Source organism: Brevundimonas sp. Soil_N_31 (assembly GCF_057655995.1).
Genome location: NZ_JBDGLE010000002.1, coordinates 1 through 113,407, shown reverse-complemented (window position 1 = coordinate 113,407; position 113,407 = coordinate 1). Strand labels below are relative to the sequence as shown.

The 113,407-nt window shown below is 64.9% G+C and carries 104 protein-coding genes and 3 pseudogenes (1 of these 107 cut by a window edge); 78 read left to right on the top strand and 29 right to left on the bottom strand.

The window, feature by feature from the left end; genetic code table 11:
• A protein-coding gene (locus AC3A3G_RS03425; RefSeq protein WP_487487547.1) for an ATP-dependent helicase crosses the window boundary here: on the top strand, positions 1–1,916 show its 3' portion. 424 nt of this gene lie to the left of the window's left edge; the window shows 1,916 of its 2,340 coding nt (coding positions 425–2,340); the start codon falls outside the window, past its left edge; its stop codon occupies positions 1,914–1,916.
• Here AC3A3G_RS03425 and AC3A3G_RS03420 read toward each other — a convergent pair.
• A pseudogene (locus AC3A3G_RS03420) lies at positions 1,913–3,058 on the bottom strand (low temperature requirement protein A). The gene AC3A3G_RS03425 and the pseudogene AC3A3G_RS03420 sit on opposite strands and share 4 nt — an antisense overlap.
• 13 nt (positions 3,059–3,071) lie before the next feature.
• Here AC3A3G_RS03420 and AC3A3G_RS03415 point away from each other — a divergent pair.
• The 9 genes from AC3A3G_RS03415 (at position 3,072) to AC3A3G_RS03375 (ending at position 12,597) form a co-directional block, all read left to right on the top strand.
• Positions 3,072–4,358, top strand: a complete 1,287-nt coding sequence (locus tag AC3A3G_RS03415; RefSeq protein WP_487487546.1) for an O-antigen ligase family protein — start codon at positions 3,072–3,074, stop codon at positions 4,356–4,358.
• Between the two features lie 68 nt (positions 4,359–4,426).
• Positions 4,427–6,526, top strand: coding sequence for a DNA topoisomerase IV subunit B (locus tag AC3A3G_RS03410; protein ID WP_200167377.1), 2,100 nt, complete (start codon positions 4,427–4,429; stop codon positions 6,524–6,526).
• Between the two features lie 93 nt (positions 6,527–6,619).
• Complete coding sequence (copC, locus tag AC3A3G_RS03405) at positions 6,620–6,982, top strand: copper homeostasis periplasmic binding protein CopC (RefSeq protein WP_200167375.1); 363 nt, start codon at positions 6,620–6,622, stop codon at positions 6,980–6,982.
• A gap of 1 nt (position 6,983) precedes the next feature.
• Positions 6,984–7,889: a copper homeostasis membrane protein CopD gene (copD, locus tag AC3A3G_RS03400; protein WP_487487545.1), complete on the top strand. Its 906-nt coding sequence runs from the start codon at positions 6,984–6,986 to the stop codon at positions 7,887–7,889.
• Positions 7,890–8,055: 166 nt separating this feature from the next.
• Positions 8,056–8,337 carry a hypothetical protein gene (locus AC3A3G_RS03395; protein ID WP_087140736.1) on the top strand — a complete coding sequence of 94 codons (282 nt, stop codon included), beginning with the start codon at positions 8,056–8,058 and terminating at the stop codon, positions 8,335–8,337.
• Entirely contained in the window at positions 8,334–8,774 is a 441-nt protein-coding gene (locus AC3A3G_RS03390) for a Spy/CpxP family protein refolding chaperone (protein ID WP_487487544.1), read from the top strand. Before AC3A3G_RS03395 ends, AC3A3G_RS03390 begins: the two co-directional genes overlap by 4 nt.
• 7 nt (positions 8,775–8,781) lie before the next feature.
• Positions 8,782–9,336 (top strand): RNA polymerase sigma factor, encoded by a 555-nt coding sequence (locus AC3A3G_RS03385; RefSeq protein WP_368924867.1) that lies wholly within the window; start codon positions 8,782–8,784, stop codon positions 9,334–9,336.
• A 130-nt stretch (positions 9,337–9,466) separates the two neighbouring features.
• Positions 9,467–11,251 (top strand): copper resistance system multicopper oxidase, encoded by a 1,785-nt coding sequence (locus AC3A3G_RS03380; protein ID WP_487487543.1) that lies wholly within the window; start codon positions 9,467–9,469, stop codon positions 11,249–11,251.
• The gene (locus tag AC3A3G_RS03375) at positions 11,248–12,597 is read left to right on the top strand and encodes a copper resistance protein B (RefSeq protein ID WP_487487542.1); all 1,350 of its coding nucleotides are present in this window, start codon (positions 11,248–11,250) and stop codon (positions 12,595–12,597) included. Before AC3A3G_RS03380 ends, AC3A3G_RS03375 begins: the two co-directional genes overlap by 4 nt.
• A gap of 49 nt (positions 12,598–12,646) precedes the next feature.
• Here AC3A3G_RS03375 and AC3A3G_RS03370 read toward each other — a convergent pair whose 3' ends face one another.
• From AC3A3G_RS03370 to AC3A3G_RS03350, 5 genes are all read right to left on the bottom strand, one after another.
• On the bottom strand, positions 12,647–13,324 hold the full coding sequence (locus tag AC3A3G_RS03370; protein WP_487487541.1) for a helix-turn-helix transcriptional regulator: 678 nt from the start codon (positions 13,322–13,324) through the stop codon (positions 12,647–12,649).
• A 298-nt stretch (positions 13,325–13,622) separates the two neighbouring features.
• On the bottom strand, positions 13,623–14,483 hold the full coding sequence (locus AC3A3G_RS03365) for a hypothetical protein (protein ID WP_487487540.1): 861 nt from the start codon (positions 14,481–14,483) through the stop codon (positions 13,623–13,625).
• A gap of 37 nt (positions 14,484–14,520) precedes the next feature.
• The gene (locus tag AC3A3G_RS03360) at positions 14,521–17,136 is read right to left on the bottom strand and encodes a fimbria/pilus outer membrane usher protein (RefSeq protein WP_487487539.1); all 2,616 of its coding nucleotides are present in this window, start codon (positions 17,134–17,136) and stop codon (positions 14,521–14,523) included.
• A gap of 1 nt (position 17,137) precedes the next feature.
• Positions 17,138–17,875 carry a molecular chaperone gene (locus AC3A3G_RS03355; protein ID WP_200167364.1) on the bottom strand — a complete coding sequence of 246 codons (738 nt, stop codon included), beginning with the start codon at positions 17,873–17,875 and terminating at the stop codon, positions 17,138–17,140.
• Positions 17,876–17,944: 69 nt separating this feature from the next.
• Positions 17,945–18,538 carry a hypothetical protein gene (locus AC3A3G_RS03350; protein WP_200167362.1) on the bottom strand — a complete coding sequence of 198 codons (594 nt, stop codon included), beginning with the start codon at positions 18,536–18,538 and terminating at the stop codon, positions 17,945–17,947.
• Between the two features lie 218 nt (positions 18,539–18,756).
• On the opposite strand from AC3A3G_RS03350, the gene AC3A3G_RS03345 reads away from it, so the two are divergent.
• The 5 genes from AC3A3G_RS03345 to AC3A3G_RS03325 all read left to right on the top strand — a co-directional run bounded on the left by AC3A3G_RS03345 (position 18,757) and on the right by AC3A3G_RS03325 (position 26,270).
• Positions 18,757–20,016 carry a TetR/AcrR family transcriptional regulator gene (locus tag AC3A3G_RS03345; RefSeq protein ID WP_487487538.1) on the top strand — a complete coding sequence of 420 codons (1,260 nt, stop codon included), beginning with the start codon at positions 18,757–18,759 and terminating at the stop codon, positions 20,014–20,016.
• Between the two features lie 272 nt (positions 20,017–20,288).
• Positions 20,289–22,517, top strand: coding sequence for a TonB-dependent receptor (locus tag AC3A3G_RS03340; protein ID WP_487487537.1), 2,229 nt, complete (start codon positions 20,289–20,291; stop codon positions 22,515–22,517).
• Positions 22,518–22,587: 70 nt separating this feature from the next.
• On the top strand, positions 22,588–23,895 hold the full coding sequence (locus AC3A3G_RS03335; RefSeq protein WP_200216034.1) for a metallophosphoesterase family protein: 1,308 nt from the start codon (positions 22,588–22,590) through the stop codon (positions 23,893–23,895).
• A 5-nt stretch (positions 23,896–23,900) separates the two neighbouring features.
• On the top strand, positions 23,901–25,478 hold the full coding sequence (locus tag AC3A3G_RS03330) for an alkaline phosphatase D family protein (RefSeq protein WP_487487536.1): 1,578 nt from the start codon (positions 23,901–23,903) through the stop codon (positions 25,476–25,478).
• Positions 25,479–25,505: 27 nt separating this feature from the next.
• The gene (locus AC3A3G_RS03325; protein WP_487487535.1) at positions 25,506–26,270 is read left to right on the top strand and encodes an acid phosphatase; all 765 of its coding nucleotides are present in this window, start codon (positions 25,506–25,508) and stop codon (positions 26,268–26,270) included.
• Between the two features lie 260 nt (positions 26,271–26,530).
• Here AC3A3G_RS03325 and AC3A3G_RS03320 read toward each other — a convergent pair whose 3' ends face one another.
• A complete protein-coding gene (locus AC3A3G_RS03320; RefSeq protein WP_200167354.1) occupies positions 26,531–29,194 on the bottom strand; it encodes a protein kinase domain-containing protein in 2,664 nt (887 codons plus the stop codon).
• 249 nt (positions 29,195–29,443) lie between these two features.
• Here AC3A3G_RS03320 and AC3A3G_RS03315 point away from each other — a divergent pair, with 249 nt between their 5' ends.
• From AC3A3G_RS03315 to AC3A3G_RS03300, 4 genes are all read left to right on the top strand, one after another.
• Positions 29,444–29,755: a hypothetical protein gene (locus AC3A3G_RS03315; protein WP_200167353.1), complete on the top strand. Its 312-nt coding sequence runs from the start codon at positions 29,444–29,446 to the stop codon at positions 29,753–29,755.
• A gap of 29 nt (positions 29,756–29,784) precedes the next feature.
• Complete coding sequence (locus tag AC3A3G_RS03310) at positions 29,785–30,705, top strand: hypothetical protein (protein WP_200167351.1); 921 nt, start codon at positions 29,785–29,787, stop codon at positions 30,703–30,705.
• Between the two features lie 92 nt (positions 30,706–30,797).
• Positions 30,798–32,231, top strand: a complete 1,434-nt coding sequence (locus AC3A3G_RS03305; RefSeq protein WP_200167349.1) for a hypothetical protein — start codon at positions 30,798–30,800, stop codon at positions 32,229–32,231.
• Positions 32,228–33,736: a type IV secretory system conjugative DNA transfer family protein gene (locus tag AC3A3G_RS03300; RefSeq protein WP_200167347.1), complete on the top strand. Its 1,509-nt coding sequence runs from the start codon at positions 32,228–32,230 to the stop codon at positions 33,734–33,736. Before AC3A3G_RS03305 ends, AC3A3G_RS03300 begins: the two co-directional genes overlap by 4 nt.
• 24 nt (positions 33,737–33,760) lie before the next feature.
• Here the strand turns inward: AC3A3G_RS03300 and AC3A3G_RS03295 are convergent, their stop codons facing one another.
• The 3 genes from AC3A3G_RS03295 to AC3A3G_RS03285 all read right to left on the bottom strand — a co-directional run bounded on the left by AC3A3G_RS03295 (position 33,761) and on the right by AC3A3G_RS03285 (position 37,700).
• On the bottom strand, positions 33,761–36,271 hold the full coding sequence (locus AC3A3G_RS03295) for a hypothetical protein (protein WP_200216040.1): 2,511 nt from the start codon (positions 36,269–36,271) through the stop codon (positions 33,761–33,763).
• Between the two features lie 49 nt (positions 36,272–36,320).
• Positions 36,321–36,854, bottom strand: coding sequence for a hypothetical protein (locus AC3A3G_RS03290; RefSeq protein WP_200167343.1), 534 nt, complete (start codon positions 36,852–36,854; stop codon positions 36,321–36,323).
• A gap of 75 nt (positions 36,855–36,929) precedes the next feature.
• Complete coding sequence (locus tag AC3A3G_RS03285; protein ID WP_487487534.1) at positions 36,930–37,700, bottom strand: hypothetical protein; 771 nt, start codon at positions 37,698–37,700, stop codon at positions 36,930–36,932.
• A 609-nt stretch (positions 37,701–38,309) separates the two neighbouring features.
• Between AC3A3G_RS03285 and AC3A3G_RS03280 the strand changes: the two genes are divergently transcribed.
• Positions 38,310–40,340, top strand: coding sequence for a M3 family metallopeptidase (locus tag AC3A3G_RS03280; RefSeq protein WP_487487533.1), 2,031 nt, complete (start codon positions 38,310–38,312; stop codon positions 40,338–40,340).
• Here AC3A3G_RS03280 and AC3A3G_RS03275 read toward each other — a convergent pair.
• Entirely contained in the window at positions 40,310–40,975 is a 666-nt protein-coding gene (locus AC3A3G_RS03275) for a hypothetical protein (RefSeq protein WP_487487532.1), read from the bottom strand. The two genes, AC3A3G_RS03280 and AC3A3G_RS03275, sit on opposite strands and share 31 nt — an antisense overlap.
• Positions 40,976–42,001: 1,026 nt before the next feature.
• Between AC3A3G_RS03275 and AC3A3G_RS03270 the strand changes: the two are divergent.
• Positions 42,002–42,052: pseudogene (locus tag AC3A3G_RS03270) on the top strand (hypothetical protein); the annotation flags it as partial.
• Between the two features lie 16 nt (positions 42,053–42,068).
• Here the strand turns inward: AC3A3G_RS03270 and AC3A3G_RS03265 are convergent.
• Positions 42,069–42,215: a hypothetical protein gene (locus tag AC3A3G_RS03265; RefSeq protein WP_289648010.1), complete on the bottom strand. Its 147-nt coding sequence runs from the start codon at positions 42,213–42,215 to the stop codon at positions 42,069–42,071.
• 70 nt (positions 42,216–42,285) lie between these two features.
• Here AC3A3G_RS03265 and AC3A3G_RS03260 point away from each other — a divergent pair, with 70 nt between their 5' ends.
• From AC3A3G_RS03260 to AC3A3G_RS03250, 3 genes are read left to right on the top strand one after another with little or no spacing between them, the layout of a single operon-like run.
• Positions 42,286–42,528, top strand: coding sequence for a type II toxin-antitoxin system Phd/YefM family antitoxin (locus AC3A3G_RS03260; RefSeq protein WP_289648009.1), 243 nt, complete (start codon positions 42,286–42,288; stop codon positions 42,526–42,528).
• Positions 42,528–42,953: a type II toxin-antitoxin system VapC family toxin gene (locus AC3A3G_RS03255; RefSeq protein WP_289648008.1), complete on the top strand. Its 426-nt coding sequence runs from the start codon at positions 42,528–42,530 to the stop codon at positions 42,951–42,953. Before AC3A3G_RS03260 ends, AC3A3G_RS03255 begins: the two co-directional genes overlap by 1 nt.
• 40 nt (positions 42,954–42,993) lie before the next feature.
• Positions 42,994–43,833, top strand: a complete 840-nt coding sequence (locus tag AC3A3G_RS03250; protein ID WP_289648007.1) for a protein NO VEIN domain-containing protein — start codon at positions 42,994–42,996, stop codon at positions 43,831–43,833.
• Positions 43,834–44,063: 230 nt separating this feature from the next.
• Here AC3A3G_RS03250 and AC3A3G_RS03245 read toward each other — a convergent pair whose 3' ends face one another.
• The 4 genes from AC3A3G_RS03245 to AC3A3G_RS03230 are packed head-to-tail and all read right to left on the bottom strand — an operon-like array spanning position 44,064 to position 50,060.
• Entirely contained in the window at positions 44,064–45,197 is a 1,134-nt protein-coding gene (locus tag AC3A3G_RS03245; protein WP_053556533.1) for a hybrid sensor histidine kinase/response regulator, read from the bottom strand.
• Positions 45,194–45,760, bottom strand: a complete 567-nt coding sequence (locus AC3A3G_RS03240; RefSeq protein WP_036527602.1) for a chemotaxis protein CheB — start codon at positions 45,758–45,760, stop codon at positions 45,194–45,196. The genes AC3A3G_RS03245 and AC3A3G_RS03240 overlap by 4 nt, the downstream gene beginning before the upstream one ends.
• On the bottom strand, positions 45,757–46,611 hold the full coding sequence (locus tag AC3A3G_RS03235; RefSeq protein ID WP_279332212.1) for a CheR family methyltransferase: 855 nt from the start codon (positions 46,609–46,611) through the stop codon (positions 45,757–45,759). The genes AC3A3G_RS03240 and AC3A3G_RS03235 overlap by 4 nt, the downstream gene beginning before the upstream one ends.
• A complete protein-coding gene (locus AC3A3G_RS03230; RefSeq protein WP_051586991.1) occupies positions 46,611–50,060 on the bottom strand; it encodes a response regulator in 3,450 nt (1,149 codons plus the stop codon). The genes AC3A3G_RS03235 and AC3A3G_RS03230 overlap by 1 nt, the downstream gene beginning before the upstream one ends.
• A gap of 246 nt (positions 50,061–50,306) precedes the next feature.
• Here AC3A3G_RS03230 and AC3A3G_RS03225 point away from each other — a divergent pair.
• The 4 genes from AC3A3G_RS03225 to AC3A3G_RS03210 all read left to right on the top strand — a co-directional run bounded on the left by AC3A3G_RS03225 (position 50,307) and on the right by AC3A3G_RS03210 (position 56,387).
• Positions 50,307–51,478 (top strand): IS3 family transposase gene (locus tag AC3A3G_RS03225; RefSeq protein ID WP_156458509.1). Its coding sequence is split into 2 segments (ribosomal slippage): positions 50,307–50,559 and positions 50,559–51,478, totalling 1,173 coding nucleotides; the frame shifts between segments, so codons are not numbered across the junction.
• A 420-nt stretch (positions 51,479–51,898) separates the two neighbouring features.
• Positions 51,899–54,163, top strand: a complete 2,265-nt coding sequence (locus tag AC3A3G_RS03220) for a catalase (protein ID WP_081799113.1) — start codon at positions 51,899–51,901, stop codon at positions 54,161–54,163.
• Positions 54,164–54,183: 20 nt separating this feature from the next.
• Complete coding sequence (locus AC3A3G_RS03215; RefSeq protein ID WP_036527633.1) at positions 54,184–54,645, top strand: BLUF domain-containing protein; 462 nt, start codon at positions 54,184–54,186, stop codon at positions 54,643–54,645.
• 29 nt (positions 54,646–54,674) lie between these two features.
• Positions 54,675–56,387 (top strand): FAD/NAD(P)-binding protein, encoded by a 1,713-nt coding sequence (locus tag AC3A3G_RS03210; RefSeq protein ID WP_051586985.1) that lies wholly within the window; start codon positions 54,675–54,677, stop codon positions 56,385–56,387.
• 937 nt (positions 56,388–57,324) lie between these two features.
• Here AC3A3G_RS03210 and AC3A3G_RS03205 read toward each other — a convergent pair.
• Both AC3A3G_RS03205 and AC3A3G_RS03200 read right to left on the bottom strand, forming a co-directional pair.
• Complete coding sequence (locus AC3A3G_RS03205) at positions 57,325–58,155, bottom strand: aldo/keto reductase (protein WP_487487531.1); 831 nt, start codon at positions 58,153–58,155, stop codon at positions 57,325–57,327.
• A gap of 251 nt (positions 58,156–58,406) precedes the next feature.
• Positions 58,407–58,985, bottom strand: a complete 579-nt coding sequence (locus tag AC3A3G_RS03200; protein ID WP_487487530.1) for a TetR/AcrR family transcriptional regulator — start codon at positions 58,983–58,985, stop codon at positions 58,407–58,409.
• 138 nt (positions 58,986–59,123) lie between these two features.
• Between AC3A3G_RS03200 and AC3A3G_RS03195 the strand changes: the two genes are divergently transcribed.
• From AC3A3G_RS03195 to AC3A3G_RS03180, 4 genes are all read left to right on the top strand, one after another.
• Positions 59,124–60,113, top strand: coding sequence for a zinc-dependent alcohol dehydrogenase family protein (locus AC3A3G_RS03195; RefSeq protein ID WP_487487529.1), 990 nt, complete (start codon positions 59,124–59,126; stop codon positions 60,111–60,113).
• 199 nt (positions 60,114–60,312) lie between these two features.
• The gene (locus AC3A3G_RS03190) at positions 60,313–60,603 is read left to right on the top strand and encodes a metal/formaldehyde-sensitive transcriptional repressor (protein WP_043153273.1); all 291 of its coding nucleotides are present in this window, start codon (positions 60,313–60,315) and stop codon (positions 60,601–60,603) included.
• A 215-nt stretch (positions 60,604–60,818) separates the two neighbouring features.
• Entirely contained in the window at positions 60,819–61,928 is a 1,110-nt protein-coding gene (locus AC3A3G_RS03185) for an S-(hydroxymethyl)glutathione dehydrogenase/class III alcohol dehydrogenase (RefSeq protein ID WP_160986421.1), read from the top strand.
• Positions 61,929–62,449: 521 nt separating this feature from the next.
• On the top strand, positions 62,450–65,110 hold the full coding sequence (locus AC3A3G_RS03180) for an excinuclease ABC subunit UvrA (protein ID WP_487487528.1): 2,661 nt from the start codon (positions 62,450–62,452) through the stop codon (positions 65,108–65,110).
• A gap of 257 nt (positions 65,111–65,367) precedes the next feature.
• Here AC3A3G_RS03180 and AC3A3G_RS03175 read toward each other — a convergent pair whose 3' ends face one another.
• The 7 genes from AC3A3G_RS03175 to AC3A3G_RS03145 form a co-directional block, all read right to left on the bottom strand.
• Positions 65,368–65,937, bottom strand: coding sequence for a type 1 glutamine amidotransferase domain-containing protein (locus tag AC3A3G_RS03175; protein WP_487487527.1), 570 nt, complete (start codon positions 65,935–65,937; stop codon positions 65,368–65,370).
• A gap of 31 nt (positions 65,938–65,968) precedes the next feature.
• Positions 65,969–67,108: a glutathione-independent formaldehyde dehydrogenase gene (locus AC3A3G_RS03170; protein ID WP_064311492.1), complete on the bottom strand. Its 1,140-nt coding sequence runs from the start codon at positions 67,106–67,108 to the stop codon at positions 65,969–65,971.
• Between the two features lie 462 nt (positions 67,109–67,570).
• Positions 67,571–67,864, bottom strand: coding sequence for a putative quinol monooxygenase (locus AC3A3G_RS03165; protein ID WP_062106251.1), 294 nt, complete (start codon positions 67,862–67,864; stop codon positions 67,571–67,573).
• Positions 67,865–67,975: 111 nt separating this feature from the next.
• On the bottom strand, positions 67,976–68,716 hold the full coding sequence (locus AC3A3G_RS03160) for an SDR family oxidoreductase (RefSeq protein WP_064311493.1): 741 nt from the start codon (positions 68,714–68,716) through the stop codon (positions 67,976–67,978).
• Positions 68,717–68,769: 53 nt separating this feature from the next.
• Positions 68,770–68,910, bottom strand: coding sequence for a hypothetical protein (locus AC3A3G_RS03155; protein WP_157105557.1), 141 nt, complete (start codon positions 68,908–68,910; stop codon positions 68,770–68,772).
• A gap of 10 nt (positions 68,911–68,920) precedes the next feature.
• Positions 68,921–69,217, bottom strand: a complete 297-nt coding sequence (locus AC3A3G_RS03150; protein ID WP_064311494.1) for a putative quinol monooxygenase — start codon at positions 69,215–69,217, stop codon at positions 68,921–68,923.
• A 71-nt stretch (positions 69,218–69,288) separates the two neighbouring features.
• Entirely contained in the window at positions 69,289–70,083 is a 795-nt protein-coding gene (locus AC3A3G_RS03145) for a type 1 glutamine amidotransferase domain-containing protein (RefSeq protein ID WP_120253501.1), read from the bottom strand.
• A gap of 113 nt (positions 70,084–70,196) precedes the next feature.
• Between AC3A3G_RS03145 and AC3A3G_RS03140 the strand changes: the two genes are divergently transcribed.
• Positions 70,197–71,132, top strand: coding sequence for a LysR family transcriptional regulator (locus tag AC3A3G_RS03140; RefSeq protein ID WP_487487526.1), 936 nt, complete (start codon positions 70,197–70,199; stop codon positions 71,130–71,132).
• A gap of 124 nt (positions 71,133–71,256) precedes the next feature.
• Positions 71,257–71,525 (top strand): annotated as a pseudogene (locus AC3A3G_RS03135) (Tn3 family transposase); the annotation flags it as partial.
• Here the strand turns inward: AC3A3G_RS03135 and AC3A3G_RS03130 are convergent.
• Genes AC3A3G_RS03130 through AC3A3G_RS03120 form a run of 3 tightly spaced genes read right to left on the bottom strand, consistent with a single transcriptional unit; the run spans position 71,525 to position 72,718 of the window.
• Positions 71,525–72,013 carry a nucleotidyl transferase AbiEii/AbiGii toxin family protein gene (locus tag AC3A3G_RS03130; protein WP_487487525.1) on the bottom strand — a complete coding sequence of 163 codons (489 nt, stop codon included), beginning with the start codon at positions 72,011–72,013 and terminating at the stop codon, positions 71,525–71,527. The pseudogene AC3A3G_RS03135 and the gene AC3A3G_RS03130 overlap by 1 nt on opposite strands.
• Positions 72,010–72,132: a hypothetical protein gene (locus tag AC3A3G_RS03125; protein WP_487487524.1), complete on the bottom strand. Its 123-nt coding sequence runs from the start codon at positions 72,130–72,132 to the stop codon at positions 72,010–72,012. The genes AC3A3G_RS03130 and AC3A3G_RS03125 overlap by 4 nt, the downstream gene beginning before the upstream one ends.
• Entirely contained in the window at positions 72,125–72,718 is a 594-nt protein-coding gene (locus AC3A3G_RS03120) for a DUF6088 family protein (protein ID WP_487487523.1), read from the bottom strand. Before AC3A3G_RS03120 ends, AC3A3G_RS03125 begins: the two co-directional genes overlap by 8 nt.
• Positions 72,719–72,960: 242 nt before the next feature.
• Between AC3A3G_RS03120 and AC3A3G_RS03115 the strand changes: the two genes are divergently transcribed.
• The 40 genes from AC3A3G_RS03115 to AC3A3G_RS02920 all read left to right on the top strand — a co-directional run bounded on the left by AC3A3G_RS03115 (position 72,961) and on the right by AC3A3G_RS02920 (position 108,238).
• Complete coding sequence (locus AC3A3G_RS03115; RefSeq protein WP_487487522.1) at positions 72,961–73,911, top strand: ArdC family protein; 951 nt, start codon at positions 72,961–72,963, stop codon at positions 73,909–73,911.
• Positions 73,912–74,026: 115 nt separating this feature from the next.
• The gene (locus AC3A3G_RS03110; RefSeq protein WP_064332273.1) at positions 74,027–74,527 is read left to right on the top strand and encodes a hypothetical protein; all 501 of its coding nucleotides are present in this window, start codon (positions 74,027–74,029) and stop codon (positions 74,525–74,527) included.
• 236 nt (positions 74,528–74,763) lie between these two features.
• The gene (locus AC3A3G_RS03105) at positions 74,764–76,884 is read left to right on the top strand and encodes a ParB/RepB/Spo0J family partition protein (RefSeq protein ID WP_487487521.1); all 2,121 of its coding nucleotides are present in this window, start codon (positions 74,764–74,766) and stop codon (positions 76,882–76,884) included.
• 131 nt (positions 76,885–77,015) lie between these two features.
• Positions 77,016–77,432 carry a hypothetical protein gene (locus tag AC3A3G_RS03100; protein ID WP_487487520.1) on the top strand — a complete coding sequence of 139 codons (417 nt, stop codon included), beginning with the start codon at positions 77,016–77,018 and terminating at the stop codon, positions 77,430–77,432.
• A complete protein-coding gene (locus AC3A3G_RS03095; protein ID WP_064332276.1) occupies positions 77,429–77,695 on the top strand; it encodes a DUF6117 family protein in 267 nt (88 codons plus the stop codon). The genes AC3A3G_RS03100 and AC3A3G_RS03095 overlap by 4 nt, the downstream gene beginning before the upstream one ends.
• On the top strand, positions 77,692–77,988 hold the full coding sequence (locus AC3A3G_RS03090) for a hypothetical protein (protein WP_064332277.1): 297 nt from the start codon (positions 77,692–77,694) through the stop codon (positions 77,986–77,988). Before AC3A3G_RS03095 ends, AC3A3G_RS03090 begins: the two co-directional genes overlap by 4 nt.
• 157 nt (positions 77,989–78,145) lie before the next feature.
• Complete coding sequence (locus AC3A3G_RS03085) at positions 78,146–82,465, top strand: strawberry notch-like NTP hydrolase domain-containing protein (RefSeq protein WP_487487519.1); 4,320 nt, start codon at positions 78,146–78,148, stop codon at positions 82,463–82,465.
• A complete protein-coding gene (locus tag AC3A3G_RS03080) occupies positions 82,465–83,499 on the top strand; it encodes a DUF7146 domain-containing protein (RefSeq protein ID WP_487487518.1) in 1,035 nt (344 codons plus the stop codon). Before AC3A3G_RS03085 ends, AC3A3G_RS03080 begins: the two co-directional genes overlap by 1 nt.
• Positions 83,500–83,847: 348 nt before the next feature.
• Positions 83,848–84,774 (top strand): DUF2493 domain-containing protein, encoded by a 927-nt coding sequence (locus AC3A3G_RS03075; protein WP_487487517.1) that lies wholly within the window; start codon positions 83,848–83,850, stop codon positions 84,772–84,774.
• 85 nt (positions 84,775–84,859) lie between these two features.
• A complete protein-coding gene (locus AC3A3G_RS03070; protein ID WP_012110103.1) occupies positions 84,860–85,114 on the top strand; it encodes a FitA-like ribbon-helix-helix domain-containing protein in 255 nt (84 codons plus the stop codon).
• Positions 85,111–85,533 carry a PIN domain-containing protein gene (locus AC3A3G_RS03065; RefSeq protein WP_487487516.1) on the top strand — a complete coding sequence of 141 codons (423 nt, stop codon included), beginning with the start codon at positions 85,111–85,113 and terminating at the stop codon, positions 85,531–85,533. The genes AC3A3G_RS03070 and AC3A3G_RS03065 overlap by 4 nt, the downstream gene beginning before the upstream one ends.
• Before the next feature lie 281 nt (positions 85,534–85,814).
• Positions 85,815–85,982, top strand: a complete 168-nt coding sequence (locus AC3A3G_RS03060; protein WP_012110101.1) for a hypothetical protein — start codon at positions 85,815–85,817, stop codon at positions 85,980–85,982.
• A gap of 134 nt (positions 85,983–86,116) precedes the next feature.
• Positions 86,117–86,557, top strand: coding sequence for a hypothetical protein (locus AC3A3G_RS03055; RefSeq protein WP_487487515.1), 441 nt, complete (start codon positions 86,117–86,119; stop codon positions 86,555–86,557).
• Positions 86,558–87,127: 570 nt separating this feature from the next.
• On the top strand, positions 87,128–87,454 hold the full coding sequence (locus AC3A3G_RS03050) for a DUF736 domain-containing protein (RefSeq protein ID WP_487487514.1): 327 nt from the start codon (positions 87,128–87,130) through the stop codon (positions 87,452–87,454).
• 306 nt (positions 87,455–87,760) lie between these two features.
• Positions 87,761–88,027, top strand: a complete 267-nt coding sequence (locus AC3A3G_RS03045; RefSeq protein WP_045811379.1) for a helix-turn-helix domain-containing protein — start codon at positions 87,761–87,763, stop codon at positions 88,025–88,027.
• 96 nt (positions 88,028–88,123) lie between these two features.
• The gene (locus AC3A3G_RS03040) at positions 88,124–88,384 is read left to right on the top strand and encodes a DNA -binding domain-containing protein (RefSeq protein ID WP_097140448.1); all 261 of its coding nucleotides are present in this window, start codon (positions 88,124–88,126) and stop codon (positions 88,382–88,384) included.
• A 33-nt stretch (positions 88,385–88,417) separates the two neighbouring features.
• Entirely contained in the window at positions 88,418–88,852 is a 435-nt protein-coding gene (locus tag AC3A3G_RS03035) for a transcriptional regulator domain-containing protein (RefSeq protein WP_487487513.1), read from the top strand.
• On the top strand, positions 88,746–89,273 hold the full coding sequence (locus AC3A3G_RS03030; protein ID WP_232093329.1) for a DUF2285 domain-containing protein: 528 nt from the start codon (positions 88,746–88,748) through the stop codon (positions 89,271–89,273). The genes AC3A3G_RS03035 and AC3A3G_RS03030 overlap by 107 nt, the downstream gene beginning before the upstream one ends.
• A gap of 136 nt (positions 89,274–89,409) precedes the next feature.
• Complete coding sequence (locus AC3A3G_RS03025) at positions 89,410–89,691, top strand: helix-turn-helix transcriptional regulator (protein ID WP_012110094.1); 282 nt, start codon at positions 89,410–89,412, stop codon at positions 89,689–89,691.
• Positions 89,692–89,709: 18 nt separating this feature from the next.
• Positions 89,710–90,870 (top strand): replication initiator protein A, encoded by a 1,161-nt coding sequence (locus tag AC3A3G_RS03020; protein WP_487487512.1) that lies wholly within the window; start codon positions 89,710–89,712, stop codon positions 90,868–90,870.
• Positions 90,867–91,520: a ParA family partition ATPase gene (gene parA / locus AC3A3G_RS03015; protein WP_487487511.1), complete on the top strand. Its 654-nt coding sequence runs from the start codon at positions 90,867–90,869 to the stop codon at positions 91,518–91,520. The genes AC3A3G_RS03020 and parA overlap by 4 nt, the downstream gene beginning before the upstream one ends.
• Positions 91,517–91,768, top strand: a complete 252-nt coding sequence (locus AC3A3G_RS03010; RefSeq protein ID WP_047820995.1) for a hypothetical protein — start codon at positions 91,517–91,519, stop codon at positions 91,766–91,768. Before parA ends, AC3A3G_RS03010 begins: the two co-directional genes overlap by 4 nt.
• Positions 91,765–92,286: a DUF2840 domain-containing protein gene (locus AC3A3G_RS03005; protein WP_182926503.1), complete on the top strand. Its 522-nt coding sequence runs from the start codon at positions 91,765–91,767 to the stop codon at positions 92,284–92,286. Before AC3A3G_RS03010 ends, AC3A3G_RS03005 begins: the two co-directional genes overlap by 4 nt.
• Positions 92,283–92,828 carry a S26 family signal peptidase gene (locus AC3A3G_RS03000; RefSeq protein WP_487487510.1) on the top strand — a complete coding sequence of 182 codons (546 nt, stop codon included), beginning with the start codon at positions 92,283–92,285 and terminating at the stop codon, positions 92,826–92,828. Before AC3A3G_RS03005 ends, AC3A3G_RS03000 begins: the two co-directional genes overlap by 4 nt.
• Positions 92,807–93,244, top strand: a complete 438-nt coding sequence (locus AC3A3G_RS02995; RefSeq protein ID WP_487487509.1) for a DUF736 domain-containing protein — start codon at positions 92,807–92,809, stop codon at positions 93,242–93,244. Before AC3A3G_RS03000 ends, AC3A3G_RS02995 begins: the two co-directional genes overlap by 22 nt.
• Before the next feature lie 3 nt (positions 93,245–93,247).
• A complete protein-coding gene (locus AC3A3G_RS02990; RefSeq protein ID WP_487487508.1) occupies positions 93,248–94,027 on the top strand; it encodes a lytic transglycosylase domain-containing protein in 780 nt (259 codons plus the stop codon).
• 243 nt (positions 94,028–94,270) lie between these two features.
• Positions 94,271–96,010: a relaxase/mobilization nuclease domain-containing protein gene (locus AC3A3G_RS02985; RefSeq protein ID WP_487487507.1), complete on the top strand. Its 1,740-nt coding sequence runs from the start codon at positions 94,271–94,273 to the stop codon at positions 96,008–96,010.
• A gap of 26 nt (positions 96,011–96,036) precedes the next feature.
• A complete protein-coding gene (locus AC3A3G_RS02980; RefSeq protein ID WP_487487506.1) occupies positions 96,037–98,028 on the top strand; it encodes a conjugal transfer protein TraG in 1,992 nt (663 codons plus the stop codon).
• Positions 98,029–98,032: 4 nt separating this feature from the next.
• Positions 98,033–98,482, top strand: coding sequence for a CopG family transcriptional regulator (locus AC3A3G_RS02975; RefSeq protein WP_097140464.1), 450 nt, complete (start codon positions 98,033–98,035; stop codon positions 98,480–98,482).
• A gap of 168 nt (positions 98,483–98,650) precedes the next feature.
• Complete coding sequence (gene trbB / locus AC3A3G_RS02970) at positions 98,651–99,634, top strand: P-type conjugative transfer ATPase TrbB (RefSeq protein WP_487487505.1); 984 nt, start codon at positions 98,651–98,653, stop codon at positions 99,632–99,634.
• Positions 99,631–99,963 carry a TrbC/VirB2 family type IV secretion system protein gene (locus AC3A3G_RS02965; RefSeq protein WP_487487504.1) on the top strand — a complete coding sequence of 111 codons (333 nt, stop codon included), beginning with the start codon at positions 99,631–99,633 and terminating at the stop codon, positions 99,961–99,963. Before trbB ends, AC3A3G_RS02965 begins: the two co-directional genes overlap by 4 nt.
• Positions 99,963–100,244 carry a VirB3 family type IV secretion system protein gene (locus AC3A3G_RS02960; RefSeq protein ID WP_097140470.1) on the top strand — a complete coding sequence of 94 codons (282 nt, stop codon included), beginning with the start codon at positions 99,963–99,965 and terminating at the stop codon, positions 100,242–100,244. The genes AC3A3G_RS02965 and AC3A3G_RS02960 overlap by 1 nt, the downstream gene beginning before the upstream one ends.
• A gap of 14 nt (positions 100,245–100,258) precedes the next feature.
• Complete coding sequence (gene trbE / locus AC3A3G_RS02955; protein ID WP_487487503.1) at positions 100,259–102,709, top strand: conjugal transfer protein TrbE; 2,451 nt, start codon at positions 100,259–100,261, stop codon at positions 102,707–102,709.
• Positions 102,710–102,713: 4 nt separating this feature from the next.
• Positions 102,714–103,493, top strand: a complete 780-nt coding sequence (gene trbJ / locus AC3A3G_RS02950) for a P-type conjugative transfer protein TrbJ (RefSeq protein WP_487487502.1) — start codon at positions 102,714–102,716, stop codon at positions 103,491–103,493.
• Positions 103,494–103,503: 10 nt separating this feature from the next.
• Positions 103,504–103,788, top strand: coding sequence for a putative entry exclusion protein TrbK-alt (trbK-alt, locus tag AC3A3G_RS02945; RefSeq protein WP_487487501.1), 285 nt, complete (start codon positions 103,504–103,506; stop codon positions 103,786–103,788).
• Positions 103,789–103,791: 3 nt separating this feature from the next.
• Positions 103,792–105,153, top strand: a complete 1,362-nt coding sequence (trbL, locus tag AC3A3G_RS02940; RefSeq protein ID WP_487487500.1) for a P-type conjugative transfer protein TrbL — start codon at positions 103,792–103,794, stop codon at positions 105,151–105,153.
• Entirely contained in the window at positions 105,150–105,839 is a 690-nt protein-coding gene (trbF, locus tag AC3A3G_RS02935; RefSeq protein WP_045811397.1) for a conjugal transfer protein TrbF, read from the top strand. The genes trbL and trbF overlap by 4 nt, the downstream gene beginning before the upstream one ends.
• Positions 105,836–106,816 carry a P-type conjugative transfer protein TrbG gene (trbG, locus tag AC3A3G_RS02930; RefSeq protein ID WP_487487499.1) on the top strand — a complete coding sequence of 327 codons (981 nt, stop codon included), beginning with the start codon at positions 105,836–105,838 and terminating at the stop codon, positions 106,814–106,816. The genes trbF and trbG overlap by 4 nt, the downstream gene beginning before the upstream one ends.
• Positions 106,813–107,997 (top strand): TraB/TrbI/VirB10 family type IV secretion system protein, encoded by a 1,185-nt coding sequence (locus AC3A3G_RS02925; RefSeq protein ID WP_487487498.1) that lies wholly within the window; start codon positions 106,813–106,815, stop codon positions 107,995–107,997. The genes trbG and AC3A3G_RS02925 overlap by 4 nt, the downstream gene beginning before the upstream one ends.
• A gap of 1 nt (position 107,998) precedes the next feature.
• Complete coding sequence (locus AC3A3G_RS02920) at positions 107,999–108,238, top strand: DUF2274 domain-containing protein (protein ID WP_160987315.1); 240 nt, start codon at positions 107,999–108,001, stop codon at positions 108,236–108,238.
• Here the strand turns inward: AC3A3G_RS02920 and AC3A3G_RS02915 are convergent.
• A complete protein-coding gene (locus AC3A3G_RS02915) occupies positions 108,233–109,126 on the bottom strand; it encodes a LysR family transcriptional regulator (RefSeq protein ID WP_487487497.1) in 894 nt (297 codons plus the stop codon). The two genes, AC3A3G_RS02920 and AC3A3G_RS02915, sit on opposite strands and share 6 nt — an antisense overlap.
• Positions 109,127–109,817: 691 nt before the next feature.
• On the opposite strand from AC3A3G_RS02915, the gene AC3A3G_RS02910 reads away from it, so the two are divergent.
• From AC3A3G_RS02910 to drmD, 4 genes are read left to right on the top strand one after another with little or no spacing between them, the layout of a single operon-like run.
• On the top strand, positions 109,818–110,045 hold the full coding sequence (locus AC3A3G_RS02910) for a helix-turn-helix domain-containing protein (RefSeq protein WP_160987317.1): 228 nt from the start codon (positions 109,818–109,820) through the stop codon (positions 110,043–110,045).
• Positions 110,042–111,136: a DNA cytosine methyltransferase gene (locus tag AC3A3G_RS02905; RefSeq protein ID WP_487487496.1), complete on the top strand. Its 1,095-nt coding sequence runs from the start codon at positions 110,042–110,044 to the stop codon at positions 111,134–111,136. Before AC3A3G_RS02910 ends, AC3A3G_RS02905 begins: the two co-directional genes overlap by 4 nt.
• Positions 111,069–111,533: a very short patch repair endonuclease gene (locus AC3A3G_RS02900; protein ID WP_487487495.1), complete on the top strand. Its 465-nt coding sequence runs from the start codon at positions 111,069–111,071 to the stop codon at positions 111,531–111,533. The genes AC3A3G_RS02905 and AC3A3G_RS02900 overlap by 68 nt, the downstream gene beginning before the upstream one ends.
• A complete protein-coding gene (gene drmD, locus AC3A3G_RS02895; RefSeq protein ID WP_487487494.1) occupies positions 111,530–113,407 on the top strand; it encodes a DISARM system SNF2-like helicase DrmD in 1,878 nt (625 codons plus the stop codon). Before AC3A3G_RS02900 ends, drmD begins: the two co-directional genes overlap by 4 nt.

Genomic DNA, 113,407 nt, shown 5'->3' with positions numbered 1-113,407 from the left:
TGCTGAAGCAGCTTCTGGAAGCAGCCAACATCGACACCAAGCGGTTCACGCCCAAGTCGTTGGCCCATATGATCGACCACTGGAAGAACCGCGGCTGGACGCCCGACAAGCTGCCGCCGGGCGAGGACTTCGCCAACGGCAAGGGCCAGGCGCTGTACGCCGCCTATCAGGCGCGGCTGGCGACGCTGAACGCCTGCGACTTCGGCGACCTGTTGCTGCACAACATCACCATCCTGTCGAAACATGCTGATCTGGCGGAGGAATATCGCCGCCGGTTCCGCTACATTCTGGTGGACGAATATCAGGACACCAACGTCGCCCAATATCTGTGGCTGCGGCTGCTGACCTCCTCGACCGGCAATGTCTGCTGCGTCGGCGACGACGATCAGTCGATCTACGGCTGGCGCGGGGCCGAGGTGGACAACATCCTGCGCTTCGAGCGCGACTTCCCCGGCGCCAAGGTCATCCGGCTGGAGCGCAACTATCGCTCGACCAAGCACATCCTCGGCGCGGCCTCGGCCCTGATCGCGGCCAATCAGGACCGACTGGGCAAGACCCTGTGGACCGAGGACGACAGCGGCGACAAGGTGCGCGTGCGCGGCGTCTGGGACGGCGAGGCCGAGGCCCGGCTGATCGCCGACGAGATCGAGACCGCGCGCAAGCAGGGCATGAATTACAAGGACATGGCCGTCCTTGTTCGCGCATCTTTCCAGATGCGGGCGTTTGAAGAACGCTTCCTGATGCTGGCCATTCCCTATGTCGTCATCGGCGGCCCGCGCTTCTTCGAGCGAGCGGAAATCCGCGACGCCCACGCTTACTTGCGGCTGATCCAGTCCGAGGACGACGATCTGGCCTTCGAGCGTATCGTCAACACGCCCAAGCGCGGCATCGGCGACACCAGCGTCCAGAAGATCCTGCACATCGCGCGCGAGAACGGCGTCTCGGCCATGCGGGCGGTGCGCCACCTGATTACGACGGACGAGCTTCAAGCGCGCACCCGCACGCCGCTGGCCAACTTCGTGCGCGATCTGGACCGCTGGCGCGACCTGATGGCCATGGGCACGCCCCACTGGCAGGTGATGGAGACCCTGCTGGACGAGAGCGGATACACCGCCATGCAGAAGGCCGACCGCACCAGCGGCCAGACGCGCTTGGACAACCTGAAGGAACTGACCCAGTCGATGCAGTCGTTCGAGACGCTGCAGGCCTATCTGGAGCATGTGTCGCTGGTCATGGACCTTGAGCGCCGCGACGAGAACGCCGACGGCTCAGGCTCGGTGCAGATCATGACCCTGCACGGCGCCAAGGGGCTGGAGTTCCCTCTGGTCTTCCTGCCCGGCTGGGAGGAAGGCGTCTTCCCCAGCCAGCGCAGCATCGACGAAAAGGGCTTGAAGGGACTGGAGGAGGAACGCCGCCTGGCCTACGTCGGCGTCACCCGCGCCAAGCAGGACGCGCGCATCAGCTTCGCCGCCAACCGCATGGTCTATGGCCGCTGGACCTCGCAACTGCCCAGCCGCTTCGTCGATGAACTGCCCCTCGCCCACGTCGAGCCGCAGTCGGACACCGGCTATTACGGCGCCTCGACCGGGATGAAGGAGGCCAAGAGCCGCTGGGACGACGCCCCCTCCTTCGGCGGCAGCTATTCCAGCCCCGGCTGGAAACGCGCCCAGACCTATACCGCCGCCCAGATGCCCAAACCCGCCTACGCCCGCCGCGCCGTGATCGAGGGCGAAGGCCGCCTGATCGCCACGGCCGATCCCAAGGCGGCGTCCGGCTGGTCGCGCGGCGAACGCGTCTTCCACCAGAAGTTCGGCTACGGCTCCGTCCGCGCGGTGGAGGGCAACAAACTGGTCGTCAGCTTCGACAAGGCGGGCGAGAAGAAGGTCATCGACACCTTCGTGGAAAAGGCGCCCTAGGCGCGCCGTCCTCGCGGGGCGAAGGACTCCCACAGCCCCGTCGCCACCAGAACGACGGTCGACGCCATCGTCAGCGCCAGCGGCGACCAGCCTCGCCCGATCAGGAAGACGGTCCCCAGGATCGCCACGCCGATCACGCGCGGCCACGCCACCTTGCCCCAGATGCTGAAGACCGACAGGGCCGTTCCCAGCAAGAACAGCAACGGCCCGCCGACCAGCACGGCGGCACTCGCCGCGCCCGCCACGCCTAGCGGATGCGCTAGGGCCAGTTCATCGCCAACCGCCGTCACCACGATCCCCGCCACGACGATGATCGGGCAATAGGTATAGGTTCTCCGGGCGATGGCGCCGGGGTCAGCGGCGTGGCTGATGGTTTCCGATCCGGCCTCGTGCGCCTCGCTGAAGAACAGCCACCACATGGCGATGGTCGTCACGAAAGCGGACACGAAGGCCGCAGCCACCGGCGGCGTCCACGTCAGTTCCGCAAACGTCGCTCCGGTGATGATGATCGACTCGCCCAGGCAGATGATGACGAACAGACCCACGCGCTCGGCCAGGTGCGCGCCCTAGACGTTCCAGTCCGTCGTACTGGATCGACCCAGGCCCGGCACGAAGAAGGCCAGCGCCGGACCGATGAACTCCAGCGCCAGGGCGACCAGCCAGATCAACAGCCGCGTCTGCCCCTCGGCCAGGCCGCCGCTGATCCAGAATACGGCGCCCAGCACCGCCCATAGCGATATCCTCTGAAAATTCGCCCTCTGCGTCGGCGAACCGCGCACCGCCCACAGGGTGAACAGGCTGCGCCCCACCTGAATGGCGGCGAAGGCGCAGGCGAACGTCAGCCCCCTGTCGCCGAACGCCGTAGGCAGGGACATCGACATGACCAGGCCCGCCGCCATCAGGACGAACATCATCAGCCGCACAGGGCCACGCTCGGGGTCCAGCCAGTTGGTGATCCAGCTGGTGTCGATCCACACCCACCAGACCGCCGCCAGCAGGACGGCCGCCTCCAGCGCGCCCAGCGGCGTCAGGTTGGCCAGCAGCAGATGGCTGACCTGGGTGATGGCGAAGACGAAGACGAGATCGAAGAATAGCTCGACAAAGCTTACCCGAGCATGCTCTCCCGGCCGTCGAATGCGCATCAGACTGGCGCCCATGCCCCACCCTTCCTTAACCCTGTTCCACGAACGTGCTCCCGTGCGCGCCGTTCGTCCAGAACCCCAGACATCCTCGGTCGCGCCGCGCCTTTGGGAGCAGGCCGCGGCGGCCTTCATCCTGTTCCTTCTGACCGGGGCGCTGATCGGCCCCATCTTTGCGCCGCAGCAGCAAGAACTTCCGGCGCTCCGGCTGATCTGGCCGCCGGTCTATCTGATCATACTGGGCCTCATGGCGGTTCGCGCGCGCCAGATGGCGGCGGCCTGGCCCGCCTTCATCCTGCTGGCCCTGATGGTCATCCTGGCTCTGTCGTCCAGCCTATGGTCGCAGGCGCCGGATGTAACCCAGCGACGGGTTCTGGCCCTGGCCCTGACCGGCGGCTTCTCCATCTATCTCGGCGTCGTATTCCGTGGCGCTGAACTGCCGCGCCTGCTGACCTGGACCTTCCTTGCCCTCGGCGTCGGCAGCCTGATCGACGTCTTCCTGTTTCCCAGCCTGGGCGTCCATCACAGCGCCAACGCCGGGTTGTGGCGCGGCCTGTGGTACGAAAAGAACCACATGGGAATGATCATGGCCGTCGGCCTGATCGCCGCCTCGGCCCTGCTGGCGGCGGGCGCGCCGCGGGATCGGCGCATCGCCGTGGCCGCCATCGGCGTCTGCGCGCTGGCTCTGCTGGGCTCGCAGTCCAAGACCGCCCTGATCATGGCCATGCTGGGCGGCGGACTGATCGCCATGTGCCGCCTGATCGCGCGCATGGGGCCGGTGTTCGGGGTCGTCGTCGTATGGAGCCTGGGGCTGACCGCCGTCATCAGCCTGTGGGTCTGGAACCAGTACTCCGTCGAAATTCTGGCCTTGTTCGGCAAAGACCCGACCCTGACCGGCCGCACCGAGATCTGGGCCGCGATCGAGCGCATGGCCGCGCAGCGACCCTGGCTCGGCTATGGCTACGGCGCCTTCTGGGTGCTGGATACCGAGCCGATGGAATGGATTCGGCACGAGACCGGCTGGCGCGTACCCTCGGCCCACCACGGCTGGCTGGACCTGCGTGTTCAGCTGGGCTGGGCGGGGACATGGCTGGTCAGCGCGGTCATAGCTCTGACCTCGGCCGCTGTCCTGTTTCGCCTATCAGGTCTGGGACAGCGCGAGGGATACTGGAGCCTGGCCTATCTGGCCGGCTTCCTGCTGCTCAGCGTGTCGGAAAGCGTCTTGATGAGCCATCAGGATCTGCCCTGGACCCTGTTCGTCGCGGTTCTGGCACGCAATCTGGTTTCCGACCGCACGACCTGACGCGGGCCTTGCCCCCGCCGTCTTCGAAGCCTACCAGACCCTGCCCCGAATCGCCGCAAAATGCCCTGATGGACGATCTGTTTTCCAACCTCGACGACGCCGAACCGGCCAAGCCCGCCGCCCCTGCGCCCGCACCCGCTGCGGCGACGCCTCCGGTCGCGCCTCAGCCTGCACCGGCCCCCGTGCATCAGCCCAAGGTCGAGCTGACGTCCCACGCCAGCGCCGCGACGGCGGCCGCCACCGGCTATTCCGCCTCCTCAATCGAAGTGCTGGAAGGGCTGGAGCCCGTCCGCAAGCGCCCCGGCATGTACATCGGCGGCACCGACGAACGCGCCCTGCACCACCTCTTCGCCGAAGTGCTCGACAATGCGATGGACGAAGCCGTCGCCAAGCACGCCAAGCTGATCACCGTCGATCTGGACGCCGAAGGCTATCTGTCGGTGCGCGACGACGGGCGCGGCATTCCGGTCGACCCCCACCCCAAGCACCCCGGCAAGTCGGCGCTGGAAGTCGTCATGACGGTGCTGCACTCGGGCGGCAAATTCTCGGGCAAGGCCTATGAGACCTCGGGCGGCCTGCACGGCGTCGGCGTCTCGGTCGTCAACGCCCTGTCGGAAAGCCTGGACGTAACCGTCTGGCGCGACGGGTTTGAGTGGCGCCAATCCTTCAGCCGCGGTCATGTGCAAGCGCCGATCCAGCAGGTCGGCCCGTCCAAGAAGAAGGGCACCCTGATCCGGTTCAAGCCGGACGATCAGATCTTCGGCGTCGGCGCGACCTTCAAGCCCGCGCGCCTGTTCCGCATGACGCGGGCCAAGGCCTATCTGTTCCGCGGCGTCGAAATTCGCTGGACCTGCGCCCCGGAGCGCATCACCGACGCCACGCCCGCACTGGCGACGCTGCACTTCCCGGGCGGTCTGGCCGACGCCCTGGCCGAGCGCGTGGGCGAACTGGAAACCGTCACCCCCGTCTTCGCCGGGCGCGTCGAGCGCAAGGGCGAGGCCGGCGCACTGGAATGGGCCGTCACATGGTCGCCGATCGGGTTCGGCGACGCGGACAGCTTCGTCGCCTCCTACTGCAACACCGTCTCGACCCCCGACGGCGGCACGCACGAGGCGGGCTTCCGCGCCGCGCTGGTCAAGGGCCTCAAGGCCTATGGCGAACTGATCAACGAGAAGCGCGCCGCCCAGATCACGGCCGAGGACGTCATCGCCAATGCGGGCGCCCTGATCTCCATCTTCATCCGCAACCCGGAATTCCAGGGTCAGACCAAGGACCGCCTGTCCTCGCCCGAAGGCGCGCGCCTGGCCGAACAGCTGCTGCGCGACCCGTTCGACCACTGGCTGACCGAAAGCCCGAAACAGGCCAACGCCCTGCTCGGCTTCGTCGTCGACCGCGCCGAGGATCGCCTGCGCCGCCGCAAGGACAAGGAAGTCCAGCGCGCCGCCGCCACGCGCAAGCTGCGTCTGCCCGGCAAGCTGTCGGACTGCAGCCGTCAGGCCGCCGAAGGCACCGAACTGTTCATCGTCGAGGGCGACTCGGCCGGCGGCTCGGCCAAGCAGGCGCGCGACCGCACGACCCAGGCCATCCTGCCCCTGCGCGGCAAGATCCTGAACGTCGCCTCGGCCACGGCGGACAAGCTGCGCGCCAATGTCGAACTGACCGACCTGATGCTGGCGCTGGGCGTGCAGGCGGGCAGCCGCTTCAGCGTCGACGACCTGCGCTATGAGCGCGTGGTCATCATGACCGACGCCGACGTCGACGGCGCCCACATCGCGGCCCTGCTGATCACCTTCTTCTATCGCTCCATGCCGGACCTGATCCGTCAGGGGCGGCTATATATGGCCCTGCCGCCGCTCTATCGGATTTCGGCGGGCCCGCTGTCGGAATACGCCCGCGACGACGCGCACCGCGATGAACTGCTGGCCACGACCTTCAAGGGCAAGAAGACCGAGATCGGCCGGTTCAAGGGTCTGGGCGAGATGATGGCCTCTCAGCTGAAAGAGACCACCATGGACCCGAAGAAGCGGACCCTGGCCCGCATTGCCCTGCCCGACAGCGAGGAAGAGATCGAGGATCTGGTCGAGCGCCTGATGGGCCGCAAGGCTGAGGCCCGCTACAACTTCATCCAGGAAAACGCCCGCTTCGCCCAGGCCGATCTGGACGTTTGATCAGCCTGTATCGCCGTTCCACCGCCCTTCCCGAGGGGGACGTCGCCTAGGCGCGTAGTTGTGATTGAGCATCCTTCGCAACTGGAGCCTATCATGTCCTTTCTTCACCCCCTCGCCTCTATCGGTCTGGTCGCTGCTGTCTCCCTGGCCCCCGTCGCGGCACAGGCGCACGCCCGCCTGGTTAGCGCCACGCCGGCGGCCAAGTCGACCGTGGCCGCGCCGCGCGTCGTGACGCTGACCTTCAGCGACCGCGTGGCTCCGGCCTTCTCCAGCTTCGACGTGGTCAACGCCGCCGGCGCCAAGGCGACGGTTCGCACCCAGGTCAGTCAGGACGGCAAGACCATCACCGGAACCCTGGCTCGCCCGCTGGCCGCCGGGGCCTATGTCGTCAACTGGCGTATCGCTTCCACCGACGGCCACCGCATGACCGGCAGCTACGACTTCACCGTCCGCTGATATGGTCGAGGTCTGGATCATCCTCCTGCGCGGCGTGCAATACGTCGCCGGGGCGGTGCTGCTCGGCATGCCTGCGTTCATGCTGTACAGCGCACGCGCTGTCGGGCCGCTGGGCCTGCGCTGGCCGCGTCCTGCGACGGCCTGGGCGGCGGCGATCCTGATGCTGGCCGCGCCCGCCGCCCTGCTGGCTCAGACCGCCATGATGGCGGGCTCGCTGAGCGAGGCGTTCAAGCCCCATGCCCTGACCTTCATGGTCACAGGCATGGGGCTGGGCAAGGCGCTGGTCGTGCGGACTCTGGCGGCCGCCCTGGCTCTGGGCGCCGCCTTGTTGCTGCGGCCGGGACGCCTGATGTGGAGCCTGCTGACGCTGCTGGGCGTGGTCGTCTCGGCCAGCTTCGCCTGGACCGGCCATGGCGCGGCGACGCAAGGGGCGGGACATATGATCCACCTGGCCTCGGACATCGTGCACGCCGTGGCGGCCTCCGTCTGGGTCGGCGCTCTCGCCGCCTTCGCCGTCCTTATCGTTCGGCGGCCATCGGGCGATCCCGCCTGGGACGCCGGGGTGGCGCGCAGTCTGACCGGCTTCGCCGGGGTCGGTACGGCGGCCGTCGGCGCCCTGGTCGCAACAGGCCTGATCAACAGCGCCTATCTGGTCGGTCTGTCGAAGGCGCTGAGCCTGGGCGCCAGCTCCTATGGCGTCCTGCTGACGATCAAGCTGGCGCTGTTCGGGTTGATGGTCTGCCTGGCGGCGGCCAACCGCTTCCGCCTGGCGCCGTTGATGGCCCATGATGCGGGTCAGGCCATGCCGCATCTGAAGAAGAGTCTGGTGGTCGAGTTCGGTCTGGCGCTGACGATCCTGGCCGTCGTGGCGGTCATGGGCGTTCAGCCGCCGCCCGCCTCGCTCTGACGTCAGTCGGGGCTGTGACGCGAACCGCTTTCGTCACGGCACCGACATGGCGTAGAGATTACAACGATTGGAACCATACGCCCTGAATGCGTACGCGGTCAGACGTCTTTCCAAGGGAAGGCGCGTCGCCTCGCGTATGACAGACAGGGCCCGCGAAAGGTGCAGAATGACAAAAGACATCGACCGCATCCTGGCGACGCCGTTTCCAGCAGATGAAACCTTGCGGTTGGCGGGACTGGAGAACCAGGTCTGGCGGCGGATCGAAGAGCGGCAGGAGCAACGCCGTTCTGGTCAGGTGCGTCTGGCGGTCATGGCTGTCGCCCTTCTGGTCGGCGTGACGAACGGCGGCATGTTGGGGCAGGCCTTCAAGCCCAACCACTCCGACATTCAGGTCTTCAGCGTCTCCGCAGGCCTGTCGCCGATGACCCGCTTCGAGGTCGGCGGATGAGCGCCAACTGGAAGTCCATCGCCCTGACCGTGGTGCTGGCCGCCCTGGCCAGCGGGGGCGCCGCCTGGCTGGCCGCGGGCTGGATGATGAAGCAGCACGAGACGCCCAGCATGCACGACATCGTGCATCAGAAGCTGGACCTGACCGCAGATCAGGACGCCCGCCTGGACGTTATAGAAGAGCATTTCACCGTGCGGCGTGAAGCGCTGGAGGCCGACGTGCGCGCCGCCAACCGCGAACTGGCCAACGCCATCGCCGCCAGCCAGGGCGACAGCCCCGAGGTGCGCGCCGCGGTCGACCATTTCCATGACGCCATGGGCGCCTTGCAGAAGGCCACCATCGCCCATGTGTTCGAAATGCGCGCGGTTCTGACGCCGGAACAGGCCCGCATCTTCGACAAGGAAATCGCCGGCGCCCTTACGCAAGAGCCTCGGTAAGGCCGAGGTGACGGCCGGGGGCGACACAGACGAGGCGCGCGCCGCGCGCGGCGACCGCACAGCCTTCACCGCCCTGATGGCGGCGACCAGCGGCGACCTCTATCGTTTCGTGCGTCGTTACGTCGGCGACACGGATGAGGCCCACGACCTGCTGCAGGAAACCTACGTCTCGGCCTGGCTGGCGATCCGGCGCTATGATCCGACGCGCTCCTTCGAGACATGGCTGCGCTCGATCGCCATCAACAAATGTCGCGACTGGGGCCGCAAGCGCACCGTGCGCCGCATCGTGCGCGGCGTCATGGGACTGGATACGCCCGAAGCCATGGCCGTGGGCGAAGATGCGCCTGAAGCCGAGGTCCAGTTGGACGACCGCCGCCGCATGGACGAGATGAATCGCGCCCTGGCCGCCTTGCCCGACAATCTGAAGGCGCCTCTTCTGCTGGCCTCGCTGGAAGGCCGCTCCCATGCCGAGATCGCCGAAGTTCTGGGCGTCACGCCCAAGGCGGTCGAGACCCGCATCGCCCGTGCCAGGCAGAAGCTGAACCAGGCCCTGGCGCGTTAAGGCGTCGGCATGCTGCGGCGCCCTGCCGCAACGGCGATGCAAGGGGCGATCGTGTCGCCTGCGTATCCCAATCAGACCCCCTCCCCGCGCGCCTTCCTAAGGCGAACGGCCTCTTTGAGACTTGGACTTCATGGCGACAACATCTCTGGACCGTCGAACCCTGTTGCGAGGCGCCGCTCTGGGCGGCGGCATTCTGGGCCTCCAAGGCCTGCTGCCCGCCTGGGCGCAGACCGGATCGCCGGGCCTGCGGGCCGACCTGCCGACCCTGACCGGGCCGAACATCGACCTGAGCGTGGGCGACTCCAGCTTCACCGTGGGCGGCCGCACCGGCCACGCCTTCATGATCAACGGCCTGCTGCCCGCGCCCCTGCTGCGGATGCGCGAGGGCCAGAACGTGCGCCTGTCCGTGACCAACAATCTGGACGAGGACACCTCAATCCACTGGCACGGCCTGCTGCTGCCGTTCCAGATGGACGGCGTGCCGGGCGTCAGCTTCCCCGGCATCAAGCCGCGCGAGACCTTCGTCTATGAGTTCCCGATCAAGCAGTCGGGCACCTATTGGTATCACAGCCATTCGGGCCTTCAGGAAGCCATGGGCCACTACGGTCCCATCGTCATCGACCCGGCCGGCGCCGATCCGGTCGCCTATGACCGCGAACACGTCCTGGTCCTGTCGGACTGGAGCTTCATGCATCCGCATGAAATCCTGGACAAGCTGAAGAAGAGCCCCGGCTACTTCAACATGCAGAAGACGACCCTGGCCGGCCTGCTGAACGGTTCCGACCGCATGAACGCCGCCGAGCGCCGGATGTGGGGCGGGATGCGCATGGACCCGCGCGACATCCTGGACGTCAACGGCACGACCTACACCTATCTGGTCAACGGCCACGGTCCGGAAGAGAACTGGACCGGTCTGTTCCGGCCGGGCGAGCGCGTGCGTCTGCGCATCATCAACGCCTCGGCCATGTCGATCTTCAACGTCCGCATCCCCGGTCTGCCGATGACCGTGGTTCAGGCCGACGGCGAGAACGTCCGCCCGGTCGAAATCGACGAGTTCCAGATCTCGGTCGCCGAGACCTATGACGTCATCGTCCGCCCCACCGAGGACCGCGCCTACACCATCGTCTCCGAAGCCATCGACCGCTCGGGCATGGGTCGCGCCACCCTGGCGCCGCGCCTGGGCATGACGGCCGAGGTTCCGCCGCTACGCAAGGTGCCCAACCTGACCATGAAGGACATGGGCATGGGCGGCATGGATCACAGCGCGCACGGCGCTGCGAGCGCCGACCACGCGGCCATGGGCCACGGCGCCGCTGCGGGCGCTGCGGCGGCTGCGCCGATGGACCATTCGGGCATGAGCATGCGCGATCCGAACAACGCCCCGGCCGACATGGCCGTCGGCGTCGGCGTGGACGCTATCGCCCCGGCCCCGTCCAACCGCCTGGCCGACCGGCCGCAGGGCCTGGATGACGTCGATCACCGCGTGCTGGTCTACGCCGACCTGCGCTCGCTGACGCCGAATAAGGACACCCGCACGCCCTCGCGCACCATGGAGATTCACCTGACCGGCAATATGGAGCGGTTCATGTGGGGCTTTGACGGTCGCAAATTCTCGGAAGTGGTCGAGCCGATCCGCTTCGAGCTGAACGAGCGCGTGCGCGTGACCCTGGTCAACGACACCATGATGGCCCACCCCATCCACCTGCACGGCCACTTCTTCGAACTGGTCAACGGCCACGACGGCAACCAGCCGCTGAAGCACACGGTCAACGTCGCCCCCGGCGGCAAGGTCACCTTCGACCTGACCGCGGACGCGCCCGGCGACTGGGCCTTCCACTGTCACCTTCTGATGCACATGCACGCGGGCATGTTCAACGTCGTCACTGTTCGCCCGCTGGCTGGAGCCGCCTCGTGAAGTCCCTTTCCTTCTCCCTGGCGCTCGCGCCCCTGATGTTGGCTGCGGGCGGTCCCGCCCTGGCCCAGAGCCACGCCGGTCATGCGGGTCACGCTCCCGCAGCGTCTGCCCAGGCGACACCCCCGGCGGCCAAGCCCGCGCACGACTGCCCCATGATGCGCGACGGCAAGTCCTGTCCCATGCATGGAGCCGCCGCCTCCGGCGCTCCGGCTGACCCGCACGCCGGTCATGACATGAGCGGTCACGCCGGGCACGGCGCGGCTTCGACTAATCCCCATGCCGGCCACAACATGGCTCCGGCCCAGGCGGCCCTGGCGGATCCCCACGCGGGTCACGACATGGCTCCGGCCGATCCGCATGCCGGTCACGATATGAGCGGCCACGCCGAGCACGACGCCCCTGCGGCCGATCCCCATGCCGGTCACGCCATGGCTCCAGCGCAGGCGGTCCCTGCCGACCCGCACGCGGGTCACGACATGAGCGGCCATGCAGGTCATGGCGCTGCGCCTGCAGACCCCCATGCCGGTCATGACATGAGCGCCGCGCGCGGCGGGCCGAACATCCCGACCAGCGTGGACGCCGTCGGCGGCCGCATGGTCGAGACCCCGCCCCCGGCCGCCGCTCGTTCAGTTCCGGCCCACGCCGCCGACCTGCTGTTCGACCCGGCAGTAATGGCCGCTTCGCGCAAGCAGCTTCTGGTCGAGAACGGCGACATCCGCTCGACGGCCGTGCTGATCGACTCCATCGAAGCCAGCTTCGGCGACGGCGCTGACGGCTACAGCTGGGGCGCCCAGGGCTGGACCGGCGGCGATATCAACCGCTTCTGGTGGAAGACCGAAGGCGAAGGCGAGATCGACGGTAGGCTGCACGAGGCCGAGGTTCAGGCTCTCTACAGCCGCGCCATCGCACCCTTCTGGGACGTGCAGGCGGGCGTGCGCCAGGACTTCCGTCCGGACGGCGACGACACCACCCACCTGACCGTCGGCGTTCAGGGCGTGGCTCCCTACTGGTTCGAGATGAGCGCCGCCGCCTTCCTCTCAACCGAGGGCGACCTGACCGCCCGCGCCGAGGCCGAATACGATCAGCGCATCACCCAGAAGTGGATCCTTCAGCCGGCGATCGAAGTGGCCCTGTCAGCCAGCGACATCCCGGAGCTCGAGATCGGCTCGGGTTTGACCTCGGTCACGGCGGGCCTGCGTCTGCGCTATGAAATCCGCAAGGAGTTCGCCCCTTACGTCGGCGTCGAGTGGACCCGTTCGCTGGGCGACACCGCCGACTACGCCAAGGCCAGAGGCCAGGATCCCGAAGACACGCGCTTCGTGGTCGGCATCAAGGCCTGGTTCTGATTGGAAAGAAGGCGCGTCTGCAAACAGGCGCGCCTTTCGACCCACCAGATCAGCTCATCTGAAAACTGAGTTTCAGGGCGCCGTTGATGCCCTTGACGCCCATACGCATGCAGATCGAGCGTAAATGCGCCCGCACCGTATGGATCGACATCTCCAGCTTGCGGCCGATGTCCTTGGGCGTCGCGCCTGCCGTCAGATGCAGCAGCACCGCCGTCTCGGCCCGGGTCAGACCGAAGACGGCGCCCAGGGCTGTAATCCTCGCCACATCCAGCGGCTTGACCGGCCGCGCCGTGGCGAACACGCGGTTCGGCGCCTCCGGCGTCGTCATAAGATCCAGGATGCACCACTCGTCATCACCTGCTCGGAACAGAATACGCCCGCCTTCCCGGCTGCCGTCGGCAAGACCGCGTAGCAGAGCATCCAATTCGGCCCGGCTGCGATGAGCCGCGCAGATGAAGACGCCGCGTGATCCCACCATGCCGCAGTCGGCCAAAGCCCGTGCCTTGGCGTTGGTCCGCAACACTCGTCCCGACGTGTCCAGAATGAACCGCGCCGTATCGTCCGCTTCAAACCAGGCGTCTGTCTCCGAATGGCGTCCCCGGGACGCGGCGCGGAGAAAGGACCGCGTATCGGCGAAGGCGGCAGAGGCGATCGGCTTTATCAACAGCTGATCCACAGGCTGGGCCTTGCCTTGCGAAAACGCCGCCAGGCTCCGTTCTCCGATCATCGCCCTCACCTCCCGCACGCCTGGCCTTAAGGCTCATCAGCTTTTAGCCAAGCTGATCGGCGCGTTCTCATCAGCCTCATTCTGGCCACACAACGCCGAATTTCAAGCGGTAAATTCAGAAATGCGTGTTTTAATAACCTTAGCTAAAGAATTTGACCTATCCAACAGTCAAAATATCCAAATCCAAATAACTTCAATCGACCCAATCACTAACATAAAAACACTCGTTACTGTTTCAGGTCACACCTATTTGGCACGATAATTTATATGATCATTTATATTCCCAAAAAGGGTCAGTTCACTTGGGCGAGATATCTATCGTCAACATATCCGCATATCGCCCCTCCATCGCACCACCGACCTGCCCCAAGGTGAAGGTCATCGGAATGGAGACTCCAGCCAGGGTGCGCGGCGGATCGACCTGTTTTGTCCACAAGCTAGACAGGTCCACCTCGTCTCCGTCCAGTTCCACAGCGTAAGGCAAGGTCGTGGCGTTGGGGACTTCCTCCACCCGACGCATAACGCCGCCGTGCTGAGACGTGATCGACACCGTCGCCAAGGTGTTGGCCCGAACCTGGAGGAATATTCGCCGCGTCGCCCCGGCGACCGCTTCGCCGAAATCGACCACCTCAACGCTGGAGCCGCTGCCGAAGGCGCCGGCGGCGCCCGCAAGGTTGAGTTGCGCCCGCGGCGTCGCCTGAAGGATCAGGCGCACAGGAATCGGCACGCCGATCGACTCCCCGCCCGGCGTCTTCAGCACCAGCCGCAAGTTCACGCCATATTCGCCCGCGTCAGCGACCGCTCCCTGCACCACGGCGGCGTCGATCTGGGCCTGTCCCTTGGCGCCTGCCGCGAGTTGGTACTGGAACACGGCGGCCTGTACGTCCGCCATCTGCACGCCCGACGCCTCTCGCGGGCGGAACTGCACCGCGACATTGCCCAGAACAACGCTGGTCACTTCCATGCCGACGTCGTCCGTGAACGACATCCGCACGTCGCAGGCAGCGTCGCCACGGTTCTCCATGCTGACATCCAGCGCACCGGACGAGGGCCCGATTGCGAAAGGATTATACTCGATCCGCACCGTCTGCGGTCCATCCAGCACAGCCAGATCGCACGCCTGGGCCGACGCGCCCGAAGCCAGGGCGACGAGGGCCACAACGCCCGCCACTCCGCCCATCACCCGCAACCGCGCCCTATGACACCGGTCCGGGGGTTTTGATTTCACCCACATCGCTTACTCCTTCAGCACTATCCGGGATGACGAATTCCCCGACCGTCCGCCCCTTGATCACCAACCGATAGCGACCGGGGGACAGGCCGTCGGCGATGAAGCGGCCGTTTCGATTGGTGAAGAAGGGCTTGCCCTGCGCCTCGTCTTCGCTTCCGGCGGCCACGATCATGCCCCCGATCAAGGCGACCGGCCCTTCGGGCGAGATCAGATAGCCGCGCGCGGTATGCGAGGCGTCGCTGCCGACCACGAAGCGATAGCCGTTGCCGAAGCCGGGGAAGGCGGAAATCACGCCGCTGCCCAGGTCATACCCGTCGGGCAAGGGGTCGACCTCCAACTCATAGCGCCGCACGCCGTAGCCGCGATCGACGCCCGCCAGCGCTGGCCCGAACCAACCGCTGTTGGCGACCGGATAGCCGCTGGAATCGGTCAGACTGACTCGCGCGCCCTTCAGCGTCGGATGGCCGGTGGCGATGACGAAACCTTCGCGCGCAGAACGCCCGATGCCGAAGGCTCCGTTTGCGTAACCGACCATGGTCGAGGCCCGCCACAACGATTCCTGTCGCGTCGTCCCGCCCGGCTGACTTGACACCAGCCGGTTTGAGATGAGCTCAGCGTCGAAACGGTTGTTGATATAGCGCAGGTCGCCCGCGATGGTCTGCTGCGTCCGATCCTCAGAGAAACGCAGGTCGCCGCTCAAGTCGTTCAACCGCCCGGTCGAGGAGCGCGAGATACCTACTTCGCGCAGGTCGTTCTGGGTGTCGTACCGCGCCACCCCGCTCCAACGTCCGCCGAAACGAGTGGTCAGGTTGATCCCGAAACGCGTATCGTCACGGCCATCCAGCGCAGTTGTGCGCTGCACGGTCATATTGACGCCGAAGCGACGGAATGACCGGCCCACGTTCATGTTGAAGTCGGTCCGATCCCGTTCGCCTCGCCCCTTCACGAAGGCCGCGCCGAACCCCAGGGTATAGGCGCGAAACCTCAGCAAGGCCTGCCCCGCCGCGCGCCACTGCTCCCGATTGAAGGCTGAACTTTCAAAGGCGTTCTGGAAGTATCGGCTAGTGGCCTGCACCGACGCCACGAGCCGCAGGTCGATCTCACGTCCGAAGGTGGTCTCGCGCAGATAATCGACGGAGGCGATGTAGCCCTGCTCGCCCGTATCGCCGTTGTGACTGACGGCGGCGCTGGCCTGAATCAGGCCGACGCGGCTGCCCCACACGGCCAGACCGCCCACTTGCCCGCGCCCTTCCGCCAATTGGGCGTTGGCGCCCAGGGTCAGCACGTCGCTGATCCCTTTGCGGACAAAGCCCGAGGCGGCCAAGGACGAACCGTATTCCAGAGACCCGCCCTCTTCCAGCACCCCGGCCGACACGCCGAAGTCCAGAACGCCGGGATCCAGAAGCCCCGCGCCGCCGAACAGATCGAACACGGCGATCTCTCTTTGCCCCGTATTGTCCTCAACAAGCAGGCGCACGGTGTTGGCGCCCTGGCCAAACGGGAAGTCGCCCAGGGAATAGGGGCCGGCGTCCAGGCGCAGCCGCTCGATGATCACCCCGTTGACTTCGACCACCACGAGCGCCGGGCGATCCAGCACGAACTGACGCCGGCCGGCCGGCCGCACGTTCTGAAACGGCCGGATAGTCGAATAGGCCCGCGCCGCCGACAGGCCCAGAAACCGCCGCGATCCCTGAAAGCTCTCGACCGGCGGTGCGAATTCGCCCGCCGTAAGGCGCACGGCCGATTGAAACAAATCCTTGGTCAGCCTGATCTCGCGGCGACGCCAACGCTCATCCGTCGAACTGCCGTCATAGTCGCCTCCCGCCGTTAGCGTCACGCCGTCGAAACCGCCGAAATTTACGAACATGTCGATCCCGCCCGACAAGGGCGCGAACCGGTCCTCGGTGTGCGAATACTGCTGCGCCACCGTGATATTGGCGCCGGCCGAGAAATTGGCCGGTTGATCAAACGACGCCGGATCGACCAGTTCGTTGCGGTTGAAGCTGACGTCTCGCCGCGCCCTGGCCCCGGCCGACAGATCGGCGACGAACGTCAGCGCCAGAGGGTCAAAGCTCAACGAAAAGCCATCGCCTCTCAGATCAGCCATGTTCACGCGCCGCTGCGACGCGATAATCGTTTTCAACCGCTCGCGCTGGGCGGGCGCGAGGCTGGGGCCCAGAAGGTCCATCAGCGCCTCCGCATCGACCACCCCCTCTCCTTGCATGTCCACCTCCCCCGCCAGATCGCCCAGATAGCGACCATCGAGGGTCAACGGCCCCTGGATCGGGCTCAGCACCGGCGTGGGCCGGGGCGACGGAGCCTGCTCCTGGGGTCCGCCGGCCGCCGCATCGAGCGCGGGGGGAACACTCGACGCGGCGCCGGCGGCGAGCAGGACGTCAGGGGCGTCTCGCTCGACCGGGACTACGGCGGCGGCGCCGTAGGTGACTTCTGGATAGTTTGGCGCCGTGCGGATGACTTCATCCGCAGCGAACGGGGCTTCGGCGTTGCTGGCGGACGCGACGCTGCCGCCCAGGCAGGCCGCGGCGCCGAGGCGCCGCCAGATCCGATTGCGGCCAGGCATCTCACAGCAGGACGATCGAGGCGGTCACGTCGCCGCCGGCTTCCGCCGCCAATGCCGCCGGGATGCGGATGTTGCGCGTGGCGCCGCCCGCCATCACGCTGACCTCGCCGACATCGATGTCCGCCGCCGGAACTTCATGCGTCCGGCCATCCGCGGTCTTGAGCGTGAAACGCGCCTCGCGCAGATGGGCGAAGCCGTCGCCTGTATTACGCGCAGTCAAAAGAACGTCGCCGTTCGCCGCTCGCGAGACCGACGTCACCTCCACTGCGGCCCTGGCGCTGGTCGGGGCCACGAAGACGTAGGTGTTGATGGTGAAGGCCAGCTTTATGTCTGCGCCCGCTTCGGTGTCGCCTGTGACCGACTGCATGTCGATCGGCAACTGCGCCGCACGAACCAGGTACATCTTTCCTTCGGGGCCGCCGTCGCCCAGGTAGCGCACCTGCACCACCTGCTCGCGATTGGGCGGGATGACCGACTGCACCGGAAAGACTCCGATGTCGTCGTCTTCGGGGACCAGGCTGCGGTGGCCGTTTTCATCGACCTGCATGCGATAGACTTCGATCTCGACCGTGGCCGGCGCCGTGCTGGTGTTGCGCACGGTCAGTCGATAGCTGGATCCGCTTCCTGAAGGCGTGATCTTGGCCACCATCGGCGAGACGTCCATGGCGCGCGTATCGGACGGCGCCGTCATGGCCATCATCAGACAGAGCACTGAAGTTGCGACGACTTGGAATCTCATAACTGCATCTCCCCTGCAGTAATGCGAAAAGAAAAACGGGGAGCCTGAAGGCTCCCCGTTCTGGCTCGATCAAGCCGGGTTCAGCGTGAAGGTGAAGACCTCCGTATAGGTGCCGGCCGGAGCCGACGCCGCGCCCGGACCAGACGGCGCAGCCGCGCAGCCCGACGAACCGGGGTTGGTGTCATCGCCTTGCGAGCCGCCGGCGCCGGGGCCGCCGGGGACGTTGTAGCAAAGGTTTAGGAACAGATCGGCGAAGATGCCGTCAGCCAGAGCCTGGCTATAGCCGCCCGAGTTGGTGATGATGGCCGGGCTGCCGGGCCAGGTATCCTGAGCCGGGAAGCCCAGGGTCGGCACTTGCTGGACCACCAGATCCCAATCGTAGTTGATCAGCACGCCGCCGGCAGACTTGAAGTCGCCGTTCTGAGCGCTGGACGTCAGCTTGGCGCCCGTCGGGGCGTTACACGACATCCGCAGGGTGGTGACTTTCTGCCGTTGACCGTTGGCCACGGCGACATTGCCGCCAGCCACATTGGCCAGCCCGATGCCGCAGAAGTTGGTCACGCTGGTGCTGACCGTCACATTGGTCTGGGCGCTGGAAACGCCAGGCAGAGCCAACAGAGCCGCTGCGGCGGTGGCGGCCGCAGTAATCATCAAAGTACGCATCTTCGCCTCCGGGATTTTTGATTTTTCGAGAACCCAGGTCGCCGTCTCCGCCGCCTGGACTTGCGGCTACTCGCCACAATCTCGCCATTTAAATCCCGCCCCCGGAGCGAACATCCCCAAGGTTGATACTCATCTTGAGCTAGTCAATTTTGACTAGATCGTAGTGCTCGTCGTGGCGTCGATGCGATCAGGTCTCGACACAAACGCCCGAGGCGGCCATGCAGTCAGTGATGACGACGCCTGCCTCCTCACGCTCACTTGAAGCCGACCGCGTCGCCGCCGCCGCCATGACCCTGGTCACAAACGTCGGCCTGCGCGGCCTGACGCTGCGAGACCTGGCCCAAGCCGTGGGCAAGAGCACGACCGTCATCGTCAACCTGTTCGGCGCCAAGGCGGGGTTGATCGAGGCGATCGCCTTCAGAGCCTTCGAGCAGGACAAGGCCTACCACGAGTCATTCTTCGCCGGCGTCGACGCCCTGGCGCTCAGTCGAGACAGCCTGCTGGCCCTTACCGCCCGCTATCTGAGGGAACGCGCCGCGCCCTCGGCCGACTTCGCTCGGGTGTGGGAGGAGCTGCTGGTCAGCCCCGATCCGGCCGCCTTCCTGCCTCCCCTGCTGCGACGCTGGGATCTGATGCGGCGCAACGCCTGGACGGCCTTCCTGTCGCGTCGCCCCGGCCTGGAATCGTTCGGCGAGGCGATCTCCACCTATCTGATCATCGAGCAGTTTTACGTCGGCGCCCTGGGCGGTCGCTCCGACTATGAGGTGATCGCGGCCGAGGGGTTGGGCGGCCTGATCGACCGGGCCTTCAGCCGCCCCGACGATCCGGCCTCGGCGACCGAAAGCTATGTCGATCGGATGGTGATTCCCAAGGCGCCGGGGGACGGACTGGAACCCGGCTCCATCAAGCGCCGCCTGCTGGACGTCGCCGCGGACCAGATCCTGAGCAAGGGCGTCGGGGTCGTCACCAACCGATCTGTCAGCACGGAGATCGGCACTTCGACCTCCACCATCGCCTACTACTGGGCGGATATGCGGCGGTTCGTGATCGACGCGATCTGGCACGCCGTCTTCCGCGAGATGCCCCGCTACCTCGACTACCGCCATCCGCTGGGCGCCGGCCCCCCGGACGTGCAGCGATGGGGCGAGATGATGGCCCTTACCCTGGAGACGCCTCCGGGCGGCGAGCGCGGCTTCTACGTCAAATACGCCCGGCTGATCGCCCAGGTCTGCCTGCAGGCCCGCCGGGATCCCTCCTTCCAAGAGCTGGCGATGATCCTGCGCGGGCCCGAAGGCGGCGGCAACTACATCAACCGCGACGAGCTATGGCCGCCTCAGTTCGACCTGACGCGCCGCGCGGCGACCCGTTTCGCCTTATGGATCAAGGGCGCGGCCATCATGGCGGCGGCGACGGGCGATGCGCCGGACGCGGCGCGCCTGCGAGCCGCCGCTGCGACCTTGGTCACGCAACACGATTAATTCGAACAAACGTTCCTATCCGGAACTTTTTCTCTGTTGCAGACTCGACGGCAACACTTCAAATAAGCGTCACCAAAGCATCACGACCATCCCCTACAGCGGAGACGTTATCGAACAGTTGTTTTTTCAATCCGGTCGCGCGGCATCATAGACGGTCGATCATCTCGACCTTTGTCGCCGCGCCACGGCCTGAAAACAACAGCTGCTCGCGGCCCTCCCCAACTCTCCAGCCCGAGCGACTGGATCGCCCGCGCTGCCCGATGGATCGACACATGAACCGTCTTCTCTTCGGCGCTTCCAGCGCCGCACTGCTCCTGGCGGCGGCCGCGCCCGCGGCGGCCGAGGTCACGACCGAGCCGCAGGCCACCTCCGTTCAGGACGTCATCGTCACCGCCCAGCGCCGCGAGGAATCCGCGCAGAAGGTCGGCCTGGCCCTGACGGTCGTGTCCGGCGAGGATCTGGACAAGCGCAACATCCAGACGGTCAATGACCTGGAAAACGCCGTTCCCAGCATGGAAGTCGACAGCCAACTGGGCGGCGGCCAGCCCCAGTTCCGCATCCGCGGCGTCGGCCTGACGGACTACGCCGCCAACAACACTTCGACGGTCGGCGTCTATATCGACGAAGTCGCCTATCCCTACGGCGTGATGACCCAGGGCCAGCTATTCGACATCGCCCGCATCGAAGTCCTGCGCGGGCCGCAGGGCACCTTGTACGGCCGCAACACCACAGGCGGCGCAGTCAGCATCATCACCGGCGCACCGACCGACTATGTCGCTGCCGGTTTCAACGCCAGCTACGGCAGCTATGACGCCGCCAAGTTCGAAGGCTTTGTGTCGGGTCCGGTCGCCGGAACCCTGAGCGCCCGCCTGGCCGTCGCGGCCGAGACCGGCGGCGGCTGGCAATACCACCGCGACACGGGCGAAACCCTGGGCGACAAGGACACCAAGGCCCTGCGCCTGCGCCTGAACTGGCGCCCCAGCGACCAGACCGACCTCGACCTGAACGTCCACTACAGCCAGGACAAGTCGGACGGCCGGGGCCTGCGCCTGATCACCACCCCTTTCACGTCGGGCGGCGGCAAAGTCTATCCGGTCGACACGGCCCACCGGATCACCGGCTGGGGCATCTCCCCCTACTTCGCCCAGCTGATCGGCGTCTCGCCCAACGCCAAGCCGTTCCGCGATAACGAAGGCAAGGGCGTCAGCCTGCGCCTGAACCACGACCTGGGCTGGGCCACCCTGACCGCCGTCGCCGCCTATGAAGCCTTCGACCGCAAGGAGTTCAACGACTGGGACGCCACGGCCTCGAACGAAGCCGGCACCTACTTCTTCAACGACATCGAGACGATCTCGCAGGAAGTGCGCCTGGCCTCGAACGGCGACGGTCGCCTGCAATGGCTGGCCGGTCTCTATCACGCGACCGAAGACATTGACGGCGGTTTCTATTCGGACTTCTCGGAAGCGAAGAACCTCGCCTTCTGGATGAGCACCACCTACGGCCAGAAGGTCCAGACGACGGGCGCCTTCGCCAATGTGGACTACCGCCTGACGGATCGCCTGACCCTGATCGGCGGCCTGCGCTACGAGGACGAGACTCGTGAACTGAACGACTTCAAGACCGAGGTTCTGGCTCCGGTCCCGCGCGTCAACGCCACCGCTTCCAAAGCCCAGAGCATGGGCGAATGGACCGGCAAGATCGGCGCCGAGTACGCCTTCAGCGACAGCGTTCTGGCCTACGCCAACGTCTCGCGCGGGGTGAAATCCGGCGGGTTCACCACCTACAACAGCGGACTGCCCGATCAGTTGGAACCGTTCAAATTCGAGGAACTGATCGCCTATGAAACGGGCGTCAAGGCCAGCCTGTTCGACAACCGGCTCCAGGCGAACGCGGCGATCTACTACTACGACTACCGCGACCAGCAACTTCAGGGCGTGCTTTACACCCAGACCGGGCGCGTCGGCCGCATGATCAACGTGCCGAAATCTCACATCCAGGGCGCCGAGCTGGAACTGCGCTGGCAGCCCCTCGACAACCTGACCATCACCCAGGCGGTCGGCTACAAATACGGGGAGTATGACGAGTTCTTCTTCGTCAACGCCTCAGCCACCGAAGCCGCCAAGGATCCGGTGACGGGCGAGTACAACACCATCATCTACAGCGACCGCGCGGGCGAGCGCCTGCCCTTCCCGCGCTTCGACTACAAGGGTTCGATCGCCTATGAGCACCAGATCGGCGACTGGGGCGTCGAGGCGGAAACCAACTACGCCTACCGCAGCGAGAAGTTCAGCACCTCGTCCAACTCTATCATCGGCGACTACTGGCTGATGAACGCCAACCTGACGTTCCGTCCGATGAACGGCGGCTACGCCTTCGGCCTCTTCGTCAACAATCTGACGAACGCCTATTCGGAAGAGTCGCGCAACCGCTTCATCTCGGCGTCCACCGGCTCGCCCAACGCCCCGCGCACCTGGGGCGCCCGCGTAAGCTATCGCTACTGATCCCGCCTGCGAGGCTTCGGGCCAGCCCCGGAGCCTCGCTCCCTTTTCATTCGAAGAGAGAGATGCGCCCATGTCGATGATCCGGAAGCTGTTCCGTTCGACCGTACTGGCACTCGGCCTTCTGGCGGCCGCCCCCAGCCTGGCCCAGCAGGCGACCGACGCCCGTTTCACCATCGCCGTGATCCCCGACACTCAGAACTATGTCGATCACACGCGCCAGCGGGCGGCCGGCTTTCCGTTCGACGCGCGGGACATGATGACGGAGCAGTTCCGCTTCATCGCCGACAACGCCGCCTCGCGCGGCGGCGACATCGTCTTCGCCACCGGCGTAGGCGACGTGTGGCAGCATCCCATCATCGACATCGACCCGGACCACGCCGCGCGCGGCTTCAGTCCCCGCGCCCTGCCCTCCGGCATGGGCCCGGCGAAATGGGCGTCGGGCGTGCGCGAGGTGGAGATTCCCGCCTCCATCGCCGCCTATCGCCTGCTGGACGGCGCCCTGCCCTTCTCGGCCGTGCCCGGCAACCACGACTATGACGCCCAGTGGTGGGAAGAGTCCTGGCCGCGCGACCTGACCGCGCCCGAAGGCGACCTGCGCCGCCTGGGCATGATCCATGTCGGCGGGCTGACCGAATGGGTCCGCGTCTTCGGCGCCGCCTCTGCCTTCTTCAAGGATCGCCCCTGGTACGTCGGATCGCACGAAGGCGGCGCCGACAGCGCCCAGGTGTTCGAGGCCGGCGGCTACCGTTTCCTGCACATCGGCCTGCAGTTCGCCCCCTCCGACGCCAGTCTGAAATGGGCCGAGACCGTCATCCACGCCCACCCCGGCCTGCCGACCCTGATCAGCACCCACGACTTCCTGGACAAGACGGGACAGCGCCGCGCCCATCCGGTCGTGGACATCAACGCCCTCGACCCCTTCGACAACAGCGCCCAGGGCGTGTGGGACAAGCTGATCAGCCGGAATCCGCAGATCTTCATGGTCCTGAGCGGGCATCACAACGGCCAGGCCTTCCGCAGCGATCCGAACCGCCAGGGCGGCGCCGTCTATCAACTGCTGTCCGACTATCAGGACCGCAACCGCGCCGCCGTCGACGCCGGGCTGGATGCGGCCAAGGCGCCGGGCCTGGGCGACGGCTGGCTGCGGCTGATGGCCTTCGACATGACGGGCGAGGTTCCGACCGTGCGCGTCCGCACCTATTCGACCCACTTCAAACGCTACGCCTCGGACGAGCCGAACTACGCTCGCTGGTACAAGCAAAACGAGCAGCCCCAGATGACGGATCAGGAATTCCTGGCCCAGGACGAGTTCACCATCCGCCTGGACGACTTCCGCGCCCGCTTCGGACCTGGCCTCGGCGCCGTCGCTCAAGAATAAGCGCCATGAACCATCCACTGCCTCGCCTGGATCGCCGCGCCCTTCTGGGCGGCCTGGTCGCCGCGCCCGCCGTACTGCATTTCGGTCGGGCCCAGGCAGGCGGCGCCTATGCCTTCCCCCTGGGCGTCGCCAGCGGCGATCCCGCCCCGGACGGCTTCGTCATCTGGACCCGACTGGCCGTCGATCCGGTCGCGCCCGACGGTATGGGCGGCATGGGCGAGGCGGTTCCGGTACGCTGGGACATCGCCGCCGACGAAAGCTTCCGCACCCTGGTCGCCTCGGGCGGTACAATCGCCGAGCCGTCCGACGCCCACAGCATCCATGTCGAGGTTCAGGGCCTGCGCCCCGGCCGCCCCTACTGGTACCGTTTCACCGCCCTGGGCCAGCAAAGCCCCGTCGGCCGCGCCTGCACCACGCCCGCGCCGAACGCCGCCGTCGAGACCTTGCGCCTCGCCGTCGCCTCCTGCTCGAACTGGGAGGTCGGCTATTTCAGCGCCTACGGCCACATGGCCGACGAGGCGCCGGACCTGACCCTTTTCCTCGGCGACTACATCTACGAGTACACGCGCGGCGCCGACCGCGCGCACGAGGTCGTCCGCCCCTACGGCCTGGAAGAGGCCACGACCCTGGCGGGCTATCGCAACCGCTACGCCCTGCATCGCACCGACGCCGATCTACAGCGCCTGCACGCCGCCGCCCCCTGCCTGGCCGTGTGGGACGATCACGAGATTCAGGACGACTATTCCGGCGTGTGGTCCAAGACGCCAGGCATCACGCCTGACGCCTTCCTGCGTCGCCGCGCAGCCGGCTATCAGGCCTTCTACGAAGCCATGCCGATCCGCCGCACGCGGCTGGACGCCCGACTGCAGATGCCGATCCACCGACGCATCCGTTACGGCCGCTTGGCCGAATTCCACATGCTGGACGGCCGCCAGCACCGCTCGCGCCAGCCCTGCAGCAACGGCCCAGGCGGCGGCAAAGGTCAGATCGTCACCGATACGACCTGCCTGGATCGGCTCGACCCATCCCGCACCTTCCTGGGTTTTGAACAGGAACGCTGGCTCTACGACGGATTGGCGCGATCCGAGGCGCGCTGGAACATCCTGGGCCAGAACCTGGTGCTGGCCGGGCTTCGGTTTGGCGATGGCGGCCCAGACACCCGCTACTGGACAGACACCTGGGACGGCTTCCCCGCCGCGCGCGACCGCCTGACACAAGCCCTGGCGGCGCTGAAGCCCGCCAACCCGGTCGTCCTCAGCGGCGATTACCACTCCTTCTGGACCAATGACGTGAGGTTGGACAGCGCCGACCCGTCATCAGCCGTGGTCGCCACCGAATTTGTCGGCACATCCATCACCTCGACCGGACCCAGCTACGACGGCCTGATGTCCGCCATGCCGAACAATCCCCAGGTGAAGTTCTTCGACAGCCGCGTTCGGGGCTATATGGCCATCGACGTCACGCCGGAGCGGATGACCACGCGCTATCGCAGCATCAGCGACGTGCGAGATCCCCACGCCTCCGTGTCCACGCTCAACACCTGGATGGTCGAGAACGGCCGCCCCGGCACCCGGCCTGCCTGAACCGTCGCGCCCCTGCTCGGAGTTTCCATGCGTCACCCTGCCCGCGCCGTCGGCGTCGCCGCCCTTCTGTTCAGCCTGACGGCCTGCGCCGCGACGCCGATCCCGACCTTCTGGGAAGGCTTCCGCGACCACCCCCACGGCTATCTGGCCAAGGAGGGCGCGCCCGACGCCTCCGCCTTCCTGCCCCCGCCGCCCGAGGCCGGTTCGTTGCGGCAACAGGCGGACGTCGAGACCTATCGCGCCACCCGCGCTCTGGAAGGCTCCGATCGCTGGCGTCGGGCGGCCGCCGACAACGAGATCGAAACCCCGTCCGCGCCCCGCATCTTTGACGAAGCCCTGGGCGTCGCGTTCGAGCCGCAGCGCCTGCCGACCCTGACCCTGCTGCTGGGAAAGATGCTGGGCGATCTGGAGACCATCCAGACCCCGGCGAAACAGGGCTATTTCCGCCCACGCCCCTTCGTCGCCGAACCCGCCGTGACCTGTTTCCCGCCCGAGCCGTGGCTGGCGCGTAGCGGCTCCTATCCGTCAGGCCATGCCGCCATGGGCTGGGCCTGGGCCCTGGTGCTGTCGGAAATGGCGCCTGATCGCGCCGACGCCATCCTGGCGCGCGGCCTGGCCTATGGCGAAAGCCGGGCCCTCTGCGGCGTCCACTACGCCAGCGACGTCGAAGCCGGCCGCCTTGTCGGCGCCGCCATGGTCGCCCGCCTGAAAGCCGATCCGGCCTTCCAGCGCGACTTCGCTTCCGCCCGTCGTGAACTTCAGAGCCTCAGAGAAGAAACCATAGCTCGCTAACCCAACAAGGCCGTCCAAACTGCACCGTGAGTACGAACATCCGATAGATGCGCTGGACCAGGTCGATCTCCTCGACCGGGCGGGGGCGAGGAGCGCCCGGTCATTCAGCAAGCTCTTGCTCTCGCCGCGCAGGCGCCCGTATTCGAGGCGTATTGACAACAACTCCAAGCCGATATTCTAGCCGTTCGTTCCTGTATAAAGGCCCAGTTCAGAACACCCTGCCGCGGCGATTCTGACTTTCCTGAACCGTGAATCTGACATCAACTGGCGCCCATGATTGCCGCGTAACGGCGGCGTTCGAAAGGCGGAGTTCCACCTTCCTTTAAATCCGCGAGGCGCGGCGCCAGACCATTCAGCGCGACTTGATCGCCTTTCGCTTGAGCGATCTCGGCCAGCGCCAAGTCCAACATCACGCCCCAGGACGGGTCGCCGACCAGTTCCCCCACCCGCGCGCGATCGACCTGGGTCAGAAGCTGCTCCGCTTCCCCGTACCGCCGATCCAGCACCAAACACTCCCCGAGATAGAACCGAATGACGTGGGTCAGGGGATAGTCATCGCCGAACCCTTCGCGAGAGGCGCGATAGGCCTGATCGAGATAGTGCAGACCTCGGCGTCGGTCGTCAGTCCGGCACAGAACGGCTCCGAGGTCGTTGAGCCCGACGAGCGTCTGATGCGCATTCGGCCCCTGGCTGATCTCCGCTCCCTTCCAGACCGCTTCAGCAGCACTGGCCGCCTCTGCATAGCGGCCCATCGCAGCCAGGGCTTCGTAGCGGGTCGACTGAAGGCCAAGCGTGTAGCGACTGTTCCAGCCGAACCGATCAGCCATCAACGGCAGCAGGGCGTCGGCCTCGGCCAGGGCCTGGCTCAGCTCGCCCGTCATCAGCCTAGCTTGAGCCACATGTTGACGGGCGATCAGGGTGTTGGCGTGCTCGGCTCCAAGCGCTTGGGTCCATTCGGCCGCCACCCGAAGCGTCAGGGGAAGGGCTTCGGCTGGACGGCCCAGGCGCATCAGCACGACGGCCTGCTGCTGACGAACCAGCAGCACGTCGCGCTCGGATAGCCCCGCCGGCCGGGTTTCGGCGATGGCCAGGGCCCGCGCGAAGGCGGCATTGGAGGCGTCGAGATCTTCGAAGAAGCCGATCACCGCCTCGGCCTGCGCGAGGTGGAAGCCGAGCATGCCCTTGTCGGCGGCCGAGCCCAGACGGCGACGCTCCGCGGCGGCGAGAGTCTTGGCCGCAGCCAGCCCTCCGGGTTGGGCCGACAACGCCTCGGCCCGGGCATGCAGCAACCGGGCGCGGGCCGCCGCGGGCGACTCCTGCAGTCCCGCCCTCTCATAGGCGGCGGCGGCCAGGCGGAACGATCGACGCGCCTCGTCATACTGTCCACGCTGGACGAAGGCGGTGGCCAGCGACAGGTGTAGGCCAGCAGCCACTTCCGGCTGGCGGGCGAAGCGGGCGTCGACGGTGGAGCGCGCACGCAGCGCCGCGGCCGCCAACGTCTCCTCCGCGGCCGAACCGGACAGCGGATTGGCCTGTCCCAGCAGGTCGTCCACCAGGAAGGCGTAGCTGGCCTCGGCCGCCGCCGTCTGGGCCCGGGCCTCGTTCCTCTGGTTGACAGCGACCAGCGCCGCCGTCGAGGTCGCGGCAAGGCCCACGGCGCCGAGCCCGACGGCCAGCCGGATCCATGGGCGCCGAGTGGCGCGCGCATCCTCGCGGCGGCGCTCCGCCTCGCGCCGCTCCGCTTCCGCCTCGGCCTCGGCGCGCGCCTTGCGCCGTTGTTCGAGCGTATCGAGCCGCTCGGCCAGCAGCGCGGCGGACTCCAGCCGTCGGCTCGGATCGCCGGCGGCGGCCAGGGCGATGTCCTCGCGCAGGAGGAGATCGCCCACCTCCCCTTCCCAGCCGGCGGCGAGCGGCCGATCCAGGTCGCCGACGATCATCTGATAGAGGATCAGCCCCAGGGCGTAGATGTCCGCGGCCATGCCCGGCGCGGCGCCCTGCGCCACCTCGGGGGCGCGATAGGCGGCGGTGTCGGAGCGGGTCGAGGCTTCGTCCTCCTTCGGCGGAAAGCCGCCGCCCGAGATGCCGTGCAGGTCCAACGCCGCCTGATCGAGCAGCCAGCCGCTGCCGAAATCGGCGAGACGGACGACGGGATGCCCGTCCGGCGACGTCTCGATCAGCACGTTGGCGGGCTTGAGGTCCTTGTGCAGCACCCCGGCGCCGTGCGCGGCGGCCACGGCGCGCGCCAGGTCGGCGACGACCGCGATCCGGCGATCCAGCGCCATGGCGGTCAGCCCGCCCTCCAGGCCACCTGCCCAGGCGCGCATGTCCCGTCCGGCGTCCGCCGCTTCGATGAAGTAGGGCGGCGCGTCGAAATTCCACTCCAGGATATCGACGCAGGGCCGCCGATCACCCAGCACGTTGCGCATCAGTCGGAACAGCGCGACCTCGCGGCGCAGGCTGCGCAGGCGATCCGGCGCATCGGCGAACTTGAAGATACGCGTCTCGTCCACCTTCTGGTGACGCGCCCGCCAGACGTCGCCCGCGCCGCTGTCGCCCAACGCCTCCTCAAGCACCCACTGCGGACGGCCCGGGACAGGATCCCCCGGTGCGAAGGCGAAGCGCGGCGCCAGCGGCGTCGACAACTGCTCAATCTCAACCGGAACGCCTATGCGGTAGCCGATCCGGGGCAGGGTCTGAACGATGTCGCCTCCCTGCTCGCCTAGAGCCCCGCGGAGTTTGGACACGGCCGTGGTCAGGGAGGCCTCCACCACATGGACCCCAGGCCAGACCGTATCGAAGAGCTCCGCCTTCGTCACAGCCTCGCCGGCGCTGAGCAGCAGTTCGTGCAAGACCTGAAGCGGCTTGCCTTCCAGCTCCACGAGCCGGCCGGCGACTGACAGGCTCCAGGCGGCCTCATCGAACACCGCGTTCGCAAAGCGCCACCTGCGCCGTCTCCGGCGCGGTCCGGAACCGCCTTCTGTCATGAGCCCACCTCGAATGCCCGTTGCGATCCGGCAGCCTACGGGAGCCCGGTCCAGCATGGCAACGCTCGGCGAGCGTCGGCTACGACTTCAGAACTTCTTTAGCCGGGCTTTAGGACCGGGCGGGGCGATCCGGCCAGGCTGGCCTCCTGAAAGCGCGAGAGGCGCGCTCTGTCACGGAGGCCGAGAGGCATGGAGAACCCGCTTTTCCCGAACCGGATCGAACGATCCGCCGCGCTCGGCGCGTTCAAGCGCGCCGGATCCACCGACCTGGACGTGCTGGCGTCCGTCAAGGCCGCGTTGATCCAGACGTCAAGAACGGCAGTCCGGGGCGGATGGGGGCTGATCATCTCGGGCGTCCTCGTCTGCCTCACCATTCTCGGCATACCGGCGGGCATCGCCATGGCCCTGATCGGCTGGTGGGTGATCGCCCGAGCCCAGAAGAACATCAGCCTGGTCGACGACGTCCTGGCGGAGTTCACGGCGGCCCCTCAGCCGGCCTGACGCAACAATTCCGAACAGGAGGAAGAACCATGAAGGGCAAGATTTTGGGCGTCGCAGCCGGGGAGTTGACCGGCGCCATCACGGGCGACGACGGCAAGCGCTATCGCTATGACATCGCCGACTGGCGCGGCGAACGGCCCGCCTCCGTTGGAGCCGGCGTCGATTTCGAGGTCGAGGGCGGCGCGGCGCGCGACGTCTATCCGGCCGTGGGCGCCTTCGCCGGCGTCGGCGCAGGCGCGGCTTCGGTCGAGGCCCTGGCCCGGTCGTCCGGGGGCGAGAAGGTCATCGGCCTGTTCAAGGGAACCTTGGCCTTGCCTCTGGCGATCCTGGTGTTGGTCGCCTTCTTCCTGCCGGCCCTGTCTTCGCCGGCGCTGACGGTTTCCCAGCCGGGGCTGGACAAGGTCACGACCGCAGCGGGGTTGAACCTGGAGCAGGCCGAGCACGGCCGGCGCCGCCTGGCCGACCTGGAGCGCGACCTCGCCCGCTTCAAGACCGAAGCCGCGCGCGGCGGTTCCGGCGCCCCGGACAGCGTCTACGGCTATGGCAACGTCGGCGACCGCATCGCATCGCTGGAGGAGCAACGCGCCGAAATCCGCAAGGGCCTGGGCGCGGTGAATTTCCTGAAGACGGTGGACACCGCTCTGATCCTGCGCTTCGCCGCCGTGCTCGCAGCCCTGTGGCTGATCTGGCAGGCCTGGGCGGGCGCGGCGCTGCGCCCCTGGGAACTGGCGACGGGCGCCGCCGCCATCCTCGCGGGCGGCCTGACCTTCCTGTTGCGGTCCGCGATCCTGGGCCTGTTCTCGGCCATGAACCCGCTCGGCGAAGCCGCCGCCGCCCGGGCGGAAGCGCTCATCTCGGTCGAGATCGGGCCGTGGCTTCTGCTCGCCGCGGGCGCGGGCCTGATCGCCTCCGGCCTGGGCCTGGTCCGCAATCCCCTTGGACGAACCTGACTCTGAAAGGAACCGCCATGCGCATCCGTCTCCTTGACGGCGCCCCAGCCGGCGAGGCGTCCTCGATATCGTCCACGACAGGAGAAAAAAGCATGCACGCCAAGGCCGCTCCGCAAACGCCGGAGCTCGATCCCGCCCGCCGAGAGGGCGACACCGTGGGCGTGCTCGCCGGCGATGCGCTCCGGTTCGCCGCGAGTTTTCTCGACTCGATCGAGAGCGATGCCGCCGAAGCGCGCAGGACGTTGGCAGAGGAGGCCAAGGTGTGCCGCAAGATGGCCGAGGCGGTCGCTCAAGCGCCCCTGCGCAACTCGTCCCGGGTTCTAACCCCGACTGATCTTGGCGGGCGCTTCTTCACCCTCACCGAGCGCATGTGGCCCAACGCCGAGGTCGCCGGCTATCTCCTTGGGCATGTGGCGGAGCTGATGCAGGCGCTCCCCGCGGCCGACGGCGCGCTGAAGAACCGCCTGCTTCGGGACGCTCAGCAGCTCCGGCGCGTGCAGCGACTGCTGAAGATCGCTCCCAACGCCCAGCTGGGCCCACGCCTGAGCGAACTTATGCCTCTGCTTCAGAAGCTCGAACTTCCGGTGCAGGGCGAAAAGCCCTTTCCTCCGATGCTCATCGACGGCGTGACCGCGGACCCGGTTTTCCATGTCGCCGCCCAGGACGCCTATCGCATGGTGGTCGGTCGCGAACTGGATGATCTGCCCCCCATGGCGGGCGCGGTGTGGTCCGGCAAGCTGGCCCTCGCCTGGCCGCAGACGCGCAACGAAGGCTGGCCCCTGACCCCGGTGGACGCCGCGCGGCTGGCGAACGCCGTGCGCTGCCCGCGTGAGCCGTGGAGCCGATCGCCCGGCATGCCTGGGGACTGGACTGACCTGAAACCCGAGGCGGCGGCCGAGGTACTGCGCCTGATCGGCGCGCACCACCGCGTCGGCTCGGCGCGCGCGCCCTTCCCGCTGGCCGGCTTCTGCGATCGGGTCCGAACCCTGGCGCTGCGCTGCCACGGCGGCGTGATGCTGATCGAGACCCAAGGCCGGGTCAGCGGCGGCGCGACCGGAATCGCCTCGTTCGTACTGACCGAGAACAAGGTTCTGGCCGTCGACGGAACCTCGGCCTGGATCCACGAGCTGAACGAAGCCGTCGGCCCGCACCTTCAGGACGAGGGCGCGCGGTTGGACTACATACGGCTCTTCATGAACTGCGTTCGCCATGAGGGGGAGAGATTCCAGCCGACGGAATCCTTCGAGGACTTGGCGGACCGGGCGGCGGACGCCGCCCTCTTGCGCGACCTCTGCACGGGCCACGCCCGCGCCATAGAGCCAGCCGGTTTCGACGCCGAGGGCCGCTGGCTGTTCCTGCTGGTGGTCTGTCACCGGCAAGGGTTCTTCGCGACCGGCTTGGCCCTGGCCCCGGACGGCTTCGTTGAGATGATCGACGACACCTTGCTGGCCGACGGCGTCCCTGTGCTGAGCGAACGCATGGACGGCTTTTTCGTCATTCTGGAACCGAAGGAAGCGATCTCATGAGCTTGATCCCGATCGATAGTGAGCTAACCCTGCCCGACAGCATCGACGAGCCGGGCCTGATTGTCGGCTGGTCCCTTGAGCGTTGGCACCGACGCCAGCCGATCGGCTTCAAGTTCGGAGCCGCCGCGGCCGCCGCCCCGGCGGCGGCTGTGGTCGCGCCTATCCTGATGGAACGCGAGGGGCACCTGATGACCATCGCCCCAACCGGCGCCGGCAAGGGCACCGGCTGCATCGTCCCGGCCCTGCTGCGCTTCGACGGACCGGTCATCGTCGTCGATCCCAAGGGCGAGAACGCCCTGATGACCGTACGCCGTCGGCGCGAACTCGGGCAGGAGGTGGCGGTCATCGACCCCATGGGCGTGACCGGCCTGCCCTCCGCCTCATTGAACCCGCTCGACATCCTGGACCCGGAGAGCTCGACGCTCGTCGATGACGCCATGGCCATGGTCTCGGCCCTGGCCAATCCTGATGTCGAGACAGACGCCAGCGACGGCGGTTATTGGCGCGAACGCGGGGCGACGTTCGTCCTCGGCGTGGTGCTGCACGTGATGAGCGACCTCCCGCCCGCCAGCCGCTGCCTGGAGACCGTGCGCACCCTGGTCAACCAGGCGGTCGGCGAGATCGGACTCTACAGCGCCGCGACCGAACGCCGGGACGCTGTCAGCAGTCTGGGCGGCACCGTGCTGGCGGCGCTGGAGGCCTCGCGCAACGCCGAGGCGCGCGACATCGGCCGGATGCTCCGGATCGGCGCGGTCTCGACCCTCGGCGGGATTCTCTCCTTCTCCCAGAATCTCGTCGACATCGCGCGTTCGGGAATGATCGCCCCCTCGCTGAGAACAACCAGCTTCGACCTCGGCGCGGTGCAGCGCGGCGATCCGCTGTCGATCTATCTGGTGCTGCCGCCGCACATGCTCGAAAGCCACGGCCGGTTGTTGCGGCTGTGGGTGCACACCTTGATGACGCTGATCTCAGGCCGCAGCGGCCGGCCGCCGAAATCGACGCTGTTCATCCTTGACGAGGCCGCCCAGCTCGGGGCGTTCGACGACCTGCGGCGGGCCATCACCCTCATGCGCGGCTACGGCCTGCAGACCTGGAGTTTCTGGCAGGATTCAAGCCAGTTGCAGAATCTCTACCCGCGGGATTGGCAGACCATGGTCAACAACTGCCGCGCCGTGCAGTGCTTCGGAGCCAACACCATGCTGGCGGCCGAGTCGATGGCGCGCCTGGTCGGCTTCGGCTCGCCCGAGCAGTTGCTGGACCTCGAGGACGATGAGATTCTGCTGCAGTTGTCCGGAGATATGCCGGTGATCGCCCGACTGCCGAACTACCGGGCCGACCCGGTGTTCGCCGGCCTGTATGATGTCAATCCTTTCCACGATCCGTCTCGTCCGGTGCAGAGGTCCAAGCCGGTTCTGCGCGTGTTCGAGCGTTCACTGCCGGTCGTCGAACCCGACACGCCGGCGGAAGTCCTAGCGCGCCTCAGGGCCAGATCAACCTCCAGCTGATCGCCCGCTTCCGGGTCGTCGCTCTCAGGCTTGGCCGCCCCAATCCAGCAGCGCCCGATCGATGGCCGCCGAAGACTTGTCGATGTAGGGTGCCTGGGCTTCCAGCGGGCCGACGCATAGCCGACGCAGCTCGCCCAGCAGCATCTGCGCCCTCGTCAGCCTATCCCGATTGCGGTCTTGCGCCCCCAGTTGGGTCGCCAGATCCGCAAAGGCATGCGCCGTCTTGAACCACAGGCCCAGGTTCCGATCCCGGTCGAGATGCGCGACGGCGAATTCCAAGGCTGGGAACGCCTTGCGCGCATGTCGATCCGCCTCCGGACCGGCCCCTTCCAGCACGGCCTGGTCCAAGTGCGACAAGCCCAGCGCCCGCATGGCGAGTAACCGTCCCTCCTCGTTTCCCAGCCCGGCGAAGCCGTCGACCGCCGCCTGGGCGTCGCGGATCGCTCGGTCCAGCACCTCACGCCGCCGATCCTGCGGTTTGAGAGGCGCGAGGTCTCGCCGGACGTTCGACGCGGTGAGGGCTGCCGACGCCCGCGCCATCGGGTCCGCCGTCTCAGCCAGGCTTTCGGCGAGTTGGGCCGCCTCCTCCAGCCGGATTCGCGCGAGGTCGGGGCGAGCGCCCTCCGCGAAATTTAGAAGGGCGATCGCCATGTTGGCCCGCGCCTCGTTCGACAGAGGATCGTTGCCCAGGTCGGGGTCGTTCACCAACTGTCGATAAGTCTCGATCGCCCGTTCCGTGAGAGCGTCTCGCTTCGGCCCGAAAGGCTTGGTCGAGGCCTCCAGCACAAAGCGGTTCGCCTGGATTTCCCGCACGACCGCCCTGACCCGCGGCGCCTTGCCCACCTCGGGACCAAGCGCTTCGCACCACCTCTCAATCTGCCCAATCGCATCCTGCCGCGAAGAAGTCACCGCACGGGCGCGAGCGCTCCAGGCCTGGGCGAGACGCAGGGCGGCGTCGGATCGCACGGCGGCAACCTGCGCCTGGGCATAAAGCGCCTCGAGATCCCGGATCGTCCGATCCAGGCGTTCGAGGGCGTCGTCCGAAGGTTCGCGGCCGAATTGCAAGATGGTCGCAACGGCCTGATCCAGTTGCGCCAGGGGCGTGCCTGGCGTCGCCGCGGACACGGCAGGGGGCGTCATGCCGCGCAACTGCATCCAGGTTCCGATCCGCGCGACCAGTCTGCGGGTTTCGGCGACGACTTCGGCCTCCCCGTCCGCCCCCATGCGGTCGATGAACCCCTGGATGTCCGCGATCAGCAGCGGCGGATGCTCCGGCGGGATCGCTTCGACCTGATGGAGCGCCTCGACCTGAACCGCCCAGTAGCCGAGCTCCGCCCGATCCGCCAGCCGCGGCGCCTCGAGAATGGACAGGCTCTGGGCCGCCAGCTTGAAGCCGTCGCGCGCCTCGATCAGGCGTCGCCGCCCCTGTTCGCCCCCCACGAGCATGCCCAGCAGGTAGGCGGCGTGCGCCCGTGCAGCCACCGACTTCGCCCACTGCAGAGGCGCCTCGCGCTGCAATTCCGGGGTGATCAAGATGTCATAGGTCAGGAGCGCGGCGTTCAGCCCCGAAACCCCGACGACGGAGCCGTCCTCGTAGAGGTTCAGGAGCATATCCGCAGCGGCTCGGCGCTTGAAGACCTCGTGACGCGCGCCCCCGTCCAACGGAAGCGCGACCGCTTCAAGCCGAGCCAGGGCTGTGATGTTGCCGCGACGCGCCAAGTCCGCGAGTGCTTCCAGCGCGGCGTAGGCCCGATCCTCGGTGTCTGCGGCGCGCAGAGCCTCCTCGTGTCGCCGCAGATCCTCGCCGGTCGCAATCCGGCGCGCGACGGCGAGCGCCTGGAGCAAGCCGCCGATGACCAGAACATCCAGCGCCATGCGCAAAACGAAGGCGACCCACCCGCCGGTCGGAAGCACGGCCTGGACGCCGGACGGATTGTCGTAGCCCAGCACCTCGACATTGCCGACGATCGGCAGGGCCTCCAGAGCTTCGGAAGCGACGTAGGTCACATACTCCAGGACGCCGATCCCCGAGCCGGCGTTGAAGAAGTGCAAACCCGTCAATCTCCAGACCAGAAGGCTGCCCAGCATGAAGACCGCCGACAGGGCGACGAGGAGTTCGTTGTTGTAGTCCTCGCTCCCGGGCGCCCGCCGCCGATCCGGATCCAGGCCGGCGGCTCGATCCTCCTCGTCCCAGGCCCAGCGCCGGAACACGGCGAGCACGGCGATCAACCCCAGAACCAACACCGGCGCGCCGATCAGCGGCGGCAACAGCGCCCCGAACACGCCGGCCCCCAGCAGCACGACCAACAGACGTCCCCAGCGGCGCGCTCGCCCTTCCTCATCCAGCCCGACCCACCGCGCGACGGCAAGCGCCAGCGCGCGATCCAGCCACTGAAAACCCGGCCTGAACCAGACCAGTCCGCGCTCGAACGCCGGATGCAGTCCCCGGATCAGAACGGCGGTCACGATCAGGAATAGCAGAGCGCCCGTCAAAGCGACGCCGAACTGAAGCAGGGAGACGCGGAACTCGGACATCGGATTCTCCGCAGTGAACAGCCAAGGTAGAACCAATCGACAGGGGTCGTCACGCGTTCCGCGTGATGACGAGCACCTCGGCCATGTCCCGGACCAGCGCGCTCGCGGTCTGTTGAGTGAGGCCGTCGACCAGGACGATCGGACGGCTGTCCGAGCGCAGGCGCAAGCACGCCTGATAGCTGACGGCGATCTGGGCGTTCTTGAGGTCCACGACAGCGGCCCCCGTCCGGCCTCCCGTCGCGGCGTCCGGATGGGTCACGACGAACTCCGCGATGTCGGCGGCTGCATAGGCGCAGCCATCGACCACGACGCCGGATGCGTTGACCAGAATGTCCTTGGGTTTGCGGCCTTCGTTCTCCCGCCTCCATCGCGCCCTAAGTTTTCGACTTTGCACGATCCAGGCGATCCCCAGCCCGATGAAGGCGATCCCGACCACGAACAGCAGCAACAGGACGCCGACGCATATCGCTCCTACGCCCAACATCATGATCTGCTCGGCGGCCTTGTCTCCCGGATAGGGAGCCGGCGCCACGCTGAACAGGATGTCGTCGTCCCGATCTCGGCGATTGTAGTGTGATCCCACGATTTTCCCCCGTGTCCCTGTCTCTAGGTTTGCGGCCAGACCGCACTCCGCCATCCCCCCAAGTGGCTAGAGCGGTTATCGTCCCGAAAGGTCGCCCCAGTCTTCGCGCTCGCTGCGGGGTATTTGTCCGGTCGGGCAATGGGTGTGGCGGTCGCCGTGTTCGTCTGTGAACGTCGTGCGGCTGGAGACCGTAATGACCATGTCCGCACCCCGGAAGCGGTAGCGATCGCCGCCTAGCGCCTCGACGCCCTGGACGCGCCAGCCGCCATCGAACGACGCCACCCGCGCCTCGTCCAAATACATCAGCACGCCGGTTGGATCAGCGGCCGCTTCGGCGCAAGTGACGCCAATGGCGTAGTAGCCCTTCTCGATCGGCGGGAAGACCGCGGCGCCCTCCGCTGGCGCGTGCGCGCCTCCGGCGGCGCGTCCCTCCGGCGTCAAGGCGCACACCCGGCCCTCGTCGGAGGCGCCGCCATCAATGTAGGAGCGACCGTTCCAGCGCTGGAAATCCACGCACCCGGTCTCCTCGCCGCTGGCGATCTCGATATCCGGCCAGGCGATGCCGGGGCGGGGATGGAACCCGTAGTTGGCGAACCGCGCCTGAAACGCGATCAGCGACGCCCATCCTCCGCTCGTACGATGAAGGACCGTGACGAAATGCTGGTTCATGCCCCAGCACTGGTCGCCGTCAGCCTTCACAACGGCCTCCAACTGGCCGTCGTCGTTCAGATCCCGGACTTTCTCGATCTCGGCCCATACGTCCTCGCAGAGAGTCTCGGCGTCGTCGGGATCCCGCCAGGTCCAGCGGCTGTCGGCTTGCGGGTTGAAGAACCCCGCCGCGCGCATGACGGAGGCCCGCTCCTGCGCCGACAAGCCCGGCCCCGGTCTGATCTGCGAATCCGCTTCGAGCCTCGGAGCCGCTTGCCAACTCACCGCCCTCCCTTCGGGCGATGAGGTCGTCTCATCGTTGTCGTTCGCGACCGATGGCGAGTTGCAAGCGGCGAGCGAAAGCAGGGTCGCCAGCAGAGCGCGGGCGCCCCGAGACATCCTTGAAACGGGTCGATCGAAGCCGCCGATGGCGCTCTTCGCCGGTCTCGAGGCGCTTAAGGAATCGAATGGGTCAGTTGGTTTTGTCATGCCGGCGCCTTCCGCTTCAAAGCGAAGACAGGCATAGGCGCGCGCTCCGCGAAGTCTTGACGCTGTCCTCAAGATTTTCTGAAGCGTTGAGCTTTGCGTCTTCAGGCGCGTGCTCCGCCGGGGCCCAGTCGAGCACCTCACCCAAGCAATACGAGATGTTCAGCAAAAGGACGTCGTTCACGTGGCGCGTTGACGTACCCGTCTGGTGGGGAGCAGGAGGCCAACGCTATTCGGAGCGCATCGGAAATCTACGCAAATTCCGCCATTGTTGACGCCCTCCCCTTCCCGCTACCCCTCGCTGGAAACGGGGGAAGCAAGATGAAAACTCAGATCCTGGCTCGCGTGGGCCGCCTGGCCGTCGGCGTATCCGCAGGCGCATTGATGCTGGCCGCACCCGCCCTGGCCCAGAACGCGCCGACGCCCGGCGACATCGACCAGGCCTTGGCCCAGCCCGTGTCCTTCCCGTCAGACGCTTCCGCGATGACCGCTCAATGCGACGCCGGCTTGGCTCGGATCGCCGCCCAACGCGCCGAGCTGGAAGGTGAAACCGGCCCCGCCGCCGTGGAAGGCACGTTCCGTCGCTATGACAACCTGATCCTGACCGCCTTTTCGCTGTCCAACGACGCCATGCTGATCGGCAACGCCCATGTGGACGGCGCCGTGCGCCAGGCAGGGCTGATCTGCGCCCAACGCGTCGGCGACGCGACGTCGTCGATCAACCTGTCGCGCCCCATCTATGACCGGCTGAGCGCCGTCGACGCTGCGAGCGATCCCCAGGCCGCCTTCTATCTTCAACGGACGCTGCGCGCCTATCGCGACGCCGGCGTCGATCGCGACGAAGCGACCCGCGCCGAAATCCTGCGGCTGCAGGAAGGGATTACGAGCGCCACGCTCGCCTTCCAGGACAACATCAACAAGGCCCGGGCTGAGGTCACGGTCCGCCCTGAGGAGCTGGAGGGCCTGCCCGCCGACTATATCGCCAACCATCCGGTCGGCGACGACGGCCTGATCCGCATCTCCACCGAATACCCCGACCTGGCGCCGGTGATGATGTACGCTCGCGACGAAACGGTTCGCCGTCGGCTGTCTGAAGCCTATCAGAACCGGGCGCCTGAGAACGCCGAAATCCTGGCTCGCATGCTGTCATTGCGCTACGAACTGGCGACCTTGCTGGGACGCCGGGACTTCGCCGAGTTGGCCACCGCCGACAAGATGATCGGATCGCCGGAGAAGGCGCGCGCTTTCCTGACCGATCTGGATCAGGCGACCCTGGCTCCCGCCCGGCGCGACTACACTCGGATGGCCGCGCGGCTGAACACCGACAAGCTGATGGGCTGGAACGTCCAGTACGTCCAGCAACTGCTCCGCAAGGAAGACTACGCCGTCGATCCGCAGGAGGTCCGGCGCTACTTCGCCTACGACAATGTGCGCGGCGGCGTCTTCCAACTGACCGAAGACCTGTTCGGCGTCAAAATCCGTCCCTGGGACACGCCGGTCTGGGCGGACGACGTCGAGGCGTACGAAGTCCTCGAGGGCGATCAGGTGATCGGCCGCTTCTATCTGGACAATCATCCGCGCGAGGGGAAGTACAGCCACGCCGCCGTGGCCCCCGTCCGGGTCGGGCTGGAAGGCCGCGCCCTGCCCGTCGCCGTCCTGCTGGCGAACTTCCCTGCCGGAGATCACGCCACAGGCCTGATGGAGCACCGCGACGTCGAGACCTTCCTGCACGAGTTCGGGCACCTGCTTCACGTCATGTTCTCCGGCAAGGGCCGGTGGGCGCTCCACAGCCCCTTTCTGGGCATGGAGCTGGATTTCGCGGAAGCGCCATCGCAGATGCTGGAGAACTGGGTCTGGGACTATGAAACCCTCCGCCAATTCGCCGTCGATGCGGACGGCAAGCCTATCCCCGAGGGCCTGGTCGCACGGATGAACCGCGCGCGAGGCTTCGCCGAGGCGTTCGGAGACCGGTCCCAGATGGGCTACGCCGCAATGTCTCTGGGGCTGCACACAGGGGCCCCGGCTGCAGACCTCGGCCGCGCCGCGCGCGAGGCCAACAACCGTTACGCTCTGGCGCTTCAGCCCGAGACCGTTCACCCCGAGAACAACTTCGGCCACCTGACGGACTATTCGGCGCTCTACTACACCTACCTCTGGTCCAAGACGATCTCGACCGACCTGTTCACCGTCTTCGAAGCTGACGGCTTGCGTGACCCGCAGACGGCTCGCCGCTATCGGGAGCGCGTTCTGGCGCCGGGCTCGTCACGGCCGGCGGCCCAGCTGGTGGAAGACTTCCTCGGCCGCCCCGCCAATCTCGACGCCTATCGGGCGCGCCTCGCCCGCGAGCCCTGATCCAGGTCTTCAGGCTGCGCGCCCTGATCCAAGGCGCGCAGCGCCGCGGCGCCCGTCCGATCGTGATTGGACATGCCTTCGGCGATGAAGCGATCAAGGCATTCGAACAGGGCCGGTTGCAGGGTGGTCCGTCGATGGCTTCGATCGATATCGACGAACCCCTGTTCCTGGGCGTCGAGCAGAAGCTGGCGAACATGCGTACGAGACACGGCGAAACGCGCGCCCAGGCTCGACAGCGACAAGGGGATCGTCGCCGATCCTTCGTCGATCGACGCCTTGACCATCTCCAGCAGCACCAGAATTCCGGAGTCGCGACCAAGGAAGAGCATGATGCCGGGGTTCTGCAGAAGGACCATGGCCGACTCCATGAAGATGCCTGTCGCAATCCCGCGCTGAACCTGCTGGAATTGGCGGTTCCGCGCCAGCGGCAAACGATAGTCCGCCTCGCCGAACAGGCAGGCGAGCGGCGCGTAGTGAGCCGTCAGCCAGTTCTGATCATGGTCCAGCATCCGCTCCGTCGGCCGGAGCAGACGCACGCGCCCGTCGACCGGCGACGGCCGGCTCTCAAGGTATCCGATCTGGACCAGGCGGCCGAGAATGTGATCGATCCGCCGCGGGCTGGTCAGGCCGAACATCGCCAAGGCCGCCTTGAGATTGCCGACTGTGGGCCAGGTCGCGCGGTCCTCCTCGCGATGTCCTGCTTCCAGGCAGATGGCGACGGCGAAGACCACCATCCGCGCCGCCGCCATCAGGAGCTTGTTGTGGAACGGGTCGTCTCCATATAGCGCCAGGACCTCTCGGATGTAGGTCCGCCTCGCCTGCGGGAAATCCGGGTGAGCCCGGATGGATTCAGCCGTCCGATAGGAGACGTCGAAGCCAGGATCATAGGTCTTTCCTGTCCAGCCCTGATCCACTGCGCCCTCCCAAGAACACTTCGCCCCAACGCTCGATGGCGAAACTCAGTTTGTCGAGCAAAAATTGCCACTTGGGATCCACTGATGAGAGCCCGTAGAGGCCGGTCGAAGCGATCGACACAGCTGGCTGTTCAAGCATAGTAGCCAGGCGTGCTCGGCGATGGCCGACGTCACCCGATTGAAGGCGGCTCGCGACATCGGGGCGTCGGCATCGTAGCGCGACGGCAAAATGTAGCGCGAGTTCCCGGCGCAGGTCTTCAGCGCCATCAGGATATCCGGCATCAAAGTCGAGAGGCATGGGCCCAGAGTCGGCTGGGCAACGGCCGGCGATACCGTCAGAGGCGACGGTATCACAAAAAAGAGACCCTCCGAAAGGCTTCGAAGGGTCTTGTATAAATTCACTTTTAGGTCAGTGGTTTATGGGCGATTTCGAAAGCTTCCGAAAGGCCTGAATCATTCCCACTCGATTGTTCGGGGTCATATTAACCAACTGAATTCATTTCCAAAAATATTTTTGCGTTCGAGTAATACCGGCCCAGGACCCGTCAGAAATCTACGCTGCTGATATCGTTGAGGAATTCCCGCCGACCTTCGCAAGCCATCTATCGACTACTATCGGCTCTTTGCGCGCTGTTCCATCTCTGACGCCCGAACTCAGATTGCGGCGAAAATACCGTCAACGTCGGCGGAATCCGGCGGCTACGCGAACAGGCAAGGTCTGGCCACATCAGAAATCCTCCAACTATCGTGCCGCTCGCCGACAGCACAATCTACGAAACGGAGAAACGCGGTGACTTTCCTCGCCGCTTCAATCTCACGCCGCGTTGCGTGGTGTGGGACCTAGTTTCACGCATCGCTTGCGCAGCTCCACATCGGAGATGCCGAGCTCGGGCGCCACCTTGGATACCGCGCGTTCCGAGATCATGTCATAAAGCTGCTGCCGGGTGAGAACATGCCGCATCGGCAAACCTCCTGCTGGAATTCTTAAGCCACACGCGCTAAATGACTATCTACATGGTCAGGAGCGTGACATGGACGCGATCAATCTAGCGGACGCCAAAGCTCATCTGAGTGAGCTGGTCGACCGGGTCGAGGCGGGCGATTCGATCGACATCACCCGTCGCGGCAAGCCGGTCGCACGGCTTACCGCCGTGGCCAGGCCGCGCCAGCCGATCGATGCCGCACTGCTGCAGTCGCTGACGGCAGCGATGCCGCCCCAATCTCAGAGTGCCGCCGATCTCGTGCGGTCGATGCGGGATGGCGACCGCTACTGATGCTCTATCTCGACACGTCGCTGATCGTCGCGGCGCTCTCCAATGAAGCGATGACGCCGCGCGTTCAAGCCTGGCTGGCGGAACAGGACCCGACGCAACTCCTGATCAGCGACTGGACTGTCACCGAGATGTCCTCGGCCATGGCAATCAAGCTGCGGACCCGACAGATCAGCCTCGAGCAACGCGCGGCGGCAATGGCCATGTTCAACAAGCTCGTCGCCGAGAGCTTCACTGTGCTGCTCGTGACGGGCGGGCAATTCCGGGCGGCGGCGAAGTTTGCCGATCAGCATGCTCTTGGCCTTCGTGCTGGTGACGCGCTGCATCTCGCCATCGCCTCGGAGCATGGCGCCACGGTGCATACGCTCGACCAGCGGCTCGCGGACGCCGGACCTGCGCTCGGCGTGCCGGCGCAGTTGCTGGCATGATCCGGGCTTCTTCCATTTCGGCCGGCGCTCGGGAGCCACCATGGCCGGTGACTGGTCCGACGAGCAGAACGACGCAATCGTGGCGGATTATTTCGCGATGCTTGGCGATGACATCGCCGGGCGGCCTTACAGCAAGGCTGAGCACAACCGCTTGCTGCAGGCCGTGATCGATCGGCGCCGCGGTTCGATCGAATACAAGCATCAGAACATCAGCGCTGTGCTCAAGGGGCTCGGTGAGGATTGGATCCCAGGTTACAAGCCGGCCTTCAATTTCCAGGCCTCGCTCGTCGACGCAGTAGTGCGCTGGCTCGAGCGCGATCCGGATTGGCTCGTACCGGTCGCACGGATGGCGACAGGTCCGTCACCGTCAGCGCTTCGGGAGAAAGCGATACTGTGGATCGGCCCGCCGCCGACACACAGCAATGCGCCGCCGCCCGACGAACTCGAGCAGATGACCTTCATCGCCCGGAAGTACGATGTGGCCGAGCGCGATGCCCGCAATCGCGCGCTAGGTCGTGCGGGCGAAGAGCGTGTCCTCGCCCACGAGCGCGCCAACCTACTCGCCGCCGGCCGGACCAATCTCGTTGAGCGCATCCGCTGGGTATCGCATCTCGATGGCGATGGCGCCGGCTATGACATCCTGAGCTTCGACACTGACGGCCGCGATCGGCTGATCGAGGTGAAGACGACCAATGGCTGGGAGCGCACGCCGTTTCACATCACGCGCAATGAGTTGGCCGTTGCCGAGGAGCGCCGCGGTGAGTGGCGGCTGGTGCGGTTGTGGAATTTCGCGCGAGAGCCGAAGGCGTTCGAGCTGCGTCCGCCGCTGGAAGCGCATGTGTCGCTGATTGCGACCAGCTATCAGGCGAACTTCTTATAGTAGACTGCTAGCAGAGCGATAGCTTTTTGAAAGACTTGGTCAGGAATGTGGACCTCATTGACGGCGAAACGGCCGGAATTGGGCCGCAAGCGGACTGGCGGCTTATAGGCGCTGCGACCTTGAAATCCGACAATCAACTGCCATCCGACGGGATCCCTCCTGACTATTTGGGTTCCTGGATTGGTGTTGCGAGCTTCAAGTACGAAAGTTCAGCGGTAAGCTTAATCGCGCTAGTGGTTTCCGGTCGGAAGCTGGATCTCGAAAGTACTTCCTTCGCCAGGTACGCTGCTTACCAGCCGGATTGTCCCGCCATGCAGTTCGGCAAGTTGCTTGACGAGGGCCAGCCCGATTCCCAGCCCGTCGCCTATCACGACCATTCCTGCATTGGATTGCTCGAAGAGCTCGAAAATGCGCGACTGCTGGTCGGCTGGGATGCCGACACCGTTGTCGGAAACGACAATGCTGGCGCTGTTTCCGCTGCCACTTGCGGTGACCTCGATGCGCCCGCCCTTCGGCGTGTACCGTGCCGCATTGCCAACGACATTGCTGACCATCTGAATGAAGCGCGCCTTGTCGACGTCGAGTAGTATCGGCTGTTCCGGAACGTTCACTGCGAGCGTGTGATTCCCTGACTCGATTGCCGGAACCGCGACTTCCAGCGCGGAGGGAAGGATGTCGGCCAGCAGCACTTTCTCCCGGCGCAGCGAGATTTTTCCGTGCTCGATGCGGTTGATGTCGAGCAGGTCGTCGACGAGACGGGTCATGTGCCCGAGATGCTGCCGCATCGACGTGCGGACGTTTCCAATGACCTCCGGATCCCTTTTCCTCTCCAGAATGCTGAGACCGGCGGCAAGGACCGCCAACGGATTGCGCAACTCGTGCGCCAGCACCGCGAGAAACCGGTTTTTCTGCTGATCGGCAGCCTGTAGCGCAGCGCTGAGCGTTGCGAGTTCGTCGCGCTGGGCGGTGATCTGCTGCCGCTGGGCATACAGGTCCAGGAAGACATTCGATTTGGAGCGCAGGATGTCGGCTTCGATCGGCTTTTGGATGAAATCGACCGCTCCCGCCTCGTAACCTCGAAAGCGGCGTGCGGCATCGCCGCTTCCCGCCGTCACGAAAATGATCGGGATATGCCGCGATCGCTCGTTCGCGCGCATTATCTCGGCCAGTTCGAACCCGTCCATGCCGGGCATCTGCACGTCGAGCAGCGCCAGCGCATAATCGTTCGCCAGCATCAGTTCGAGCGCATCTTCGCCGCTGCGCGCCAAATGCAGCTCCAGCCCTTCGCGCGCAAGCAAGGCTTCGAGCGCGACGAGGTTTTCCTCGAGATCGTCGACCAACAGGAATTTGACGTTGTTGGTCATAGCGCGATCATGGCCTCCAGCGCAGGGTGGATGTCTTCCAACCGCATCGCTTGCGAACCCGGGGCCGCGGCAAGCGCAGCGTGGGGCATTGTCGCCACTTCCGCCGAGGCCGGATCCTGTACGATACCTTTCCCGCCTGCCGCACATATAGCGCGCAATCCCGCTGCGCCATCGCTGTTCGCTCCCGTCAGGACAATCCCGGCCAGCTCGCTTCCGAACGCGTCTGCCGCGCTTTCGAACAGCACGTCGATTGCGGGTCGCGAGTGATTGACCGGCTCGTCCGAGGATAGAGCGAGCGAGCCGCCCGCCTCGACGAGAAGATGATAATCGGACGGCGCGAAATAGATCGTTCCCGGTTCCAGCGGCTCCTTATCCTCCGCTTCCTTTACAGGGATGCGGCATTTGTCGGCGAACAGATCGACCAAGGCGTTATCGCGCCGTGGCGGGATATGGACGACGACGATGACGGGAATGGGAAAGTCCACGGGCAAGGCCGGCAGCACCTGCGAAAGGGCCTGCACGCCGCCCGCCGACGCGCCGATGACGACTGCCTGAAGGCTCACCGAGTGTTCCTTCGATAGATCTTTTCCTCGCGCACGAACTCCGAGAACATGTCGGCGTGGGCCGAGAAGCGCAGGCTTTCCTTCGACCCGACGCCTAGGAATCCGCCGCGCGCGAGCGATTCGCCGAACAGTCCCACGACCCGGTCCTGCAATTCGCGGTCGAAGTAGATCAGCACGTTGCGGCATGAAACGAGGTGCATCTCGCCGAACGCGGCGTCGGTCACCAGGCTATGATCGGAGAAAACGGCTCGTTCGCGCAGGGCCTTGTCAAACACGGCCCTGTCGTAGTCCGCGGTATAGTATTCAGATAAAGATGAATGACCGCCGGACTGGCGATGGTTTTCCGTGAACTGGCGGATCCGGTCCAGCGGATAAATGCCCGCCTGCGCCGCGCGCAGCGCCGCCGGGTTGATGTCCGTTGCGTAGAAGATGGTACGGTCGGCCAGCCCTTCCTCGGCGAAGAGGATCGCCAGCGAATAAAGCTCCTCGCCATGGCTGCATCCCGCGACCCATACCTTGAGCGAGGGGTAGGTCCTGAGGTGAGGCACGACGCTTTCGCGCAGGGCGCGAAAATACGAAGGGTCGCGAAACATCTCGCTCACCTGAACGGTGAGGAAGTTTAGCAAACGCGGCAGGATCGTCTCGTCGTGCAGGACGGCCGACTGGATGTCGGAAATGCTGTCGTAGCCCAACTGTGTCCGCGCCTGCAGCAGCCGCCGCTTGATTGAGGCGCGGGCATAGTGCCGAAAATCGTAGTGATAATGCCGATAGAGTGCGTCCAGCAGAAGCTGGATCTCGATGTCCTCGATGCTCTCGTTCGCAGCACCGGCGTCCGTCATTCTGGTGCGCATCACCTGGGCATCCATACCCGTACCAGTGAAAGCAACTTGTCCACGTCGATCGGCTTTGACATGTAATCGTTGGCGCCCGCATCGATGCATTTCTGCTGGTCGTCGGGCATGGCCTTGGCGGTGAGCATGACAATGGGCAGCTTCTTCCAGCGCGCATCGGCACGGATGGCGCGAGCGGCGGTGAGGCCGTCCATCACCGGCATCATGACGTCCATCAGCACCAAGTCGATCGTGTTGTCAGGATCGCCCGCCGCTTCCTCCAGCGCATCGATCGCCTCCTGCCCGTTGCGCGCGATCCGCGTCAGTGCGCCGCGGGGCTCCAGAACGCTGGTGAGCGAGTAGACGTTGCGCACGTCATCCTCGACGATGAGGATGCGGCGGCCTTCGAGCGCCGCATCACGGTGACGCGCTTTCTCGATCATCTGGCGCTGTTCGGCAGGCAAGTCGGAAACGACCTGGTGCAGGAACAGCGAAACCTCGTCCAGCAGGCGCTCGGGCGACTTGGCGCCCTTGATGATGATGGAACTGGAATAACGACGCAGGCGCTGCTCCTCGTCGGCCGAAAGGTCCCGCCCGGTGTAGACGATTACCGGAGGAAGCGGACCCTCGCCTTCCTCGCTTAGCGTCTCGAGCAGGGAAAAGCCGGTGGCATCGGGCAGCGCGAGGTCGAGGACCATGCAATCGTACTGGCCGCCGCGCAGTTCCTCCAGACATTCGGCGACCGTGCCGACGCCGACAGTCTCGACATCCTGCGATCCGAGCAGCTGACTGACCGCCTCACGCTGGACCGCGTCGTCCTCGACGATGAGCACACGCCGAACGCGCGATGCCAGTTTCTGCTGCAGCATGGCCAGCACCTCTGCCAGCCGTTCGCGGGGGGCGGGCTTTTCAAGGAAGCCGATCGCACCCAATGCCATCGCTGTCTGGGCCTGGTCCGAACCGGAGATAACGTGGATCGGTATGTGCCGTGTCCTGTCTTCATGCTTGAGCCGGTCCAGAACGGTAAGGCCCGACTGATCGGGCAGACCGATGTCGAGCACGATGGCGCTGGGCCGGTACTCGCGGGCAAGGTCGATCGCTTCCTGCGCGGTGCCGGCCACGAGGCATTCGAAACCCATTTCGCGTGACAGGTCGCACACGATACCGGCAAATCTGCTGTCGTCCTCGATCACGAGCAATACGCGCTTGTCACCGGACAGGACCGCCCGGTCGTCGTCGATGACCGGCCCCTTGGGTGTCGTATTGGTCCGGCCCTTCGGCCTGGTCGCGGCTTGTACAGTTGCCGGGGCTGTTGCCGGCGGTTCCTTACCCGCCGGCGCGGCAGCGCGCGGCGCGACGGTGGCGGGATCGTAAGTGGCAGGCACGTCCACGATGAACGTGCTTCCCTTGCCTTCTTCGCTCGTGACCCGGATCGTTCCGCCCAGCAGGCGGACCAGTTCGCGCGAAATCGAGAGGCCGAGCCCGGTGCCGCCGAACTTGCGGCTGATTGTGCCGTCGGCCTGGCGGAAGGCGTCGAATATCGCGTCGCGCTGCTCCGGTGCGATGCCGATCCCGGTGTCGGCGACCGCGAATTCGATCTGGTCGTCATCCTTGCTGGAGATCGACAGGGTAACGCTGCCCCGTTCGGTGAACTTGATCGCGTTCGAAAGCAGGTTCTTGAGTACCTGTTCCAGCCGCTGTCGATCGGTCTCGATGGAACGCGGCGCATCGTCGGCAAGCGCGATGTCGAGTTCCAGCCCACGCTGCTGCGCCAGCGGCTCGAACATCTTTCGCAGGTCCGAAGCGAGCCGCTCCGTGGAGACCTGGGTCGCCTGGATCTCGACGTGACCCGCCTCGATTTTCGACAGATCGAGGATGTCGTTGATAAGGGTCAGGAGGTCGTTGCCCGAAGATTCGATCGTGCGGGCAAACTTGACCTGTTCGGCCGAAAGGTTGCCGTCGGCATTGTCGCCCAGCAGCTTGGAAAGGATCAGCAGCGAATTGAGCGGCGTGCGCAGCTCGTGGCTCATGTTGGCAAGGAAGTCAGACTTGTACTGGCTGGCCTGCTCAAGCTCGCGAGCCTTAAGCTGCAGCGAGGCAGCGGCGCGCGAAAGCTCGTCACGCTGGCCCTCCAGAGCCTGCGCTTGTTCTTCAAGCTGGCTGTTGGTCTGTTCCAGTTCGACCTGCTGCAGTTCCAGCCGGGCTTGCGTTTCCTTCAACGCATTCCCCTGCTCCTCCAGTTCCTCGTTGGAGACCCGCAATTCCTCGCTTTGCGCCTGCAGTTCGCTAGCCTGGCGCTGCGTTTCCTCCAGCGCGTCCTGCAGGCGCTCGCGGAAACGCGCCGAGCGCAGGGCGACGCCGATCGAGCCTGAAACGGTATCGAGCAGTTCTCGTACCCGGTCATCCACCGCATCGAAAAATCCGAGTTCGATGACGGCATTGACCGAACCTTCATTGAAAGCCGGGGCGACCACGAGATGGCGCGGCGTATCGCTGCCAAGTGCGGAACCGATCTTGAGATAACCGTCCGGGATATCCGCAAGCTCGGTCGGGTGTCCGTCTGCCGCCACCTTGCCGAGCAAGCCTTCGTTGAAGGCAAACGTTTCGGGCACCGCTGCCGCGTCGGTCACCCCGAGCATGGCTGCACGGTTGAACGTGCCTCCTTCTCCCTTGAAGATCGCGCCTGCGTTAGCCCCGGTCCTCTCGGCGAGGAAGGCAAGCACCGCGGCGCCCAGCTGCGGGACAGTCTTCTCGCCGCGCATCGCTTCGCTAAGCTCCACCTGCGCGGTTTGCAGCCAACGCTGACGTTCGCGCAGGCGGTTTCCGCGCATGAGCAGCAGGAATATCGCGATGGTCAAGGCGATGCCAATAAGGCTAGTGACCATGGCGCTGACGAGCGTTGCACTGGACGCCGCAGCCAGTTCGGCGATGCGCTGCTGGCGCTCTGTCGTCTCCGCGCGGTTTCTCTGCGCCATCTCCAAACGGATCGCATCCATCGCGATCTTGCCCTGGTCGCTGTCGATCATCGCGATCGCCGGATCGAAGCCCTGATCGCGACGAGTCTCGATGGCCAACCGGGAGAAACGGAGTTTTTCGTCGATCAGGGTCCGGAGCCGGTCGAGGTCCTCATCCTCGGCGGCATTGTCATTTGCAAAAGCTTCCAACTTCCCCAGGTTTTGTCGCGCGCTGGCAGCTCCGGTTCGATAAGCTTCAAGATATTGGTCTTTGCCGGTCAGGACATAGCCTCTGCTACCAGTTTCCACGCCGAGCACCGCTATCATGAGCTCATCGAGCGACGTCAGCACCTCGTGCGTAACGCGGATCCGTTCCTCGTTCTCGCGCATGCTGAGGACGTTCGAATACGAAAGGATCGCGCTGACCAGGAAGAAGCCGATCCCGGCAACGAGGCCGACGATAGACCACCAGGAATTCGTGTCGCGGAATTTCCGCTTGGAGGCAGCATCTTGCAAGAGTTTGAAATCCTTTAGTCGTGCCAAGGCCATAACGGCGGACGATAATTCGAAGCAACCTCTTCCTCAGTCTCTAATGGCATGTAGCGTCAGTTTGCACCTTTTTGATGAGCGTCGCGATTGTATCGAGCCTCTGGATGCCGAGCCGTGATCAGATCGCTGTGTGCCGCCCTTGGAATAGTGACGTGACCCCCGATTTTCCTCCACGCTGGATTAGAGTCCGCCCCTGAGAGAAGGACGGACGAGATGAAGCGAACGAGGTTTTCTGAAGAGCAGATCATTGGCGTGCTGAAGGAAGCGGAGGCGGGGGCGAAGACCGCGGACCTGGCCCGCCGACACGGTGTGTCGGAAGCGACGATCTACAACTGGAAGGCGAAGTACGGCGGACTGGAGGTGTCCGAGGCAAAGCGGCTGCGCTCGCTCGAGGATGAGAACGGCAGGCTCAAGCGCTTGTTGGCCGATGCGATGCTGAACAACGCTGCGCTGAAGGATCTTCTGACAAAAAAGTTCTGACGCCCGCCGCGAAGCGGGAAGCTGTTGCTCATCTCCAGGATTGTCACGGGATGAGCGAGCGGCGGGCGTGTCATGTGATCGGAGCCGACCGTAAGAGCGTGCGATATCGCTCCCAGCGGGCTGACGATGCCGAGCTTCGCGAGAAGCTGCGCGAGCTGGCGAACCAGCGACGCCGGTTCGGCTATCGTCGCCTGCATATCCTGCTGCGCCGGGAGGGGGTGATGATCAACCGCAAGAAAACCCAGCGTCTTTACCGTGAGGAGGGATTGGCGGTCAGGCGACGCCGGAGCCGCAAGCGTGCTGTTGGAACACGGGCGCCTGCTCCGGTGCTGGCCCTACCGAACCAGCGCTGGAGCCTCGACTTCGTGCACGACCAAATGGCGTCAGGACGACGGTTCCGCGTGCTGAACGTGGTCGATGACGTGACCCGGGAGTGCCTTGCGGCGGTGCCCGACACATCGATCTCAGGCGGCCGTGTCGTGCGCGAGTTGACGGAGCTGATCGCACAGCGCGGCAAACCGGGGATGATCGTCAGCGACAACGGGACCGAACTCACGAGCAATGCGGTGCTGGCATGGTGCGGGGAGATCGGCGTTGAGCGGCACTACATCGCGCCGGGCAAGCCGATGCAGAACGGCTACGTCGAGAGCTTCAACGGCCGCATGCGCGACGAACTGCTCAACGAGACGCTGTTCCTCAGCCTTGCCCACGCCCGGGTCGAGATCGCCGCCTGGGTCGAGGACTACAATCGGGAGAGACCACACTCATCCCTTGGATACGCAACACCGGCGGCGTTCGCCGCCGAACTGGATAAGCAATGGACTGATTCGCTACGCCCTCCGGGCTCCGCTACGCAGCCCATTGCTTCAACCGCGCTCAAGCGCAAAACAACCGCGCGGCTCTAATCCCAGTTGGGGGAAAGCCGGGGGTCACGTCACGAACTGCCAGACAATTGACAGCGCTAACTAACAGATAATTCCGACTGCGGCACCTTTTCCTATCCGCCGAAAGCAAAGGCTCGAGATCGGTCGCTAGGAAACCGAATAGCAAGGAGCCGGGAAGGCCTTCTACAATGCGACATTCCAATTCCCTCGCGATGGCAAGTTTGGCGTCACCGCATGGAGCGGGAGCGTTCTGATCGGCGGGCGGTATGGCATCGCACTCCTTTTTTCCGTTATGGCCGAAAAGATGAGTCGCTCCATGTGCGAAGGCCGCTAAGATCTTTGCAGCTAGCGTATCTTGATCGACGATCGCTGGATATCGGGACCCCTGCGGGCACTTTATCGATGTTGCCCCGACCCGGGGCAAAAATTAGAGGATGAACGATGGCTAAAAAAGTTCAGACGACCGCCCATGACATCAACCCCGACCCGATCATCGTGAAGCCAGTTCCCAACGTGGACAAAACCGGTCCTTTCGGTGGCCGCGCGATCGACAAGGGGGAGCGGCCACGCGGCCCGGCGGGCGACAATTCGCTGCACCACCACAACCCGGGTCTGGGCGAGACCGATTTCGACACCGAGCTGGGCAATGCTGGCGAAGTGCATCAGCAGGTGCCCGATAGCGGCGATCATAGCGATACGGTGGCGCATCTCACCGACAACCACGGCCATCGCATTGCGGACAACCAGAACAGCCTCAAAGCCGGCGCGCGCGGGCCGACACTGCTGGAAGACTTCGTTCTGCGCGAGAAGATCTTTCACTTCGATCACGAACGTATCCCCGAGCGTATCGTCCACGCCCGCGGTTCCGGCGCGCACGGCGTGTTCGAAGTCACCAAGGCGATCCCCGAACTGACCAAGGCCAAGCTATTCTCCAAGGCCGGCAACAGCTGCCCCGTGTTCACCCGTTTCTCCACCGTCGCGGGCGGCGCTGGATCGGTCGACACCCCGCGCGACGTGCGCGGCTTTGCGGTCAAGCTCTACACCGAAGACGGCAACTGGGACCTGGTCGGCAACAACATCCCGGTGTTCTTCATCCAGGACGCGATCAAGTTCCCCGACCTCGTCCATTCGGTGAAGATGGAGGCCGATCGCGGCTATCCGCAAGCGGCCAGCGCGCATGACACGTTCTGGGATTTCATCAGCCTGATGCCCGAGTCCATGCACATGATCATGTGGGCGATGTCCGACCGCGCGATCCCGCGCACGCTGCGCAACATGGAAGGGTTCGGCGTCCACACCTTCCGGCTCGTCAATGCCGAGGGCAAGGGCAGCTTCGTCAAGTTCCACTGGAAGCCGGTGCTGGGCCTTGCCTCCACCACTTGGGATGAGGCAGTGAAGCTGGCCGGGGCCGACCCCGATTTCCACCGCCGCGATCTCCACGAAGCGATCGATGGCGGGCACTATCCGGCATGGGACCTGGGCATCCAGGTGTTCGACGAGGCGTGGGCCGCCAAGCAGCCCTATGACGTGCTCGATGCGACCAAGCTGATTCCCGAAGAGGAAATCCCGGTCGACATCATCGGGCGCATGACGCTGAACCGTAATGTCGACAATTTCTTTGCCGAGACCGAGCAGGTCGCCTTCCTGCCCACCAATGTGGTGCCGGGGATCGATTTCTCGAACGATCCGCTGCTGCAAGGGCGGCTGTTCAGCTATCTCGACACGCAGAAATCGCGGCTGGGCACGACCAATTTCCACCAGATCCCGATCAACGCGCCCAAGTGCCCGTTCCACAATTTCCAGCGCGACGGGATGATGCAGACGCTGGTGCCCACGGGCCGCGCCAATTACGAGCCCAACAGCCTTGCCGAAGCGGGCGAGGACGGCGGCCCGCGCGAATGCCCGGAAACCGGCTTCACCAGCTTTGCCGCCAATGACGAACGCAACGATGGCGGCGAGAAGCTGCGCATCCGTGCGGAAACCTTCGCCGACCACTACAGCCAGGCACGGCTGTTCTATCGTTCGCAGACCGATAACGAACAGGCGCACATCTGCTCGGCTATCGTGTTCGAGCTGTCGAAGGTGACGCTGGAGCATGTCCGCAACCGGGTGATGAGCCGTCTTCGCAATATCGACGAGGATCTGGCCAAGCGCGTGGCCGCCGGTCTGGCGATGGACCTCCCGGAAAAGGCCAAGGCCGCGAAGGAACCGATCGATATGGCGCTGTCCGATGCACTGTCGATCCAGAAGCAGGAAAAGCCCGTGTTCGAGGGCCGCTGCGTGGGCATTCTCTACGCCGAGGGTTCGGACAAGGCGATGATCGACGAGATCAAGGCGGGCGTCGAAAAGGACGGCGGTACGGTTAAGCTGGTCGCGCCCAAGGTGGGCGAGATCAAGGTCAAGGGCGGCACACTCAAGGCCGATGGCCAGCTCGCGGGCACGCCTTCGGTGGTGTTCGATGCGGTGGTCGCCATCCTGATGCCCGACCAGGCGCAGGAACTGGCCAAGGATGTGGGCGCGGTCGCCTGGTTTGCCGACGCCTGGTATCACTGCAAGACCATCGGCGCCTGTGGCGGCACGCGCGAGCATATCCTGCCCAAGGCGAATATCGAGCCTGACGCGGGCGTGCCCAAGCCGGAGGACTTCCTCAAGGTCGGCACCAAGCGCCACTGGGATCGCGAACCCAAAGTCCGCGACCTGGCCTGACCCACGCGCGGTGCCGGATCATGGAGGACAACGATCCCGTCATGGCCGGCACCGCCGATGTCTGCACGCTGTCCGAGGCACCGCTGCGCGTGCTGATCTATCTCAGCACCGCCGGCGCGCAGGAAAACGCGCAGGCCGACACCGCGCTTGCGCTCGCTCACGAAGTGCAGGCGGGCAATCGGCGCAAGGGCCTCACCGGCCTGCTGCTGGGCAACGGCAATAGCTACATGCAGGTGCTCGAAGGCAGCCCGGAGGCGGTTGGCCAGATGTTTGCCACGGTCAACCGCGATCCGCGTCACCGCGCGCTCGATGTCGTGCTTGATCAACCTGCGACGGAGCGGACATTCCCCGACACCGCCATGCTCGGGCTCGATCTCGACGCCAGCCCGCTGGACCGCCGCGCCGCGATCGAGGCGCTGATCCCGGCCGGGGCGGATCGCGATGTGCGCGAAAAGCTGCTCGCCTTCAGCGTGTTCGATTGAGGAATACGAACAAGCCAACGCGGCCGCGCGTGGCGATCATCGGGGCCGGGCCGAGCGCGGTCTATGCCCTGAAGCGGTTGATCACGTCAGAGGCACCGCTGGCGATATTGATCTTTGAATCCGGGGCGCGGCCCGGTGTGGGTACGCCCTACGATCGCCAGCAGAACTCACCGGCCATGCTGTCCAACATCGCCAGCATCGAACTGCCGCCGGTGTGCGAGACCCTGCTCGACTGGTTGCAGCGGATCCCGCCCGAAACCCGCCATGGCTGGGGCATCGGGGATGCCGACCTGCACGAACGACACTTTTTTCCGCGCGTGGTTCTGGGCGATTATTACGCCGACCAGTTTGGCGCGCTGGTGAATGAAGGCGCGGCGCGCGGCCACCGCATCACGCTGCACACGCGCACCCGCGTCAGCGATATTGTCGCGCATGAGGGCGGGGTCTGGGTGACGAGCGATGCTGTCACTCAGCAGGCCGCGCTCGCGTTCGATCATGCGATTCTGGCCACCGGGCACTCGGTGCCCAAAACACACGGGGCCGACCCGGCGGCCCTGGGGCGCAGCGTCGAGCCAAATCTTTCGGCGGACGCGATTCGGCTCGGTATCCTTGGCACCTCTCTGAGCGGAATCGACGTGGCGATCGATCATGCAATGCGGATCGGCCGTTTCAAGTCCGTGGACGGGCGCCTGACCTTTGCGCCGACCGACCAATGCGACCGGGCGCAGGGTCCGCTCATCACCATGATGTCGCGCGGCGGGCTGCTGCCCGAAGCCGATTTCTTCTGCCCGATCCCCTATCAGCCGCTGGATCTGTTTACCGACGACCGGCTGGCTGCAATCGTCATGGGCAAGGATGGCGATCTGGACCGGGCATTCGGCCTCTTCCTCGACCAGCTCGAGCGGCTCGACCCGGCGTTCCTACGATCGCTCGGGCCGGGATGCACGACGCCGGAGGGCTTTTCCAAGTGCTATGCGCAGCGCCGCAGCGACTTCGATCCGTTGGAATGGGCGCGCGGCAATCTGCTGGAAGTGCACTACAACGCGCGGCATCACCGCACCGTGCCTTGGCGTTATGCGCTGCTGCGCATGCACGAGCCGTTCGGCGCCATTGTGAAGGACTTGTCGGACGGCGACCGCGCCCGCTTCAACCGCTCGCTGAAGCGCGTGTTCGTGGACAATTATGCGGCTGTTCCGCCGCTCTCGATCGAACGGCTGATCGCGTTGCACGATGCCGGTATCCTTGCAATCCATGCGCTCGGTTCCGACTATACGATGGAGCGGGACGACAAAGGCGCCGGCTGGCACATCGCTGCGCGCGGAGTGACGCACCACTTCGATTCCATCGTCGACGCACGCGGGCAGGCCGTTCTGGGGCAGGAGGAATTTCCCTTTCCAACGCTGCGCATGCAGATCCGCGCCCTGGCCATCGCGCGGTCGGCAAGCCTCGATGAAATCGTCACCGGGAAGGGCTTCAAGCTCGGGCAACCCGGCAACCCGCTGGAACGCGTGCATTGCCTGTCGTTGCCATTTCTGCTGGGGCGCAACCCCTTCGTACAGGGGCTGACCGCTGCAGAGGAGCTGGGAACCGCGGCTGCGCATGCCATCCTGAGCGCGCTCGCCGCGAACAGCGAGCGGGGCCTGCCGATTGATATCGAAGGGGCCCTGGCATCGCTTGGCGGGCATGTGGTTTACCTGTTCGCAAGCCAAGGCCAAGCTGTCCTCGAAGCGCCGCGCAGTTAGTTGCCTTGGTGTGCTATGTAGAAAGCTGGCTCCATCGATTGAAAAACTAGCCGGCTTACCTGTCAACGAAAAATTCAATAAATCTTGCAGTAAGAGCTTAGGCCTGAAAAGGATAAGGGCCATTTAATTGCACGAAAATTCGTGAGAGGTGTGCGCATACTGCCCTATGCTTATTATAGTGCGGCATTCCTACAGGTTTTTTCGCGTGAATAAGGCCGTCTGTGGGCCAGAAACACGAACGGCTGATTGCGGCGCGCAACGATGCCATGTTGGCCCGCCAGAAAGTGTGGCTGATTGAGCTAATCGATGGAACGCGCAGACAGTCGGCAAGCAAGCTATGAACCGCGCCGCCTCGTTTTGATGCGCGAACGAATGGCGGCTTTCGGTTTAAATCCGAAGGGTTCGGAATGACCGATATTAGGGCGCGAAGCTGCCGGCAGCCGACGTACTAAGGAAGGGCCGCTTACCGCGACCTGATCTCCGAAAGCAGTTAGTCCGCTTCTCACCGCAAAGTACCGTCGCCACGCTCGAACGAACCTCAAAATGTCATTCAAGAGCTATCGCCAGCTTTCGCGTACGTCGTTTACGCTATTCCCCGCTAGAGCCGCCGATTGCCGCCGTTTCTACTACTCCGTCACTCCCACTCGATTATTGATCGAAAGCATAAAGCCTTGAAATATGGCAATTAAAAATATTTCTTGCGGCGATATACCGTCATACATCCTGGAAAATTGGCCGGCTTTTGAATTTATTAGATTTTTCCGAGATGCCCCGAAAAACCCTACTTTCGGGATCTATCGTCAAGCGAGAAACACAGGAAACAATCCGATCCGATCCATGCATTCCGCCGATTGCACGACGTAGCTCTATTATCAATGCGGCCAATTGTCAGGCGGGTCACGTCAGTGCCTTCGAGAGAGAATATCGCCATCTGACGCTACAGCATTTCAAGTGGACGACGGTTGCCTGGCCTAGGAAATGCCGCGTCGAGCGTCGCAAGCTGGGGGTCGGAAAGAACGATATCGGCGGCCGCGCGGTTCTCCCGCACATGTGCGACTGAACTCGCTTTCGGGATGGCGATGAGGCCATCGTGCCGCAACGTCCAGGAAAGTGCGACCTGCACAGGGGTTGCACCAACCTCGGCTGCAATTTTGTCGAGAGCGGGGTGCGTAGAAAGTCGTCCCTGCTCGACCGGACTATACGCCATGACAGGCACTTTGTGCTCGGCGAGCCAAGGCAAAAGGTCCAATTCGGGGCCCCGACGGACCAGATTGTAAAGGATCTGATCGGTCACGCAGCCCCCCCCGCCGGCAGCGACAAGCTCGTCCATATCATCGGTATCGAGGTTGCTGACACCCCAGTGCCGAATTTTTCCCGCCGATTTCAGCGTCTCCAATGCCTCCACTGTTTCAGTGAGCGGCACCGATCCCCGCCAGTGGAGAAGGTAGAGGTCGAGCCGATCGGTGCCGAGCCGCTTCAGGCTCGCCTCGCACGCACCGGCAAGGCGGGAGCGCGATGCATTCTGCGGATATGCCTTGCTGACGAGGAACAACTGGTCGCGAAAGCTGCCCAGCGCCTCGCATATCAGTGTTTCCGCCGCACCGTCGCCGTACATTTCGGCGGTGTCGATGAGCGTCAGGCCCAACTCGACACCGGCGCGTAGCGCGGCGATCTCATCGGATCGCCGCTCGGCACGTTCGCCCATCTTCCAGGTGCCTTGACCCATTGAAGGAACGACTTCCCCGCCTGGCAGCGTCACGCCTTTCATGTGCTTTCGTCCTATCAGATGTGTTCGGCTATTCGTTCGAGGGAGGCGGATAGGTAGATCCCCGCCACGCACAAATAAATATCGATACTTGGTGTCACAACTTTCCGCGGCTGTTCAAAAATCCTGTCGAGCGCTGCGGTCTCCCGGAATGGGATGATGATTTGGGCATGCGGACTTCGGTCGGAGTGGGCTTTGCTGCAGATCGACAGAGGCTTGTTGCAAGAACACCGAGGACGAGCTCGCTTCGACCATCACACCGCAGCCGGCCATCGATCGAGTGCCATTTTGGCGATGGAGAGCAGTTCGTTAATCGTAGCGCCGTCGCGCGCTTGAACGGACATGCCTTCCATGACCGTATTGATGAATTTGCCTAGGACGGCCGGATCGGCATCGGCCGCAAGCTCGCCCTGCGCGGCGCCGCGATGCAGACGCTCGATCAGGAGGGCCTCCGCCGCGATACGCTTGTCGCGCAGCAGGCATTCGATGGCGGCGGACGCCGGCGACACGGCTGCCGCTGCCGAATACATGAAGCAGCCGGCCGGCGTTCCAGGCTCCGAGAACGATGACGCCGCTCGCTCCAGCAGGCCTTTGACGGCCTCGAAGGTGGACAACGCCGGGTCGTTGATGGGGGCATAGAGGTGGACGCTGAACGTCGCGGCATAGCGCTCGATCACCGCCGCGAACAGCCCCGCCTTGTTGCCAAACGCCGCATAGAAACTGGCGGCGGCGACGCCAGTCTCTGCCACCAGATCGGCCATCGAAGTCGCCTCGTAGCCGCGCTGCCAGAACAGCCGTACCGCCTTGTCGAGCGCTGCGTTAGTGTCGAACACGCGAGGGCGACCTGCGCCGCGACGTGCTTTCGTCTCTGTCATTTCTGGCGCCTGATATGGAATGATCGATAAATAATAGCTTGAACCTCGTCGCTGACATCGATACAGAACGATCGTTCAATAATCAAGGAATGTCCCATGAGCCGCATCGTTCGAATCCACGAATATGGCGACGCCAGTGTCCTCAAGATTGAAGATTTGGCAGTGCCCGCGCCCGCGGCCGACGAGGTGCAGATCGCGGTCAAGGCGATAGGCATAAACCGCGCCGAGGTGATGTTCCGCAACCATGCCTACCTTCAGGAAGCCGAGTTCCCGAGCCGCCTTGGCTATGAGGCTGCCGGCACCGTCGTTAAGGTCGGCGCGGACTTGACCGGGTTTGCGGAAGGCGAAGCCGTCAGCGTCATCCCCCCGCTCGATATCGCGCGCTGGGGCACCTATGGCGAGGTCGCCAACGTGCCCGCCCGCCTCGTCGTCAAGCATCCGGTGGCGCTGTCGTTCGAGGAAGCGGCGGCCGTGTGGATGCAGTATGTCACCGCTTGGGGCGCGCTGGTGGAGCAGGCGAAGCTCGGCCAGGGCGATTTCGTCATCGTCACCGCTGCTTCCAGCAGCGTCGGCCTTGCTGCCTTCCAGATTGCGCGGATGGTCGGCGCGACGGTAATCGCGACGACGCGTACCGGCGCCAAGCGCCAGGCCCTGCTTGATGCCGGTGCACATCATGTCGTCGCGACCGAGGAAGAGGATCTGGTGGCGAGGGTGATGGAGATAACCGATGGTGCAGGTGCGCGCGTGGTGCTCGACCCGGTCGGAGGCCCGTCGTTCGAGCCGCTGACCGCGAGCATGGCGCGCGGCGGCATCCTGCTCGAATATGGCGCGCTCAGCGGCGAGCCGACGCCGTTCCCGTTGTTCTCCGTGCTGGGCAAGAGCCTCACGCTCAAGGGTTATCTCTACAGTGAGATCGTCTCGGACGACGCCGCCCTTGATCGCGCCAAGGCGTTTATCGTGGCGGGGCTGGAATCGGGCGCGCTCAAGCCGCAGATCGCGCGCACTTTCCCGCTCGACGCCATCCAGGACGCGCACCGCTTCCTCGAATCGAACGACCAGATCGGCAAGGTCGTCGTTACGGTCTGACCGGCAAACCTGGGGGAGCAAGCGATGGCTCCCCCCTCCCAGACACATGATCGGACCCTCAGCCCATGCCGTGGTTGCTTGCGGCGCAGGCTTGAGAGCATGACCGGAACCTCGCCCGATGAGAGAAACGCCCGTCTCAGTGCAGGATTGAAACTCCCCCCCTGTATAGTATGGTGAAGCGATTTCTCGGGAAAACGCGATGCCACATTCATCAGAGGACAAAAAGCGAGCCATCACACGCTTGCGGCGTATCAAGGGCCAGGCGGACGCTCTGGAACGCGCGATCGAAGCCGGGGCCGATTGCGCTCCCCTGCTGCAGCAAATTGTCGCCATGCGTGGCGCGACAAACGGGCTGATGGCGGAAGTGATGGAGAGTCACCTCAGGGAAACATTCGGTTCCGGCGCAGATCCGGCCCTCAAAAGCGAGGGTGGCGATCACGATGACGGCGTGGAGGGCGTAATGAAGATTCTGCGTACTTATCTTAAATGACGATTTCAGGCTCATTTTCTTGCCCGTGTTCTCTCGCACTTAGAAGCCAGCCCCTGCTGCCTTCTCTGGTTTGAGACCCTCGGTAGAACACCTCTTGTATACTGGCAGGGGGTATGACAAAGATACTCCCTGACAGTATGAGAACGTCGACGAATTTGCGATGGTGCAACGGCCTCGCACCGGCAATCAGTTTCCATCAACGAGGGTATCCCAACATGAAATCTCGCGCCGCTGTAGCCTTCGAGCCGGGCAAGCCACTCGAAATCGTCGAAATCGATGTCGCCCCACCCCGGAAGGGTGAAGTGCTCATCCGGGTGACGCACACCGGTGTGTGCCACACCGATGCGTACACGCTGGCGGGCAGTGATCCGGAGGGCGTTTTCCCGGTGGTTCTAGGCCACGAGGGCGCGGGAATCGTTGTCGAGGTCGGTGAGGGCGTCACCAGCGTCAGGCCGGGCGATCACGTGATTCCGCTCTACACAGCCGAGTGCGGCAAGTGCGATTTCTGCGTGTCGGGCAAGACCAACCTGTGCGTCGCTGTCCGCGAAACGCAGGGCAAGGGTTTGATGCCCGATGGCACCACCCGCTTCTCGTACAATGGCCAGCCCCTTTATCATTACATGGGCTGTTCAACCTTCAGTGAATATACTGTCGTCGCCGAAGTCTCGCTCGCCAAGATCAATCCCGAGGCTAACCCCGAACATGTCTGTCTGCTGGGCTGCGGCGTCACGACCGGCATCGGCGCAGTCCACAATACCGCCAAGGTCCAGCCCGGAGACTCGGTCGCCGTGTTCGGCCTTGGCGGGATCGGCCTCGCGGCGATTCAGGGCGCCCGCCAGGCGAAGGCGGGTCGCATCATCGCCATCGACACCAATCCGTCCAAGTTCGAGCTGGCACGCCAGTTCGGTGCGACCGAGTGCATCAACCCCAAGGACCATGACAAGCCCATCCAGCAAGTGCTGATCGAGATGACGGGATGGGGCATCGATCATACCTTCGAGTGCATCGGCAACGTCAATGTCATGCGCGCCGCTCTTGAATCAGCGCACCGTGGCTGGGGTCAGTCGATCGTGATTGGCGTTGCCGGCGCGGGCGAAGAAATCTCCACCCGTCCATTCCAGCTCGTTACGGGCCGCGTCTGGAAGGGGTCCGCTTTCGGCGGCGTCAAGGGACGTACACAGCTCCCCGGCATGGTCGAGGACGCCATGAGAGGCGATATCGATCTGGCCCCGTTCGTTACCCACACCATGGGTTTGGAGGAGATCAACGAGGCGTTCGAACTGATGCACGAAGGCAAGTCGATCCGCACGGTCATTCACTACTGACCCGCCGATCCCAGGCGCCTCTGGCAACACCAGTCATCGAGGAAGTTCCGGATGACCAGTCCGGTTATCTGGGGTGACGGCATTTTCTTCCCCCTCTTCCTCGACGCCGCCAACATCGACCGTTCAGTCGCGTTCTAAGACGCGGCGCTAGGCGCTCGGATTGACAGGCCAGCCGTCATCATGGCCCGACCCCGGCCATGATGAAGCGCGCTCTGGCAACTGGCAACGTGTCGCGATGCGGTAACAACCGCCGAAGTGCAATCGTTACATGCCGATAGCGGCACGGACCAGGGCCGCCTGGCCCAGGCGCTTACCAGCGGAGTGTGTGTGGCCTGGTCGCGCGACCCAACGGGAAAAATGGTTTTGTCGTAACCTTTGTCTCATGCTGGAAAAATATTTCAAAGGTTCCGAACATCGAGCCAGCCTGGCCGTTGGATGTATTGAGTCGGAAATGCATTCATCTGTTACCCCGACCATAATGAACCACGGGCCGCACGGGCGGATATGGCAGGAAGACCGAATTGAAGGACAAGGATATACACGCGACGACGCCCGCCACCGATCATGGGCATGCGGGACCGCCCGCTTGCGTGCAGGTTCGCGGCGCGCGCCAGAATAACCTAAAAAATGTGGACGTCGATGTACCGCGTGACGCCTTCGTGGTGTTCACCGGCATATCGGGCTCGGGCAAGTCATCGCTCGCGTTCGGCACCCTTTATGCCGAAGCCCAGCGGCGTTATCTGGAATCGGTTGCGCCCTATGCCCGTCGCCTTATCGACCAGGCCGGCGTGCCGGAGGTCGACACGATCGACGGATTGCCGCCTGCGGTCGCGTTGCAGCAGCAGCGCGGCTCGGCCAACGCGCGATCCTCGGTCGGCAGCGTGACGACGCTCTCCAGCCTGGTGCGGATGCTCTATTCCCGCGTCGGCGAATATCCGCGCCATCAGCCCATGCTCTATGCGGAGGATTTCTCCCCCAACACGGTCGCGGGGGCCTGCGCGACCTGCCACGGCATCGGCCGCGTGTATGACGCGACCGAAGAGACGATGGTTCCTGACGACAGCCTCACCATTCGCGATCGGGCGATCGCCGCCTGGCCGACCGCCTGGCATGGCCAGAACCTTCGCGATATTCTCGTTTCGCTCGGCTATGACGTCGATACGCCGTGGCGCGACTTGCCGAAAAAGGATCGCGACTGGATCCTCTTCACTGACGAGGCGCCGACGGTGCCGGTCTATGCGGGCCTGACGCCCGAACAGACCCGGACGGCGCTCAAGCGCCGCATGGAGCCGAGCTACCAGGGCACCTTCACCGGCGCGCGCCGCTATGTGCTGGAAACCTTCGCCAACACTAAAAGCGCGCTGATGAAGAAGCGCGTCTCGCAATATATCATCGGCCGCGATTGCCCGACCTGCAACGGCAAGCGCCTGAAGCGCGAAGCCCTGTCGGTCAAATTCGCCGGCCTCGACATTGCCGAGTTCGGCGACCTGACGGTGCTCAAGCTGAAGGACTTGCTGATGCCCGTCGCGCATGGCGAATATGGGGCAGTCTCCGACACCTCAAAGGGCCATGTTCTGGAAAAAGCGGTCCGCGATGCAGCGGTCGAACAACGGATTGCGGCGGGCGGCTCTGCGCACAAGAGCGCGCCCGACGTGCGCCGTACGCCCAATCTCTCCGACGAGAAGCGGATCGCCGCCCAACGCCTCGCCTGCGAATTGATCGAGCGGCTCGAGCCTCTGATCGATCTTGGCCTTGGCTACATTTCGCTCGACCGCAGCACGCCGACGCTCTCCTCCGGAGAGCTGCAGCGCTTGCGGCTTGCCACCCAATTGTCGTCACAGCTTTTCGGCGTGGTCTATGTGCTTGACGAGCCTTCGGCGGGGTTGCACCCGGCAGATGGCGAAGCCTTGCTCACTATCCTCGAGCGTCTCAAGGCGGCGGGCAACTCCCTGTTCGTCGTCGAACATGATCTCGACGTGATCCGCCGCGCGGAATGGCTCGTCGATGTCGGGCCAGGAGCCGGGGAGAAGGGCGGTGAAGTCCTCTACAGCGGGCCGATAGAGGGGCTTGCCGACGTCGAAACTTCGATCACCCGCCGCTACCTGTTCGCAGAGCCGCTTCGGAGTGAGCGCACACCGCGCGATCCCAAGGCATGGCTACGCCTGGAAGGGATCAGGCGGAACAATCTCCATGGTCTCGACGTCGAGTTTCCCATCGGCTGCTTCACCGCTGTCACCGGCGTTTCGGGATCGGGCAAATCCAGTCTTGTCAGTCAGGCTCTGCCCGAGCTTGTCACGGAACACCTCGGCGGCTCCCCCGTGGCCGCGGAGGAGGATATCGATCCGCTGCTCGATGTTGTTCAGAACGATACTGAAGGACGCATTATCGCGGGCATGGAGCATGTTCGCAGGCTGGTGCGGGTCGATCAGAAACCGATCGGCCGCACGCCGCGCTCGAACCTATCCACCTACAGCGGCATGTTCGACCATGTGCGACGGATCTTCGCTGATACGCCGCTCGCCCGCCGGCGGCACTACAGCCCGGGCAGGTTCTCGTTCAACGTCGCGCAAGGCCGCTGCCCTGTTTGCGAGGGCGAGGGATACGTCATGGTGGAGCTGCTGTTCCTGCCGAGCGTTTTTGCGCCCTGCTCGACCTGTCACGGCTCTCGCTACAACCCGCAAACACTCGAAGTCGAATGGAACGGGCGCAATATCGCCCAAGTGCTCGAACTGACGGTCGACGATGCGTGCGATTTCTTCGCTGGCGAGGCATCTGTGATGCGCTCCCTCGACGTGTTGCGGGAGATCGGTCTTGGCTATCTGAGGCTCGGACAGCCGGCGACCGAGCTGTCTGGCGGGGAGGCGCAGCGCATCAAGCTGGCGACTGAACTGCAACGCGCCCAGCGCGGCAACACGATCTACATCCTCGACGAGCCAACTTCGGGGCTTCACCCCTCAGATGCCGACCGGCTGATGCAACACCTGCAGGGCCTCGTCGACGCCGGCAATACGGTCGTAGTCGTCGAACATGACATGCGCGCCATCACGCAGGTGGATTGGATCATCGATCTGGGACCGGGGGCCGGGGAAGATGGTGGCCGTATCGTTGCCAGCGGAGTCCCTGGCGTCGTTGCGGAAGCGGAAGGCAGTCTCACTGCCCCCTATCTCAAAGCGGCGCTGTAGGTCGTAAACCTGACCGAACGGGCGTTCGATCAGGTGTATGTCAACCGGCCGCTGGAATGGGTCGAATCTGGAAGCGGGAGCCGACGATGTGTCAACGCGGTTGACGCGGTTTAGGGTTCGAGTGCCCGTCAGGTGCGCCGTGTTCGTCTGATATGCGGCGTAGCGGACGGCCAATCGCCGGCCATCCGCTACGCCTGTTTTGTGCGGAACTTCTCCAGGGAGCGGGCCCTCACATGGTTCGTCGAAACCGCCCCGTCTTAATTCCTGGCTGCGAGCCCAGCGCCCACACCTTCCGCGATTTGCTCAACGAGTTTGGCACAGAAGGCGGGTAAATCGTCGGGGTCGCGGCTGGTAACAAGGCCGTTGTCGACCATGACTTCCTCATCGGTCCATGTAGCGCCGGCGTTCTCGATATCGACCTTCAGCGTCGGGTAGGACGTCAAGGTGCGACCCTTAAGCACGCCCGCCTCGATCAATGTCCAGGGTGCATGGCATATCGCGGCAACCGGTTTTTTCTGATCGAAAAAAGCCCGGATGAAATCAACTGCCTCGGCGCTGCCGCGCAGCTTGTCGGCACCGACCGTCCCTCCGGGCACAACTAGTCCGTCGAAATCGTCGGCTTTGACATCGGAAAACGTCTTGTCGATAGTATAGCTGCCGCCCTCGTCAAGGTCGCTATTGACTGTGCGAGCCACGCCCGCTTCAAAACTGACCACGGTCACTTTGCCGCCAGCCTCCTCGATAGCTTGCTTGGGCTTCGAGAATTCTGGCTCTTCCGTCCCGCGGGGCGCGATCAGAACGGCAACTGATTTGCCTTCTAACGTCATAATCTATTCCCTATTCCGTTGAAGACTACGGTCAGGTGGTCGGCTTAAGCACGACCTTTGTCCATCCATCATCGCGCGCATCGAAATGCTTGTAGGCGTCTGGCGCCTGATCGAGCGGCAGTCGGTGCGAGATGATTTGAGCAGGATTGGCCCGGCCATGCTTAATGAGGTTCATCAGCCGCCGGTTATAATGCTTTACATTACATTGCCCGGTGCCGATCTTCTGCCCCTTGAACCAAAAGTTGCCGAAGTCGAACGCAATCTTGCCTTCCTTCTGGAGATCGTCTGGCGCATTCGGGTCTTCCGGAATGAACACGCCGACGACGCCGATGCCGCCGGTGGCCTTCGTGCTTTTGACGAGGCAGTTCATCGTGTAATTGCTGCGCTCCTTGCCGTGGCGATCGCAGCACTGGTATCCGACCGCCTCGACCCCGCGGTCGGTCCCGAGGCCGCCGGTTGCATCTAGGATTTGCTGGGCAGGATCGCCCTTGCGCATGTCGATCGGGATGGCGCCGATCGCCTCGGCCAGCTTCAGGCGATCATCGTGGGAATCGACCACGAAGATCTGAGCGGCACCGCGGATTTCGGCTGAGTGCGCGGCCATCAAACCGACCGGACCAGCTCCGTAGATCGCGATGCTTTCGCCGGGCAAGAAACCCGACAACTCGACGCCATGCCAACCCGTCGGAAAGATGTCGGAGAGCATGACATAGTCATCCTCCTTCTCCTCAGCGTCCTCGGGCAGCTTCAGGCAATTGAAGTCGGCATAAGGTACGCGCATCATCTCGGCCTGACCGCCTTGCCACGGCCCCATCTCGGCAAAGCCATACGCTGCGCCGGCGGTTCCAGGATTGGTCGTGAGGCAAAAACCCGTCAGACCGCGTTCGCAATTTTCGCAGAACCCGCAACCGACGTTGAACGGCATGCAGACGCGATCGCCCCTCTTGATACGATCTACGGCAGCGCCGACTTCGATGACCTCGCCAAGGTTTTCGTGACCGAAGACCCTGCCCTTCTCAAAGCTGGTACGGCCCTCGTACATGTGAAGGTCGGACCCGCAAATGTTGGTCGTGGTCAGCCGGATGATAACATCGGTCGGCTTTTCGATCTTGGGATCATCGATGGTATTGACGGAAACGTCTTTGGGCCCGTTGTACACGACAGCTTTCACGGATCTTCTCCTTTTGTAGCTCTGCTCTGGGCGTCATCAAATCGAGAGCTTGCTGATGATCCGGACCAGCGCAAAGGCGCATAGCATCGCATCTTTCCAACCGATGTCTGTCTCCTAAACCGCCTGATGCCTGAGCGGTTCCTTCCCGTTCGGCAGTTCTCGGATCGATTTACGGCGGCTTTTCGATTGCCTGGGCCAGGACGATCTAAAAAAGCGGCAGATTGATGACCTCAAGAAGTTCCTGCGAAACCAACGGCGCCATGATAACGCAACACATCAACGCCGACTTATCAGCAGCAGCATCAAAAGGCAGGATAAGCGCAAAAGACAAGGCCATCCACTATCGCGGATGGCCTGTCGTATTCTTCTATTTAGTTCCAGAGCCGGCCGGGCCGTCCATTCCCGACGGCAGGCGACCCTAACCGTGCAGTCGTACGGCAGCTTGGTGTGCCGACCGCTCCGCTATTTCGCGGCCAGCAGGGTGAACTTGTGAATCTGCGGCGGTTCCGAGAACAGTTCTTCCGCCTTCTCCATCAGCGCGGCGGCAACCTTGCCGTCAAGATGGGCCTGCCGATCCTCCTCTGTGTCGAACGTATCGAAGATCGCGTACGCACCGGGACCTTCCTCGATCGCATACCAGGTCAGAGTGCCCGGCTCGGCTTGAACGAGCGGCAATGCCGAGGTCAGGAAATTGGCGACATCGCTCTCTTTACCGGGTTTGGCCTTCAGTGGCACGTACAGCGCGAGTTTGGGCATTATCGACTCTTCAAGTTAAACGGACAGATATCATTCGGCAGAGTAACGGACGAGCGGGCCGGTACGTTCCCCATGAGGCGGAGCACACGCGGCCCCGCCTCCTCGTCGAAATCAGAACTGCTGTGCGGTCGGCCGGATGACGATCGCGTTGACGTCAACGTCATCAGGTTGTTCGACAGCGAACGCGATAGCACGCGCCACCGATGCCGCTGGGATGGCCTGCTTGTAGAAGTCGAGCACCGTCTCGGCTGCCGTGCCAGACGTCGTGAACTTCAAATCGCTTTCGACGGCTCCGGGCTCGATCGACGTGACACGGACCTTTTCACCCACCTCGTGGCGCAAGCCCTCGCTGATCGCGCTGACCGCGAACTTGGTACCGGAGTAGACCGTGCCGCCTGGTGCGAAGACCTTGATGCCGGCGACCGAGCTCAGGTTGATGATGTGGCCGCTGCCCTGCTCGAGAAAGCCGGGAAGGGCCGCCGCGATGCCGTAGAGCGTACCCTTCAGATTGACGTCGATCATCTGGTCCCACTCGTCGGTGTTGACCTCGGCCATCGGACGGATCGGCATCAGCCCTGCGTTGTTGATCAGCACGTCGAGGCGGCCGAAGTCGGCAATGATTGCGGCGACGACGGACTGGACCGCCGCCTTGTCGGTGACGTCGAGCGCGTAGCTACGTGCCGTGCCGCCGTTTGCGGCGATGTCCGCGACGACCTCGTCGAGCTTGTCCTTGCGCCGCGCGGCGATGGCCACCTTTGCGCCGCGTTCCGCGAGAAGCCGCGCGGTTTCTGCGCCGATGCCGGTGCTGCCGCCGGTAATGAGAATGACCTTGCCTTCGATACCCTGGGTCATGACTGTATTCCTTCAAGTCAGTTGTTGATTTTTCGCCGGATCGCGGCTCCGCCTCAGCGGTAACCGCGTGGATGAATGAGGCCCAAGAGTCCCACGCGGAGTGCAGGTGCCAACAGGCCGATCATCCGCAACTCCTCTCTGTAGAACGGTTGTGCCAGCAGCGCCGTACCCACCCATTCTTCAGGCTTGCCCATGGCACCACCCTCAGGTCGCCGAGACGGGGTTGAGGACGAACGCGGCGCGCTCGGCCAGATCGCCGATCTGAGAGAGATAGTTCTGGAAGTGGGGCGTCTCGCGGTGGGCGGCGACCGCATCCGCGTCCGCGTACAGCTCGTCGAGCACGAAACGGTTCGGATCGCTCTGGTCCTGCCAGAGATCGTAGCGCAAATTGCCCGGTTCGGCACGGCTCGGCTTTAGCATGGCGTCGAGCAGAGCGCGCAGGCGGTCGACGGTATCCGCACGGGCGGTAAGGACGGCGACGATCTTCACGTTGGCGGTCATGGCACCGTTCCTTGTCTTGGCTATATCCGAGGGAGGGCGCACCCTGAGCGCCCCGCCGGTCATCCTCGTACTCACGCAGCGGCGCGATCGAGGGCTTCGATCAACGCGTCGGCCATGGCCCGGTCCGATGCCGGATTCTGACCCGTGATCAGCTCCCGGTCCACGACGACATTCGAAGCGAAGTTCCTGTCGGTGACAGAGACGTCGCCACCGGCCGACCGCAGCGCCTTTTCCATGTCGAAGTAGAGCTCGCCCTCCAGCACTTGCTCCTCAGCGATCTTCTCCTCGCTCGCCGAAAAGACTGTCATGCGGTAGCCCGCGTAGATCCAGTCTCGCGCCAGGTCGGCCGCCCCGGCGTCATCGCCTTCCTCCAGCGCCTTGCGGAAGGCCGGAGCATCCTCGAGCGCGGCGACAACGACCACCGGTCCGTGGCAGAGGAGCGCGGTCGGCTTGGCCGCTGCGTGGAAGTGACGGAGGATCGTGCCCGCATCGCGGTCCACCATGAGGTCGACGATGGGCGCGTGACCTCCCGGCACGAACACGCCAGCAAAGCCGTCCAGACCCTCGTCGACGACCGATTTCAGCGTACGCACGTCGTTCATCGCCGGGTGGCTGGCAAAAAAGTCCTTGGCGCGCTGGAATGCCGTCTCATCGCCGCCAAAATGATCAACCGAAACGGAGACGGCGTCGATGTGCGGCTTGGCCCCATTGGGCGTGGCGAGAACAATATCATAGCCGGCGTCGAGCAGAGCCAGCGCGGGGACCGCCGTCTCGTTGAGATACTGACCGACCGTCGCGGTACCGCCGCCACGCAGACCGATCTGCGTCGCGTTCGATCCAAGAACGAGAACCTGACCCTTGCTCATCTGAACCTCCATGTTCGCGGCGTCGATCACCGATGGACGCTAAATGGGCCTCGTTGACATATTCTAGAAGTTTATCTTTTTGATTTCAGATATAACGCTAACAGGATGACTGTATGCGCTACGATCTGAACCTGCTGCCGATCTTCGTCGCGTTGATGGAGGAGCGCAGCGTCACGCGGGCCGCCGAGCGCATGGGCATGACACAGCCCGCCCTGTCTAACGCCCTGTCGCGCCTACGACTGATGCTGCAGGACCAACTGTTCGTTCGTGAGCGCTACGGCATCCAGCCGACCCCGATCGCGCTCGAACTCTCACCGCTAATCGCCGAGGCACTCGCCCAGCTCGACGACGCGGTCCTCGGTCAGCAGGCCTTCGACCCCGCACAGGCCGAACGGCTCTTCACGATCGCGCCGAACGGCTATGTCGAGTTCGTCATCGTCCCCGCTGTCCTGGCGCGCCTGGAGAAGGTCGCGCCCGGCGTAAAGCTCCGCCTGACGCCTTACGGCAACGATCTTGTGGAAACAGGCGTCGTGTCGGGCACGACGGCGCTCGTGCTGGGCCGCATCGTCGATCCGCCCGACAACCTCGTCGTCCAGCACCTGATGGACGAAGGGCTCGCCTGCGCCGTCCGCGCCGACCATCCGGCCATCGGCGATGCCATGACGCGCGAGCAGTTTGAGACGATGAAGCACGTCAACATCGTGCCGCCTGGCCGGATGCGCGCCGGGCTGTTCCAGGCGCTGGCGCAGCAGCAGCTTAAGCGCGACGTCGCGATTTCCGTGACCAATTTCTTCGCGGTAGCCGAGATGGTGGCGGTGACCGACTACTGCGCCACCCTGCCCTCGCTCATCTGCAGGCGGCTGATGCACGACCCCCGGCTGAAGATCCTGCCCGCCCCGGTCGACCTCGGCAGCTTTCCCGTGGAAATGGCCTGGCACGTCCGCTACCGGCACGATCCCGCACACCGCTGGCTACGGGCGCTGATCGGCGAGGTCATCACCGACTTCAAGGGCAAGACGGCAGCGACAGCCATGCCGTCGCCAGCGTGATGGACGTCTGTCGGCCGCGCGACGCCGGTTGACTTCCGTAAGCGCCCCTGAAGGCTGAGGTTCCTCTTGCGCATTTCCACCGACGCCATCTCACGAAGCGGCATCGGCTCACCGCGGGCGAAGAGATACCGTCGGCGCATCCGATCATGTGTTCGGCCTCATGCCATTCATCGGCTACCGCTTCGCGACGCGCCTGCGCGGCCCGAGGGACCGGCGTCTGCATCTGCTGCCGGGCCAGGAAGCGCGGCTGCTGCTGGCCGCATGAGCGGCGATCCGGTCGCAATCGGGCATGTTGACGCCCATTGGGACGAACTGCTGCGTCTCATTATCTCGATCCGCAGCGGCACAGCCACCGCATCGGCGATGCTGCGCAGATTTTCCGCTTACCCACGTTAGAATGGACTGGCGCTGTCGGGATTAACAGGCCATCGATGAAGGCCTGAGGCATCGCAGACAACGTCGCGCAGATTGGCCGGCTCGCCCGTCGACCGCGCGCCGAACTCCAGCATCACACTGGGGGCGACATAGCCCGATCCGGTTGAGGTCGGTTCGTAGTCGATAAACAGCCGATCACCTTCGACGCGGATCGTCGCCGCCAGACCTTCCGTTGCCAGGGCGTCGGCGATCACTGGCTGCCCGACAGCGCCAACCCATTCTGGTAGCCGGCGACGAACCTCGCTGGACCAGCGCTTTTCCTCGCTTCGTGTTTTCGGCAGGCCCTCGCCATTGTCCCCGACCAGGTCAGGCGCGATGGCCCGGATGTCGTAGGTCAGATCCACATCTTCGGAAAACCGATGGATGACCTGATAGGCTTTCGACAGCGATGTGCCGCCCTTGAACACCAGATGCTCACCAAGCGGCGCCGCGTAGAGCGTGCTCAACGCCACACCACCCAGACGTCCTTTTCGAGCAGATGCGCGGGCCGCCCCGAACGATCAGCCGCGACGCCAAGGGCGTCGCGGCGATCCTGAGCCGAGAGGAGCAGGAAGGTTTTAGCCATAGGCCGCCTTCCCGACACTCTGCGCCAACCATGTCGGAAGCTGCGGCGCGGCCGCCACCAATTCGCCAAATGCACTGGGCGGCAGCTTTCGCTTCAATGTCCTGAGCGCAGTTTCGGCTTTCTCCGGGCCGAGCCAGGCCAAGGCCCGGACAGCCTCTCCCGCCGGCCGGTTGGCCAGAGCCAATTGCCAGCGCGGGGCATGGCGCAATTCCACGACCTGCTTGCCGAGATTCATCTTCCGGCTGCGCCCAGAAGTCAGATAGACCGAGCGAACCGGCACCTGTGTCGTTAGGCCAAGGGCGTTTGCGGCCGCGGCACCGTTCGAGACAATGGTCTCGCCACGCTGGCTGGCAAGGGCCTCCACAGCCTGTTCGACCGACGGCGCGCGCGTCCCGAACCGACTGGCGACCGGGCGGAGATAGACACCGCGCCCAGCCCGGATGAGTTGTCCGCGCTCGGTCAGACGCGACAAGGCCTGGTCCACCGCGGCGCGATTACCGAGATGGAGCAGCCCCTTAGCGGACACAGAAGCGCCCTCGGGCAGACCCGCCATATGCGACAGAATCTGTTCGGTCAGCCGTGTCATTGTCTTTCTCCTGTCAGGAACATACGCAGTTTTCTGACAGTTTTCAGGGAAAGCGCCTTCGGTGCGGAAAAGCACGGACAAGGGGGAAAGCCTTCCCCTGCGGTCGAGCCAAAGGGTCTCGCCCGACCCCTTCTGCGGGGAGATCCCCGCAACGCCCCCATAGAGTGAGAGTGCGGACGGGTTTCCCGTGACGGGTTGAGGGCTGGAGAAGAGGTTTCCGGCGCCCGTCGCGGAGAACCGCGATGTTCAGCAAAAACCACAGTGCCCGCGCCAGTTCAGGCCGGGCGAGCCTCTATGACGACATCACCGACAAGATCATCGCCGAGCTTGAGGCGGGCCGTGCGCCCTGGGTCCATCCATGGGGATCGGCCGCGGTCAAGGCGCCGCTCGCCATGCCCCGCAACGCTGCGACCGGACGGCACTATTCCGGCATCAACGTGCTCATCCTCTGGGGGGCGGTGATCCAGCACGGCTTCCCCGGCCAGAGTTGGCTCACCTTCCGCCAGGCACTGTCGCTGGGCGGCAATGTCCGCAAGGGTGAGCATGGCACGACCGTCGTCTATGCCGACCGCTTCACGCCGGAGGACGAGAAGCGCCGAGCCCGCGAGACCGGCGAGGACGCCGCCGCGATTCCGTTCCTCAAGCGCTTCACCGTCTTCAACGCCGCGCAATGCGACGGCCTGCCGGACAACATCGCCGCCATCGCTCCACCGCCGCCACCCGGCCTCATCGAGCCGCGCGTCGAGGCTCTGATCGAAGCGACGGGCATCGATTTCCGCATCGGCGGCGATCGCGCCTTCTATGTGCCGGCGCACGACTATGTGCAGGTGCCGCCGCCGCAGGCCTATTTCGAGCCGATCAACTGGCACCGCACGGCCCTACACGAACTCGGGCACGCCAGCGGTCATGCCTCCCGACTTGGTCGCGACCTGACCGGCGGCTTCGGCACGAAGAAATACGCCTTCGAGGAGTTGGTGGCCGAAATCAACGCCGCTTTCTGCTGCGCGTCCCTCGGCATCGAGCCGACCGTCCGCCACGCTGATTATATCGGCGCCTGGCTGGAGGTCCTGCGCGAGGACAATCGCGCCATCGTCCGCGCCGCCTCCCAGGCCAGCAAGGCGGCCGATTGGCTGCTCGGCTTCTTGCCCGATGCGGATGTCGGCATGGCCGGCCACGAACAGGAAGTAGCGTGATGGACACACATGGTGAAATCGGCCCACGCAAGGCTTAACAGTCCATTACTGACCTTGCTGTAGACTTCCCCCAGCCTTTGCAGGCAACAGGACGCAGTGGGATTCGAAACTCGTGATGGAAAACACCTTGGGGCCAGATAACGCCATATGGGATGATGGTGAATGGGTGAGCTGGGACGAAATCAATCAGCAAATTCAATATAAAGAGTGGCGCGCGCGCTATCCCAATGCCGACCTGTCGCTTGTATCTGTCTTTGAGTCGCTGATCGGCACCGCCGAGGAATACTACCATCTCACCGGCAGACACCTGCAAGTATATGGTGACATTGGCGAGCTGTATGGCGCAATCACCCATGGAATCAAGCTGCACCGCAATTACGCCAAGGGGTCCGATGGCCGTCTTGGCAATGACTTCGTTGAGGTGAAAACCATCACGCCATTCAAGAATTGTGATGTTGTCGAGATCAATCTTGAGCGCAATTTCAGCAAGATCCTGATCGTGAAGATCAACGCGGATTTTGAGGTGCGAGGCAAGTTGATCGACCGCAAAGCCCTCCCCAAAGGCAAGGTAAGGGGGCACCGGCTACGCATCGACTGGTCGCTTGTGGAAGCGTAGCCGGCGATAGCAAGCCGTACTCCGACATGAATGGATTGTGTGTGACCCAATTAATGGGAGGCCTCGCGCAGCGTAACGATCCTGAAAACCGGAAAGGCGGGAAAGCGGGTCTCCGGCTTCACGCTTTTCCGCTTCTGCGGCGCTGCCCTTCTTAGAGTGAGAGGGCGGCGCTTCGCTTCGTGACGGGTTGGAGGTCGAGAGAGAGTCTCCCGGCCGCCCGTCGCGGAGTAACGAACATGGCGAGTGCCATCCAGAAGATCACCCTGTCGTCAGCGCGCGACATCCCCTTCAACAAGCTGGTGCTGAGCCAGTCCAATGTCCGCCGCGTCAAGGCCGGCGTCTCGATCGAGGAAATGGCCGAGTCCATCGCACGGCGCGGCCTCATCCAGAGCCTCCATGTCCGTCCTGTCCTCGACGCCGATGGCGCGGAGACCGGAATGTTCGAGGTGCCGGCCGGCGGTCGCCGCTATCGCGCACTCGAACTGCTCGTGAAGCAGAAGCGTTTGGCCAAGACGGCGACGGTGCCCTGCGTCATCGGCGACGCCAACAGCGACATCCTCGTCGACGAAGTATCGCTGGTCGAGAACATGGAACGCGCACCGCTCCATCCGCTCGACCAGTTCCGCGCCTTTCAGGCCATGCGCGACAAGGGCATGACCGAGGAGGCCATCGCCGCTGCCTTTTTCGTCAACGTCACCGTGGTAAAGCAGCGCCTGCGCCTCGCCTCCGTCTCGCCGACCCTGCTCGAAATCTATGCCGATGACGGCATGACACTCGAACAGCTCATGGCCTTCACCGTCAGCCCCGACCATGCCCGTCAGGAGCAGGTCTGGGACGCGATCAAGGATAGCTGGCAGAAGGAGCCCTATCAGATCCGGCGGATGCTGACCGAGACCGCGGTTCGCGCCTCAGACAAGCGGGCCGTCTTCATCGGCATCGAGGCTTATGAGGCCGCGGGCGGCGTCGTGTTGCGCGATCTCTTCCAGTCCGACGACGGCGGTTGGCTGCAAGACCCCGTCCTGCTCGACCGTATGGTGGCGGAGAAGCTGAAAGCCACCGCCGATCAGATCGCCGAGGAAGGCTGGAAGTGGATCGAGGTCGCGGTCAGTTTCCCCTATGGCCACGACCACGGCCTGCGTGAACTCGCCGGCGTTGCGGTCGATCTGACCGACGAGGAGCGTGCGACCCGCGAAGCGCTGCGCGAGGAATATGACCGGATCGAAGCGGAATATTCCGAGGCCGACGAGTTGCCAGACGTGATCGATCAACGTCTCGGCGAGATCGAGCAGGCTCTGGAGGCCTTCGAGAACCGCCCCGTCAGCTACGATCAGGCCGACATCGCAATCGCCGGCGCCTTCGTCAGCCTCGACGCTGACGGCTCGCTGTCGATCGACCGCGGTTATGTCCGCGCCGAGGATGAGCCCCAGGCCGAGCCCGATGGCGAGGCGTCCGAGGGCGACCAGCCCGATACGCCGGCCGTCCAACGCGCGGTCATCACCATCGGTGGCAAGCCCGCCGAGCCCGAGGACGATGAGGAAGACGGCATCAAGCCGTTGCCCGAGCGTCTCGTGATCGAGTTGACCGCCCATCGCACCCTGGCGCTGCGCAACGCGCTGGCGGAACATCCGCACGTCGCCATGACCATGTTGCTGCACAAGCTTCTGAGCGACACCTTCATCCACACCAACCCGTCCGGTTGCCTCGAGGCCAATGTCCGCCACATCTTCTTCTCGGCCCAGTCCGAGGAATTGAAGGACAGCCCATCGGCGCAGGCGGTCAACGATCGCCACGAACGCTGGGGGGATCACATCCCCGCTGACGATCAGGCGCTCTGGGCATGGCTGACCGATCTCGATGACGGCACGCGCCTGGAGCTTCTGGCGCTTTGCGTCAGCTACGGCGTCAATGCGCTGTTCGAGCGTCCGAACCCCTATTCCGGCTCGGGCGTCAGCCAGCATGGCCTCGATGTGCGTCAGGCGCAGGCCGACCGGCTCGCACGGGCTACGGGCATGGACATGGTGGCCGCAGGCTGGAAGCCCACGGTCGGCAACTATCTCGGCCGCGTGACCAAGCCCCGCATTCTCGAGGCCGTCCGCGAAGGCGCCGGCGAGCGGGCCGCGCAGCTCATCGACCACATGAAGAAGGGCGACATGGCCAAGGAAGCCGAACGCCTTCTGTCCGACAGCGGCTGGCTGCCCGAACCGCTGCGCCTGGCGTCCATCGATGGCGATCAGTCTGGTCCCGACGATCAGGCCGATGCCGGCGAAGACACCGCCTTGCCGGACTTCCTCACCGAGGACGGCGAGGACGAAGACACCGACGAGGATGAAGTCCAGCACGCCGTCGCCGCCGAATAGCGCGGATCGCGCGGGGCGGCGCCGTTCGTCCCGCGCATCTCACCCCGATCTTCCACACCGCCCGGTCCCACGCTCGACAGCCTGCGCGGCTGTGCCGTGCGGGCCGGGCATTCTCGTCTCAGGAGCCTGTCATGGCCGACTATTTCACCCATTTCTCGTGCCTGCTCGATGTCGGCACGCCCGAGAACGCCGCACGCGCGCTCGACCTCTACAACCGCCTGTCCGAGGCCGGCGCAACGGAAGAACCGCCTTCCGAGGGCTTCCTCCTCTCGATCCAGCCCGAGCATGGCGGCACGCAGCTCTGGATGCACGACGACGACACTGGCGATCCCGAGCGCCTGATCCAGTTCGTGAAGCGCTGCGCCGCAGAGTTCTGTCTGACCGGCCGCTGGGGGTTTCAATATGCCAACACCTGCTCGAAGCCCCGGCTCGACGGCTTCGGCGGCGGCGCGCATGTCCTCGATCTCGCCACCGGGGAGACCGTGGACTGGATCTACACCGATGGCTGGCTCGGCCAGACACTCTCCGACGAGGGAGGCCCGCTATGAGCATTCCGTCCCATGCCCAGAGCAATTTTCAGACGCTGCTGCGCGCTGCCGGTGACGGCAACCTTGCGCTCATGGAATGCCTCGATGCCGTGACCGGCGCTCCGCGTTACGTCATCTGCGCGGTGGGGCGAGATCATGGTGATTTCGTCTTCACGCCCTTCGGCCACCTCGCCGACGGCAATCCCTATGACGCCTACCTGCCGCCCGCCCCCGGCGATCCTGGCGGCTTCATTCATCGGGGCACACCGGGAGAAGCGTCATGATGGACATCGACGCCATCTTCGCCGCCGATTCCGAGCGTCCGCCCGCCGAGCGGTCTCTCCCCTGGCTGGAAACCAGAGACGGCATCACCGTCGTCGTGGAACCCAAGCCCCATTGGGCCAGCGACATGCGGGCCTTCCGGGCCGAGGCTCGCGAATATTGCGCCTATGCCGATTGGACCGCGAACGGCGCGCGCGCCCGGTTCTTCGGACACATCGACACCAGCGGCGATGACCTAATCCGCAAGGCGCGCAGGCTCGTCGCCCGCGAGATCACCGACGGACACTGGGCCTGACCCCTCAAAGCGCCTCTGCCGCTCGGCCGAGGCGCTTTTTTCATGTCGGCAGCGACGTGTTCGAGAGTGAGAGGGCCGCCGGGACGGGTTGAGTCCGTGCGGTCGAGAGAGAGCGCCGTCCGGGCTTCCCGTTCCCGCTCTCCCGAGGTTCCGATCCATGAACATCATGTCGCCCGTAGCCGGTCCGGCTGCGCCCGTTGCCCGCGCGTCCGCCATCATCGCCGCCGCCCATCAACTCCTCACCCTGCTCGAACGCGGCCAGCGGATCGACAACGCCAATCTCCGTATCGCCATGGAAACGGCCTTCGAGGCTTCCGACACGAGCGGCGCCTGGGGCTGGAAGACGGCCTACGAAGCCTGTGAAGGCGCGACCGTCCTGTTCCTGCGCAAATACGGACGGGCGCTTTTCCGTAAAGCCGGCACTCCGGCTGCACGGCTTTCCGCCCTGTCGAAAATCACCGGCCTTCTGCCGACGCACACCCGTCGCTCCGAGGAAGCCCAGGCGCTTCAGCAATTCTCGACGCCGGTCCCGCTCGGCCTCGCCGCTATCGCGGCCGCCGCGATCACACCGCACGACATTGTGCTGGAGCCGTCGGCAGGCACGGGTCTTCTCGCCATCCTCGCCGAGATCAGCGGCGGCTCGCTGCTTCTCAACGAACTGGCGGAAACCCGCGCCGATCTACTTGGCCAGCTCTTTCCAGCCCTTGCCGTCACGCGGTGTGACGCCGCCCAGATCGACGACCACCTTCCGGCGTGCGCCGTCCCTTCCGTCATCGTGATGAACCCGCCCTTCTCAGTGATGGCGAACGTCTCCGGTCGGGTCGCCGACGCCGCTGCGCGTCATGTTGCTTCGGCCCTGGCGCGGCTTGCCGATGGCGGGCGTCTGGTGACGATCACCGGCGCCAACTTCGGCCCCGAGCAACCGGCCTGGCGCGACACCTTCGTTCGGCTTCAGGAGCGTGGCCGCGTCGTCTTCACCGCGGCGATCCACGGCTCGGTCTATGCAAAGCATGGCACGAGCATCGAAACGCGGCTCACCGTCATCGACAAGCTGCCGGCCGAAGACCCGGCCGCGTTTCCCCTGTCCGCTGGCCTCGCGCCCGACGTCGCCACACTGCTCGCATGGATCGAAGCGCAGATTCCACCGCGCCTGCTGGTCGCACTGCCTGACATCGCGCCGCCCGTGTCGGGTTCGGCGCCCCGCACCGTGCGGGGTTATCTCGCGCGCACCGCCACGGAGCGTCCGGCCGCACGCTCCACCATGGATCCGCAGGGCGTTGAACTCGCCTACGACACGATGGACTGGACGCCGCCGGAAGGCGCCCACCTCACGGATGCGATCTATGAAGAATACGGATTGCAGTCGATCCGCATTGCCAGTTCTCAGGCGCACCCCACCAAGCTCGTGCAGTCGGCGGCCATGGCGAGCGTTGCACCGCCCAAGCCCGCCTATCGGCCGATGCTGCCCGCGAACATCACCGATCTCCTGTCGGACGCCCAGCTCGAAACCGTCATCTATGCCGGCGAAGCCCATTCGGACTTCCTCACCGGCTCCTGGACCGTCGATGCGACCTGCGATCTCGTGCAGGCGGCCAAGCCCGATGCCGAAAACGCCGTGCGCTTCCGGCGCGGCTTCATGCTCGGCGACGGCACCGGGGCCGGCAAAGGACGTCAATCTGCCGGCATCATCCTCGACAACTGGCTGCGCGGTCGCCGCAAGGCAGTCTGGATCTCCAAATCCGACAAGCTGATCGAGGACGCGCAGCGCGATTGGGCCGCGCTCGGCATGGAGCGCCTGCTGGTCACGCCGCTGTCGCGCTTCCCGCAAGGGCGGCCGATCGCGCTGTCGGAAGGCGTCCTGTTTGCAACCTATGCCACGCTGCGCTCCGACGACCGTGGTGAGAAGGTTTCCCGCGTCCGGCAGATCGTCGAATGGTTGGGCTCCGATTTCGATGGAGTGATCATTTTCGACGAGAGCCACGCCATGGCCAATGCCGCAGGCGGCAAGGGAGAACGCGGCGACGTTGCCGCCTCGCAGCAGGGACGCGCGGGCCTTCGGCTCCAGCATGCGCTGGCCAACGCGCGCGTCGTCTATGTGTCGGCTACCGGCGCGACCACCGTCCACAATCTCGCCTATGCCCAGCGGCTCGGCTTGTGGGGCGGTGAGGATTTCCCCTTCGCCACCCGCGCCGAATTTGTCGAGGCGATCGAGGACGGCGGTGTCGCGGCCATGGAAGTGCTCGCCCGCGATCTGCGTGCGCTGGGCCTCTATACCGCCCGCTCGCTCTCCTACGATGGCGTCGAATATGAGCTGATCGAGCACGCCCTGACCGACGAGCAGCGGCTTATCTACGATGCCTACGCCAGCGCCTTCGCCGTCATCCACAATCATCTCGACGCCGCGATGCAGGCGGCCAACATCACCGGCAGCCCAGACAGCGGGGGAGCCACACTGAACCGCCAGGCCAAGTCCGCCGCCCGCTCGGCCTTCGAGTCCGCCAAGCAGCGTTTCTTCGGCCATCTGCTCACGTCGATGAAAACGCCCACGCTGATCCGGTCCATCGAACGTGACCTGAATGACGGCCACGCCGCTGTTGTCCAGATCGTCTCGACCGGCGAAGCGCTGATGGAGCGCCGGCTGGCGGAAGTTCCAACCGAGGAATGGAACGATATTCGCGTCGACATCACGCCGCGCGAATATGTTCTGGACTATCTGGCCCATTCCTTTCCGGTCCAGCTCTACGAGCCGTTCACGGATGGCGAGGGCAATCTGTCCTCGCGCCCGGTCTATCGCGACGGCCACCCCGTCGAGAGCCGCGAAGCTGTCGCGCGCCGTGACGAGTTGATCGAACGTCTTGCGTCTTTGCCTCCCGTTCCGGGGGCGCTCGACCAGATCGTGCAGCGCTTCGGCACAGATATGGTCTCCGAGGTGACGGGCCGCTCCCGGCGCATCGTCCGCAAAGGCGAACGCTTCGCCGTCGAAAACCGCGCGCCATCCGCCAACCTTGCCGAGACGGCTGCGTTCATGGACGACCTGAAGCGCATTCTCGTGTTCAGCGAGGCCGGCGGCACCGGCCGCAGCTATCACGCCGAACTGTCAGCGAAGAACCAGCGTCTGCGCGTGCATTATCTGCTCGAACCCGGATGGAAGGCCGACGCCGCCATCCAGGGTCTGGGCCGCACCAACCGCACCAACCAGGCGCAACCGCCGCTGTTCCGTCCGATCGCCACGAACGTCAAAGCCGAGAAGCGCTTCCTGTCCACGATCGCACGCCGGCTCGATACGCTGGGCGCGATCACGCGCGGTCAGCGCCAGACCGGCGGCCAGGGTCTGTTCCGGCCCGAGGACAATCTGGAATCGAGCTACGCCCGCGATGCGCTGCGGCAGCTCTATCTCCTGATCGTTCGCGGCAAGGTCGAGGGTTGCTCGCTGGGTCGCTTCGAGTCTGCGACCGGCCTGAAATTGACCGATGACAACGGCATCAAGGACGAGCTGCCGCCGATCACCACGTTCCTCAACCGCCTGCTGGCGCTGACCATCGAGCTTCAGGGCATCCTCTTTACCGCCTTCGAGCAATTGCTCGACGCCAAGGTGGCCGGAGCCATCGCCAGCGGCGTTTATGATGTCGGGCTGGAAACGCTGACGGCGGAGAGTTTCGTCGTCGCTGAGCGCACGACCATCTACACCCATCCGGCAACGGGCGCGCAGACGCGGCTGCTCACCATCACCGAGCGCCGCCGAAACCAGCCAACCACGCTCGATACGGCGCTCGACTGGCTCGACGATCCGCATGCCCGGCTGCTCATCAACGCGCGGTCGGGACGCGCTGCTGTCCAGGTGCCGGCGCCGTCCATCATGCTCGACGACGGCGAGATCGAACGTCGCGTCCGCCTGATCCGGCCGATGGAACAGCACCACGCAACCCTTGCCATGATGGAAGACAGCCATTGGCAGGAAGCCGCTCGCGACAGCTTTGCAGCGGTCTGGCAACGTGAAGTCGCCGAAGTGCCGGCCTATACCGATGGCGCCATCCACATGGTCAGCGGTTTGCTCCTGCCGGTGTGGAAGCGCCTGCCGAACGAGTCGACGCGCGTCTATCGGCTCCAGACCGATGATGGCGAACGCATCATCGGGCGGCGGGTTTCGCCCGCCTGGGCCATGAATGCCGCCTCGACGGGAACGGCCAACCTCAGCAGCGATGATGCCTACGCCGCTCTGGTGGATGGTCGCACCATCCTCGACCTGGCCAGCGGGCTCCAGCTTCGCCGCGCGCGCGTCATGGGCGCGAACCGGATCGAACTGTCCGGCTTCACCGACATCATGCGGGATCGCCTGCGCGCCTATGGCCTCTTCAGCGAGATCATCTCGTGGAAGCTGCGCTTCTTCGTTCCGGTCGATGCCTCTGGTCCCGCCATCATCGGCAAGCTGCTCGCCACCTATCCGGTCGAGCGGATCAGCGAGCGTGAGGCAGCGTGATGGCTCGGCAGGACGCTTCTGAACTGGCACACAGTCTCGGCCGCCAGGCCGAGGCGGTCTGCCGCCACTATCTCTCCAACGGCCACCGGCAGGGCAACTACTGGCAGGTTGGCGATGCTCGTAATGCCGCAGGCCGCTCCATGTTCGTGCGCCTGCGTGACACACCGAAGGGACCAGCGGGCAAATGGACCGACGCCGCCACCGGCGAACATGGCGACCTTCTCGACATCATCCGGGAATCGCTCGGCCTCATCGACTTCGCAGACGTTGCTCAAGAGGCGCGTACCTTCCTCAGCCTGCCGCATCCCGAACCCGAGCCGGCATCACGCCGCGGACTGGCGCCAGCGCCATCGGGGTCGCCCGAGGCGGCACGCCGTCTCATCGCCATGACGCAACCGATCACCGGGACCATTGTGCAGACCTATCTGCGCGGACGCGGCATTACGCTTTTGCACGGAACCGGAAACCTGCGCTTCCACCCCCGCTGCTACTACAAGCCCGACGATGGCCCGACCGAGACCTGGCCCGCCATGATCGCCGCCGTCACCGACCTCGCTGGCAAGATCACCGGCGCGCACCGCACCTGGCTTGCGCCTGACGGCTCCGACAAAGCCCCCATCAACACACCGCGCAAGGCGATGGGCGATCTCCTCGGCAATGCCGTCCGCATCGGTGCGCCCGGCAGCGTGATGGCGGCAGGCGAAGGTATCGAGACCATGCTGTCGCTCCGGCAGGTCCTGCCCGACATGGCGATGGCGCCGGCGCTCTCGGCAGCACATCTGGCCGCCATCCTGTTCCCGACGACATTGCGGCGGCTCTATATCGTCCGAGACGACGATCCGGCCGGTGACGGCGCGCGGGACATGCTGATCGAACGGGCGAACGCCGAGGGAATCGAGGCCATCCCATTGTCGCCGGCATTCGGGGACTTCAACGAGGATCTCCGGCGGCTCGGTATCGATGCGCTTCGGGCAGGCGTTCGAGTGCAGCTCGCTCCAGAGGACGTCGCGCGCTTCATGGATCTGGCCGCTTAGCCGGAAGGGGCTGACAGGTGGCGCGCAGCCCCCATTCCCGCAACGATGCGCCAGTGACGGCAAAAGGACCGCGCCTCGGCCTTCGAGAGGGCGATCGGCCATCAGCCGGGCCGGATCAGCAATGGCTGCGGCCGACGATTTTCCGGCGGCGCATGTCCACCCCACGCGGCAGGCCGCGCGGGGACCCCGAACCCGCGCCTTTCCATCGCGAAACAAAATCGCCGGCCTTCGCCATCCTCCGCTGGCGCTTCGGCCCTACGCTTCGCTCCGGGTGCAGGTCCGTCCCGCCCGACGGCTTCGTCGCCATGAAGGCCGCGACGGTCGCGGTCCTTGCCGACGGAGCATCCCATGAGCGAGCACGACGACTACGAACCACACCACGAGTCATCCCCGACCGACCATCTTATCCAGGACTTGCAGCTCCACGGCTATCGCCCCTCCGAAGACGAGTTGGACCAGCGCCCGCCACCGGAAGACCGCGTCATCGAAGGCGCCGTCGCCGACATCTTCGACGCCCTGGTCGCCACGATAACCGACACCAGCCTCGACTTCGATCTCCCCGATCTCCTCTGGTCGACCGTCAATATGTTCCACCGCGCCGTGGACCGCATCGAACAGAAGCTCGACGACAACGAGCAGGCGCAAAGGCAGCTTCAGCGCGAACAGGATGGCTCCGAGGTGAAGTCCCTCCAGCTCGAGCGCCTCATCGACATCGGCATGAACCTGATCGACCGCCGCGACGGCATGGAAACCTTCCGCGAAGCCGCCGCTGGACGCTACCTCGTCGCCACCGGCTCACCCTGGTCGCAACGCACCGGATCACGGGTCAACCATCGCAACCTCACCGCGTCGCTGATCGACAGCCGGGATTTCCTCGCCGCCAGGAGGCGCGCAGATACCGAGGTACTCGTACCCGCCGGCCCGAAGATCGCCTTCTCGGGCGGCGACACCGCCGATCACAAGCAGATCTGGGCCAAGCTCGATCAGATCCATACCAAGCACCCCGACATGGTGCTGCTGCATGGCGGCTCGCCGAAAGGCGCCGAAAAGATCGCTTCCCGCTGGGCCGACAGCCGCAAGGTGCCGCAGGTCGCCTTCAAGCCGGACTGGACGAAGCACGCCAAGGCCGCACCGTTCAAACGCAATGACCAGATGCTCAGCATCGTGCCGATCGGGGTCGTGATCTTCCCCGGCACGGGCATTCAGGACAACCTGGCCGACAAGGCCCGCAAGATGGGCATTCCGGTCTATCGGTTCGGCTCGGGCGGCGCGTAAGCGCCGCCGGGACCGGCCGCCTTGAAAAATGATAGCAATTTGTATATTATGCTATCACCGCTATCAAACTTGCAGGAGGGCTATCATGCCCGCAGTTACGATCAGGAATCTGTCCGACGCGACGCACCGCGCCCTCAAGGTGCGGGCGGCGCAGCACGGCCGCAGCGCCGAAGCGGAAATGCGCGACATCCTCGAAATGGCTGTCCGCCCCGATACGCGCCTCCGGCTCGGCACGGCGCTCGCGGAACGCAGCCGCCGCCTCGGCTTGACCAATGAGGATGTCGAGGCCCTCGACCAGGCTCGTGACAAGGCGCCCGCCAAGCCGATGAGCTTCGAATGATCCTCCTCGACACCAATGTCATATCGGAGGCGATGAAGCCCGCTCCCGACGAGGCCGTGCGCGCATGGCTCGACGAGCAGGCAGCGGAAACGCTCTTCCTCTCCAGCGTCAACATCGCCGAGCTGATGTTCGGCATCGGCGCGCTCCCCGAGGGCAAGCGCAAGGAGCGTCTCACCGAAGCCCTGGATGGGGTGATGGAACTGTTCGCAGACCGCGTCCTCCCGTTCGATGTCGATGCTGCGCGCCGCTATGCGGATCTCGCCGTCAAAGCCCGAACGGTCGGGAAAGGCTTCCCTACTCCCGACGGCTATATCGCGGCGATCGCAGCCGCCAAGGGCTTTGCCGTCGCCACGCGCGACAACAGCGCATTCGAGGCCGCGAATGTCACGGTCATCGATCCCTGGAAGGCCGGGCGCTGACATCCGGCCCCCGACAGCGCAGGTGAGGCCAGCCGAGCCGGCGGCAACAGCCCTCGCGGCAAGCAGACAACCCGGTCTCCTGATCGGACGACCACCCCCGCTTCAAGACGCTGATCCTTGGGTTCAGCCGATGGCCTGACGCCATCAACCCGTAAAGGGTCGGACTACGCATAGCGTGCCGCCGCTCCGGCTTCGCCTGCACGGTGATTGCGGCCACCGGCCGAACTCTTCGAGCGCCTGTCAGCGGGGGATGGACCTCCGCTCAAACAGGAGCCAGGTCGATGTCCTTCCAAACCGCTCACGCGTTCGCCTTCAGCCTCGCTACCACCCTGATGGCGGCCATCGTCATCTATCGCGCCGGAGACGGCACGCTCTCCGTCACCCCGGCGTCGGAATATGATGGCGATGAAAACGCCATCGTCGGCGAAATCGACCCCTTCGCCTCATGAGGCGAACCGGGTCGCGCAGTCGGCGGACGCTTCACGCTTCTGCTCCCCCCGCAGCTCGAATTCTGCTAATCTCGCGTGTGCGCCGTGGTGGTGGTGGAGGCGCATCCGTCTGACATTTGACGAAAGACACCACCATGATCTTCATCGGCATTCTCCTCAGCATCGCCGCCATCGGTTTCCTCTGTTGGCTCCTCTTCACGCTTGCGGTGTTCGCTCTTCCGTTCTTCGCGGGCGTGTCTGCCGGCACATGGGCCTATGGCACCGGCGCGGGCTGGCTCGGCGCGATTGTCGTCGGCTTTGTCGCCGCTGGCCTGACCTTCGGCATCGGCCAATTCCTGCTCGCCACCGTCCGTCCGACCTGGGCACGCCTGCTCATCGCCGCAGCCTTCGTCGCCCCGGCCGTCGTCGCCGGATTCCATGCCACCCATGGCATTGTGAAACACACCATGCCGTCGGAGACATGGCAGACCGTGTACTCGGTCATCGGAGCGATCGCGGTCGGCATCGTCGCCTTCGTGCGCATCACTGGAATGGCGGCCTCCGACCCATCTGCCGGGCATGTGTCCCACGCCTAAACCCGCAGCGCCCATCGCGGCGGGATCCAGCGGCACATACCTTGCCTCCACGCCATCTGGTCGCCCGATGGGGAAGCGGCATCGCGAAGCATCGGCTGCGCCCACCTGTCACGGAACGATGGAGCGCGTCGGGGCGGCAACGACATCGTGGCCGGCAGACCCTCAGCGTCGAGGCGTTTCGTCAGAGCTGGCGGAATGGCGAAATACGCAGCGCAGGCCTGTTCGAGGGAGGTCTACGCCTGTGATCGCCGATCGGACTTCCCGGGCCAATGCGAAGGTCGCCGCCGTCTCCGCCGTCGATCCGTCCAGCACCCGCGCCAAAACGGCCTCTTCAATGGCCTGATCTGGCCGAAGGACGGCTTTGCCTCGAGCGCCTAAGCCACAACGGCTGGCCCCGACTTTCTTCCCCTGCCGGCTGCGCCGTCATTCCTCGCGAAACAACAAAGTCGCGCCTGCGCCATCCTCCGCTTTGCTGCGGTCGCAAGCGATGTGTCGTCGCTCGCTTCCGTCCGGTCGATCGCCATCGAGGCCGCAATGGTGCGGGCTCGAAACGGAAAACGGAGACTTACAATGGCGACCATCGGCACCTTCAAGAAGACCGGCTCGAACGAATTCAGCGGCGAAATCGTCACCCTCAGCGTCCAGGCCAAGGGCGTGCGCATCGTCCCCGACCTGCGCGCCAGCGGCGAGAACGCCCCCAGCCACCGGGTCCTGGTCGGCCGCGCCGAGATCGGCGCCGCCTGGTCCAAGCGCTCCAACGAGGGCCGCGACTATCTGGGCCTCAAGCTCGACGATCCGAGCTTCAACGCTCCGATCTACGCCAACCTCTTCGATGACGAGGACGGCGAAGGTTACTCGCTGATCTGGTCCCGCCCCAACGGCCGCCGCGCAGACTGAGGCGGCGTCACGAGGCCCCGGCCGAAAGGTCGGGGCCGCCTACCTGCTCAAATCGCACCCAATCGCAGATGCGTGCCCCAAATAGTCGGGTCAAACCGAAGGCGCGCTCTCCAGCTTTACTGCAAAAGCCAGCCCGCAGACCCTTCGCTTCACTGACGACAACGCCTCGATTGCCCGAATCAGCAAATCGGCGCCAGCACGACACGGCCCTTCGGCAACCTCTTTGAGCTGGCAGAAACGGGCCAATACGACTAAAATAGCCGTAGTTCTGGAGCGCGCGCCGGTTGCGATGGGAGGTGATCATGCATGATCACCGCCCGACAATCACGGGCCGCACGCGCGTTGCTGGGTTGGACACAGGAGACGCTCGCTGACAAGGCCCGCCTATCGCTGACCGCGCTCAAGCGCCTCGAATCCGAAAGCGGGCTCGATGTGTACGAGACGACGCGCGATCAGGCACGCAGGGCCTTGGAAGCTGCCGGAATCGTCTTCCTGTCGACCGACCGAGGGCAAGGAGTGCTGCTGGTTGATGATCGCGGAAACAAGCCGAACCGATCTACAGGCTTACGCTGACCTGTGGGCAGCCAGGCTCCTCATCATTCGCGCTGCCTCCATTTCGGATCAAACATGGATAATAGACGGGCAACGCATATTCGCCGAGTCTGCACCATGACCGCACCATTCCAGGACCTCGCGCCATCGGGGCAAGATCTCACCGACTACGACAAGTCGCACGCCAAACTATACATGCGCTTGCTGGATGCGGCCGCTGACGGCGCGCATTGGGAGGAAGCCGTGCGGGTGCTGTTCGACCTCGATCCCGCCCGTGAACCCGAACGCTGCCGACGCATCCACGACAGCCACCTCGAACGCGCCCGCTGGATGACCCACACCGGCTATCGACACCTCTTGCGATCGGCTCACCGCTGAGAGGTTTGCCCACCGTGATGCCGTTCTGACATCATGCAATGCCCTCCGCCGGGCTTCCAACACCCTCGTCGCGCCCCGAAAAATCACACGCTCGACTTACGCGCACCACGCGGGAGAGTTGATGCGATGAGGCCCGATACATCGAACTGGCGAGACGACCGCAGCTACGATTTCTTCGATACACTGCCGATCGAAGGTCTCGCCTGGGAGTGCCTTCGCAGATACCGCCCTTATCAGGACGATTACGCCAGTCTGGTCGATGCTGGCGCCGAGACTCAGCCGCTGCCTGACGACAGGCAGCAGCGCTGGGGGTTGCGATTTCCCCGCAAGACCAGGTCGTTCTGCCCTACAGCAACAGGTGGTGTGGTCGCCGCAGAGCGATCCCGCCGTCCTCTTTCTGACAGCACGGCCGAACTTTCTGCCGTCCAGCTCAAACAGCCTCGCCGACAGGTTCGCTGCGGGACGTGATGGCCCGGAAGGAGCCTATGCCGGTCTTCCCGAGCACGACCTCCAGCTACTCTTCCTACCCGGCATATCCGCACACGACCAGCTTGCGGCGGTCGTCCCCATCGATGACGACATCCTCGATCGCATCGATGCGCTGACACGCCTCGCGCGCGCCTGGCTCCAGCGTCCGCCATTGCGCGACACGCGCATGACCGCCGAGCAGCGCCGCCGCTTTCGCCTCAAACTTCGTGCTGCTGACGGCCGCATGAACGGCGCGACCTATCGCGACATCGCCATCGCAATCTATGGCGCGGCGCGCATCGATACTGACCCTTGGAAGACCTCGCCGCTGCGGGATGCCGTGATCGCCTTCGCCGAAGCCGGATTGGCCCTCATCGATGGCGGCTATCTGCACCTGCTTCGGCATCGTCGGCGCACCTAGCCTGCGCCACCGACAGGGGTGGGGAATTTAGCCAACCCAAGTCCCCCATCCATCCCGCCGGAGGTTCTCCGCCACCGTTGTCGCTGTCAGCCGCTGATCGCCAGCGGCCCCCAGCAACCCCACGGAGGCCCGCCCCATGCGACCCGATACCGCCGCGCTCCCGCCACGCTACCTGCGGACCAAGGAAGCCGCTGAATTTCTCAGCCTGTCCGCGCGCACCCTCGAAAAACACCGCACCTACGGCACTGGTCCGGCCTATCACAAACTCGGCGGGCGCGTCGTCTATTCGGTCGACGATCTGGAGACCTGGGCCGAGCGCGGCGCCGTGACCTCGACGTCCGATCCGCGCGGCTCCGTGCTTCCCGCAAAGCGCCAGACGCTACCGACCGGCCAGATCGCCGGCCGATACGCACGCTGATCGTGGCTGGTCCCTTTCATGGTGGTGCGTCGTCGTGACCCTTCGGAGCGTGGGCAGCTCGACCTGTTTCGCGCGCTTCCCGGCGACTTCGCGCCACGAGACGCGCAAGATCTCATGGCCTATCCCTTCTTCTCCCTCTCGAAATCGCACCGCATAGCGCCGATCGACTTTTCGGCGGGCGGCGTCTCCATCCGGGTAGAGGCCGTTCCCGATCATGGCATGGCCACGATCTGGGACGCCGACATCCTGATCTGGGCCGCCAGCCAGATCGTCGAGGCCCGCGACACCGGCCTGCGCACGTCGCGTCTGATGGCGGCGACCCCCTATGAGATCCTCACCTATGTCGGGCGCGGCACATCCATGCGCGACTATCAGCGCCTCAAGGCCGCGCTCGACCGGCTGCAATCGACCACCATCTCGACGTCGATCCGCCAGCCCGCCGAAGGCCGCCGTCACCGCTTCTCGTGGATAAACGAGTGGCAGGAGCGCACGGATCGCCAAGGACGACCGGATGGCATCGAGCTGATCGTCCCCGACTGGTTCTACAAGGCCGTCCTCGATGACGCGCTCATCCTCACTATCGACCCGGCCTATTTCGATCTCACCGGCGGCCTCGATCGCTGGCTCTACCGCATCGTGCGCAAACACGGCGGCCGTCAGCGCGGCGGCTGGCGTTTCGACCTACGCCACCTCCACCTCAAATCCGGCAGCCTGTCGCCGTTCAAGCGCTTCGCCTTCGAACTGCGAGACATCGTGCGGCGCCAACCACTGCCCGGCTACCTCCTGTCGCTCGAAGTGGAAATCGGCGGGCGCACGCTGCTGGCTTTCGAGCCGCTGGCCGCCTGTGGAAAACCTGTGGGCGGCCTCGTGCTATCGGGAACCCGACCTATCGTGCCATCGGGAACCCGAGGCTCGTGCCATCAGGAACCCAGTCCGGCCTTAACTTCTGGAAATCGCGGGCGGATTCGCGCCCTTAACTTAGAGTCTAACCAAGAATCTAACTTTGAAGAGCGCGCGCGCGATGTGGAAAACCTCATCCGCACCGCCGCAGCAAGCCTCCGCGCCGCCGGCAAATCACCGCGCAAGGGTGCTCCAGCAGCTCAGACGGGCCGGAAAGAGAGCGAACCGGCTTCCCCCGATCAGCTTCCGCTCCTCGATCCGCCTGGAGGTGCGCGATGATCGTCGCGTTCCTCAACCAGAAAGGCGGTGTCGGCAAGACGACGCTGGCGCTCAACCTCGCCGGCGAACTCGCCGGGCGCGGTCAGCGCGTCACCCTTATCGACGCGGACCCACAGGGCTCGGCCCTCGACTGGTCTGAGCAGCGCAGCCATGAGGGCCTGCCGCGCCGGTTCGGCGTCGTCGGCCTGGCGCGCGACACGCTCCACCGCGAAGCGCCGGAACTGGCCCGCGATGTCGACCATGTCGTCATCGACGGCCCGCCGCGTGTCGCAGCCCTCATGCGCTCGGCGCTGCTCGCCGCCGACCTCGTGCTGATGCCGGCGCAGCCGTCGCCGCTCGACGGCTGGGCATCGGCCGAGATGCTGGCGCTGCTCGGCGAAGCCCGCGTCTATCGCCCGGAACTGGTCGCCCGCTTCGTGCTCAATCGCTGCGGTGCGCGCACCGTTCTGGCCCGCGAGACCGCCGAGACCCTGGCCGATCACGATCCACCGTTGCTCGCCACCACCATCGGCCAACGTATCGCCTTCGCCGCCGCCGCGCAGACCGGCCGCCTGGTCGCCGAACTCGCCGATGCGACATCGGCCACACGCGAGATCGCGGCGTTCGCCGACGAACTCTTGCGTCTGCGGATCGACGGGGGCGCACAATGAACGAACGATCCCCTCGTCGTGGCTTCGCCTCGCGCCCCGCCGATCCCGACCAATGGATCAAGGCTGCGGACAACGCACCACGCGCCGCTGACGTCGCTGCGTTCACCGCCAGGCTCACCATCGATGTGACGCCCGAACTGCGCGGACGGATCAAGATCGCCGCGTTCGGGCGCGGCGTCACCGTCGCCGACATGCTGCGCGAGCTGCTCGCGCGTGAATTCCCCTCGACACCAGGAGACCCCACATGACCGGCACTGCGGCTCCCCGCATGCGCGGCGGCCCGCTGCCGTCAGCGCTCCCCCATGACAGCATGACCCACGTCGAACTGACGTGGATCGAGAAGAAGATCGAATACTGGATCAGGTTCGGCCGTGAGGCGCATGAACAGATCCTCGACCGCCGCCGGCGTGTCGTCTCCTTCCGTCCAAACACCGTATTCGCGTTCGTGCGATGGGCGGCCAACGACTTCGGCACGATCATCTCGCGCATCGACATCGTGCGCGCAGTCGAGCCCGGAGAGCCCTACCAGACGCTGCCTTTCGTCCGGCCGGGCGGTGAAATCCTGCTCAGGATCGACGGATGGCCAAAGGTCGAAGACGTGCTGCGCCACGTCGATGCCATTGAAGCGATCGGCATCGAGGCGGACGCCGTTTCGCCGGAACACTGGCGTCACGTCCACAACCGGATGGCGGCTGGACATCAGCCGCGCACCTATACGCTCGACCAGCATCGCGCCTTCCTCCTGCGCCGGAGGACGTGGTCGTGACGCGCGCCGGTCTCTTCCTCGTCATGGCTCTCGCGACCACGGGCATCAGCTATCCGGCGCTGACCCCGATGCCGATCAAGCTCCTGTGGAATGCATCGGCGAGCGCCCCCATCGGCTTCTACACGATCGACGTCGATGGCCCGTTCGACGTCACCGATCTCGTTGCCGTCGATGCGCCCGAGCCGCTCGCGACCTTCATGGCCGAACGCGGCTATCTTCCCAAAGGCGTCCCGCTGCTGAAGCGCATTCTCGGCGTTTCCGGGCAGACCGTTTGCCGCTCGAACCTCTCCGTTACGATCGACGGCGTCGAGATGGGCGATGCGCTGCCGCGTGATCGCGCCGGGCGTGACCTCCCGGTCTGGCAGGGCTGCCGCCGTATCCCGACCGGCGAAGTCTTCCTCATGAACTGGCAGGTCCGCGACAGCCTGGACGGTCGCTATTTCGGCCTGACCTCCACCGACCAGATCATCGGCCGCGCCGTCCCCCTGTGGACCGACGAGGACGGAACGGGCCGCTTCGAATGGCGCGCACCGACGCGATGAACACCTCGCCATCGGCGGGGGCGGCGCCCACCGATGGCTTTCCCAACGCCGCCGCAAAGGAAGTCATCATGCCTCAGATTGGTCTATTCACGCGCCAGGACACGGGCTTCGCCGGCAAGCTGGAGACGTTCACGCTCTTCCGCGATGTCGTCATCGTGCCGGCAGAGCCCTCCGATGCCGAGAACGCGCCGGATTACCGCGTTCACGCCAGCGAAGATGGCAAAGCCGAAGCCGGTCCGGAAATCGGCGCGGGCTGGAAACGCACCGGCGAGCGCGCGGGCGAATACGTTGCCCTACTGATCGACGACCCTGCGCTGCCGCAGCCGATCCGCGCTAATCTGTTCCGCGACGATGACGCCGGAAACGCCTGGTCGCTGCACTGGTCGCGCCCGCGCGACCGCGCCGGGAAGGACTGACCGATGTCCGGTCCCCGTCCAGCGATGAGCCATCGGGATGCGCACGGGCGGCATCACGCCGTCCGGCGCATGGCCTTCCTTCTCCTTTCCGGCCTGGCCCTCGCTGCGGGCGCAACGGATGCCGCTCTTGCCCAGTCCGTGTCGGCTGCGCGCACGGTCGCGGGCGATCCACACGCTCCCTTCGTCACCGAAGCCTCGCAGCGGTTCGCCATTCCCGAACACTGGATCCGCGCCGTCAAACGCGCCGAAAGCGCCGGCGATGTGCGCGCGGTATCGTCGGCCGGCGCGCTGGGGCTGATGCAGGTCATGCCCGATACCTGGGCCGCGCTTCGCGTTCGCTATGGGCTCGGGCGTGATCCCTACGACCCGCGCGACAACATCCTCGCAGGCGCTGCCTACCTGCGTGAAATGTTCGACCGCTATCGCACGATCCCCGCAATGCTCGGCGCCTACAATGCGGGGCCTGGCCGCTACGACGAATACGTCCAGACCGGCCGCGCCCTGCCCGCCGAAACGCGCGCCTACATCGCGCTGCTGGCTCCGCAGCTAGCCGCGACATCGCCGGCGAGCGCGCCATCGGTTGCGCCGCCACCGCTGCCGGATTGGCGGGAAGCGCCGCTCTTCGTCGTGCGTTCCGCCGACGATCGTTCGGCAACATCGCCATCGGAAAACGCGCGGTCGAACGACAGCCGCTCCCCCGTCGCGGCGCGCACTCCCGATACCGCCGAAGACTTGAACGCCCCGATCGTGGTCGCTCGCTCTGACGGGGGGACGCCCCGATGAGCTGCGGAAGGATCCTTCGCACTCTGTCGCATTCCTGCGTGACATGGAGGGCTCAAGGGGGAGAGGCAGGCACAACAACCGCACGATGGCAGGATAAAAGGCCGCACATTGCGCGGCGGTCGGGCGGTTGTTTTTGCAAGAGGTTTTGGCGCGCTCCGCACATTGCCGTGCTCATCGGCAATGTGCGCCTGACGCCCAATTGCCTGTATCAGCGCGATTTTTCGCACATTGCGGCCTTGCGTCATGGCCGATGACCACGAGTTTCGTGTTCGGCCTGGGCGCATCCGGTCAAACCGTGCGCAGTCGGCTCGGCCCTTCATCGCGCAGGCGCTGGCCGCCGCGAAGAAGGCGGGCGGCGGCGTCTCGCGCTCCGGGCGCGTCGCTCCCGCCAATCGCTCGCGCTTCGGCCGCGGCCAGCGCGCCAGCATCCAGGCGAACCGCCTCATCACTGCGCGCACGCGCGGCGCAGTCATCAAGGCCCGCGTCGTGCGGCACTCCGGCCGCACCGCGCCGCTCGGCACGCATCTCGATTATCTCCGCCGCGATGGCGTGACCCGTGATGGAGAAAAGGCCCGGCTGTTCGGGCCGGGAACGGAGGAAGCTGATGGCCGCGCCTTCGCCGGGCGATGCGAGGATGATCGCCATCATTTCCGCTTTATCGTCTCACCGGACGACGCCGTGGAGATGTCGGACCTCAAGTCCTTCACCCGCGATCTTGTCGGCCAGATGGAAAGGGACCTGGACACGCGGCTCGATTGGGTCGCGGTCGATCACTGGAACACCGAGCATCCTCACGTCCATCTGATCGTGCGCGGCGTCCGCGACGACGGCCAGGACCTCGTGATCTCGCGCGACTACATCAAGGAGGGCATGCGTGATCGCGCGCGTGACCTCATCACACAGGAGCTTGGCCCGCGCACGGATCTCGATATTCGCCGCACGCTCGAACGCCAGATCGAGGCGGAGCGCTGGACGCAACTTGATCGGCAGCTTGTCCGCGACGCAGGAAAGACCGGCGTCGTCGATGTCGCCCCGGAGGTCGGCCGCCAGCCCGACGCTTACGCCGTCGAGAAGGTCGGCCGCCTGCGCAAACTCGCAGCCCTCGGCCTCGCCAGTGAAGTCGGACCTGGCCAGTGGATGATCGACGATCAGGCTGAGGTGACGCTGCGCCAGCTCGGCGAACGCGGCGACATCATCAAGCGCATGCACCGCGCACTCACCGAACGCGGTATCGACCGCGGCTCGGGCAACTACGTCCTGGCAGGGGAAAGCCTCGATGTGCCGGTCATCGGCCGTCTGGTCGAGCGCGGCCTTGATGATGAGCTGAAGGGAACGGCCTACGCCGTGGTCGACGGCGTCGATGGCCGGACCCACCACATCCGCTTGCCGCATCTCGATGCGGCAGGCGACAGCGCGCCGGGCTCGATCGTCGAGCTGCGCAGCTTCGAAGATGCTCGCGGCGAACGCCGCGTCGCGCTCGCCGTCCGCTCCGATCTCGATCTCCAGCATCAGGTGAACGCCTCGGGCGCGACCTGGCTCGACCGGCAATCCATCGCCCGCGAACCCGTCGCCATGTCGGAGGGCGGCTTTGGCGCCGAGGTGCGGCACGCGATGCGACAACGGGCGGAACATCTGGTCCACGAAGGTCTCGCCGAGCAGCAAGGTCGCCGCGTCATCTTCAGCCGCAACCTGATCGAGACGCTTCGGCGCCGTGAGGTCGACGCCGTTGCCGACCGGCTCGCGAAGGAGACAGGCCACCCGTTCAAAGCGGCCGGCAATGGCGAATATGTCGCCGGCACCTATCGCCAGCGCATGGCGCTCGCATCCGGCCGCTTCGCGATGATCGATGACGGCCTCGGCTTCCAGCTCGTGCCTTGGTCGCCGTCCCTCGAAAGCCAGCTCGGCAAACACGTCTCCGGGGTCGCCCGCGGCGACGGCGGTGTCGACTGGAGCTTCGGCCGCAAGCGGGGGCTCGGCCTCTAATCACCTAAGAAGAAAGGACCGCAGCAATGTCCGCGACCAAAATCCTGTGGGGCCAGATCGCCGTCGTCTTCCTCATCGTGCTGCTCACCACCTGGGCGGCGACGCAATATGTCGCATGGAGCCTCGGCTTTCAGGCTCAGCTCGGCGCGCCCTGGTTTTCCCTGTTCGGCCTACCTATCTACTATCCGCCGGCATTCTTCTGGTGGTGGTATTTCTACGACGCCTACGCGCCGGAGGTCTTCGCCAAGGGCGGGATGATCTCGGCGTCGGGCGGCTTCATCGCCATAGCCGTCGCCATCGGCATGTCGGTCTGGCGCGCCCGCGAAGCAAAAAGCGCAGCGACCTACGGCTCCGCCCGCTGGGCCGGAAAGGACGAGGTGAAAGCCGCGGGCCTGCTCAGTCCCGACGGTGTCGTGCTCGGCCGCTATGATCGCGACTATCTCCGTCATGACGGCCCCGAGCATGTGCTTTGCTTCGCCCCGACCCGGTCGGGCAAGGGCGTCGGCCTGGTCGTGCCGTCCCTGTTGACCTGGCCGGGCTCGGCCATCGTCCACGACATCAAAGGGGAAAACTGGCAGCTCACCGCCGGTTATCGCGCCCGGCATGGCCGCGTTCTGCTGTTCGACCCGACCAACCCCAAATCGTCGGCCTACAATCCGCTGCTCGAGGTGCGCCGCGGCGAATGGGAAGTCCGCGACGTTCAGAACATCGCCGACATCCTGGTCGATCCCGAAGGCTCGCTCGAAAAGCGGAACCATTGGGAGAAGACCAGTCATGCCCTGCTGGTCGGCGCCATCCTGCATGTCCTCTACGCCGAAGACGACAAGACATTGGCCGGCGTCGCCGCTTTCCTGTCCGATCCGAAGCGCCCGATCGAGTCGACGCTTGCCGCGATGATGAAGACCAGCCACCTCGGCGAGGCAGGGCCGCACCCCGTCATCGCCAGCGCCGCGCGCGAGCTGCTCAACAAGTCGGACAACGAACGCTCGGGTGTGCTCTCCACCGCCATGTCGTTTCTCGGTCTCTACCGCGATCCTGTCGTTGCCGAGGTGACGCGGCGCTGCGACTGGCGGATCAGCGACATGGTGGGCGGCAAGCTCCCGACCACGCTCTACCTTGTCGTGCCGCCGTCGGACATCAACCGCACCAAGCCGCTGATACGCCTAATCCTCAATCAGGTCGGTCGCCGTCTCACCGAGGATCTGCAAGCAAAGGTCGGGCGGCATCGCCTGCTGCTCATGCTCGACGAGTTTCCCGCCCTCGGCCGCCTCGATTTCTTCGAGTCCGCGCTGGCCTTCATGGCGGGCTACGGTCTCAAGAGCTTTCTGATCGCTCAATCGCTGAATCAGATCGAGAAGGCTTACGGCCCGAACAACTCGATCCTCGACAACTGCCATGTGCGCGTTTCCTTTGCGACGAACGACGAAAGGACCGCGAAGCGGGTCAGCGACGCTCTCGGAACCGCGACCGAGATGAAGGCGATGAAGAACTACGCCGGGCATCGGCTCTCGCCCTGGCTCGGCCATTTGATGGTGTCGCGTTCGGAGACCGCGCGACAGCTCCTGACACCAGGCGAGATCATGCAGCTCCCGCCGACCGACGAGATCGTCATGGTCGCCGGGACGCCGCCGATCCGGGCGAAGAAGGCGCGCTACTATGAAGATGCCCGCTTCAAGGAACGCATCATGTCACCGCCGGGGCTGGCACGGCCTGCTGAAGGTCGGCCCGACGATTGGAGCAAGCTGCCGATCCCCGCGCGCCCGGACATGACCGAAAACGCTGCGCCAACGACGAGCGGTGACAACGAAGAGGATTCCACCGACTCCGAACGTCGGCATCAGCCCGAACTCAACCGGGTGAACCCCATCGAAAAGAAGGCGCCGATCGACAATGAGTTTGAGATCGATTTGCCTGACGACACAGAGGACGCCGCCGCGCGCAACCAGCGGCTGACCCGCGTCATGCGCGGCGTTGCCCGCCAGGTCTCGCTCGATCCAAATGACGGCATGGAGCTGTAGCACCATGCCCGGACGCAAGAAGAAGGTGCCGATTTCCGTATATCTCGACCCCGACATCATGGCGACACTATCGGACTATGCAGGCCGACGCGAACAACCGCTCTCCCTGATCGCAGAGGCCGCCATCGCGTCCTTCCTGTCGCCGGACGACGCGGAGCGGCGTGAAGCCGTGGTCGCCAAACGCCTCGACCAGATCGATCGCCGTCTCAACCGCATGGAGCGCGACATCGGGATCTCCGTCGAGACCATGGCCGTATTCATCCGGTTCTGGCTCAACACGACACCGGCGCTGCCCGAGCCCGCAGCCCAGGCAGCGCGCGCCATGGTCGGGAAGCGCTACGAGGCGTTCATCGCGGCCCTTGGACGGCGCTTGGCCCAGGGACCGAAACTTCGGCAGGAGATCGTTGAAGATGTCGGCGAGTCGCCGTCCAGCCCGACAGAGAGCGATCCATAGGCTTCAGCGCGCGTGGATCAATAGCATCGCCCAACCGCCGTTCTCCTGTATTTGCACGCCACACTACTACGACGACCGATACTTGTTGAATCAGCCTGATTCACGGCTCTTTTAATCACCCCGATCCGGGGACCGTCGTTTTCAGCCCCGTCAGAAAGCGGGGCCGAAATGACCACAGCCAGCCAGAAGCCGGAGGCGTTCGCGCGCGGTGCGCGCATGCTTCGCACCGCGCTCGGCTCGACCATCACCCATTTTCTCGAAGACCCGGCCGTGGTCGAAATCATGCTGAACCCGGACGGCCGTCTCTGGGTAGATCGCCTCTCCGAAGGGCTGGCCGATACGGGTGAGACGCTGTCGCCTGCCGATGGCGAGCGCATCGTGCGGCTGGTCGCGCACCATGTCGGCGTCGAGGTGCATCCGCGCAGCCCGCGAGTCTCCGCCGAGCTTCCTGAGACGGGAGAGCGGTTCGAGGGCTTGCTGCCGCCCGTTGTCGCCGCACCGGCCTTCGCCATCCGCAAGCCCGCCGTCGCGATCTTCACGCTCGATGATTATGTGGCCGCCGGAATCATGTTCGCCGACCAGGCGGCGACGCTACGCGCAGCCGTGATGGCGCGCGCCAATATCCTTGTCGCAGGCGGCACTTCCACCGGCAAAACCACGCTGACCAATGCGCTTCTGGCCGAGGTCGCCAAGACGGCGGATCGCGTCGTCATCATCGAGGATACCCGCGAGCTTCAGTGCGCCGCGCCCAATCTTGTCGCCCTGCGGACCAAGGATGGAGTGGCCACGCTCTCGGAGCTGGTTCGCTCTTCGCTACGCCTGCGCCCCGATCGCATTCCCATCGGCGAGGTGCGCGGCTCTGAAGCTCTCGATCTCCTGAAAGCATGGGGAACCGGCCACCCCGGCGGCATCGGCACGATCCACGCCGGGAGCGGCATCGGCGCGCTGCGCCGCCTTGAACAACTCATCCAGGAGGCCGTCGTCACGGTCCCGCGCGCCCTGATCGCCGAGACCATCGATCTTGTTGCCGTCCTCTCCGGCCGCGGCTCCGCGCGCCGGCTCGCCGAACTCGCCCGTGTCGAAGGGCTCAGCCCGGACGGCGACTACGCCATCACCCCCGCAACCCTTGACCGCACAGGAGCCCCAACATGATCCGCACCACGATGCGCGTTCGCCGCTATGCCGCGACGGCCGCCGCCTTCACCTACATCAACCTCGTCCTTGCCCCCGCCGCCCATGCTTCCGGCTCGTCCATGCCGTGGGAAGCGCCGCTCCAAAAGATCCTCGAATCCATCGAAGGGCCGGTCGCCAAGATCGTCGCCGTCATCATCATCATCGCCACTGGCCTGGCGCTGGCGTTCGGTGACACGTCCGGCGGCTTCCGGAAGCTGATCCAGATCGTCTTCGGTCTCAGCATCGCGTTTGCGGCGTCGAGCTTCTTCCTGTCGTTCTTCTCGTTCGGCGGCGGGGCGCTCGTCTGATGGCCGCGGCGCTCGAACAACTCGACGCGGTGCCGGGTTTCACGGTCCCGGTTCACCGGGCGCTGACCGAGCACATTCTGCTGGGCGGCGCACCGCGCGCGCTCGCCATCCTGAACGGCACGCTGGCCGGAGCCGTGGGCCTCGGCCTGCGCCTCTGGCTCGTCGGTCTGCTGATCTGGGCCGTCGGCCATATCGCAGCCGTGTGGGCTGCAAAGCGCGATCCGCTCTTCGTCGAGGTCGGCCGCCGCCACCTGCGCATCCCCGCTCATCTGTCCGTCTGAGGAGGCGCATCGCCATGATGAATCTTGCCGAATATCGCCGCACCGCAACCCGCCTCGCTGACTATCTGCCCTGGGTCGCGCTCGTCGCCGAGGGCGTCGTGCTCAACAAGGATGGCAGCTTTCAGCGCACGGCCCGTTTCCGCGGCCCTGATCTGGACTCCGCGGTCGCTGCCGAACTGGTCGCCGTCGCCGGGCGGCTCAACAACGCTTTCCGCCGTCTCGGATCGGGTTGGGCCATCTTCGTCGAGGCGCAGCGGCACGAGGCGTCGATCTATCCGGCAGACCTGTTTCCCGACGCAGCCGCGGCGCTCCTCGATGCCGAGCGCAAGGCCGATTTCGAGGAGGCCGGCGCGCATTACGTCTCCGGCTACTATCTCACCATCACCTATCTGCCGCCGGCCGAGGACGCCGCGCGCACCGAAGCCTGGCTCTATGAGGGACGCGAACGCGCTGGCATCGATCCGAAGGAAATCCTGAACACCTTTGTCGACCGCACCGATCGCGTGCTGGCGCTGCTCGACGGCTTTATGCCGGAATGCCTGTGGCTCGATAGCAGCGAGACGCTGACCTATCTCCATTCGACCGTCTCGACCAAACGGCACCGCGTCCGCGTGCCCGAAACGCCGGTCTATCTCGACGCGCTGCTCGCCGACCAACCGCTCACCGGCGGCCTGGAGCCGCGTCTCGGAACGGCGCATCTGCGCGTTCTCACCATTGTCGGTTTCCCAACCGCGACCACACCCGGCATCCTCGACGATCTCAATCGGCTCGCCTTCCCCTATCGCTGGTCGACGCGCGCCATCCTGCTCGACAAGACCGACGCGACCAAGCTGCTGACCAAAATCCGCCGCCAATGGTTCGCCAAGCGCAAAAGCATCGCCGCGATCCTGAAAGAGGTGCTGACCAACGAGGCGTCCGCGCTGGTCGATACCGACGCCTCGAACAAGGCGGCGGACGCCGATCTCGCCCTCCAGGAACTCGGCGCTGACTACGCCGGCCAATCCTATGTCACCGCGACGATCGCGGTATGGGACAACGATCCCCGAATTGCCGACGAGAAGCTTCGCCTCGCCGAGAAAGTCATCCAGGGCCGCGACTTCACGGCCATGACTGAAACGATCAATGCCGTCGACGCCTGGCTGGGCTCATTGCCGGGACATGTTTACGCCAACGTGCGCCAGCCCCCGATCTCGACGCTGAATCTCGCCCACATGATCCCGCTCTCGGCGGTGTGGGCGGGGCCGGAACGGGACGAGCATTTCGGAGCGCCCCCCTTGCTGTTCGGCAAGACCGAGGGCTCGACCCCGTTCCGGTTTTCTCTCCATGTCGGCGATGTCGGTCACACGCTCGTCGTCGGTCCGACCGGCGCCGGCAAATCGGTGCTCCTAGCCGTCATGGCCTTGCAGTTCCGGCGCTACGCCGGTGCCCAGGTCTTCGCCTTCGACTTCGGCGGTTCGATCCGCGCCGCCGCGCTCGCCATGGGCGGTGATTGGCACGATCTCGGCGGCGATCTCACCGAGGGCGTGGACTCCTCGGTCGCGCTGCAACCGCTCGCGCGCATTCACGACACACCCGAACGCGCCTGGGCGGCCGACTGGATCGTCGCCATCCTGATCCGCGAGGGCATCGCGATCACTCCCGAGGTGAAGGAGCACCTTTGGTCGGCGCTGACCTCGCTGGCATCGGCGCCGGTCGAGGAACGCACGATCACCGGCCTCACGGTGTTGCTCCAATCGAACGACCTGAAGCAGGCGCTGCGACCGTATTGCGTGGGCGGTCCCTATGGGCGGCTACTCGACGCCGAGGCCGAACATCTCGGCTCGGCATCGGTGCAGGCGTTCGAGATCGAGGGACTGGTCGGGACTGGCGCAGCACCCGCCGTCCTCGCCTATCTCTTCCATCGCATCGGCGACCGTCTCGACGGCTCGCCGACGCTGCTCATCATCGACGAGGGCTGGCTCGCACTCGACGACGATGCCTTCTCCGGGCAATTGCGCGAGTGGCTGAAGACGCTGCGCAAGAAAAACGCCAGCGTCATCTTCGCCACGCAGTCGCTGTCCGACATCGACAACAGTAACATCGCCCCGGCCATCATCGAGAGCTGCCCGACAAGGCTCCTCCTGCCGAACGAACGCGCGATCGAGCCGCAGATCACGGAGATCTATCGGCGCTTCGGTCTCAACGACCGCCAGATCGAAATCCTCGCGCGGGCCACGCCCAAGCGCGACTATTACTGCCAGTCGCGGCGCGGCAATCGCCTGTTCGAGCTGGGCCTTTCCGAAGTCGGTCTCGCGCTCGCCGCCACCTCCTCCAAGACCGACCAGTCCGAGATCGCGCGCACCGTCGCCGAGCATGGCCGCGAGGGCTTTCTCGCCGCCTGGCTGCGCCTGCGCGGCGCCGAGTGGGCCGCAGACCTCATCCCTGATCTCACGAACCTCACCCCCCAGGAGTCCAAGAAGGAGTAAGACCATGGATACGCTTCGTTCACGCCCGCGCGCGATGTCGCTCGCGGCCTTCATCCTGGCGATACCGCTCGCCGCATCACCGGTGCTGACCGCGCCAGCGCACGCGCAATTCGGCTTCGGCGGCATCGTCTATGACCCTACCAACTACGCCCAGAACGTCCTGACGGCGGCGCGTTCCCTCGAGCAGATCAACAACCAGATCCGCTCGCTTCAGAACGAGGCGCAGAGCCTCATCAACCAGGCCAAGAATCTGGCGAACCTGCCGTACTCGGCGCTCCAGCAGATTCAGCAGAACGTCCAGCGCACCCAGCAGCTCCTCGGCCAGGCGCAGAACATCGCCTTCGACGTCCAGAACGTCGATCGGATGTTCCAGCAGCAATATGGCAGCGTCTCACTGTCGTCGTCGGATGCCACGCTCATCACCGACGCTCGCTCGCGCTGGCAGAACACCGTCGGCGGTTTGCAGGATGCCATGCGCATTCAGGCCGGCGTCGTCGGCAATATCGACAGCAATCGCACGCAGATGTCGAACCTCGTCAGCCAGAGCCAAGGCGCTCAGGGTGCGTTGCAGGCGACACAGGCCGGCAATCAGCTTCTCGCCCTGCAATCGCAGCAGCTCTCCGACCTGATCGCGCTGATCTCCGCCAACGGTCGCGCCACGGCGCTGACTGACGCGGAACGTGCGGCGGCGGCCGATCAGGGCCGGGAGCAACGCCGCCGCTTCCTCACGCCGGGGGCGGGCTATCAGCCCGGCAACGCGCAGATGTTCGGTAACGGCAACTGAGATCGCGGTCATGGACGGCAAGATGCTGGCCCGGTTGGGCGCCATCGTTTTCGTATCGCTCGCCATCACGGCGACGGCGATCGAGATGACCCGGAAGGACGCGACCCCTGAAATGGGGCGCGTCCACGCTGTCGAACCCAAGCGCGATGCGCTCCGCGAAGGGCAGCGCCGGTGCCAGCAGCTTGGCCAGGCGGCGGCGAGCGATACCGACTGCATGCGCATCTGGGCCGAGAGCCGCGATCGCTTCCTCGGCCGCGCCCCGGCGCCTGCCGTCCCGACAACAGATGGACGGTGAACCATGGGCGGCGCAGGTGTCATCGACAATTTCCTCGGGGTCTTCACCTCCTACATCAACAGCGGGTTCGGACTGCTCGGCGGCGAGGTCGCGTTCATCGCCACAACGCTGATCGTCATCGATGTGACGCTTGCCGCCCTGTTCTGGAGCTGGGGCGCGGAAGACGACATCATCGCCCGGCTGGTGAAAAAGACGCTCTTCGTCGGCGTCTTCGCCTATCTCATCGGCAACTGGAACAACCTCGCCAAGATCGTCTTCGACTCGTTCGCGGGCCTCGGCCTCAAGGCTTCCGGCACCAGCTTCACCGCACAGGATCTGATGCGACCCGGCAAGGTCGCGCAGACAGGGCTCGACGCCGCGCGCCCCTTGCTCGAATCCATCTCCGACCTGATGGGCTGGATCGCGTTCTTCGAGAACTTCATCCAGATCGCCTGCCTGCTGTTCGCCTGGGCGCTGGTGCTGCTCGCCTTCTTCATCCTCGCGATCCAGCTCTTCGTGACCCTGATCGAATTCAAGCTGACGACGCTGGCCGGCTTCGTCCTCATCCCGTTCGGCCTGTTCGGCAAAACCGCCTTCATGGCCGAGCGCGTGCTGGGCAATGTCGTCTCTTCCGGCATCAAGGTGCTGGTGCTCGCCGTCATCATCGGCATCGGCTCAACGCTGTTCAGCCAGTTTACGGCCGGCTTCGGCGGCGCAACGCCCACCATCGACGACGCCATGGCGATTGTCCTTGCCGCGCTATCGCTGCTCGGGCTCGGCATCTTCGGCCCCGGCATTGCTGCCGGTCTTGTCAGCGGCGGACCACAACTCGGCGCCGGTGCGGCGGTTGGCACCGGGCTTGCCGTCGGTGGCGCGGCGCTCGCAGCTGGTGGCGCGGCAGGCCTTGCCCTGAAGGGAGGAGCGGCTGCGATCTCCGGCGGTGCTGCCGCCGTGCGGGGCGGAGCGGCAGCGGCAGGCGGAGCCGCTGCGGCCTACAGCGTCGGCTCGCTCGGCCAGTCCGGCGCAGCCGGTGTCGCCTCTGGTCTCGGCGGTGTCGCCCGCGCGGCCGGCGCAGCCGCCGTATCACCCCTGAAACGCGCGACGGCGCGCGCCGCCGAAGGCGCCAAGTCCAGCTTCTCCGAAGGTGCGAAGGCAGGCTTCGGGGCGACGGGCGGATCCTCGACCATGAGCACGATACCCGGCTCAGGCTCCGCAGGCGAAGCCGCCGCCGCAGCGCCCCGCGACGGTCCGCCCGACTGGGCCAAGCGCATGAAGCGCCATCAGTCCCTCAGCCACGGAGCCACCCTCGCAGCGCACGCCGTCAAATCCGGCGACAGCCATGGCGGCGGCTCTTCCGTCAATCTCTCCGAAAGTAACCGCTCATGAGCCTCTTCAAACGACCCGCCGCCCACTATGGGAAATCGCCCGAACCCGAAACACCCTATCAGCGCGCCGCGCAGGTCTGGGACGATCGCATCGGTTCGGCCCGCGTCCAGGCCAGGAACTGGCGCATCATGGCATTCGGCTCGCTGTTCCTGTCGGCCGGCTTCGCCGCCGCGCTGGTCTGGCAGTCGGCGCGCGGCACCGTCGTTCCCTGGGTGGTGCAGGTCGATCGGCTCGGTCAGGCGCAGTCCGTTGCACCGGCGTCGGCCGACTACCGGCCGACCGATCCGCAGGTGGCCTGGCATCTTGCCCGCTTCATCGAGCAGGTCAGAAGCATCCCGGCCGATCCGATCATCGTGCGCCAGAACTGGCTGCGCGCCTACGACTGGACCACGGATCGCGGCGCCGGCGCGCTCAACGACTATGCCCGCACCAACGATCCCTTCACCAAGGTCGGCAAACAGCAGATCGCCGTCGAGGTTTCGAGTGTGATCCGCGCATCGGCGGATTCCTTCCGCGTGGCCTGGACCGAGAAGCGTTACGAGAATGGCCAGCTCGCGGGCACGGAGCGATGGACCGCCATCCTCACCATCGTCATTCAGACGCCGCGCGACGCAGACCGGCTGCGCGCCAATCCGCTCGGCATCTACATCAACGCCATCAACTGGTCGCGGGAGATGTCCCAATGAGCACGTCTCTGCGCATGTCCGGCTCTCCGGCTTTCCGTCAATCCGCTTTGGCGATGATGCTGCTCTCGGCAACGATGCTGGCGGGCTGCGCGACCTTCAAACCACCCACCATCAGCTATGACAGTGACGTGCCGCCGCTCCCAGCCGTGCCGACGCCGGTCACGGAACAGCCGCCACGTCAGCTGCACACGCCTCCTGCCTGGACGGTCGCGCATGGTGGAACCGCCGCGAATACGCCGAGCGGCCGCGTGGAAAACGCCAATGCTGCGTCGCGTGTCGAACCGCGACGCGAGGGCTATTATAACGCCATCCAGATCTATCCCTGGAGCGAAGGCGCGCTTTACCAAGTCTATGCCGCGCCCGGCCAGATCACCAACATCGCGCTCGAACCGGGCGAAAGCCTGACCGGCGCAGGTCCAATCGCCGCCGGTGACACCGCCCGCTGGATCATCGGTGATACCGAAAGTGGTTCCGGCCTCTCGCGCCGCGTCCACATCCTCGTCAAACCGACGCGCCCCGACATCACCACGAACCTGGTCATCACGACCGACCGCCGCATCTACATGCTTGAGCTGAGGGCGGAGGCGAAACCCTATATGCCGGCCGTTGCATGGGCTTATCCCGCGCTACCGGCATCGCAGCGCGGAACGGTCCCTGCGACGCCTATCATTCCCGCTGCCGCCGCGCGTCACTACCGCTACGGCCTCACCGGCGACACGCCGCCTTGGCGGCCGGTCGCCGTCTATGACGACGGCAGGCGGGTGTATGTCGAATTTCCACGCGGCATCGCTCAAGGCGAGATGCCGCCGATCTTCGTCCTCGGCACCGACGGCGAGCCGCAGCTCGTCAACAGCCGCATCTACCAAAACATCCTGATCGTTGACCGCATCTTCGGAGCCGCCGAACTGCGCCTCGGCAGCAGCAAGCAGCAGCAGACCGTCAGGATCGTGCGAACCGATGGGAAACCTGCATCATGAGCGACACCGACCACGACAATGCCGAACCGCTGGACCAATCGACTCCCGTCGTCGATACGTCATCATCCATGCGTCTGCGGGCGGAACCTCCGCGTGTCACCCGGTTGTCGCGCAAAGTGCTCGCCGGCGTCGCCGCGGTTGCCCTCGTCGGTATCGGCGGCTCTCTCATCTACGCGCTCCAGACCCGCGATCCCGGCAAGAGCGCCGACGAACTCTATTCGACCGACAACCGCACCACGGCCGACGGCCTGGCCGGCCTGCCACGCGATTACACCGGCCCGGTCCTCGGCCCGGCGCTGCCTGGAGACCTCGGTCGCCCGATCGTCAGCGCGCAAAATCAGGGGCATCCTGTCGTGCCGCCCGCCATGGCGGCGCCGGGGCCTGATCCCGAGGAACAACGTCGCCTCGCCGAATTGGAGGCCGCCCGCACCAGCCGCGTGTTTTTCCAGGCCGGTCCGGCCGCAACGTCGGCGACCGCTGGCCCGAATGTCCCGGGATTTGCCGGCGTGGGAGCTGGCACACAACCAGGTGCCGAGACGCCTCAAGATCGACAACTCGCGTTCCTCAATGCTCCCGTCGACCGCCGCACCATTGCAGCCGACCGCATCATGGCGCCAGCATCGCCCTATGTTCTCCAGGCGGGCGCGGTCATCTCGGCCGCCCTCATCACCGGCATCCGCTCCGATCTGCCTGGACAAATCACCGCGCAGGTGACGGAGAACATCTACGATAGCCCGACCGGCCGCATCCTCGTCATCCCACAGGGCACCCGGATCATCGGCCAGTACGACAATAGCGTCCAATACGGGCAGAGCCGCGTGCTTCTCGTCTGGAACAGGCTCATCCTCCCGAACGGCCGGTCCATTGTGCTAGAACGCCAGCCCGGAGCCGATACCCAGGGCTATGCCGGTCTGGAAGACGGCGTCGATTACCATTGGTGGGATCTCGCCAAAGCGGCGGGGCTCTCGACGCTTCTGTCAGTCGGGTCCGAGCTTGCCATCGATGACCAGGACCGGCTCCTGCGCGCCATCCGCAATGGGGGCCAGGACACGATCAATGATGCCGGTCAGCAGATCGTTCGGCGCCAGCTCAACGTCGCCCCGACACTGACGATCCGGCCCGGCTTCCCTGTCCGCGTGATCGTCACCCGCGATCTCGTCCTCGAACCTTACGGAGGCTGACATGACGAAATTGAAGCTCGGCCCGATCACCGAGGAAAGGCCGGTGAAGGCGACGCTGGAACTGCCCGCATCGCTTCACCGGGATCTCGCGGCATATGCCGAGCTGCTGGGAAGGCAGACCGGCCAGCCTGTGCGCGATCCCATCCAGCTGATTGTACCGATGCTGGAGCGCTTCATCGCCACCGATCGCGGGTTCGCCAAGGCCCGGCGCGCGAAGCCCGCGGGCGATGCCAGTTCATAAATCCACGCCCTGACGACGCGCCATCATCTTCGCCATGCTGACAAAGCGCCTGAGCGCCGGATTGTCGTTCTTTGGCGACCACACGCCGTTGAAGGGAAGGACCTCACCAATGATCGGCCGATAGCAGATGCCCGGCACATGGGCGGCTGTCGTCGCTTCGCTCGTGACCGTCAGTCCGCTGCCGATCGCGACGAGCGTCAGCAGATTGTCGCGCCCGACAAACTGCGCCTGAATCTTCGGGTGATGGCCGAGATCGGCGACCCGCTGGACCAGATAGTCATGGACCTCCTGGCCCGGCGGTACATCGCTGACGATGAAGGTCTCGTGCGCCAGATCATGCCACTTCACCTCCTCTTTCCGGGCAAGGGCATGTGCTTCCGGCAGCACCACGAAAACACGTTCAGACCAGAGATAGGTGGTCTCGCATCGGGGCCACTCCAACGTCCCTGTCAGAAAGGCGATGTCCAGCCGGAACTGCCGGATCGCGGCGACATGCTCCGCGGGATTGCCGTCGACAACCTCGACATACACGCCAGGGTGCTCTGCGGCGAAGGTCCGGAGAAGATCTTGCAGGAACCCCGAGGCCAGGGACGAGAAGATGCCCACGCGCAATTGACCTTCTGTGCCGCGCCCCACCGCGTCCACGATCTCCGCGCCTTCATTGATGTATCGAAGAACCTTTCGGGCTTTCGACAAAAGCCGCTGTCCGGCAACGGTCAGACATACACCGCCGCTGTGACGGTGAAACAGCGCAGAGCCGAGCCCGTCTTCCAGGTCGCGAATCCGGCGGCTGATCGTGGACTCCTGTACGCCCAACGCTACGCCCGCCTTGCGGAAACTCCCATGCTCGGAAGCCGCCACGAAATACCGCAGATGTCGAAAATTCATGTTGTTACCTAACGATTGTTTTGGGTCCTTTGCTGATTGCTTGAGAAGGTGCTGGAGGCTGCCGGCGACTGGGGGCTGCGCTCGCGCCACATGTTCTGTGTCGTATCTGATTTGCACGCCAGGACACGGCGTAGCTCTACACCCATCAAATCGGGCTTTCGTTCCGCATGATCTATCGCCTTCTATCCGCCTTCACGGACGAATGAAGGATATTTTCCAATTAATTACCGAGTTGAAACCCTCGTGAGGCGCACCATCAGGCGTCGTCAGCTCCGGGAAATAGCGCCTCTGGCCGATACGACCATCTACGACATGGAACAGTGAGGCGAGTTTCCTCAGCGCTTTTACCTGTCGGCCCGCTGCGTCGTGTGGGAACTCACCGAGGTCGAGGCATGCTTGATGTTTGCCTCCAAACCTCGCGAGCCAAGATCGTCCGGCGCGTGCCCATATCCGTCGTCCAGCTTCGAAAAACACGCCCCGTGCAGTCGGTCAGTCATCGGCAGGTACGCTTCTCCACACCATCCTCCAGGGACCGGGAATCGATGGAACACCTTGCTTCTCGCAATAACCGACCCAAATCGGACAAGATCATGCCAAATCGGCTTAAATCTGCTTTACTCGCCTCTATATCGGTGGAATAGTTCCACATCCGCTTCGACCGGAGAAAGGGCGGCTTGTGTCTGATCGCTGGATGTCTGTCGAAGAAATCGCTGCTTACCTGGGGGTAAGCAAAGATACCGTCTATGGTTGGATAGCAAAAAGAGAAATGCCTGCTCACAAAGTCGGAAGACTCTGGAAGTTTAAGTCAGAAGAAGTCGATTCATGGGTGCGAGCGGGAAAGGCCTCCGACGAGAGCAATGAACCGTCAGTAAGGGATGCGCGAGAACCGGAACGCCGCGCTTCGGGGGAGAAGAAATGAGCGAGGTGGCGTGTATCGACCTGTTCTGCGGTGCGGGAGGTTTGACGCACGGCTTGATTCAAGCCGGTGTTCCAGTCGTCGCCGGCATTGACGTCGATACAGCCTGTCGTCTCCCCTACGAAGTCAACAACGGCGCGCAATTCCTCGTCAAGGACATCCAGAACGTAAGCCCGGCGGAGCTGAACAAGCTATACGGCAACGCCAAAATCCGGGTCCTCGCCGGCTGCGCGCCCTGCCAACCGTTCTCGACCTACTCCCAGCGCTACGACACCCTCACCAGCCCTCGTTGGCCGCTGCTGTATCAGTTCGCCCGTCTCGTGAAATCTGTCCGTCCCGACATCGTGACCATGGAAAACGTACCCCTGGTCCAAAAGCATGCTGTCTTCGACGACTTCGTCACCACTCTTCAGCGGCTTGGCTACAAGGTTTGGCAAAATGTCGTGGACTGCACGCAATATGGCCTGCCTCAGACGCGACGCCGCATGGTCATTCTGGCGAGTTTGATCGGTCCCATTGAGCTGATCTCGCCAACCCATAAAAAGGCGAAGTCGGTCAAGGACGCCATCGGGAAATTACCTGCCATTGCGGCCGGGAGTGTTCATGAGAATGATGCTTTCCACGTCTCGTCCAGGCTTTCCGATTTGAACCTTGAGCGCATTCGCGCGTCCCATCCGGGCGGAACCTGGCGTGATTGGCCCGAGCGGCTCGTAGCTGATTGCCACCGGCGAGAAACTGGCCGCACCTACCCTGGCGTTTATGGACGCATGGCATGGGACGATCCGTCTCCGACGATCACCACGCAATTCTACGGCTTCGGCAACGGTCGCTTCGGTCATCCGGAGCAGGATCGAGCCATCTCCCTGCGGGAAGGCGCCATCCTGCAAGGGTTCCCCAAAAAATACGCCTTCGTCGAAAAGGGTAGCCCAGCACATTTCAAGGCATTGGGTCGAATGATCGGCAATGCCGTCCCAGTGGCCCTCGGCAAAGCGATCGGGCAAAGCATCGTGACCCATCTCGGTGTTGATGCGCGGACGGATCAGGCGAAGAAGGGAGGCACCGCGGATGTCGCGCGTAAGCCCCTCGTCGCATGAGGCGAGCCTCCGCATGGCTCGGGTGCGGCAGAAGGGCACCGACGCCGAACTCTCGTTGCGCAAGGAGTTGCACGCGAGAGGGTTGCGCTACCGTTTGCAAGTCCCGCTTCTGACCAAGCCGAGGCGCGTCGCCGACATCGTGTTTCCCCGCGCCAAAGTCGCCGTCTTCGTCGATGGGTGTTTTTGGCATGGTTGCCCGGCGCATGCCTCCTGGCCGAAGAGCAACGCGCAATTTTGGCGTGACAAAATCGAAACCAATCGCGCCCGAGACACGGATACCGATCAACGCCTCAACGCTTCGGGTTGGCGTGTCATCCGCGTATGGGCGCATGAGCGCGCCGGCGAAGCGGCCGAACGCATCGAAAACGTCGTTCGAGGCGGGAGTGGGTTGCAATGATCGTCGGAGATGCGAGTAGCGCGGCGGCACAGATCGCGCACCACACGATCCCGGAACCCGGCCAGTTGGTCGAAGCACGTCGGCGGCAATGGATCGTGTCGGATGTCGATAGTGGATCGACGGCGCCGAGCCTTCCCAAACGCCATCTCATCCGATTGACGTCGATCGACGAAGATGCCCTGGGCGAGGAAATCGAAGTCCTATGGGAGTTGGAGCCCGGCGCTCACGTCATTGAGCGAGCTGGCCTGCCGCGCATAACGGGCTTGGATGATCCGGCATCCCTAGAAGCTTTTCTTGATGCCGTCCGATGGGGTGCCGCCACCAACGCCGACAGGGCCTATCTCCAGGCTCCTTTCCGCAGCGGTGTCAGCATCGAGGATTTTCAGCTCGATCCATTGGTGCGAGCCATCGACATGGCCCGCACCAGCCTGCTCATCGCGGATGATGTTGGCCTCGGCAAGACGATCGAAGCCGGTCTCGTGGTCCAGGAAATGCTCCTGCGCCATCGCGCGCGCACCGTGTTGGTGCTGTGCCCAGCGTCCCTTCAGGAGAAGTGGCGCACGGAGATGCAGGAGAAATTCGGTCTCGACTTCCGCATCGTCGATACAGAGTTCGTCAAGCGCCTGCGTCGTGAACGTGGCCTGCACGCCAATCCCTGGACTTCGTTTCCTCTGCTCATCACGTCGATGGATTGGGTCAAGCAAGGCGAAGGACTGCGCCTGTTCCGAGATGCGCTGCCGCCTACCGTTACCCATCCTCGAAAATTCGATCTCTTGGTCATCGACGAAGCGCACAACATCGCGCCCACGGTCGGACACTACGCAGTCGAGAGCCTCCGAACCCGGCTGGTGCGACTGCTCGCGCCGCATTTCCAGCACAAGCTGTTTCTCACCGCCACACCCCATGACGGCTACACCGAGTCGTTCACCGCTCTGCTCGAACTGCTCGATGACCAGCGCTTCGCGCGAAACGTCCTGCCGAGTGAGCCCCAGCGCGCTCGCGTCATGGTGCGGCGGCTGAAGAGCGACTTGGTGGATGCGAACGGCAAACTGCTTTACCCGGTGCGGCGTCTCGAAGCTCTCCCCATCAAGTATGACGATGACGAGAGGCAGATCCGGCGCCTTCTCGGCGATTACATATCGTCACGCGAGAATGGCGAGGGTGGCGCACGAGCGGTCGATCGCTTCGTCCACCAATTACTGCGCAAGCGTCTTGCGTCGTCACCCGCCGCGTTCGCGGCGACGCTGGAAAAGCACATAGCGACGATCGAAGGCCGTTCGTCGGCCGACCAGACCCGGCGTAAGCTGGATGATCGCATCCTTCGCCGTGCCATATCGAAGGCCGAAGAAGACTATGCCGACGACGCATTGCGCGAGGCGGCGGAAGACGATGCGCTAGGCGAAGCCGCCAAACACATCCGGCCGCCCAGTGAGCAAGAGCGGCGGATGCTGGAACGCCTGCGCTCCTGGGCGCAGCAAGCATCACGCAGGGCAGACTCCAAGGCGCGCGCGATATTGGAGTGGCTGGCCGAGAACCTCCAGGAGGGCGGCGAATGGACGAATGAGCGGGTCATTCTCTTCACCGAATACCGGACGACGCAGCAGTGGATGCAGGAGACGCTCGTATCGCACGGCTTCGGCGGCGACCGGCTGGCGCTGATCTATGGCGGCATGGATCACGACGAACGCGAGGCCGTGAAAGCCGCGTTCCAGGCCAACCCTTCAGTATCGCCGGTCAGAATCCTGTTGGCGACCGATGCGGCATCCGAAGGCATTGATCTTCAGAACCACTGTCACCTGTTCGGCGTCAGCGCCTTTGGCACAGATCTGGGGTTGCGGATAATGGAGGGATTGGGTCTCGTCGCAGTGACGTAA

What these genes read in the sequence shown, in the direction of transcription:
- AC3A3G_RS03415 (WP_487487546.1), top strand. Translation starts at nt 3,072, where the DNA reads ATGCCCCACCCTTCCTTAACCCTGTTCCACGAACGTGCTCCCGTGCGC.
- AC3A3G_RS03410 (WP_200167377.1), top strand. Translation starts at nt 4,427, where the DNA reads ATGGACGATCTGTTTTCCAACCTCGACGACGCCGAACCGGCCAAGCCC.
- copC (WP_200167375.1), top strand. Translation starts at nt 6,620, where the DNA reads ATGTCCTTTCTTCACCCCCTCGCCTCTATCGGTCTGGTCGCTGCTGTC.
- copD (WP_487487545.1), top strand. Translation starts at nt 6,984, where the DNA reads ATGGTCGAGGTCTGGATCATCCTCCTGCGCGGCGTGCAATACGTCGCC.
- AC3A3G_RS03395 (WP_087140736.1), top strand. Translation starts at nt 8,056, where the DNA reads ATGACAAAAGACATCGACCGCATCCTGGCGACGCCGTTTCCAGCAGAT.
- AC3A3G_RS03390 (WP_487487544.1), top strand. Translation starts at nt 8,334, where the DNA reads ATGAGCGCCAACTGGAAGTCCATCGCCCTGACCGTGGTGCTGGCCGCC.
- AC3A3G_RS03380 (WP_487487543.1), top strand. Translation starts at nt 9,467, where the DNA reads ATGGCGACAACATCTCTGGACCGTCGAACCCTGTTGCGAGGCGCCGCT.
- AC3A3G_RS03370 (WP_487487541.1), bottom strand. Translation starts at nt 13,324, where the DNA reads ATGATCGGAGAACGGAGCCTGGCGGCGTTTTCGCAAGGCAAGGCCCAG.
- AC3A3G_RS03360 (WP_487487539.1), bottom strand. Translation starts at nt 17,136, where the DNA reads ATGCCTGGCCGCAATCGGATCTGGCGGCGCCTCGGCGCCGCGGCCTGC.
- AC3A3G_RS03355 (WP_200167364.1), bottom strand. Translation starts at nt 17,875, where the DNA reads ATGAGATTCCAAGTCGTCGCAACTTCAGTGCTCTGTCTGATGATGGCC.
- AC3A3G_RS03350 (WP_200167362.1), bottom strand. Translation starts at nt 18,538, where the DNA reads ATGCGTACTTTGATGATTACTGCGGCCGCCACCGCCGCAGCGGCTCTG.
- AC3A3G_RS03345 (WP_487487538.1), top strand. Translation starts at nt 18,757, where the DNA reads ATGCAGTCAGTGATGACGACGCCTGCCTCCTCACGCTCACTTGAAGCC.
- AC3A3G_RS03340 (WP_487487537.1), top strand. Translation starts at nt 20,289, where the DNA reads ATGAACCGTCTTCTCTTCGGCGCTTCCAGCGCCGCACTGCTCCTGGCG.
- AC3A3G_RS03335 (WP_200216034.1), top strand. Translation starts at nt 22,588, where the DNA reads ATGTCGATGATCCGGAAGCTGTTCCGTTCGACCGTACTGGCACTCGGC.
- AC3A3G_RS03330 (WP_487487536.1), top strand. Translation starts at nt 23,901, where the DNA reads ATGAACCATCCACTGCCTCGCCTGGATCGCCGCGCCCTTCTGGGCGGC.
- AC3A3G_RS03325 (WP_487487535.1), top strand. Translation starts at nt 25,506, where the DNA reads ATGCGTCACCCTGCCCGCGCCGTCGGCGTCGCCGCCCTTCTGTTCAGC.
- AC3A3G_RS03315 (WP_200167353.1), top strand. Translation starts at nt 29,444, where the DNA reads ATGGAGAACCCGCTTTTCCCGAACCGGATCGAACGATCCGCCGCGCTC.
- AC3A3G_RS03310 (WP_200167351.1), top strand. Translation starts at nt 29,785, where the DNA reads ATGAAGGGCAAGATTTTGGGCGTCGCAGCCGGGGAGTTGACCGGCGCC.
- AC3A3G_RS03305 (WP_200167349.1), top strand. Translation starts at nt 30,798, where the DNA reads ATGCACGCCAAGGCCGCTCCGCAAACGCCGGAGCTCGATCCCGCCCGC.
- AC3A3G_RS03300 (WP_200167347.1), top strand. Translation starts at nt 32,228, where the DNA reads ATGAGCTTGATCCCGATCGATAGTGAGCTAACCCTGCCCGACAGCATC.
- AC3A3G_RS03295 (WP_200216040.1), bottom strand. Translation starts at nt 36,271, where the DNA reads ATGTCCGAGTTCCGCGTCTCCCTGCTTCAGTTCGGCGTCGCTTTGACG.
- AC3A3G_RS03285 (WP_487487534.1), bottom strand. Translation starts at nt 37,700, where the DNA reads ATGCGCGCGGCGGGGTTCTTCAACCCGCAAGCCGACAGCCGCTGGACC.
- AC3A3G_RS03280 (WP_487487533.1), top strand. Translation starts at nt 38,310, where the DNA reads ATGAAAACTCAGATCCTGGCTCGCGTGGGCCGCCTGGCCGTCGGCGTA.
- AC3A3G_RS03275 (WP_487487532.1), bottom strand. Translation starts at nt 40,975, where the DNA reads ATGTTCGGCCTGACCAGCCCGCGGCGGATCGATCACATTCTCGGCCGC.
- AC3A3G_RS03265 (WP_289648010.1), bottom strand. Translation starts at nt 42,215, where the DNA reads ATGCGGCATGTTCTCACCCGGCAGCAGCTTTATGACATGATCTCGGAA.
- AC3A3G_RS03260 (WP_289648009.1), top strand. Translation starts at nt 42,286, where the DNA reads ATGGACGCGATCAATCTAGCGGACGCCAAAGCTCATCTGAGTGAGCTG.
- AC3A3G_RS03255 (WP_289648008.1), top strand. Translation starts at nt 42,528, where the DNA reads ATGCTCTATCTCGACACGTCGCTGATCGTCGCGGCGCTCTCCAATGAA.
- AC3A3G_RS03250 (WP_289648007.1), top strand. Translation starts at nt 42,994, where the DNA reads ATGGCCGGTGACTGGTCCGACGAGCAGAACGACGCAATCGTGGCGGAT.
- AC3A3G_RS03245 (WP_053556533.1), bottom strand. Translation starts at nt 45,197, where the DNA reads ATGACCAACAACGTCAAATTCCTGTTGGTCGACGATCTCGAGGAAAAC.
- AC3A3G_RS03235 (WP_279332212.1), bottom strand. Translation starts at nt 46,611, where the DNA reads ATGCGCACCAGAATGACGGACGCCGGTGCTGCGAACGAGAGCATCGAG.
- AC3A3G_RS03220 (WP_081799113.1), top strand. Translation starts at nt 51,899, where the DNA reads ATGGCTAAAAAAGTTCAGACGACCGCCCATGACATCAACCCCGACCCG.
- AC3A3G_RS03215 (WP_036527633.1), top strand. Translation starts at nt 54,184, where the DNA reads ATGGAGGACAACGATCCCGTCATGGCCGGCACCGCCGATGTCTGCACG.
- AC3A3G_RS03205 (WP_487487531.1), bottom strand. Translation starts at nt 58,155, where the DNA reads ATGAAAGGCGTGACGCTGCCAGGCGGGGAAGTCGTTCCTTCAATGGGT.
- AC3A3G_RS03195 (WP_487487529.1), top strand. Translation starts at nt 59,124, where the DNA reads ATGAGCCGCATCGTTCGAATCCACGAATATGGCGACGCCAGTGTCCTC.
- AC3A3G_RS03190 (WP_043153273.1), top strand. Translation starts at nt 60,313, where the DNA reads ATGCCACATTCATCAGAGGACAAAAAGCGAGCCATCACACGCTTGCGG.
- AC3A3G_RS03185 (WP_160986421.1), top strand. Translation starts at nt 60,819, where the DNA reads ATGAAATCTCGCGCCGCTGTAGCCTTCGAGCCGGGCAAGCCACTCGAA.
- AC3A3G_RS03175 (WP_487487527.1), bottom strand. Translation starts at nt 65,937, where the DNA reads ATGACGTTAGAAGGCAAATCAGTTGCCGTTCTGATCGCGCCCCGCGGG.
- AC3A3G_RS03165 (WP_062106251.1), bottom strand. Translation starts at nt 67,864, where the DNA reads ATGCCCAAACTCGCGCTGTACGTGCCACTGAAGGCCAAACCCGGTAAA.
- AC3A3G_RS03160 (WP_064311493.1), bottom strand. Translation starts at nt 68,716, where the DNA reads ATGACCCAGGGTATCGAAGGCAAGGTCATTCTCATTACCGGCGGCAGC.
- AC3A3G_RS03155 (WP_157105557.1), bottom strand. Translation starts at nt 68,910, where the DNA reads ATGGGCAAGCCTGAAGAATGGGTGGGTACGGCGCTGCTGGCACAACCG.
- AC3A3G_RS03150 (WP_064311494.1), bottom strand. Translation starts at nt 69,217, where the DNA reads ATGACCGCCAACGTGAAGATCGTCGCCGTCCTTACCGCCCGTGCGGAT.
- AC3A3G_RS03145 (WP_120253501.1), bottom strand. Translation starts at nt 70,083, where the DNA reads ATGAGCAAGGGTCAGGTTCTCGTTCTTGGATCGAACGCGACGCAGATC.
- AC3A3G_RS03140 (WP_487487526.1), top strand. Translation starts at nt 70,197, where the DNA reads ATGCGCTACGATCTGAACCTGCTGCCGATCTTCGTCGCGTTGATGGAG.
- AC3A3G_RS03125 (WP_487487524.1), bottom strand. Translation starts at nt 72,132, where the DNA reads ATGGCTAAAACCTTCCTGCTCCTCTCGGCTCAGGATCGCCGCGACGCC.
- AC3A3G_RS03120 (WP_487487523.1), bottom strand. Translation starts at nt 72,718, where the DNA reads ATGACACGGCTGACCGAACAGATTCTGTCGCATATGGCGGGTCTGCCC.
- AC3A3G_RS03115 (WP_487487522.1), top strand. Translation starts at nt 72,961, where the DNA reads ATGTTCAGCAAAAACCACAGTGCCCGCGCCAGTTCAGGCCGGGCGAGC.
- AC3A3G_RS03110 (WP_064332273.1), top strand. Translation starts at nt 74,027, where the DNA reads ATGGAAAACACCTTGGGGCCAGATAACGCCATATGGGATGATGGTGAA.
- AC3A3G_RS03105 (WP_487487521.1), top strand. Translation starts at nt 74,764, where the DNA reads ATGGCGAGTGCCATCCAGAAGATCACCCTGTCGTCAGCGCGCGACATC.
- AC3A3G_RS03100 (WP_487487520.1), top strand. Translation starts at nt 77,016, where the DNA reads ATGGCCGACTATTTCACCCATTTCTCGTGCCTGCTCGATGTCGGCACG.
- AC3A3G_RS03095 (WP_064332276.1), top strand. Translation starts at nt 77,429, where the DNA reads ATGAGCATTCCGTCCCATGCCCAGAGCAATTTTCAGACGCTGCTGCGC.
- AC3A3G_RS03090 (WP_064332277.1), top strand. Translation starts at nt 77,692, where the DNA reads ATGATGGACATCGACGCCATCTTCGCCGCCGATTCCGAGCGTCCGCCC.
- AC3A3G_RS03085 (WP_487487519.1), top strand. Translation starts at nt 78,146, where the DNA reads ATGAACATCATGTCGCCCGTAGCCGGTCCGGCTGCGCCCGTTGCCCGC.
- AC3A3G_RS03080 (WP_487487518.1), top strand. Translation starts at nt 82,465, where the DNA reads ATGGCTCGGCAGGACGCTTCTGAACTGGCACACAGTCTCGGCCGCCAG.
- AC3A3G_RS03075 (WP_487487517.1), top strand. Translation starts at nt 83,848, where the DNA reads ATGAGCGAGCACGACGACTACGAACCACACCACGAGTCATCCCCGACC.
- AC3A3G_RS03070 (WP_012110103.1), top strand. Translation starts at nt 84,860, where the DNA reads ATGCCCGCAGTTACGATCAGGAATCTGTCCGACGCGACGCACCGCGCC.
- AC3A3G_RS03065 (WP_487487516.1), top strand. Translation starts at nt 85,111, where the DNA reads ATGATCCTCCTCGACACCAATGTCATATCGGAGGCGATGAAGCCCGCT.
- AC3A3G_RS03060 (WP_012110101.1), top strand. Translation starts at nt 85,815, where the DNA reads ATGTCCTTCCAAACCGCTCACGCGTTCGCCTTCAGCCTCGCTACCACC.
- AC3A3G_RS03055 (WP_487487515.1), top strand. Translation starts at nt 86,117, where the DNA reads ATGATCTTCATCGGCATTCTCCTCAGCATCGCCGCCATCGGTTTCCTC.
- AC3A3G_RS03050 (WP_487487514.1), top strand. Translation starts at nt 87,128, where the DNA reads ATGGCGACCATCGGCACCTTCAAGAAGACCGGCTCGAACGAATTCAGC.
- AC3A3G_RS03045 (WP_045811379.1), top strand. Translation starts at nt 87,761, where the DNA reads ATGATCACCGCCCGACAATCACGGGCCGCACGCGCGTTGCTGGGTTGG.
- AC3A3G_RS03040 (WP_097140448.1), top strand. Translation starts at nt 88,124, where the DNA reads ATGACCGCACCATTCCAGGACCTCGCGCCATCGGGGCAAGATCTCACC.
- AC3A3G_RS03035 (WP_487487513.1), top strand. Translation starts at nt 88,418, where the DNA reads ATGCAATGCCCTCCGCCGGGCTTCCAACACCCTCGTCGCGCCCCGAAA.
- AC3A3G_RS03025 (WP_012110094.1), top strand. Translation starts at nt 89,410, where the DNA reads ATGCGACCCGATACCGCCGCGCTCCCGCCACGCTACCTGCGGACCAAG.
- AC3A3G_RS03020 (WP_487487512.1), top strand. Translation starts at nt 89,710, where the DNA reads ATGGTGGTGCGTCGTCGTGACCCTTCGGAGCGTGGGCAGCTCGACCTG.
- parA (WP_487487511.1), top strand. Translation starts at nt 90,867, where the DNA reads ATGATCGTCGCGTTCCTCAACCAGAAAGGCGGTGTCGGCAAGACGACG.
- AC3A3G_RS03010 (WP_047820995.1), top strand. Translation starts at nt 91,517, where the DNA reads ATGAACGAACGATCCCCTCGTCGTGGCTTCGCCTCGCGCCCCGCCGAT.
- AC3A3G_RS03005 (WP_182926503.1), top strand. Translation starts at nt 91,765, where the DNA reads ATGACCGGCACTGCGGCTCCCCGCATGCGCGGCGGCCCGCTGCCGTCA.
- AC3A3G_RS02995 (WP_487487509.1), top strand. Translation starts at nt 92,807, where the DNA reads ATGGCGCGCACCGACGCGATGAACACCTCGCCATCGGCGGGGGCGGCG.
- AC3A3G_RS02990 (WP_487487508.1), top strand. Translation starts at nt 93,248, where the DNA reads ATGTCCGGTCCCCGTCCAGCGATGAGCCATCGGGATGCGCACGGGCGG.
- AC3A3G_RS02985 (WP_487487507.1), top strand. Translation starts at nt 94,271, where the DNA reads ATGGCCGATGACCACGAGTTTCGTGTTCGGCCTGGGCGCATCCGGTCA.
- AC3A3G_RS02980 (WP_487487506.1), top strand. Translation starts at nt 96,037, where the DNA reads ATGTCCGCGACCAAAATCCTGTGGGGCCAGATCGCCGTCGTCTTCCTC.
- AC3A3G_RS02975 (WP_097140464.1), top strand. Translation starts at nt 98,033, where the DNA reads ATGCCCGGACGCAAGAAGAAGGTGCCGATTTCCGTATATCTCGACCCC.
- trbB (WP_487487505.1), top strand. Translation starts at nt 98,651, where the DNA reads ATGACCACAGCCAGCCAGAAGCCGGAGGCGTTCGCGCGCGGTGCGCGC.
- AC3A3G_RS02965 (WP_487487504.1), top strand. Translation starts at nt 99,631, where the DNA reads ATGATCCGCACCACGATGCGCGTTCGCCGCTATGCCGCGACGGCCGCC.
- AC3A3G_RS02960 (WP_097140470.1), top strand. Translation starts at nt 99,963, where the DNA reads ATGGCCGCGGCGCTCGAACAACTCGACGCGGTGCCGGGTTTCACGGTC.
- trbE (WP_487487503.1), top strand. Translation starts at nt 100,259, where the DNA reads ATGATGAATCTTGCCGAATATCGCCGCACCGCAACCCGCCTCGCTGAC.
- trbJ (WP_487487502.1), top strand. Translation starts at nt 102,714, where the DNA reads ATGGATACGCTTCGTTCACGCCCGCGCGCGATGTCGCTCGCGGCCTTC.
- trbK-alt (WP_487487501.1), top strand. Translation starts at nt 103,504, where the DNA reads ATGGACGGCAAGATGCTGGCCCGGTTGGGCGCCATCGTTTTCGTATCG.
- trbL (WP_487487500.1), top strand. Translation starts at nt 103,792, where the DNA reads ATGGGCGGCGCAGGTGTCATCGACAATTTCCTCGGGGTCTTCACCTCC.
- trbF (WP_045811397.1), top strand. Translation starts at nt 105,150, where the DNA reads ATGAGCCTCTTCAAACGACCCGCCGCCCACTATGGGAAATCGCCCGAA.
- trbG (WP_487487499.1), top strand. Translation starts at nt 105,836, where the DNA reads ATGAGCACGTCTCTGCGCATGTCCGGCTCTCCGGCTTTCCGTCAATCC.
- AC3A3G_RS02925 (WP_487487498.1), top strand. Translation starts at nt 106,813, where the DNA reads ATGAGCGACACCGACCACGACAATGCCGAACCGCTGGACCAATCGACT.
- AC3A3G_RS02920 (WP_160987315.1), top strand. Translation starts at nt 107,999, where the DNA reads ATGACGAAATTGAAGCTCGGCCCGATCACCGAGGAAAGGCCGGTGAAG.
- AC3A3G_RS02915 (WP_487487497.1), bottom strand. Translation starts at nt 109,126, where the DNA reads ATGAATTTTCGACATCTGCGGTATTTCGTGGCGGCTTCCGAGCATGGG.
- AC3A3G_RS02910 (WP_160987317.1), top strand. Translation starts at nt 109,818, where the DNA reads ATGTCTGTCGAAGAAATCGCTGCTTACCTGGGGGTAAGCAAAGATACC.
- AC3A3G_RS02905 (WP_487487496.1), top strand. Translation starts at nt 110,042, where the DNA reads ATGAGCGAGGTGGCGTGTATCGACCTGTTCTGCGGTGCGGGAGGTTTG.
- AC3A3G_RS02900 (WP_487487495.1), top strand. Translation starts at nt 111,069, where the DNA reads ATGCGCGGACGGATCAGGCGAAGAAGGGAGGCACCGCGGATGTCGCGC.
- drmD (WP_487487494.1), top strand. Translation starts at nt 111,530, where the DNA reads ATGATCGTCGGAGATGCGAGTAGCGCGGCGGCACAGATCGCGCACCAC.